At 46.1% G+C, this 115,343-nt stretch carries 106 protein-coding genes (2 of these 106 running past the window's edge); 51 read left to right on the forward strand and 55 right to left on the reverse strand.

The window, feature by feature from the left end; all coding sequences use genetic code 11:
- Positions 1-1,069, reverse strand: the start of a protein-coding gene (gene plsB / locus OCU87_RS00530; RefSeq protein WP_094956684.1) for a glycerol-3-phosphate 1-O-acyltransferase PlsB. Its footprint begins 1,373 nt before the window's first position; the window shows 1,069 of its 2,442 coding nt (coding positions 1-1,069); its start codon is at positions 1,067-1,069; the stop codon falls past the left edge of the window.
- Between the two features lie 298 nt (positions 1,070-1,367).
- Here plsB and lexA point away from each other — a divergent pair, with 298 nt between their 5' ends.
- The 6 genes from lexA (at position 1,368) to OCU87_RS00560 (ending at position 7,577) form a co-directional block, all read left to right on the forward strand.
- Complete coding sequence (gene lexA, locus OCU87_RS00535; RefSeq protein WP_062688252.1) at positions 1,368-1,988, forward strand: transcriptional repressor LexA; 621 nt, start codon at positions 1,368-1,370, stop codon at positions 1,986-1,988.
- Positions 1,989-2,210: 222 nt separating this feature from the next.
- Complete coding sequence (locus OCU87_RS00540) at positions 2,211-3,008, forward strand: class I SAM-dependent methyltransferase (protein ID WP_094956686.1); 798 nt, start codon at positions 2,211-2,213, stop codon at positions 3,006-3,008.
- 222 nt (positions 3,009-3,230) lie between these two features.
- Positions 3,231-4,382, forward strand: a complete 1,152-nt coding sequence (gene coxB, locus OCU87_RS00545) for a cytochrome c oxidase subunit II (RefSeq protein ID WP_390960255.1) — start codon at positions 3,231-3,233, stop codon at positions 4,380-4,382.
- A 15-nt stretch (positions 4,383-4,397) separates the two neighbouring features.
- Complete coding sequence (ctaD, locus tag OCU87_RS00550; RefSeq protein WP_094956687.1) at positions 4,398-6,056, forward strand: cytochrome c oxidase subunit I; 1,659 nt, start codon at positions 4,398-4,400, stop codon at positions 6,054-6,056.
- Between the two features lie 8 nt (positions 6,057-6,064).
- Positions 6,065-6,628, forward strand: a complete 564-nt coding sequence (locus OCU87_RS00555; RefSeq protein WP_094956688.1) for a cytochrome c oxidase assembly protein — start codon at positions 6,065-6,067, stop codon at positions 6,626-6,628.
- 43 nt (positions 6,629-6,671) lie between these two features.
- Positions 6,672-7,577 (forward strand): cytochrome c oxidase subunit 3, encoded by a 906-nt coding sequence (locus tag OCU87_RS00560; RefSeq protein ID WP_261858333.1) that lies wholly within the window; start codon positions 6,672-6,674, stop codon positions 7,575-7,577.
- Between the two features lie 52 nt (positions 7,578-7,629).
- On the opposite strand, the gene OCU87_RS00565 is transcribed toward OCU87_RS00560, so the two are convergent.
- A complete protein-coding gene (locus tag OCU87_RS00565) occupies positions 7,630-7,836 on the reverse strand; it encodes a DUF2909 domain-containing protein (protein WP_062688258.1) in 207 nt (68 codons plus the stop codon).
- A 42-nt stretch (positions 7,837-7,878) separates the two neighbouring features.
- Between OCU87_RS00565 and OCU87_RS00570 the strand changes: the two genes are divergently transcribed.
- The 6 genes from OCU87_RS00570 (at position 7,879) to OCU87_RS00595 (ending at position 13,339) form a co-directional block, all read left to right on the forward strand.
- On the forward strand, positions 7,879-8,556 hold the full coding sequence (locus OCU87_RS00570; RefSeq protein WP_062688260.1) for an SURF1 family protein: 678 nt from the start codon (positions 7,879-7,881) through the stop codon (positions 8,554-8,556).
- Positions 8,553-9,128, forward strand: coding sequence for a hypothetical protein (locus OCU87_RS00575; protein ID WP_062688262.1), 576 nt, complete (start codon positions 8,553-8,555; stop codon positions 9,126-9,128). The genes OCU87_RS00570 and OCU87_RS00575 overlap by 4 nt, the downstream gene beginning before the upstream one ends.
- A gap of 9 nt (positions 9,129-9,137) precedes the next feature.
- Positions 9,138-10,412 carry a COX15/CtaA family protein gene (locus tag OCU87_RS00580; RefSeq protein ID WP_261857650.1) on the forward strand — a complete coding sequence of 425 codons (1,275 nt, stop codon included), beginning with the start codon at positions 9,138-9,140 and terminating at the stop codon, positions 10,410-10,412.
- On the forward strand, positions 10,405-11,331 hold the full coding sequence (gene cyoE, locus OCU87_RS00585; RefSeq protein ID WP_261857651.1) for a heme o synthase: 927 nt from the start codon (positions 10,405-10,407) through the stop codon (positions 11,329-11,331). Before OCU87_RS00580 ends, cyoE begins: the two co-directional genes overlap by 8 nt.
- A gap of 165 nt (positions 11,332-11,496) precedes the next feature.
- Positions 11,497-12,846: an MATE family efflux transporter DinF gene (dinF, locus tag OCU87_RS00590; RefSeq protein WP_261858334.1), complete on the forward strand. Its 1,350-nt coding sequence runs from the start codon at positions 11,497-11,499 to the stop codon at positions 12,844-12,846.
- 103 nt (positions 12,847-12,949) lie between these two features.
- The gene (locus OCU87_RS00595; protein ID WP_205049189.1) at positions 12,950-13,339 is read left to right on the forward strand and encodes a 3D domain-containing protein; all 390 of its coding nucleotides are present in this window, start codon (positions 12,950-12,952) and stop codon (positions 13,337-13,339) included.
- 96 nt (positions 13,340-13,435) lie between these two features.
- Here the strand turns inward: OCU87_RS00595 and nfuA are convergent, their stop codons facing one another.
- Positions 13,436-14,014 carry a Fe-S biogenesis protein NfuA gene (gene nfuA / locus OCU87_RS00600; protein ID WP_062688446.1) on the reverse strand — a complete coding sequence of 193 codons (579 nt, stop codon included), beginning with the start codon at positions 14,012-14,014 and terminating at the stop codon, positions 13,436-13,438.
- A 124-nt stretch (positions 14,015-14,138) separates the two neighbouring features.
- Positions 14,139-14,834 carry a ComF family protein gene (locus OCU87_RS00605; protein ID WP_261857652.1) on the reverse strand — a complete coding sequence of 232 codons (696 nt, stop codon included), beginning with the start codon at positions 14,832-14,834 and terminating at the stop codon, positions 14,139-14,141.
- Between the two features lie 44 nt (positions 14,835-14,878).
- On the opposite strand from OCU87_RS00605, the gene bioH reads away from it, so the two are divergent.
- The 3 genes from bioH to OCU87_RS00620 all read left to right on the forward strand — a co-directional run bounded on the left by bioH (position 14,879) and on the right by OCU87_RS00620 (position 16,639).
- Entirely contained in the window at positions 14,879-15,661 is a 783-nt protein-coding gene (gene bioH, locus OCU87_RS00610) for a pimeloyl-ACP methyl ester esterase BioH (protein ID WP_261857653.1), read from the forward strand.
- 109 nt (positions 15,662-15,770) lie between these two features.
- The gene (locus OCU87_RS00615) at positions 15,771-16,133 is read left to right on the forward strand and encodes a hypothetical protein (RefSeq protein ID WP_241148793.1); all 363 of its coding nucleotides are present in this window, start codon (positions 15,771-15,773) and stop codon (positions 16,131-16,133) included.
- Positions 16,134-16,174: 41 nt separating this feature from the next.
- Positions 16,175-16,639 (forward strand): hypothetical protein, encoded by a 465-nt coding sequence (locus OCU87_RS00620; RefSeq protein WP_062688270.1) that lies wholly within the window; start codon positions 16,175-16,177, stop codon positions 16,637-16,639.
- A gap of 153 nt (positions 16,640-16,792) precedes the next feature.
- On the opposite strand, the gene OCU87_RS00625 is transcribed toward OCU87_RS00620, so the two are convergent.
- Both OCU87_RS00625 and greB read right to left on the reverse strand, forming a co-directional pair.
- Positions 16,793-19,135, reverse strand: coding sequence for a Tex family protein (locus tag OCU87_RS00625; protein ID WP_261857654.1), 2,343 nt, complete (start codon positions 19,133-19,135; stop codon positions 16,793-16,795).
- Between the two features lie 160 nt (positions 19,136-19,295).
- Positions 19,296-19,766, reverse strand: coding sequence for a transcription elongation factor GreB (gene greB / locus OCU87_RS00630; protein ID WP_094957583.1), 471 nt, complete (start codon positions 19,764-19,766; stop codon positions 19,296-19,298).
- A gap of 325 nt (positions 19,767-20,091) precedes the next feature.
- On the opposite strand from greB, the gene ompR reads away from it, so the two are divergent.
- Positions 20,092-20,811 carry an osmolarity response regulator transcription factor OmpR gene (gene ompR, locus OCU87_RS00635; protein WP_062688272.1) on the forward strand — a complete coding sequence of 240 codons (720 nt, stop codon included), beginning with the start codon at positions 20,092-20,094 and terminating at the stop codon, positions 20,809-20,811.
- Between the two features lie 3 nt (positions 20,812-20,814).
- Positions 20,815-22,155, forward strand: a complete 1,341-nt coding sequence (gene envZ, locus OCU87_RS00640) for a two-component system sensor histidine kinase EnvZ (protein ID WP_062688274.1) — start codon at positions 20,815-20,817, stop codon at positions 22,153-22,155.
- Between the two features lie 81 nt (positions 22,156-22,236).
- Here the strand turns inward: envZ and OCU87_RS00645 are convergent, their stop codons facing one another.
- From OCU87_RS00645 to OCU87_RS00675, 7 genes are all read right to left on the reverse strand, one after another.
- On the reverse strand, positions 22,237-23,613 hold the full coding sequence (locus tag OCU87_RS00645; RefSeq protein ID WP_261857655.1) for a uracil-xanthine permease family protein: 1,377 nt from the start codon (positions 23,611-23,613) through the stop codon (positions 22,237-22,239).
- A 438-nt stretch (positions 23,614-24,051) separates the two neighbouring features.
- The gene (recG, locus tag OCU87_RS00650) at positions 24,052-26,133 is read right to left on the reverse strand and encodes an ATP-dependent DNA helicase RecG (RefSeq protein ID WP_261857656.1); all 2,082 of its coding nucleotides are present in this window, start codon (positions 26,131-26,133) and stop codon (positions 24,052-24,054) included.
- A 16-nt stretch (positions 26,134-26,149) separates the two neighbouring features.
- Complete coding sequence (gene trmH, locus OCU87_RS00655; protein ID WP_094957587.1) at positions 26,150-26,860, reverse strand: tRNA (guanosine(18)-2'-O)-methyltransferase TrmH; 711 nt, start codon at positions 26,858-26,860, stop codon at positions 26,150-26,152.
- A 76-nt stretch (positions 26,861-26,936) separates the two neighbouring features.
- Positions 26,937-29,042 carry a bifunctional GTP diphosphokinase/guanosine-3',5'-bis pyrophosphate 3'-pyrophosphohydrolase gene (gene spoT / locus OCU87_RS00660; protein WP_261857657.1) on the reverse strand — a complete coding sequence of 702 codons (2,106 nt, stop codon included), beginning with the start codon at positions 29,040-29,042 and terminating at the stop codon, positions 26,937-26,939.
- Between the two features lie 17 nt (positions 29,043-29,059).
- Positions 29,060-29,335, reverse strand: coding sequence for a DNA-directed RNA polymerase subunit omega (rpoZ, locus tag OCU87_RS00665; protein WP_062688277.1), 276 nt, complete (start codon positions 29,333-29,335; stop codon positions 29,060-29,062).
- Positions 29,336-29,386: 51 nt separating this feature from the next.
- Positions 29,387-30,013 (reverse strand): guanylate kinase, encoded by a 627-nt coding sequence (gmk, locus tag OCU87_RS00670; RefSeq protein ID WP_094957589.1) that lies wholly within the window; start codon positions 30,011-30,013, stop codon positions 29,387-29,389.
- Between the two features lie 235 nt (positions 30,014-30,248).
- Positions 30,249-31,418, reverse strand: a complete 1,170-nt coding sequence (locus OCU87_RS00675; protein ID WP_261857658.1) for a glycosyltransferase family 4 protein — start codon at positions 31,416-31,418, stop codon at positions 30,249-30,251.
- 188 nt (positions 31,419-31,606) lie between these two features.
- Here OCU87_RS00675 and OCU87_RS00680 point away from each other — a divergent pair, with 188 nt between their 5' ends.
- Entirely contained in the window at positions 31,607-32,743 is a 1,137-nt protein-coding gene (locus tag OCU87_RS00680) for a glycosyltransferase family 4 protein (protein ID WP_261857659.1), read from the forward strand.
- A 70-nt stretch (positions 32,744-32,813) separates the two neighbouring features.
- Here the strand turns inward: OCU87_RS00680 and OCU87_RS00685 are convergent, their stop codons facing one another.
- Positions 32,814-33,677, reverse strand: a complete 864-nt coding sequence (locus OCU87_RS00685) for a YicC/YloC family endoribonuclease (RefSeq protein WP_261857660.1) — start codon at positions 33,675-33,677, stop codon at positions 32,814-32,816.
- A 224-nt stretch (positions 33,678-33,901) separates the two neighbouring features.
- Between OCU87_RS00685 and rph the strand changes: the two genes are divergently transcribed.
- Positions 33,902-34,618 carry a ribonuclease PH gene (gene rph / locus OCU87_RS00690; RefSeq protein WP_094958064.1) on the forward strand — a complete coding sequence of 239 codons (717 nt, stop codon included), beginning with the start codon at positions 33,902-33,904 and terminating at the stop codon, positions 34,616-34,618.
- Positions 34,619-34,745: 127 nt separating this feature from the next.
- Positions 34,746-35,387: an orotate phosphoribosyltransferase gene (gene pyrE, locus OCU87_RS00695; protein ID WP_062688289.1), complete on the forward strand. Its 642-nt coding sequence runs from the start codon at positions 34,746-34,748 to the stop codon at positions 35,385-35,387.
- 99 nt (positions 35,388-35,486) lie between these two features.
- Here pyrE and slmA read toward each other — a convergent pair whose 3' ends face one another.
- The 3 genes from slmA to coaBC all read right to left on the reverse strand — a co-directional run bounded on the left by slmA (position 35,487) and on the right by coaBC (position 38,089).
- Positions 35,487-36,077 (reverse strand): nucleoid occlusion factor SlmA, encoded by a 591-nt coding sequence (slmA, locus tag OCU87_RS00700; RefSeq protein WP_062688291.1) that lies wholly within the window; start codon positions 36,075-36,077, stop codon positions 35,487-35,489.
- Positions 36,078-36,321: 244 nt separating this feature from the next.
- Positions 36,322-36,777 carry a dUTP diphosphatase gene (dut, locus tag OCU87_RS00705; RefSeq protein ID WP_048898823.1) on the reverse strand — a complete coding sequence of 152 codons (456 nt, stop codon included), beginning with the start codon at positions 36,775-36,777 and terminating at the stop codon, positions 36,322-36,324.
- Positions 36,778-36,880: 103 nt separating this feature from the next.
- On the reverse strand, positions 36,881-38,089 hold the full coding sequence (gene coaBC / locus OCU87_RS00710; RefSeq protein WP_261857661.1) for a bifunctional phosphopantothenoylcysteine decarboxylase/phosphopantothenate--cysteine ligase CoaBC: 1,209 nt from the start codon (positions 38,087-38,089) through the stop codon (positions 36,881-36,883).
- Between the two features lie 268 nt (positions 38,090-38,357).
- Between coaBC and radC the strand changes: the two genes are divergently transcribed.
- From radC to OCU87_RS00740, 6 genes are all read left to right on the forward strand, one after another.
- Positions 38,358-39,032: a RadC family protein gene (radC, locus tag OCU87_RS00715; RefSeq protein ID WP_062688294.1), complete on the forward strand. Its 675-nt coding sequence runs from the start codon at positions 38,358-38,360 to the stop codon at positions 39,030-39,032.
- Between the two features lie 173 nt (positions 39,033-39,205).
- Positions 39,206-39,442, forward strand: a complete 237-nt coding sequence (rpmB, locus tag OCU87_RS00720) for a 50S ribosomal protein L28 (protein ID WP_048898826.1) — start codon at positions 39,206-39,208, stop codon at positions 39,440-39,442.
- A 13-nt stretch (positions 39,443-39,455) separates the two neighbouring features.
- Positions 39,456-39,623, forward strand: coding sequence for a 50S ribosomal protein L33 (gene rpmG, locus OCU87_RS00725; protein ID WP_002535344.1), 168 nt, complete (start codon positions 39,456-39,458; stop codon positions 39,621-39,623).
- A 255-nt stretch (positions 39,624-39,878) separates the two neighbouring features.
- A complete protein-coding gene (locus OCU87_RS00730) occupies positions 39,879-40,355 on the forward strand; it encodes a hypothetical protein (protein ID WP_261857662.1) in 477 nt (158 codons plus the stop codon).
- A 34-nt stretch (positions 40,356-40,389) separates the two neighbouring features.
- Positions 40,390-41,199, forward strand: a complete 810-nt coding sequence (mutM, locus tag OCU87_RS00735; RefSeq protein WP_261857663.1) for a bifunctional DNA-formamidopyrimidine glycosylase/DNA-(apurinic or apyrimidinic site) lyase — start codon at positions 40,390-40,392, stop codon at positions 41,197-41,199.
- 43 nt (positions 41,200-41,242) lie between these two features.
- On the forward strand, positions 41,243-42,247 hold the full coding sequence (locus OCU87_RS00740) for an NAD-dependent epimerase (RefSeq protein ID WP_261857664.1): 1,005 nt from the start codon (positions 41,243-41,245) through the stop codon (positions 42,245-42,247).
- A gap of 74 nt (positions 42,248-42,321) precedes the next feature.
- Here the strand turns inward: OCU87_RS00740 and coaD are convergent, their stop codons facing one another.
- The 3 genes from coaD to waaA are packed head-to-tail and all read right to left on the reverse strand — an operon-like array spanning position 42,322 to position 44,862.
- Complete coding sequence (gene coaD, locus OCU87_RS00745) at positions 42,322-42,807, reverse strand: pantetheine-phosphate adenylyltransferase (RefSeq protein WP_062688298.1); 486 nt, start codon at positions 42,805-42,807, stop codon at positions 42,322-42,324.
- A 2-nt stretch (positions 42,808-42,809) separates the two neighbouring features.
- Positions 42,810-43,592, reverse strand: a complete 783-nt coding sequence (locus OCU87_RS00750; protein ID WP_261857665.1) for a glycosyltransferase family 2 protein — start codon at positions 43,590-43,592, stop codon at positions 42,810-42,812.
- Positions 43,582-44,862, reverse strand: coding sequence for a lipid IV(A) 3-deoxy-D-manno-octulosonic acid transferase (waaA, locus tag OCU87_RS00755; RefSeq protein ID WP_261857666.1), 1,281 nt, complete (start codon positions 44,860-44,862; stop codon positions 43,582-43,584). The genes OCU87_RS00750 and waaA overlap by 11 nt, the downstream gene beginning before the upstream one ends.
- A gap of 260 nt (positions 44,863-45,122) precedes the next feature.
- On the opposite strand from waaA, the gene OCU87_RS00760 reads away from it, so the two are divergent.
- Both OCU87_RS00760 and OCU87_RS00765 read left to right on the forward strand, forming a co-directional pair.
- A complete protein-coding gene (locus OCU87_RS00760) occupies positions 45,123-46,154 on the forward strand; it encodes a glycosyltransferase family 9 protein (protein WP_261857667.1) in 1,032 nt (343 codons plus the stop codon).
- Complete coding sequence (locus OCU87_RS00765) at positions 46,138-47,334, forward strand: O-antigen ligase family protein (RefSeq protein WP_261857668.1); 1,197 nt, start codon at positions 46,138-46,140, stop codon at positions 47,332-47,334. The genes OCU87_RS00760 and OCU87_RS00765 overlap by 17 nt, the downstream gene beginning before the upstream one ends.
- A 12-nt stretch (positions 47,335-47,346) precedes the next feature.
- On the opposite strand, the gene OCU87_RS00770 is transcribed toward OCU87_RS00765, so the two are convergent.
- The 8 genes from OCU87_RS00770 to rfaD are packed head-to-tail and all read right to left on the reverse strand — an operon-like array spanning position 47,347 to position 55,810.
- The gene (locus tag OCU87_RS00770; RefSeq protein WP_261857669.1) at positions 47,347-48,480 is read right to left on the reverse strand and encodes a glycosyltransferase family 9 protein; all 1,134 of its coding nucleotides are present in this window, start codon (positions 48,478-48,480) and stop codon (positions 47,347-47,349) included.
- A 1-nt stretch (position 48,481) separates the two neighbouring features.
- Positions 48,482-49,579, reverse strand: coding sequence for a glycosyltransferase family 4 protein (locus tag OCU87_RS00775; protein WP_094958107.1), 1,098 nt, complete (start codon positions 49,577-49,579; stop codon positions 48,482-48,484).
- A gap of 6 nt (positions 49,580-49,585) precedes the next feature.
- The gene (locus tag OCU87_RS00780; protein ID WP_062688309.1) at positions 49,586-50,719 is read right to left on the reverse strand and encodes a glycosyltransferase family 4 protein; all 1,134 of its coding nucleotides are present in this window, start codon (positions 50,717-50,719) and stop codon (positions 49,586-49,588) included.
- Positions 50,712-51,821, reverse strand: a complete 1,110-nt coding sequence (gene rfaQ / locus OCU87_RS00785; protein ID WP_261857670.1) for a putative lipopolysaccharide heptosyltransferase III — start codon at positions 51,819-51,821, stop codon at positions 50,712-50,714. Before rfaQ ends, OCU87_RS00780 begins: the two co-directional genes overlap by 8 nt.
- Positions 51,821-52,825, reverse strand: a complete 1,005-nt coding sequence (gene rfaC, locus OCU87_RS00790; protein ID WP_062688310.1) for a lipopolysaccharide heptosyltransferase RfaC — start codon at positions 52,823-52,825, stop codon at positions 51,821-51,823. Before rfaC ends, rfaQ begins: the two co-directional genes overlap by 1 nt.
- Entirely contained in the window at positions 52,813-53,865 is a 1,053-nt protein-coding gene (gene rfaF, locus OCU87_RS00795) for an ADP-heptose--LPS heptosyltransferase RfaF (protein WP_261857671.1), read from the reverse strand. The genes rfaC and rfaF overlap by 13 nt, the downstream gene beginning before the upstream one ends.
- A gap of 21 nt (positions 53,866-53,886) precedes the next feature.
- Entirely contained in the window at positions 53,887-54,852 is a 966-nt protein-coding gene (lpxM, locus tag OCU87_RS00800) for a lauroyl-Kdo(2)-lipid IV(A) myristoyltransferase (RefSeq protein WP_261857672.1), read from the reverse strand.
- 13 nt (positions 54,853-54,865) lie between these two features.
- Entirely contained in the window at positions 54,866-55,810 is a 945-nt protein-coding gene (rfaD, locus tag OCU87_RS00805) for an ADP-glyceromanno-heptose 6-epimerase (RefSeq protein WP_261857673.1), read from the reverse strand.
- 118 nt (positions 55,811-55,928) lie between these two features.
- Between rfaD and OCU87_RS00810 the strand changes: the two genes are divergently transcribed.
- The gene (locus OCU87_RS00810; RefSeq protein ID WP_261857674.1) at positions 55,929-56,576 is read left to right on the forward strand and encodes a TetR/AcrR family transcriptional regulator; all 648 of its coding nucleotides are present in this window, start codon (positions 55,929-55,931) and stop codon (positions 56,574-56,576) included.
- Positions 56,577-56,589: 13 nt separating this feature from the next.
- Here OCU87_RS00810 and OCU87_RS00815 read toward each other — a convergent pair whose 3' ends face one another.
- From OCU87_RS00815 to gpmM, 3 genes are read right to left on the reverse strand one after another with little or no spacing between them, the layout of a single operon-like run.
- Positions 56,590-57,300, reverse strand: a complete 711-nt coding sequence (locus OCU87_RS00815; protein ID WP_261857675.1) for a divergent polysaccharide deacetylase family protein — start codon at positions 57,298-57,300, stop codon at positions 56,590-56,592.
- 26 nt (positions 57,301-57,326) lie between these two features.
- Positions 57,327-58,478: a peptidoglycan DD-metalloendopeptidase family protein gene (locus OCU87_RS00820; protein ID WP_094958117.1), complete on the reverse strand. Its 1,152-nt coding sequence runs from the start codon at positions 58,476-58,478 to the stop codon at positions 57,327-57,329.
- Positions 58,479-58,495: 17 nt separating this feature from the next.
- Positions 58,496-60,034, reverse strand: coding sequence for a 2,3-bisphosphoglycerate-independent phosphoglycerate mutase (gpmM, locus tag OCU87_RS00825; protein ID WP_261857676.1), 1,539 nt, complete (start codon positions 60,032-60,034; stop codon positions 58,496-58,498).
- Positions 60,035-60,517: 483 nt separating this feature from the next.
- Here gpmM and OCU87_RS00830 point away from each other — a divergent pair, with 483 nt between their 5' ends.
- From OCU87_RS00830 to cysE, 4 genes are all read left to right on the forward strand, one after another.
- On the forward strand, positions 60,518-60,958 hold the full coding sequence (locus tag OCU87_RS00830; RefSeq protein WP_062688316.1) for a rhodanese-like domain-containing protein: 441 nt from the start codon (positions 60,518-60,520) through the stop codon (positions 60,956-60,958).
- Positions 60,959-61,058: 100 nt separating this feature from the next.
- Positions 61,059-61,529, forward strand: coding sequence for a protein-export chaperone SecB (gene secB, locus OCU87_RS00835; protein ID WP_062688318.1), 471 nt, complete (start codon positions 61,059-61,061; stop codon positions 61,527-61,529).
- Between the two features lie 18 nt (positions 61,530-61,547).
- Positions 61,548-62,564, forward strand: coding sequence for an NAD(P)H-dependent glycerol-3-phosphate dehydrogenase (gene gpsA, locus OCU87_RS00840; protein ID WP_062688319.1), 1,017 nt, complete (start codon positions 61,548-61,550; stop codon positions 62,562-62,564).
- Between the two features lie 222 nt (positions 62,565-62,786).
- On the forward strand, positions 62,787-63,608 hold the full coding sequence (gene cysE, locus OCU87_RS00845) for a serine O-acetyltransferase (RefSeq protein ID WP_062688448.1): 822 nt from the start codon (positions 62,787-62,789) through the stop codon (positions 63,606-63,608).
- A gap of 78 nt (positions 63,609-63,686) precedes the next feature.
- Here cysE and trmL read toward each other — a convergent pair whose 3' ends face one another.
- The 3 genes from trmL to OCU87_RS00860 form a co-directional block, all read right to left on the reverse strand.
- Positions 63,687-64,151 carry a tRNA (uridine(34)/cytosine(34)/5-carboxymethylaminomethyluridine(34)-2'-O)-methyltransferase TrmL gene (gene trmL / locus OCU87_RS00850; protein ID WP_062688450.1) on the reverse strand — a complete coding sequence of 155 codons (465 nt, stop codon included), beginning with the start codon at positions 64,149-64,151 and terminating at the stop codon, positions 63,687-63,689.
- Positions 64,152-64,280: 129 nt separating this feature from the next.
- Positions 64,281-65,642: an envelope stress sensor histidine kinase CpxA gene (gene cpxA, locus OCU87_RS00855; RefSeq protein WP_261857677.1), complete on the reverse strand. Its 1,362-nt coding sequence runs from the start codon at positions 65,640-65,642 to the stop codon at positions 64,281-64,283.
- 83 nt (positions 65,643-65,725) lie between these two features.
- Positions 65,726-66,418, reverse strand: coding sequence for a response regulator (locus OCU87_RS00860; RefSeq protein WP_062688323.1), 693 nt, complete (start codon positions 66,416-66,418; stop codon positions 65,726-65,728).
- A gap of 254 nt (positions 66,419-66,672) precedes the next feature.
- Between OCU87_RS00860 and OCU87_RS00865 the strand changes: the two genes are divergently transcribed.
- Positions 66,673-67,155, forward strand: coding sequence for a CpxP family protein (locus tag OCU87_RS00865; protein WP_062688325.1), 483 nt, complete (start codon positions 66,673-66,675; stop codon positions 67,153-67,155).
- Positions 67,156-67,726: 571 nt separating this feature from the next.
- The gene (gene pfkA / locus OCU87_RS00870; RefSeq protein WP_094958455.1) at positions 67,727-68,689 is read left to right on the forward strand and encodes a 6-phosphofructokinase; all 963 of its coding nucleotides are present in this window, start codon (positions 67,727-67,729) and stop codon (positions 68,687-68,689) included.
- A 182-nt stretch (positions 68,690-68,871) separates the two neighbouring features.
- Here the strand turns inward: pfkA and tpiA are convergent, their stop codons facing one another.
- On the reverse strand, positions 68,872-69,642 hold the full coding sequence (gene tpiA / locus OCU87_RS00875) for a triose-phosphate isomerase (RefSeq protein ID WP_094958456.1): 771 nt from the start codon (positions 69,640-69,642) through the stop codon (positions 68,872-68,874).
- Positions 69,643-70,023: 381 nt separating this feature from the next.
- On the opposite strand from tpiA, the gene OCU87_RS00880 reads away from it, so the two are divergent.
- Positions 70,024-70,371, forward strand: a complete 348-nt coding sequence (locus OCU87_RS00880) for a 5-carboxymethyl-2-hydroxymuconate Delta-isomerase (protein WP_094957566.1) — start codon at positions 70,024-70,026, stop codon at positions 70,369-70,371.
- 1 nt (position 70,372) lies between these two features.
- Here the strand turns inward: OCU87_RS00880 and OCU87_RS00885 are convergent, their stop codons facing one another.
- The 4 genes from OCU87_RS00885 to glpX form a co-directional block, all read right to left on the reverse strand.
- Entirely contained in the window at positions 70,373-70,693 is a 321-nt protein-coding gene (locus tag OCU87_RS00885) for a DUF3135 domain-containing protein (protein ID WP_062688452.1), read from the reverse strand.
- 159 nt (positions 70,694-70,852) lie between these two features.
- On the reverse strand, positions 70,853-71,596 hold the full coding sequence (locus OCU87_RS00890) for a ferredoxin--NADP reductase (protein WP_094957565.1): 744 nt from the start codon (positions 71,594-71,596) through the stop codon (positions 70,853-70,855).
- 15 nt (positions 71,597-71,611) lie between these two features.
- Positions 71,612-72,229: a helix-turn-helix transcriptional regulator gene (locus tag OCU87_RS00895; protein WP_261857678.1), complete on the reverse strand. Its 618-nt coding sequence runs from the start codon at positions 72,227-72,229 to the stop codon at positions 71,612-71,614.
- 237 nt (positions 72,230-72,466) lie between these two features.
- Positions 72,467-73,474 carry a class II fructose-bisphosphatase gene (gene glpX / locus OCU87_RS00900; protein ID WP_062688329.1) on the reverse strand — a complete coding sequence of 336 codons (1,008 nt, stop codon included), beginning with the start codon at positions 73,472-73,474 and terminating at the stop codon, positions 72,467-72,469.
- Positions 73,475-73,662: 188 nt separating this feature from the next.
- On the opposite strand from glpX, the gene OCU87_RS00905 reads away from it, so the two are divergent.
- Positions 73,663-73,836 (forward strand): hypothetical protein, encoded by a 174-nt coding sequence (locus tag OCU87_RS00905; RefSeq protein WP_157072541.1) that lies wholly within the window; start codon positions 73,663-73,665, stop codon positions 73,834-73,836.
- Between the two features lie 175 nt (positions 73,837-74,011).
- Here the strand turns inward: OCU87_RS00905 and glpK are convergent, their stop codons facing one another.
- Together glpK and OCU87_RS00915 are read right to left on the reverse strand one after the other, a co-directional pair.
- On the reverse strand, positions 74,012-75,535 hold the full coding sequence (gene glpK / locus OCU87_RS00910; protein ID WP_062688331.1) for a glycerol kinase GlpK: 1,524 nt from the start codon (positions 75,533-75,535) through the stop codon (positions 74,012-74,014).
- Positions 75,536-75,652: 117 nt separating this feature from the next.
- A complete protein-coding gene (locus OCU87_RS00915) occupies positions 75,653-76,504 on the reverse strand; it encodes an MIP/aquaporin family protein (RefSeq protein WP_062688333.1) in 852 nt (283 codons plus the stop codon).
- Positions 76,505-77,245: 741 nt separating this feature from the next.
- Between OCU87_RS00915 and zapB the strand changes: the two genes are divergently transcribed.
- Positions 77,246-77,488, forward strand: a complete 243-nt coding sequence (gene zapB / locus OCU87_RS00920; protein WP_062688334.1) for a cell division protein ZapB — start codon at positions 77,246-77,248, stop codon at positions 77,486-77,488.
- A 181-nt stretch (positions 77,489-77,669) separates the two neighbouring features.
- Here the strand turns inward: zapB and rraA are convergent, their stop codons facing one another.
- The 7 genes from rraA to priA all read right to left on the reverse strand — a co-directional run bounded on the left by rraA (position 77,670) and on the right by priA (position 85,635).
- Positions 77,670-78,155 carry a ribonuclease E activity regulator RraA gene (gene rraA / locus OCU87_RS00925; RefSeq protein WP_062688336.1) on the reverse strand — a complete coding sequence of 162 codons (486 nt, stop codon included), beginning with the start codon at positions 78,153-78,155 and terminating at the stop codon, positions 77,670-77,672.
- 188 nt (positions 78,156-78,343) lie between these two features.
- Positions 78,344-79,252: a 1,4-dihydroxy-2-naphthoate polyprenyltransferase gene (locus tag OCU87_RS00930; protein ID WP_094957563.1), complete on the reverse strand. Its 909-nt coding sequence runs from the start codon at positions 79,250-79,252 to the stop codon at positions 78,344-78,346.
- 195 nt (positions 79,253-79,447) lie between these two features.
- On the reverse strand, positions 79,448-80,779 hold the full coding sequence (gene hslU, locus OCU87_RS00935; RefSeq protein ID WP_062688338.1) for an HslU--HslV peptidase ATPase subunit: 1,332 nt from the start codon (positions 80,777-80,779) through the stop codon (positions 79,448-79,450).
- 10 nt (positions 80,780-80,789) lie between these two features.
- Positions 80,790-81,317 (reverse strand): ATP-dependent protease subunit HslV, encoded by a 528-nt coding sequence (gene hslV / locus OCU87_RS00940; RefSeq protein ID WP_062688340.1) that lies wholly within the window; start codon positions 81,315-81,317, stop codon positions 80,790-80,792.
- Between the two features lie 164 nt (positions 81,318-81,481).
- Positions 81,482-82,081, reverse strand: coding sequence for an SPOR domain-containing protein (locus tag OCU87_RS00945; protein WP_261857679.1), 600 nt, complete (start codon positions 82,079-82,081; stop codon positions 81,482-81,484).
- A gap of 172 nt (positions 82,082-82,253) precedes the next feature.
- Complete coding sequence (gene cytR, locus OCU87_RS00950; protein ID WP_094957561.1) at positions 82,254-83,261, reverse strand: DNA-binding transcriptional regulator CytR; 1,008 nt, start codon at positions 83,259-83,261, stop codon at positions 82,254-82,256.
- A gap of 172 nt (positions 83,262-83,433) precedes the next feature.
- Complete coding sequence (gene priA, locus OCU87_RS00955) at positions 83,434-85,635, reverse strand: primosomal protein N' (protein ID WP_261857680.1); 2,202 nt, start codon at positions 85,633-85,635, stop codon at positions 83,434-83,436.
- Positions 85,636-85,907: 272 nt separating this feature from the next.
- Here priA and rpmE point away from each other — a divergent pair, with 272 nt between their 5' ends.
- The 4 genes from rpmE (at position 85,908) to OCU87_RS00975 (ending at position 92,824) form a co-directional block, all read left to right on the forward strand.
- Positions 85,908-86,120 carry a 50S ribosomal protein L31 gene (gene rpmE, locus OCU87_RS00960; RefSeq protein ID WP_062688346.1) on the forward strand — a complete coding sequence of 71 codons (213 nt, stop codon included), beginning with the start codon at positions 85,908-85,910 and terminating at the stop codon, positions 86,118-86,120.
- A gap of 400 nt (positions 86,121-86,520) precedes the next feature.
- A complete protein-coding gene (locus tag OCU87_RS00965; protein ID WP_062688347.1) occupies positions 86,521-87,768 on the forward strand; it encodes a malic enzyme-like NAD(P)-binding protein in 1,248 nt (415 codons plus the stop codon).
- Positions 87,769-88,838: 1,070 nt separating this feature from the next.
- On the forward strand, positions 88,839-91,589 hold the full coding sequence (locus OCU87_RS00970) for a cation-translocating P-type ATPase (RefSeq protein ID WP_062688349.1): 2,751 nt from the start codon (positions 88,839-88,841) through the stop codon (positions 91,587-91,589).
- 71 nt (positions 91,590-91,660) lie between these two features.
- Positions 91,661-92,824 (forward strand): cation:proton antiporter, encoded by a 1,164-nt coding sequence (locus tag OCU87_RS00975; protein ID WP_062688351.1) that lies wholly within the window; start codon positions 91,661-91,663, stop codon positions 92,822-92,824.
- Between the two features lie 183 nt (positions 92,825-93,007).
- Here the strand turns inward: OCU87_RS00975 and metJ are convergent, their stop codons facing one another.
- Positions 93,008-93,325: a met regulon transcriptional regulator MetJ gene (gene metJ, locus OCU87_RS00980; protein WP_062688353.1), complete on the reverse strand. Its 318-nt coding sequence runs from the start codon at positions 93,323-93,325 to the stop codon at positions 93,008-93,010.
- Positions 93,326-93,593: 268 nt separating this feature from the next.
- On the opposite strand from metJ, the gene OCU87_RS00985 reads away from it, so the two are divergent.
- The 3 genes from OCU87_RS00985 (at position 93,594) to metF (ending at position 98,402) form a co-directional block, all read left to right on the forward strand.
- Positions 93,594-94,760 carry an O-succinylhomoserine (thiol)-lyase gene (locus OCU87_RS00985; protein WP_062688355.1) on the forward strand — a complete coding sequence of 389 codons (1,167 nt, stop codon included), beginning with the start codon at positions 93,594-93,596 and terminating at the stop codon, positions 94,758-94,760.
- The gene (locus OCU87_RS00990) at positions 94,760-97,177 is read left to right on the forward strand and encodes a bifunctional aspartate kinase/homoserine dehydrogenase II (protein ID WP_261857681.1); all 2,418 of its coding nucleotides are present in this window, start codon (positions 94,760-94,762) and stop codon (positions 97,175-97,177) included. Before OCU87_RS00985 ends, OCU87_RS00990 begins: the two co-directional genes overlap by 1 nt.
- Positions 97,178-97,496: 319 nt before the next feature.
- Positions 97,497-98,402 (forward strand): methylenetetrahydrofolate reductase, encoded by a 906-nt coding sequence (gene metF, locus OCU87_RS00995; protein ID WP_062688359.1) that lies wholly within the window; start codon positions 97,497-97,499, stop codon positions 98,400-98,402.
- An 85-nt stretch (positions 98,403-98,487) separates the two neighbouring features.
- Here the strand turns inward: metF and OCU87_RS01000 are convergent, their stop codons facing one another.
- The gene (locus OCU87_RS01000) at positions 98,488-99,051 is read right to left on the reverse strand and encodes a PadR family transcriptional regulator (RefSeq protein ID WP_062688361.1); all 564 of its coding nucleotides are present in this window, start codon (positions 99,049-99,051) and stop codon (positions 98,488-98,490) included.
- Positions 99,052-99,448: 397 nt separating this feature from the next.
- Positions 99,449-102,079 (reverse strand): phosphoenolpyruvate carboxylase, encoded by a 2,631-nt coding sequence (gene ppc, locus OCU87_RS01005; RefSeq protein ID WP_062688454.1) that lies wholly within the window; start codon positions 102,077-102,079, stop codon positions 99,449-99,451.
- A gap of 630 nt (positions 102,080-102,709) precedes the next feature.
- On the opposite strand from ppc, the gene argC reads away from it, so the two are divergent.
- From argC to argH, 4 genes are all read left to right on the forward strand, one after another.
- Complete coding sequence (argC, locus tag OCU87_RS01010) at positions 102,710-103,714, forward strand: N-acetyl-gamma-glutamyl-phosphate reductase (RefSeq protein ID WP_261857682.1); 1,005 nt, start codon at positions 102,710-102,712, stop codon at positions 103,712-103,714.
- A 12-nt stretch (positions 103,715-103,726) separates the two neighbouring features.
- Complete coding sequence (gene argB, locus OCU87_RS01015) at positions 103,727-104,506, forward strand: acetylglutamate kinase (protein ID WP_261857683.1); 780 nt, start codon at positions 103,727-103,729, stop codon at positions 104,504-104,506.
- 95 nt (positions 104,507-104,601) lie between these two features.
- Positions 104,602-105,810, forward strand: a complete 1,209-nt coding sequence (locus OCU87_RS01020; RefSeq protein WP_261857684.1) for an argininosuccinate synthase — start codon at positions 104,602-104,604, stop codon at positions 105,808-105,810.
- A 107-nt stretch (positions 105,811-105,917) separates the two neighbouring features.
- Positions 105,918-107,795 (forward strand): argininosuccinate lyase, encoded by a 1,878-nt coding sequence (gene argH, locus OCU87_RS01025; RefSeq protein ID WP_261857685.1) that lies wholly within the window; start codon positions 105,918-105,920, stop codon positions 107,793-107,795.
- Between the two features lie 55 nt (positions 107,796-107,850).
- Here argH and OCU87_RS01030 read toward each other — a convergent pair whose 3' ends face one another.
- The 3 genes from OCU87_RS01030 to OCU87_RS01040 form a co-directional block, all read right to left on the reverse strand.
- Entirely contained in the window at positions 107,851-108,096 is a 246-nt protein-coding gene (locus OCU87_RS01030; RefSeq protein ID WP_261857686.1) for a DUF3624 domain-containing protein, read from the reverse strand.
- A 254-nt stretch (positions 108,097-108,350) separates the two neighbouring features.
- Positions 108,351-109,814 carry a dihydrolipoyl dehydrogenase gene (locus tag OCU87_RS01035; RefSeq protein WP_261857687.1) on the reverse strand — a complete coding sequence of 488 codons (1,464 nt, stop codon included), beginning with the start codon at positions 109,812-109,814 and terminating at the stop codon, positions 108,351-108,353.
- 68 nt (positions 109,815-109,882) lie between these two features.
- Positions 109,883-110,614, reverse strand: a complete 732-nt coding sequence (locus OCU87_RS01040; RefSeq protein ID WP_062688371.1) for a glutathione peroxidase — start codon at positions 110,612-110,614, stop codon at positions 109,883-109,885.
- A gap of 179 nt (positions 110,615-110,793) precedes the next feature.
- On the opposite strand from OCU87_RS01040, the gene oxyR reads away from it, so the two are divergent.
- Positions 110,794-111,687: a DNA-binding transcriptional regulator OxyR gene (oxyR, locus tag OCU87_RS01045; protein ID WP_261857688.1), complete on the forward strand. Its 894-nt coding sequence runs from the start codon at positions 110,794-110,796 to the stop codon at positions 111,685-111,687.
- A gap of 108 nt (positions 111,688-111,795) precedes the next feature.
- On the opposite strand, the gene OCU87_RS01050 is transcribed toward oxyR, so the two are convergent.
- On the reverse strand, positions 111,796-114,333 hold the full coding sequence (locus tag OCU87_RS01050) for a penicillin-binding protein 1A (protein WP_261857689.1): 2,538 nt from the start codon (positions 114,331-114,333) through the stop codon (positions 111,796-111,798).
- Between the two features lie 140 nt (positions 114,334-114,473).
- Between OCU87_RS01050 and pilM the strand changes: the two genes are divergently transcribed.
- A protein-coding gene (pilM, locus tag OCU87_RS01055; protein WP_261857690.1) for a type IV pilus biogenesis protein PilM crosses the window boundary here: on the forward strand, positions 114,474-115,343 show its 5' portion. It continues 147 nt past the right edge of the window; 870 of the gene's 1,017 nt are visible here — the first part of the coding sequence; it begins with the start codon at positions 114,474-114,476; its stop codon lies off the right edge, out of view.

Consider the following 115,343-nt stretch of genomic DNA (forward strand, 5'->3'; position numbering starts at 1 on the left):
TAAAGCTACGACGAATAAAGAAACCACCACCGCGGCGGAAGATCGGGCCTGCAGGGAAGAAATTCAGGTTGATGCCCGCAGCAATGTGCGGCGGCACTAAGCCTTCTTTATACAATACGTACGACAGCAACAAGTAATCCATGTGGCTACGGTGACAAGGCACGTACACAATCTCATGACCGTCTTGGGCTAACTGACGAACACGCTGCGCGTTGTGAATATTCAAGCCTTGGTACAAGCGATTCCAGAACCAGCCAAGAATACGCTCACCGTGACGGATCAATGAGTATGAGAAGTTAGCGGCAATTTCTTCCATCATATCGACGGCTTCTTTGCGCACTTTCTCGATCGGCACATCGCGGCTTAATGCTTCTTCTTCCACGACTTTTTCAATGGCTTTAGACGCTAATAGGCGTTTAAACAGCAATTGGCGATCTGGCAATTTAGGACCAGAAGCTGCCAGTTGTTGGCGAGAAAAGTGAATTTTAGCGACACGCGCCAGTTTATGCGCTATTGCGTTATCAATGCCGTGGTGATCAGCCATGTAGCGTAACGATACTGGTGAGCTTAAACGCACCATACAGTCACGACCGTGTGCCAATATTGTAAACATCTTTTCTGGGCCCGTTAAGGCACGCAGAACCGGTTTATGATTGGTTTCTTTACCTGGCTTACGACCCCATAGAATCGATGCAGGGATCAGCTGAATATCAAGTTCAGCATCTTGTTTGTGCAGTTCGAGTAGTTCAGTGAACTGAATGAGCGACGAGGGTGGTAATTCACCATCGCTGCCAAAAATACTGGGAGCATCTGCGACAAAGACAAAGCGATTGAATGTGCGATCACCTATTTCGAGCGGTGAGAGTGGGTCTGGAAGGCCAAGCTCTTTTGTGCTGCGACGTAGTGTTACCAAATCCGTTGTTGAACGAAAAGGTAGGATATAGATGATAGGACGCGCTAAGTCTAACGCCAAATCTTCTACTGGGTTAGACGGAATTGAATGCGTTTTAACCAGCAGAGAAAGCGGCAAATTGAGTGTTTTTTGATAAAATTTCTGCCAACTTGACATATCTTTTACTAGCCTCGGTTTTTTAACGAGGCAAGGATATCATTAAACACGCGCAATCTTGCAGCGAAAATCATTTAGAAGATGGTAAAGGTGACATTTTTATTGTTCATATTTGCTAACTAATTGTTTAGTGATGGCGCTCACTAAATTATCAGGCGTAATAATGTATTTCGGCAGAGGTTTACGTGGAGATATACCGCAGGTAAAAGTTAATTGTTGTTTTGATCGACAAGTCGCTTTTCAAGCAGGCTAACACTGGATATACTCACAGTGACTGTATAAAAAGACAGGGTATGCTATGAAGCCGTTAACGCCGCGCCAACAAGAAGTCTTTGAGCTAATCAAAGCAAAAATCGAAGATGCTGGAATGCCGCCTACACGTGCTGAAATAGCGCGTGAACTTGGATTCCGCTCTGCGAATGCTGCAGAAGAACATTTAAAAGCACTTGCGCGTAAGCAGGTGATTGAAATTATTCCTGGTGCTTCACGAGGCATCCGCCTTATTGCCAGTAATGATGAGCCAGAAGAAAAAGGGTTACCACTTATCGGCCGAGTTGCTGCTGGTGAGCCTATTTTGGCGCAAGAACACGTTGAAACACATTATGAAGTGGATGCGTCACTCTTTAAGCCTCGCGCAGATTTCTTATTGCGTGTTAGCGGTATGAGTATGAAAGATATCGGCATCATGGATGGTGATTTACTGGCGGTGCATAAAACGCAAGACGTGCATAACGGCCAAGTGGTTGTTGCTCGTGTTGATGATGATGTCACCGTGAAACGCTTAGAGAAGAAAGGCTCGCAGGTATTACTGCATGCTGAAAATGAAGAGTTTGCGCCGATTGTGGTCGATTTAAGCCATCAGCACCTTTCAATTGAAGGGATTGCGGTTGGTGTTATTCGCAACAGTGACTGGATGTAATTTTCAGCCTCACATCTTCACCGCTTCACTTTCATCAAGCGCTCGTCATACCGACGGGCGTTTTTTATTTCCTGCCTTTTATTGTTTTCTCTGATTTGGAAGATCCAGAGAATATCTTTGCAAAAGTAAATGAGAGTTATTATCATCCCTGTATTCACCATTGAGTGTGCTCACCAGTGAGCATGTTCGCCGATCTGCGTGATCATAGGGAGATGAAAAATCATGGGCAGTCCAGTACGCTACAAAATACCACCGAAATTGCTCCAGCCGCTGTGGCTTCGCAGCCGAGAAAGCATGGATGATAATGGACTGATCTATGATCCTGTGGCGGCAGCGGCATGCAGCCAATGCCACCTTGTTCCTGATTGTTTATCGGGTAATGTTACCGAGCGTCAATTGCTGCACGCCACCTTAACTTTGCAATGCGATAAGGTGGTTTTACAGTTTCTACGCCGTAATCCCAATGGCTACGTCATCAATGTGGGGGCAGGGCTAGATACCAGATTTTACCGACTAGATAACGGAAGATGCCGTTGGTTCGAGCTAGATACCGACGAGAATTTACTTTGGCGTGAACGTCTTTTTCATAAAAGCGAACGTTATACCATGCGCACTGGTTCTGTCACTGAACTGAGCTGGTTAAAAGCGCTCCCTGCCATGAATAATGTCCCTGTACTCTTGATGTGTGATCAAGCATTACTGCAATGCAATAACAGCCAACTGGCTCAGTTTATCCAACGTATTGGTTGTCATTTCAGTAAGCTTGAAGCGTGTGTTGTACTGGCAGGAGATGCATGTGATTCGTTATTAGCGCAAAAAATGGGGACAGAAAAGTACCAGCATGGCTTTGCTGAATCCGCCCAGCAGATACTCAATTGGCTGCCTTGGGCTGAATTGGTGAGTTACCAAAGTCCTTTCGATCATCACTGCGGTCGCTGGCGTTCATGGCAGCGCTGGGTTGCCAAGATGACTAGCTTAAAATATCGCCTGACTCCTGTTGTTGTTCACTTCCGCCTATAACGCCCTTTTTATCTAGCTACTTCACCTAAAGTCGAATGGTTTTGGGTGTCGCTTCGTTTGTTATCTCTCTATTTTTAAACTGGTAATTTATTGCACTATCGTCAGATCATGTCCTAAGTTAAATGTAAATGAAGTGTTAATTTGACGGCGGAAAAGGTATTTTTTTCCTGTCTCGACGCTTAGGGATATCGTCTTGTTGGTGTTACCAGGGGAGGGATCGGGGTGACAATTCGCCAATTGTTCTATGGGCTGTTTGCTGCCTTTTGGGCACTACCAGTTGCAGCCGAAACGAAAACCATGCCACTGAATATGACCCAAGGGGTCACCGACATTAGCCAGCAGGTTTTTGATCTCCACATGACCATTTTTTACATCTGTGTCGTGATAGGGATCATCGTGTTTGGGGTCATGTTTTGGGCCATTATTCATCATCGTCAATCGCGTGGTGCCGTTGCCGCGTCTTTCCATGAAAGCACCAAAGTTGAAATCCTATGGACGCTAATTCCATTTGTGATTTTGATTGTGATGGCGATCCCTGCAACCAAAACCTTGCTGGCGATGGAAGATACGACGAAACCTGATCTGACTGTGCTGATCACCGGTTCGCAGTGGAAGTGGCACTACAGCTACTTTGACCAAGATGTTGAGTATTTCTCGCTGTTAGCGACATCACCCGCCCAAATAGCCAACGAACGTGAAAAACGCGATAACTACTTACTTGAAGTCGATCGCCCTTTAATTCTGCCTATTGGTCAAAAAGTTCGCTTTCTTATTACTTCCCAAGATGTCATTCACTCGTGGTGGGTACCTGCTTTCGCGGTGAAAAAAGATGCTAATCCAGGCTTTATTAATGAAGCGTGGACCCGTATTGAAGAGCCGGGTATTTATCGCGGCCAATGTGCAGAGCTGTGTGGTAAAGACCATGGCTTCATGCCGATTGTGGTGATTGCGAAAACTCAAGTGGATTACGAAGAGTGGTTACAAACCACTAAGGTTGCTCAGCAACAAGCCCGTGAAGAAGAGCAACGTTTGTTAGATATGCAGTTACCTATGGATGAATTGATGGCGCTGGGTGAAAAAACCTATCAGACACGTTGCGCTGTGTGTCATCAGCAGGCAGGGCAAGGGATCCCTGGTGCATTCCCTGCGCTGGCTGGCCAGGGATTGTCGGTCGATAAAAGTAAGAAGCTTGAGCATATTTCGATTGTTGTACACGGTAAGGCAGGTACGGCGATGCAAGCTTTTGGCCCGCAGTTAAGTCTAAAAGAGATCGCGGCAGTGATCACTTACGAGCGTAACGCATGGGGAAATGATACTGGCGATACGGTGCAAGCCGCCGAAGTACAAGCCGTGTTGAATGGCGAGAATCTTTAAGGGAGCAAGAGACCAATGACGGATATGTTACGAGAGCAAACCGACGTTGAGCAGCCTGATTCGCCGCCATCCGAGAGTGAGCATTCAAACCATAACGAGGCGGGTCATGGCCATCATGAGCACCAGCATGGTCATCAACCTAAAGGGTTAATGCGCTGGGTGCTGACCACTAATCATAAAGAAATCGGTTCGCTGTACTTAATGTTTAGCTTTGCGATGTTCTTGACGGGTGGTGCAATGGCGATGGTGATCCGTGCTGAGCTTTTTCAGCCAGGATTACAGTTAGTTGAGCCTAACTTTTTTAATCAGATGACCACAGTTCACGGCTTAATCATGGTATTTGGTGCTGTAATGCCCGCTTTTACAGGGTTGGCGAACTGGATGGTGCCTTTGATGATCGGTGCGCCAGATATGGCGTTACCGCGGATGAATAACTGGAGCTTTTGGATCCTGCCTTTTGCATTTGCCATGCTGCTGGCTTCGTTATTTATGGAAGGTGGCGGTCCCAACTTTGGTTGGACCTTCTATGCGCCGCTTTCCACCACGTACAGTCCAGCCAGTACGGGGTTGTTTGTCTTTGCGATTCATATCATGGGGATCAGTTCCATCATGGGGGCAATCAATGTGATTGTGACCATCATGAATCTACGCGCGCCAGGTATGACTTACATGAAGATGCCGCTGTTTGTGTGGACATGGCTGATCACGGCATTCTTATTGATCGCGGTTATGCCAGTGTTAGCGGGTGCGGTCACCATGGTGCTGACCGATAAATACTTTGGTACCAGCTTTTTTGATGCGGCAGGCGGGGGCGATCCTGTGATGTTCCAGCATATCTTCTGGTTCTTTGGGCATCCTGAAGTCTATATTATGATTTTGCCGAGTTTCGGTATCATTTCTGCCATTATCCCTGCATTTTCTCGTAAGAGACTCTTTGGTTATAGTTCGATGGTCTATGCGACCGCGTCGATTGCCGGGTTGAGCTTTTTAGTCTGGGCTCACCACATGTTCACCACGGGGATGCCCGTCGCGGCTGAACTCTTCTTTATGTATTGCACCATGCTGATCTCCGTGCCAACTGGGGTGAAGGTGTTTAATTGGGTGGCCACCATGTGGCGAGGATCGCTGACCTTTGAGGTGCCAATGCTCTTTGCGATCGCCTTTATCATCTTGTTTACCATCGGGGGTTTCTCTGGCTTGATGTTGGCGATAACGCCTGCTGATTTCCAGTATCACGATACCTATTTTGTGGTGGCACATTTCCATTATGTGCTGGTGTCTGGAGCGATATTCTCGATCATGGCGGCAGCGTATTACTGGCTCCCTAAATGGACGGGGTACATGTTTGATGAGCGCTTAGCAAAATGGCATTTTTGGTGCTCGGTGGTGTCAGTTAATATTCTCTTTTTCCCTATGCATTTCCTTGGTTTAGCGGGGATGCCACGCCGTATTCCTGATTATGCGCTTCAGTTTGCTGATGTGAACATGGTGGTCAGTATTGGTGGCTTCTTGTTTGGCTTATCACAATTTATTTTCTTAGCTGTCATCATCAAATGTGTTCGAGGTGGAGAGCCTGCGGCCGCAAAACCATGGGATGGTGCCGAGGGGCTTGAGTGGACAGTGCCGTCACCTGCACCTCTTCATACCTTCTCGACGCCACCAAAAGTAGATTAGGGGCGGTTATGGCGAATCAAGATCTTCAAGACTCGGCCAAGAAAAAGCAGCGTTCAGTGTGGTCCTTAGTGATGATGGCTGTTGCGATGTTTGGTTTTGCTTTTGCACTTGTGCCGCTCTACGACGTGTTTTGCGATATCACTGGGATTAATGGCAAAACCTCGTCAACGCCTGCCGCAATCGCTGAGAATCGGATTGATACCAGTCGAACGGTGACGGTTGAATTCGTGGCTTACATCAATCAGGGCATGAAGTGGACATTTACACCGCAAGTGACGCGGATGGAAGTGCACCCCGGTGAAACCCATAAAATTGCTTATGCGGCGCAAAACCTGACTGCTAAAGCCAGTGTTGGTCAGGCCGTACCATCCGTTTCACCGGGACTGGCCGCCAAGTACTTCAATAAAATTCAGTGTTTTTGTTTTAATCACCAGCCATTAGAGGCGGGTGCGTCAGCAGAGCTACCTTTGGTGTTTTATATCGATCCTGATCTGCCTGATGACATTAATACGCTCACTTTAGCTTACACCTTGTATGACGCGCAGCCGACAGATACTGCGCAAACACAGTGAGGTTATAACAATGGCAAACCCGTACGACGAACACGATCAAGCGATGACACCGCTTCAGTCATCACAGGCTGAAACGAACCCTAACCATAAGCATGAAGCCTATTATGTACCCGCCACTAGTGCATGGCCCATTGTGGGGGCTGTAGCACTTTTTTTGATTGCGCTCGGTGCCGGTTCAACCGTTGGTGGACTCATGGCTGGGCAGGGACCTTGGGTGTTGCTGGCCGGTGTTGGTCTCTTACTCATCATGCTGACGGGGTGGTTTAGGGATGTGATTCGAGAGTCGATGGGCGGCTTATACAGTGCGCAATTGGACCGCTCGTTTCGCCAAGGCATGAGCTGGTTTATTTTTTCCGAGATCATGTTCTTTGCCGCTTTCTTTGGCGCACTATTTTATGCGCGCATGATTGCGGTGCCATGGCTGGGTGGTGCAGGAAACAATGCAATGACCAATGCCGTGTTATGGCCCGAGTTTATTGCCCAGTGGCCATTGATTGTCACGCCAAGCGGTGGCGAGACACAGGCGATGGGGCCATTGGGTTTACCGCTTTATAACACGCTTATTCTGCTGACCTCATCGGTCACTATTCATATCGCCCACACCTCGTTAGAAAAAGATAACCGCCCTCGTTTAACCCTATTTTTATTGTTGACTGTATTGCTGGGGGGGCTGTTTGTTTACCTACAAGGGGTGGAATATATTCACGCTTATCAGGATATGGGTCTAACGTTAGATTCAGGTGTCTACGGTAATACCTTCTTTATGCTGACGGGCTTCCATGGGCTGCATGTCACCTTAGGTACCATCATCTTATTTATTGTGTGGTGTCGGGTACTCAAAGGGCATTTTAGTGCAGAAAAGCACTTTGCGTTTCAAGCGGGCGCTTGGTATTGGCACTTTGTCGATGTGGTGTGGTTGGGGCTATTCACTTTCGTCTACATTCTTTAATTGGCCATTTGAATGAGCATTGCAACTGCTGTGTTTAGACCTAGGTTGATGGCTAAAACGGGCGAGGATTAGGCTCAACGAGTCCTGTTGCAATGCCAATCAGCAATAATGCAAATACCACAACAGATAACCATAATCGGTGACCTAAGTAGCGAGAAAGCGGCACACCTTGGCGCTTGCCGAGCATCACAGGCAGTGCACGGAAAAGATTAAAAATGATGAATACCAACAAACAAACAACAAGGGCTTTGATCAGCATGTAAACACTCCGGCAGGCAGTAATCGGTTGATATGAGGTGGTATGCGACGGATCGGATTCATACTTTTTACTGTGGCGGTAATGCTGACATTGGTCAAGTTAGGCTTGTGGCAATTAGCGCGGGCGCAAGAAAAAGAGGCATTAAGCCATGCCTTGAAGCACCGCAGTGAACAGATGTATTACAGCTTAGCTAGTTTGCCGAGCGATCCGCGATGGTATGGGTTAACGCTTCATGGGGCGTTTGAACACCGTTATGCCGTGCTGCTCGATAACCAAATTTATCGTGGTCGAGTGGGTTATCACCTGCTGTACCCCCTCAAAGTGAATAAGGATTGGGTACTGGTTAATCTGGGCTGGATTGCCGCGCCAACGTACCGTGAACAATTACCTGTTTTGCCTGAACATCATGGGGAATTACGCGTTGAGGGGATTATCGCACCGCCCTCACTAATGCCCACATTAGCAGCCCCCAGTGCAACGATAGAGTGGCCGCAACGGGTGCAAGTGATCGATTTAACTTTGCTATCTCAGCAGATGGATTTACCGCTTAAACCCTGGGTTTTACAAATCGATCCCGATAATGCCTTGGCGTTACAACAAACTTGGACCCCAGTCGTGATGGGGCCGCATAAACACTACGCTTATGCCGTGCAATGGTTTTTGATGGCGATGGCGATTTCTGGGTTAGCCTTCTGGTGGTTAAAAAGGACGAGAGCATGAGCAAACAAGGAAGCAAACGGAGTGCGTTGTTACTGTTGTTAGGCATATTTGTGTTGCCACTGTTGTTAGCTAAATTGGTGCTGGATTTGAATTGGTATCAAGGCGGGATCACCAATCGCGGTAAGTTACTGGATTCGCCGCTCACGCCGCAATGGTTGACCGAATTAGGCGGCAGTAAGGAAGGGCAATGGCGTCTGATTTATTTACTGCCGGAACAGTGTGACAGTGCCTGCCAAGGTGCGTTATTCAATTTACGCCAAGTACCCGTTGCCGTAGGGGCGGGGAAAGATCGGGTTGATAGTACGGTGCTGGTGGCGGAGTCGGCACAAGCGACATTGTCGACAGAAATACAGTCTCATCTTACGGGGATCAAATTGCTTTCTATCCCGCCTCATGTTGTTGCTCAAATTAATACGTTTGAATTTGGCACCAAAGCCATTTATATCGCCGACCCATTAGGGAATGTGATGATGGCTTACCCACTGGTCAGCGATAAAACGGCTATTTTGGCACAAGGGAAAGATGTGCTTCGTGATTTAAAGCGCTTATTGAAGGTGTCTAAAATCGGCTAAGGAGAGCCTATGGCGAATACGACGTATCGATATTTAGTGTACGCCACACTGGGATTGTCATTGATCGTGATTATTTTAGGGGCGTATACACGATTGACCGAAGCGGGGCTTGGCTGCCCTGATTGGCCTGGGTGTTATGGCACGTTGACGGTTCCTCAGACTGCGGAACAATTAGCTCAGGCGCAATTGTCCTATCCTGATGCGCCAGTTGAAGTTGAAAAAGCATGGAATGAAATGATCCATCGCTATGTTGCTGGTTCTTTGGGGGTGTTGATCTTGCTGATTAACATTGCCTCTTGGCAACAAATATCCCGCCCTAAAAAACTGCCTATTTGTTTACTCATTGTCGTGTGCTTTCAAGCAGCATTGGGCATGTGGACCGTGACATTAAACCTAATGCCTATCGTTGTGATGGGGCATTTGCTTGGTGGCTTTACGATTGCGTCACTTTTATTGCTGTTGGCTTTGCGAGTGCGACAACAAGCACGGCAGTTACACGCCTTGTTAGCATTGCCTTCTGATTCACTCGATGCGCCCTCACCACCGTTAGCTAGCGGTGATGATCAAAAGTTGCAGCACGCCTTTAATGAATTAGATTTTGAAGTCAGTCGCCAGCCGATTTTGCCTGTTGATACGTTTGAACAATTTAACGAGAAGATTGTACGTGAACAAAACTGTCAGCAGCATGCGCCTTCTGACGCCGGATTGTCACAGTACCGCTCTCCGACAAGGCTACTCGTTATGATGGGCGTTAGTGTGTTGATTGTGGTGATTGGTCAGATCATGTTGGGAGGGTGGACCGCAGCGAACTATGCCGCGGTGGTCTGTACCCAATTGCCGTTGTGCGAAGTCAATTGGTTAGCACAATATGATGTCAGCGCGTTTACGCCTATCCAACCTGAGCACGAAAGCTATCAATTTGGGGTGCTGGATTACTCTCAACGCGTCACTATTCATGTTACGCATCGTTTAGGTGCTGTCGTAGTCTGTGGATTTGTTGGGGTGTTGATTTGGCAACTGCTTCGTTATCCTCAATATCGTAGCTTAGCTGCGATATTGAGCGGAGTATTGGCACTGCAAATACTATTGGGGATCACCAATGTAGTTGCTCATTTACCACTCGCAATAGCTGTTGCCCATAACGTGGTGGGTCTGGGGCTATTACTGACCTTAGTGGCGATTAACTACCGACTGGCGCTGGATTATCGTCAGGCAAAGGACAACCCAGCCGCGCATGCGTTGGGCACGAAAGCATGGACAGCAGAGGAGCAGCATCATGGCTAAGTCACAAGTATTTACCTCGCCCCGATCGCACGCGGCATCATCGGCAAAGCCAGCGTTATGGCAAGACTATCTCACTATGACCAAGCCCAAAGTGGTGGCTATGCTGCTATTAACCGCTTTGGTTGGGATGTGTTTAGCAGTTACCGGTATTCCTCCACTGAAGGCGGTTATTTTGGGTTTGGCGGGGATTGGCTTTCAGTCTGCTGCGGCCGCGGCGTTTAACCATGTCTTGGATCGTCGGTTTGATGCCAAAATGGCACGAACTTATCATCGCCCGTTGGCGAAAGGACGCATTGAAACACATAAAGCCATCGCCTTTGCGGTGGTGTTGATGGCGGTCGGTTTTGCGTTGCTATGGCAGCTCAATGCGTTGACAGCATGGCTGACCATGGCCAGTTTAGTGGGCTATGCCTTGGTGTATACCGTGTGGTTGAAACACGCTACGCCTCAAAACATTGTCATCGGTGGTTTAGCGGGCGCTGCACCACCACTGTTAGGGTGGACCGCAGTAACAGGTCAGCTAGACCCGCATGCACTTTTGTTAGTGATGTTGGTCTTTACCTGGACGCCGCCTCACTTTTGGGCGTTAGCTATCCATCGACGAGATGATTACGCCAAAGCTGGGATCCCCATGTTGCCGGTGACCCATGGTATCGCCTTTACTAAAACCATGGTGCTGCTCTATACCTTCATGCTGTTTGCCGTGGGAGTTCTACCTTGGCTCACTGGGATGAGTGGCATGCTATACCTTGTTGGCAGTAGCCTATTGAACCTAGGGTTTATCGGGTATGCGTGGAAACTGAAATTTGCTGACAGTGAAGGGCATGCGTGGGCGACGTTTAAATATTCTATCTGGCATTTATTGGCCTTGTTTGTGGTGCTGCTGGCTGATCACTGGTTAGTGGCGTGGCTTGGTTAACGTTGTCTTAGTTAGTACTACCTAGTTTGGCTCAATACTTTGGTACAGACTCTTTTATGCTGGATGCCATAGCGAGGGTTTAGTCTCAAAATGGAAGCCGCTACACTGTGTTTCTACTTATTTGAGCATCTACTCATTATGATGCCTAGCAGTGAAGAGGTTTCTGTGCTCGCAGCCCTTAGGGATAAATCCCTCCACCTTCAAGTTTTTGCCTTGGCCTTGCCTATGGTGCTGTCAAACATCACGGTGCCGTTGTTGGGGCTGGTGGATGCGGCAGTGATTGGCCATCTCGATCATGCTTGGTATCTCGGTGGTGTCGCGGTTGGTGGCACCATGATTAATGTCACCTTTTGGCTATTAGGCTTTTTGCGGATGGCCACCACAGGCCTGAGCGCCCAAGCGTATGGCGCGAGCGACAAAGATGCCCAAGCCAGTACCTTCTTACAAGGTTTGACCCTCGCGTGGTTATTGGCTGCGGTACTGCTGTTATTCCATCAGCCTGTTGCTGACCTTATTTTTTCCTTCAGTAGCGCCAGTGACCAAGTCAAACTCTACGCTGAGCAATATTTCTCTATTCGTATTTGGGGCGCGCCCGCCTCGCTTGCTAATTTTGTCATCATGGGGTGGTTGCTCGGTAGCCAGAATGCCCGCGCTCCGATGTGGCTCTTGATTGTCACCAATATCGTTAATATTGGGCTAGATGTTTTGTTTGTACTTGGCTTTGGTTGGAAAGTGCAGGGGGCCGCGGCCGCCTCCGTCATTGCTGATTACAGTGGCATGGCGTTGGGATTATGGTTTGTCTCTCGTCAATGGATTGCTCAAGCATTGCCCGCCGTTCGTGAAAAGATCGGTGCAGTACGTGAAGGATTGGGGCGCTTACTTAAGCTGAATCGCGATATTTTTCTGCGTAGCTTGTGCTTGCAGCTTACCTTCACCTTTATGACGTTCTACGGGGCAACATTAGGGGATAATACGGTGGCGGCTAATGCGGTACTGATGAGTTTTCTGATGTTGGTGTCGTATGCGATGGATGGGTTTGCCTATGCGATGGAAGCTCTTGTCGGTAAAGCGATAGGTGCGCGTAACCGTGACGAGTTAGGCCGTTATTTGGTCGGGACAACGTTTTGGAGTTTGATGGTCTCGCTTATCTTAACCTTGATGTTTACGGTATTTGGTTCAAATATCGTGGCACTTATTTCAAATATCCCTGCGGTGCAGCAAGAGGCCGCTATTTATTTACCATGGTTAGCGGCGGTGCCGCTGGTGTCGATGTGGTGTTTTTTGCTTGATGGTATCTTCATTGGTGCGACCCGAGGCAAAGAGATGCGAAACAGCATGTTTGTGGCTACCTGTAGTTTCTTTGCGATTTGGTGGTTGCTGATGGATTATGACAATCATGCACTATGGGGGGCAATGCTTGGTTTTATGGCCATGCGCGGAATTGGCTTAGCTGTGCTTTTTACGTATCAATGGAAGAAAAATATTTTTCTGGAAACCGCTAATGCCAACAAGTAGTTAGAATTATTCAACTGGATTTGGCTCTTTTTTCGCCAATAAATGCTACTCATCTGGACTTTGTTGTGTTTAAAATGTGCGCAATTATTGCTCAGGTGAATATATGAATAGTCGGTTTTTGGTTGTATTACTGGCACTGGCCAGCTTTATTTTTGCGCCCCAAGTATTAGCTGGCACACAAAGTAAAACCTTGAATGTTACTGCTACCGCATATAATTCGGTACGTGCACAAACCAATGCAAACCCCAGTATTGCGGCTTGGGGAGATCGTTTGAAGCCGGGGATGAAAGCCATTGCCGTTTCGCGAGATTTGCTCAACATGGGAATTAAGCACGGCACTAAAGTGAAGATATCCGGTTTACCTGGTGAGTATGTGGTGCTGGATAAAATGAATAAGCGTTGGTCGCGTAAGATTGATATCTACATGGGAAAAGATATTCAAGCGGCCAGGAATTGGGGGCGTCGAAAAGTGACGATCACCTGGGCGGGTTAACGCCAATATGATGTTTAAATTACACGCAATAAAAAGCCGCTATAGTCTAGCGGCTTTTTTTATACATCTAATCTCGTCCTAAATAGGATTGAGATGTTAGTAGTAAGAGTGCTCGCCACGTGCGTGTTCGGTAATATCTCGAACACCATTTAGCTCACCTTCAAACTGAGCCAGTAGCTCTTTTTCGATGCCTTCTTTTAGCGTGACATCAACCATAGAACAACCGTTACAACCGCCACCAAACTGTAGGATAGCGATGCCATCTTCAGTAATTTCAGCCAGTGATACGTTACCACCGTGACCTGCAAGTTGTGGGTTTACTTGCGTTTGGATAACGTAATCAACACGTTCCATTAGCGTTGCATCATCAGACACTTTACGCACTTTTGCGTTAGGTGCTTTTAGTGTTAGCTGAGAGCCCATTTTGTCAGTAACAAAATCAATTTCCGCGTCATCAAGAAACGGTAGGCTTAGCTCATCAACGTAAGCTGAGAACAGGTCTAGCTTAATTTCAGTATCGGTTGCTTCAATAGCTTCAGGTGGGCAGTACGATACGCCGCACTCTGCGCTTTGGGTGCCTGGGTTCACCACGAAGACACGAATATTTGTTCCCTCAGGCTGCTGGGCAAGAAGCTTGCCGAAGTGCTGCTGAGCGTTTTCAGTAATAGTGATCATAGACACGACGTAATACCTGACTTATTTAGTAAGATTTAATTCTATTCTACTCTTAGTCGCCCTTTCTATCATCCCCAAATCACGCCTACCATGATTTGAATACTATTTTGCTGTTTTTTTGTGATCACATAGGCATCGGCGTATAGCAAATACAATAGATGTCGATTGTTTGTACACCATTTGTTTTCAGTATCTTAGTTAGCTCTGCAACCGTACTGCCCGTGGTCACTACATCATCAACAATCGCGATATGGCAGGGTAAATTTTTTAATGTCAGTTCAAATGCACCCCGCAAATTTTGCTGACGCTGATGGCGAGAAAGCTGTTTTTGTACTGGAGTGTGGCGTATACGGCGAAAACCATGCGGTACTACTTGGCTGTCGGTACATGCGGCAATCGACCATGCCAATGCGGTGCTTTGATTAAAGCCGCGTTGCCAGCGACGCAGTGGGTGTAAAGGGACGGGCAGTAACACAGGAGCTGGATTATTAATTTTGGCTGCAAGGTGTTTGCCTAATGGATGAGCCAACCAAAACTTGCCGCTGAATTTATAGCGTTGCACACACTGACGTAATGGTGGTTGGTACTCTCCCAATCGGATAAGGCGTTGCCACGGTGGTGGTGATGATAAACAGGCTCCGCATTGTTCAACATCGGTTAAAGTAGTGGCACCACAGCGCCGACAATAGGGCGGTTGTGGGAAGTGTTCTATACAGTGTTGGCACCAGACTTGTTCTTGAGTTGATAATGGTTGGTGGCATAACTGGCAGCGCTGGTTGGTCCAATCGAGTATTGATCTAAATCGCGAAGCCGATAACATCCATGCCATCCTGGTGGGTTATTGGTGAATAAAAGGAAGTGTAAATGACAACCAAGCTACATTGGCAAATTGAAGGCCAAGGTTCGGATCTAGTTCTCATTCATGGTTGGGGCATGAATGGGGCGGTATGGCAGCAGATATTACCGCTGCTAACACCTTATTTTCGAGTGCATTGTGTTGATTTACCCGGCTATGGCCATAGTGGTGGTATTGACGGGGCTTCTATTGAAGAGATGGCACATCTGTTGCTTGAATATTCACCATCGGCTGCAACATGGGTCGGATGGTCGTTAGGAGGATTAGTCGCAACACAGGCTGCATTACTTGCACCTGAGCGCGTTAGCCGATTAGTGACCGTTGCGAGCTCTCCTAAATTTGCGGCTGATAAGGCAACATCGTGGCGAGGCATTCAGCCTCAAGTACTGACTGATTTTCAGCAACAACTGAGTGATGATTTCCGTTTGACCGTTGAGCGTTTTATGGCCTTACAAGCGATGGGCAGCCCGACGGCACGGCAAGATATTAAGTTGCTCAAACAAGCCGTATTATCACGCCCTCAGCCAAACCAAGCTGCACTTAGTGCAGGTTTAACGCAGTTAGCCGAGGTAGATTTACGTGATCAACTCGTACGTATTCAACAGCCTTGGCTAAGAATGTATGGGCGATTAGATGGTTTGGTGCCAGTGAAAGTTGCGCAGGAATTAGATGAATTAGCCCCGCGTTCTCAACGGCAAGTCTTTGCCAGTGCGTCGCATGCGCCGTTTATTTCTCACCCTGCGGAGTTTACGCAAGCATTGCGTCTTTTTTTGGAACAGCACGATGATTGATATGCCACGTCGGCAATTAACAAAAAATTAAACTTCTGTTAATTGTCGCCGATATTTATAACGTGGAGTTGCTCTACATTACTGAGAGGCCATAATGACAGTAGGAACTGTGGGGAATAGCCTGACCTATTCTCCGGCAACGTTACAATCTCAGGCTGCGGTCTCAACGAAAGTTGAAGGAAGGAATCAAGCAGTCAATGGCGATCCAAAAGGAGCGGTTGCCGAGACAACGGTGTCTATTTCAGAAGAAGCAAAACAAAAATTAGCGGCAGATGCGAAACAATCAGCCCCAGAGCTCGAGACCTCTAAAGAGGGCGGTGAACCGTCAAGTAAAGGAGAGTCGTTTGCGTATGGTGTGCTGGGAATGGATCATCCTGCAGAAGTGAATCAACAGACCGATGATTTTTATACGGCTGGCCAAATTCTCTCTGCAGTGGGGACCGTAGCGACAGTATTATTGGCAATAGCGTAAGGCATCAAAATCTGAACTGATGCCCGAGGAGTGACATCAGCGTGATAATTTCACCGGCTAATGTAGGTGCGCCTACTATTGCGCCTTCAGTGAACCCGCCAACCGAACAGGCTGCGCGGGATAATCGCGTTCGTGAAAAAATCATTCCTGCGACAGAGAGTATGCCGTCACCACACGGCAAGCCGCTGACCAGCGAAGAAAAACAACTGAAAAAACCGTCATGGGATCCAAGTGAACACCCGGATTACAGCGAGTTAACGGAAGATTCCGTCAAACAATACGGTTATCAGGAGGATTTTGAAAAGCTGGTGAAAGTATTATCAGCGGATACCTATCTTAAAGATTCAAAAGATCTTGGGTATTCGATGCACATCAAGCTACCGCGTGATTTGCTCGATGAACTGGAAAAAATCAGTACAACCGAAAGAACGAAAGGGGTCGTGGCGCACCATTATGCGCAAGCGACGATCCCAAATCCTCCGACGGATTACCTGGTGGTGTTGTAATAACAATCTTGCTGTAGCCGTGGTTGTGCAGACATTGCATTACCGTGAACCAATGCTGTCACCAATAAAAAAGCCTTCCTCATTGAGAAAGGCTTTCTTTTTTATGCCGCTATAGCTGTGATCTCAGAAGGTGTGATAACAGATCGGGCGAGGTTATTTTTTCGCTTTAGCAAAGGCTGCTGCAAAAGCGCCACCCATCGCACCACCACTATTATCTTGGTTGCGAGCGTTATTATTGGCGTGTTTGTTATGGTTCGTCGCTGAGCGCGGTTGACCTTGAGGCGCTTGGCCTTGTGGTTTACGTGCTGGCTTCTCTTGGCCGGGTTCGTCGCTCATTCGCATGGTCATAGCGATACGCTTACGCTGCAAATCCACTTCCATCACTTTCACTTTGACTACGTCACCGGCTTTCACCACTTCACGTGGATCAGCGACAAACTTGTCAGATAGAGCAGAGATATGGACAAGACCATCTTGGTGAACACCCACATCCACAAAGGCGCCAAAGTTGGTCACGTTGGTGATCACGCCTTCCAGTACCATACCTGGAATCAAGTCTTTGACTTCGTGAACGCCTTCCGCAAAGGTGGCAGTTTTAAACTCAGGGCGTGGATCGCGGCCTGGTTTATCAAGCTCACTGATAATGTCCGTTACTGTGGGTAGACCAAATTTTTCATCAGTGTAATCCGCCGCTTTAAGGGTGCGTAGGAACTCGGTATTACCGATGATCGCATCGATAGGCTTGCTGTTATTCGCAGCAATGGTTTTGATCACAGCGTAAGACTCAGGGTGAACCGCCGAGCTATCGAGTGGGTTTTTACCATTCATAATACGCAAGAAGCCCGCACATTGTTCAAAGGCTTTTGGCCCTAAACGTGCCACTTTTTTCAATGCGGTACGGCTTTCAAATCGACCATTTTCATCGCGGTAGTCCACCACGTTTTGTGCCATGGTTTTACTTAAACCAGCCACTCGCGTTAAGAGTGCTGCTGAAGCCATGTTTACATCGACGCCAACGGCATTTACACAGTCTTCCACTACCGCATCCAGACGTTTTGCCAGCATGCTCTGGCTAACATCATGCTGGTATTGGCCAACACCGATGGCTTTTGGATCGATCTTCACTAGCTCTGCTAGTGGGTCTTGGAGACGACGACCGATAGAAACGGCACCACGAATGGAGACATCTAAATCGGGGAATTCGTTGGCGGCAAATTCAGAAGCTGAATACACCGATGCACCTGCCTCACTGACCATCACACTTTGTACTTTAAGATTGTTATCTTTTAGTAGTTTCGCGACAAAGGCATCTGTTTCACGTGAAGCAGTACCGTTACCAATGGCGATCAAATCAACCTTATGTTTGGTGATCAAGCTTAATACGGTCGCTTCCGATTGGGCGACTTGGCGTTGTGGTTGGTGTGGATAAATGGTTGCGAAGTCCAGTAATTTACCCGTTGCATCAATCACTGCCACTTTACAACCCGTACGTAAACCAGGGTCAAGTGCCAAGGTGGCACGAGGACCAGCAGGTGCCGCCATCAACAAATCGTTAAGGTTATCGGCGAAGACTTGCATCGCGCCGTCTTCGGCTTTTTCACGTAGCGCACTCATGAGTTCCGTTTCCATGTGCATCAAAATTTTGATACGCCATGCCCAACTGATCACTTGCTTACGCCAAGTATCGGCAGGTTGATTGCCAAGGGTCACGCCATAGTGGTTGGCAATAATTACTTCACAGTATGAACCGCGTACGCCTTCATCTTGGGCTGGGTCGGCATTAAGTGATAGCTGTAAAAAGCCTTCGTTACGACCACGGAACATAGCAAGGGCACGGTGGGATGGGACGTTTTTCAGTAATTCGTTGTGCTCAAAGTAGTCTTTGAACTTGGCACCTTCGTGCTCTTTTCCGTCAATTACGCGCGCGGTCAGCTCTGCTTGGGTTTGCAAGTGGCGACGTACTTTATCCAGCAGTGCCGCATCTTCGGCAAAGCGTTCCATTAAAATAGCACGAGCCCCATCAAGCGCGGCTTTCGTATCGGCTATGCCTTTATCTGCGCTGATGTACTGCGCTGCGGTGGCTTCTGGTTCATGGTTAGGTTGCTGCCATAGAGTGTCTGCCAGTGGCTCTAAGCCAGCTTCAATCGCAATCTGACCTTTAGTTCGACGTTTTTGTTTGTAAGGTAGATACAGATCTTCAAGGCGGGTTTTGCTGTCAGCCGATAAAATTTCCGCTTCAAGTTGACTGGTGAGTTTTCCTTGCTCGGTGATTGATTTCAAAATCACTTTGCGGCGATCATCTAATTCACGTAAGTAGCCGAGGCGTGATTCGAGGTTACGAAGCTGGGTATCATCCAGCCCGTTGGTGACTTCCTTGCGGTAGCGGGCAATAAAGGGAACCGTATTACCGTCATCTAACAGAGTGACTGCGGCTGTGACTTGCTCTACGCGAACGCTGAGTTCGTTGGCAATCATCTGGTTGATAGCGTTGTTCATCCGTTGGTATCTCTTGGTTATGATCGTTAACTGGTGCCATTCTACGGAGGAATCCGACGCTGACAAGCAGTGTAGTGTTAAGACTGTGTCAGTGTGATAATCACGATGAATCGGGCATATCACACTATATCTTATGATGAAATCGTGGCGTATTCAGCGACTAACAGTAGCGGATGCTATTTACAAACCACAGCTTTCGTCCTTGCGGGGTCACCACTTCAAATTCTTCATCGACTTCTTTTTTCAACATGGCACGTGCCATGGGAGAGTCGATCGAAATATAGTCGTTACGGCCATAAATTTCATCTGGGCCGACAATGCGGAAGGCTTTACTGTCTCCCGCTTCATTTTCTATTTCAACAAACGCACCAAAGAAAACTTTGCCATCCTGCTGAGGGGAATAGTCGATCACTTTAACGACTTCCAATCGTTTACGCAGAAAGCGTACCCGACGGTCAATTTCGCGCAGGCGTTTTTTATTGTATTGATAATCTGCATTTTCACTGCGATCGCCAAGGCTAGCGGCCCATGTTACTTTTTTTGTGACTTCAGGGCGTTCTTCGTACCATAAAAACTCAAGTTCACTTTTGAGTTTGTCATAGCCCTCACGGGTGATGAGATTGGTTTTCATGCGAGTTCCTAATCATGGCGCATACTTTGATATATTCAGGAGACCCTCGACGGTGTCATGTTTTTGAGTCTTGAGTCTTGAGTCTAAATAGTGTTACGCATTGTGGCTTAGGTCAATATTTACAAAAACAGAGTGTGACGGGTTAAAGCATTAGAATATAGGAAACAATTGCGTGTTGTTGGCATTGGCAATGCGTTACTGTGCTAGACATACCCAGTAACAATTTAGCTCACATTTTAGCTGCGAATTTAAGCTTAGGTCAGGATGACTCGAGTACTATAGCGGCTGAGAACGATAACAGGCTTGATGCCGTAGGGTAGAAGATATGCAGGAAAATTATAAAATTCTAGTTGTTGATGATGATATGCGTTTGCGTGCGTTGTTGGAACGCTACCTATCAGAGCAAGGTTTTCAGGTTCGCAGTGTCGCTAATGGCGAGCAGATGGATCGTCTGTTATCGCGCGAAACATTCCACTTGATGGTATTAGATTTAATGCTGCCAGGTGAAGATGGCTTGTCTATTTGTCGTCGTTTACGTAACGCCAATAACATGTTGCCTATTTTGATGCTGACGGCAAAAGGCGATGAAGTCGATCGTATTGTTGGCTTGGAAGTGGGCGCCGATGATTACTTGCCTAAGCCGTTTAACCCACGCGAGTTACTGGCTCGTATTCGTGCGGTTTTGCGTCGTCAAACGATTGAAGCACCGGGCGCACCGAGTGTGGACAGTAAAGTGATCGAATTTGGTGAGTTCCGCTTGAACTTAGGCACACGCGAAATGTTCCGTGGCGAAGAGTCTATGCCACTGACCTCGGGTGAGTTCGCTGTCTTGAAAGCATTGGTGACCAATGCTCGCGAGCCAATGTCGCGTGATAAGTTAATGAATATGGCACGTGGCCGTGAATACTCTGCGATGGAGCGTTCAATCGATGTTCAAATTTCACGCTTGCGACGTATGGTTGAAGAAGATCCAAGTCGCCCTCGTTACATACAAACGGTATGGGGCTTGGGCTATGTATTCGTACCGGATGGTAACGAGGCATAACCTATGCGCTTTTCTCCGCGCAGTACGTTCACTCGTACTTTGATCTTATTGGCTGGCTTGTTAACGGCCAGCCAAATCTTCTCGTATCTGGCTGTTTTTAACTATGCATTATTGCCGAGTTTGAAGCAGTTCAACCGCATTTTGGCCTATGAAGTGCGTTTGATGCTGAAAGAAGATGTACAACTCGCCGATGGGCATACTTTTCATTTAGATACACCATTGCGTCGCCAGCTGTTGGAGCAGTTGGGGGTGACTCTTCACCTTGCAGACAGTGTTGAAGCCGATGAATATCGTCAGGCTTCAGAAGTGGAATACTTAAGCGAAGAAATGACTCGTGAACTTGATACCAATACCGAAGTACGGTTGGTGTTAGGGGCTGACAGTTATGTCTTGTGGCTCAAGTGCGATGCGATGCCGGGCTTTTTGATGCGGGTGCCGTTATCTGAATTGCATGAAGATGATTTCTCTCCCTTATTTCGCTATAGCCTGATTATTGCCTTTATGGTGATTGCAGGTGGTTGGCTGTTTATTCGGATTCAAAATCGGCCTTTGGTCGCACTGGAACAAGCGGCTCTGTCGGTTGCTCGTGGTGAAACACCACCACCGTTGCAGGAAAATGGCGCCTCTGAAATTCGTGCGGTTACCAAGGCATTTAATCAAATGTCGGAAGGTATTCAGCAGCTTGAAGAAGATAGGGCGTTGTTGTTGGCTGGTGTGAGTCATGATTTACGTACCCCACTGACTCGGATCCGTTTGGCAACAGAGATGATGTCGCCAGAAGATAACTACCTCGCTGATAGCATGATCAAAGACACTGAAGAGTGTAACGAGATCATCAGTCAGTTTATGGATTACCTTAAATCAACCAAGAAGCAGGAAGAAGAGAAGCTCGACCTGAATGCTTTATTGGAAGAGGTCGCAGATAGCGAAGGGCAACATCAGATTGACCTTGAGCTTGGTGATGTACCTGGGGTGATTTTGGCTAACAACGTGGCGATGAAGCGAGCCGTTGCTAACTTAGTGGGCAATGCCTTGCGCTATGGTAATGGCTGGGTCAAAATCTCCAGCGGCACTACGGCCGATCGTAAATCCGCGTGGTATTGCGTTGAAGATAATGGCCCTGGGATTGAACCGGATCAGGTCTCACGGATGTTCCAGCCATTAACTCGAGGCGATACAGCGCGTGGTCGTGAAACCGAAGGAACTGGGCTCGGTTTGGCGATTGTGAAGCGAATTATCGATCAGCATGATGGTGAAATCAATGTGACCAATCGCAGTGAAGGCGGCTTGCGAGTCCAAATCAACTTGGCGCTGCATACCTCTCGTAGTGGTAAGAAAGTGTAGCGAGACTGGGTGCAGACGGTAAGATCAAAAAAGGGTTAGCCAATGGCTAACCCTTTTTATTGGTTTTCGTATTACAGGCTATTAATCTTCTTTGGGTTCTTCAGGTAACACCAAGTTAAGAATGATAGCGGTTAAGCCGCCCGCAGCCATACCAGAAGACAGGATACTTTTGACAATGTCAGGCATGAACTGAAGGATCTCTGGTTTTTGTGCAATACCTAAGCCCATCGAAAATGACAGCGCCATGATAAGAATGGCACGGCGGTCAAGATTACAGCGTGAGATAATACGCACTCCTGATGCAGCAATGGTACCGAACATCACGATCGTAGCGCCGCCTAATACCGGTTCTGGAATTAACTGAACTAAGTTAGCCACGCCCGGAAATAAACCAAGTAGCACGAGCATACCTGCCACAAAGAAGCCGATATAGCGACTTGCCACGCCCGTTAGCATGATGATGCCGTTGTTCTGGCTAAAGGTAGAATTTGGAAAGCTGTTAAGTATTGCCGCGACACCTGAGTTGAGGCCATCAGCTAATACACCGCCTTTGATGCGCTTCATGTACACAGGGCCAGCGACAGGCTGCTCTGAGGTTTCTGATGTCGCGGTAATATCACCAATGGCTTCAAGTGAAGTAATTGCAAATACAATCACCAGTGGAATTAATAAGCCCCAATCGAAGCCTAAACCGTACTGCATTGGTAATGGGATCGCGATGAAGTCGGTGTCTGCACTGCGAGAGGTATCAATCATCCCCATGAAGGCGGCAAGTATTGTGCCTGCAGCCATCGCAATGACGATAGATGATACGCGCAGGTAAGGGTTCTTAACGCGATTCAGTAGCACGATAAAGGCTAATACCGTACCCGCCAGCATCAGGTTATCTAGGCTGCCGAAGGTGCCACTTTCTAGTGCGGCATAACCACCGCCCATTGACGTTAAGCCGATTTGAATCAGCGTCAGGCCGATGAGGGTGACCACGATGCCTGAAACTAGCGGCGTGATAACACGTTGAGCATGCTGCAAGATGCGAGAAATAAAGACTTCAGTGAATGAAGCAACCAAGATAGTCCCGAAGATGGCGGCCATCATGGTAGGGACATTTGCACCGCCAGCTTTAAGCGCTAAACCTGCCCCTATGATAGGGCCAAGGAAATTGAAGCTGGTGCCTTGAATCGACAGTAAGCCTGAACCTACTGGACCAAAGGTTTTGATTTGGATAAACGAGGCGATACCGGAAGCAAATAACGACATACTGACAATGGTGTTGGTATCACTGGCAGGTAAACCCAGCGCCTGACAAATAATCAGCGAGGGCGTTACGACAGCCACAAACATAGCAAGAAGGTGCTGTAGTGCTGCAAACAGAGTTTGTGGTAGTGGCGGGCGGTCTTCTAATCGATAGATGAGATCAGACTTACGCGGCGCTTCAATATCGCTGTGTTGACGGGTCATGCCGTATGTTTTCCTTGGTTTATCTCTGGTTCCCTGACTGCATGCGCTGAATGGGCCGCAGTATGTATTGACTGAATATATCTGTGATTGCTGTTAATCAGCTTCAACCAACACGGGAGAGATGGAGGTGGACGAATTTTGTGCGCTATTGTAATTACCTTGTAGAAAATAGCAATCGTTTGCGTTGTTTTGCGATAAGAAAAGTCGCTACCTTGATAAATGACAAACTAAAGGGTGAAAAACAAGGTTAGTGGCTAAGGCCTTTATGTTTACAGGGCTGGAGGGATCACGGTTGAAATGTAACGGTGAAAGATATGCTTATTAACAGCGATCGCTGTGTAGTTTTGTGGGCGGATTTTCTCACTTGGGTGTTGAGTAATGAAAAGTCAGCCCTTTATGCCTATCAGAAAGAGATAAAGGGCTGCATTACCTTGTAGGCTAAGCGTTGGAATAGTTTTCGCGTTGGCCCAGCCAGCGTTCAATAATGGCTTCGGCATTCGATGGATATTTATCGTGAATGTATCGAGCTAGCTTTTGCACTTGGGGGATCAGGTGTTGGTCACGCACCAGATCAGCGACTTTAAAATCGGCGATACCGGTTTGTTTGGTGCCGAGTAGCTCCCCGGGCCCGCGGATTTCTAAGTCGCGCTGGGCAATAACAAAACCATCGCTACTTTCGCGTAGCACCCCCAAGCGCTTCTGCGCGGTTTGTGACAGAGGGGCGTGGTACAACAGTACACAGTGGCTGGCAACTTGGCCACGACCGACACGACCGCGTAGCTGGTGGAGCTGGGCTAAACCAAGGCGCTCTGGGTTTTCAATCACCATTAAACTGGCATTGGGCACATCGACACCCACTTCAATCACAGTGGTTGCGACTAATAAATCGAGGTCACCGTCTTTGAACTGCGCCATGACAGCTTGTTTTTCTGCGGCTTTCATTCGGCCATGCACTAAGCCTATTTTGAGTTCGGGCAATAGGGCGGTCAGCTCATCGGCGGTGTCAGAGGCGGCTTGGGCTTCTAATACTTCCGATTCATCAATAAGGGTACAAACCCAATAAGCTTGGCGGCCTTCGGTTTGGCACGCAGATCGAATACGCTCAATGATCTCTGGGCGGCGAGAGTCGGACAGTGCCACGGTTTTGATCGGGGTTCGCCCTGGCGGCAATTCATCAATCACCGAGGTTTCCAAATCAGCGTATGCTGTCATTGCTAACGTCCGTGGGATCGGCGTAGCCGTCATGATCAGTTGGTGTGGATAGCGACCTTCATTGGCGCCTTTTTCTCGGAGTTCTAACCGTTGATGGACACCAAAGCGGTGCTGTTCATCAATGATCACTAAAGTGAGGTTGTTAAATATTACGTGGTCTTGAAATAGGGCGTGCGTGCCGACCACCATCTTGGCTTCGCCGCTTTCAATGCGCGCTAATTCGGTTTCACGGGCTTTACCTTTGAGTTTACCTGCCATCCATCCGACTTGAATATCGAGAGGATTGAACCAGTTGGCAAAGTTTTGGGCGTGTTGCTCGGCAAGCAATTCGGTTGGTGCCATTAATGCGACTTGATAGCCGTGTTCGATTGCGCGTAACGCAGCCAGAGCGGCGACTAAGGTTTTACCAGAGCCAACATCTCCTTGAACTAAGCGCATCATAGGGTGCGCGAGCGTCAGGTCTTGTTCGATGTCGGCAACGACCCGCTGTTGCGCCCCTGTTGGGCTGAATGGTAAACCAGCAAGAAACTGCTGCTTGAGATTCTGTTTGGCACTGAGCGGCCATGCATCATGACGCTGACTGTTGCTGCGTACAGCGAGCATCGATAAATTTTGAGCGAGCAGTTCTTCTAATATCAAACGATGCTGTGCGGGATGCTTGCCTTCTTCAAGTTGGTCCAGCGAGATATCAGGCGTAGGGCGATGCATGATGCGTAAGGCTTGCGCCAGCGTCATTTGTCGATCGTATAAACCTTCCGGTAATAACTCACTCACGGCGGCTTTATCCAGTAGCTTCAGCGCTTGGTCTGTTAGGCTGCGTAGGGTGAGTTGGCGTAAACCATCGGTGGTCGGGTATACCGGCGTTAATGTTTCTTCAACACTGAGCTCGGTGGTTTCAGAAAACACCTTGTAGTCGGGGTGAATTATCTCAACCCCAAACTTACCGCGTTTAATTTCGCCGTAGGCTTTAACTTGCTTCCCTTCTGCTAAGCTGTTTTTCATTGCAGCATTGAAGTTAAAAAAGCGAAGGGTTGCCGCGCCATTACCATCGCTGATTTTGACGCTAAGCATTTTTCGTTTGCCAAAGGTAATGCTGTTGTTGAGCACTTCACCTTGAATCGTGAGGTGCTGACCGAGCATCACACCGGCAATCGGCCAAATTCGGGTACGATCTTCATAGCGGAGCGGCAGATGAAACAACAGGTCTTGGACGGTATTGAGCCCAATCTTGGTTAGTTTTTCTGCCATTTTAGCGCCAACACCAGCAAGTTCGGTGAGGGCGATGGTATCTAGTAGCTGTCCGCTCATCGCATGTCCTTATTGGCTATTTTTGCTTGTTTTTCTTTGGTTCAATCGCCTGCATGGTTGCCCACCACGCATCGTCAGCGACGATCTGACCTTCGTTATCCAGTGGCGGGTAAGGCAAGCCTTTACGACGCGCTACTTTGGCGAGTACTGGGTGGCCGCGTTCAAACAAAATACGGTGTACCACTTCGTCAGGTAGCTGGGTGGTTGCTTGGTCGTACATGCCTGCGTTTTGGCGCTGGCGTTGTGCTTCATACAAAATGAGGGCACTGGCCACCGACACATTTAACGACTGTACCATACCAACCATTGGAATGATGATGTCTTGATCGGCAAGGTTTAAGGCTTCTTGGGTGATGCCGTTTTTCTCGCCGCCTAAGATAATCGCTGTTGGTTTGGTGTAATCCACTTCCCGGAAATCAATCGCTGTATCTGAGAGGTTGGTGGCGAGGACTTGCATGCCTTGGCTTTTTAGGTGTTGAACCGCATCAACCATGGTGTCGTGTGTTTCTAGTTCAACCCAATTACGTGCCCCCGCAGAGGTATGGCTAAGCATCCGCATCTTGTCATCTGGCCAGACGGCATGCACTTTATGGATGCCGACCGCATCGGCAGTACGCACAATCGCAGACACATTGTTAGGTTTGTGCACTTCTTCCATACAAACGGTAAGGTCGATTTGGCGTGTCGCCAGCACAGATTGAATACGTTGGTAACGATCAGGAGTCATAGTCGTTGATTAATATCCATAAATAAAAACGCCCAAAAGAGGGCGTTTAGAATAAGTGGTTGTTGATGCGGCTGTATCAGTTTTTCTGACGGGCCACACGGACAACATTCGGCATTACACGAATTCGGCGCATAATATTGGCAAGGTGGATACGACCTTTGGTCGTTAAGCGAACCGTGATGGTGTATAAACGGCCATCTTTTTCTTCGGTTGCTAGCCCTTGAATATTGGAGCCTGTTGCCGCAATCGTGTTGGTTAAATCCGCCAGTGCACCTTGGTGGTTTTGCATGTCCACTTTTAGGTTAGTCACGAATTCTTGTTCAAAGTCTTCGCTCCACTCTACCGCCATGTACTTATCGGGTTCTTTTTGGTAACCACGAATATTGGCACATTCTTCACGGTGAATAACCAAGCCTTTACCCGGACTGACGTGCGCCATAATGGGGTCGCCATTGATTGGGTTACAGCAATTGGCAAACGTGAGCAAGATGCCATCAGCACCCTGGATCGGTAAGCGTCGAGCACCTTCATTATGGTTATTCAGCTCTTCAGGGTTACCTAATAAGCGGCGAGCAATCACCACACTCATTAGTTCACCTAAGCCGATATCCGTCAGTAAATCGTCCATCGATTCCAATCGCAGATCAGACAGCACTTGCTGGAGATTATCTGGATTGATTTGGTCGATGCTTAACTCACCGAGCGCATGATTCAGCAGGCGACGACCAAGGGTGATAGATTCATCACGGCGCATGGTTTTCAGTACCTGACGGATACGCGCACGGGCACGAGATGTCACCACATAGTTGAGCCATGCAGCATTGGGACGGGCACCTGGCGCACTGATAATGTCAATTGTCTGCCCGTTTTTCAGCGGTTTGCTGAGCGGGTAAGGTTGACGATCAACCCGTGCACCAACACAAGCATTACCTACATCGGTATGGACAGCATAAGCGAAATCGACCGCGGTCGCGCCGACTGGCAATTCAACAATACGGCCTTTCGGTGTAAAGACGTAAATCTCATCTGGGAACAGATCTGATTTGACGTTTTCGATAAATTCAAAAGAATTACCGGCACTCTGTTGTAGCTCAAGTAAGCTCTGCATCCAACGTTGTGCTTTCACTTGGGCGGTTGTACCCGAGCTTTCACCGTCTTTATAAGTCCAATGTGCTGCGACACCTTTGTCTGCCATTTGGTCCATGTCGTCAGTACGAATTTGTACTTCAACAGGCACACCATGTGGGCCGACAAGTGAGGTATGCAGTGATTGATAGCCATTGGCTTTTGGGATCGCAATGTAGTCTTTCATGCGGCTTGGGCGCGGCTTGTACAGGTTATGTACTTGGCCCAATACGCGGTAGCAGGTGTCGAGATCGGTGACCAGAACACGGAACGCGTAGATATCCATTATTGAATGGAAACGCTGTTCCTTACTCTTCATCTTGTTATAGATGGAGTACAGGTTCTTTTCACGGCCGACAACCGTACCTTTAATTCCCGCATCTTCAAGGCGACCCTCGATTTCTGCGTGAATTTTATTAATCATTTCTTTACGATTACCACGCGCCGCAGCCACCACTTCTTTGAGCACTTTATAACGGTTTGGATATAACGCTTCAAAGCCTAACTCTTCGAGTTCAGTTTTGATGTTATGAATACCAAGACGGTGTGCCAGTGGAGAGAATATTTCGAGCGTTTCGCGGGCAATACGACGGCGTTTATCCGGACGCAGAGCACCTAGGGTGCGCATGTTGTGCGTGCGGTCAGCCAATTTGATTAGAATAACGCGAATGTCATGGGCCATTGCCATGATCATTTTGCGGAAGTTCTCTGCTTGCGCTTCTTTGCGGTCGCGGAACTTCAGTTTATCCAGCTTCGATACGCCATCAACCAATTCTGCAACGGTGGCACTAAAGCGGGTTTCCAAGTCTTCCTTGGTAACTTCGGTGTCTTCGATTACATCATGGAGAAGTGCAGCCATTAACGTCTCGTAATCGAGGCGCATTTCCGCAAGAATGCGGGCCACAGCAATCGGGTGGATGATATAAGGTTCGCCACTAGAGCGAGTCTGCCCTTCGTGGGCATCACGCGCAACGAGATAAGCCTGCCTAAGAGCCTCGATGTGAGGCTCTGGCAGGTATTCGGTTGCGACTTCTTTCAGGCTATCAAAAAGATACAATCGCCCGGTTCCCTGAATTAACGGTGGTCGCCTGCAATAGCGCTAACTGCTGCTAGCTCTGCTGCTTCTTGCTCTTGAAGTTCCTGACGCTCACGAGCATCAAGAATATCCTTAGTGATAAGGCCTTCTTCGATTTCACGAAGCGCGATCACTGTGTACTTGTCGTTTTCTTCTGGAACCAGTGGATCCTTACCGCCAGTTTGCATTTGACGAGCGCGGCGTGAAGCAACTTGGATCAGATCGAAACGGTTGCCAATTTTATCAACAGCGTCTTGAACGGTTACGCGTGCCATGGAGGACTCCAGTGGTTATATAAAAAAAGAGGGAAAATTGTACAAAAATACTTACTGTTCTGCCAGTAGGGCGTTCAGCATGCTGTTATATTTAGCAGTTTGTTTGTCTTGCTTCAATCGTTCTGCGCGGATAATCGCTTTGAAATCGATAAGAGCAACATCAAAATCATCATTCACGATCACGTAATCGTATTCGCTGTAATGTGAAATCTCAGAACGTGCCTCTTCCATACGACGAGCAATAACAGCATCGCTGTCTTGGCCGCGCGCATTAAGTCGACGCTCTAATTCTTCTTTTGATGGCGGAAGAATAAACAGGCTTTTCGCTTGTGGCATCTGCTTGCGAATTTGACGCGCACCTTGCCAGTCGATATCAAGGAATACGTCGATTCCTTTGTTTAGCTGATCTTCAATCCACGGACGTGACGTACCGTAGTAATTGCCAAATACTTCTGCATGCTCAAGAAAAGCACTTTTGCTTGCAAGTTCAGTAAATTCTTCAACACTTACGAAGTTGTAATGAACGCCGTGTTCTTCACCTGGGCGCATACCGCGCGTGGTGTGAGAAACCGATACTTTCATGTCATAAGTTGGGTTGGTTTCCAATAGGGCGTTAATCAAGCTTGATTTACCCGCACCGCTTGGTGCCGACACAATGTATAACGTACCTTTGCTCATTGCTGTTTCACTCAGTGTTAGAAGGGCGCGCAGATTATCATGAACTGCGGTTAATTTAAATCAGATAGTCAAGGAATAACCAATAATCTTTTTCATGGTGGCTGTGATGTGAACTCAGTGCGGTAAATGATAACGCCCTTCTTATTTATATACTGTTAGCGCTTAATGCATTGATTGGCCGTGTATTCGATTTGATCATTCAAGAACGCCATGTAATAAAAATAGCAGATCGTACTTAAAGCAGAGCGGCAAAGTTTTTTATCATGGTCTCGAAGCTGAATTGTTGCGATACACGCAGCTTATTGGCTCGGCCTATGGTTGGCCAGTAATCTTGATGTGCTAATAGCTTCTTCATTGCTTCAGGGTAATCACTTGGCGCCGCGATATAGGCCATGTTTTCGGGTGATAGCATGGTTTTAATGTCACCGACATCGGTTGAGACAACGGGCAGTCCCATTGCCATCGCTTCTAATATCGAGATCGGCATTTGCTCGGTATCCGACGATAAACAAAACACATCCCCACGGGCGAGAAATCCCCAGATGTCGGTGACGTTACCCGTTAGCTCAATACGGTCGGTTTGATCGAGCTGGATGACATATTCACGCAGTTCCTCGAGTAAGGGCCCCCCGCCACCAATAATTAATTTCCCACTGGGCACGGCCGCTAAGAAGCTATCGATTAAGCGAGGGATGTTTTTCTCAGCTCGTAGGGTTGCCAGCGTAATAAAGGTCGGCTGGGCCTGTTCGGTTGTTTTTGAACTGGGTGTATCTTTATCTGCTGCGGTATCTGAAGCGGTATGAGAACGCGATTCTGGCAGTGCGATGCCGTTGGGGAAATAAACTAATTGCGATGCAGCAACATGCCAATCCTGTTGTGCGATATGTTGAAGCTGGTGCGAGGGCACTACTACCTTAGTGTTATCGGACAGTGCGAGGCGACGAAAAATATTTCGGCGCGGTAAGCGATCTTGTTGCTCTTCGGGACCAAAGCCGTCTTCCCAATGGACGTGTTTGGTGGCTGTTGCTGAGGTCGTTGCATGATGGAAAATACGGTGTGCTAATGCCCATTCAATCGCGCCCCAATTGTAGGTCATCAATACATCATGCTGATGGTCTGCTAAATAATGCTGAATTGTCTGCATCCGCTGCAGAACATGTTGTTGTTTCAGTTGGCGTAGGTCGATGAATGTTGCATCTACTGTTTCTTGTAATTTGCTTTTAGCATCAAAGTTACCGTCTAAAGCAATGACAGTGTGACGGTAATCCTGCGGGCAGGCATTGGCGATGTGGGCAAAACGCACTTGTTGGCCACCGATCGCAAACGTGGGGAAGACATGCAGAATATTTTTTTTATGATGGGCCGTTGCTCCTGCTGAAGCTAGATTTTTTACGTTGTCATCCATCGTTCCATCCTTGGTGTGTTACATGGGAGTGTTCAGAGGGCTGTTTTTATTTTTATTGTTTTTTATGTACCCAAACTAACTATAGTAAAGAGCTATCGTGCTAGTAGTGGAATTCTTGTCATGGGAATTACACTCATTTTCAGTTTATGATGTAGTGTATTTTTTTAGCACTTTTTAGAGGTGGTAGCGTGACGAAGCAGTTATTTCAATTAAATTTACAGCAGCATTTTGGTGGTGGTGAAGTTTATACCCATTTTCTTTGCCAAGGATTAGACGCGCTGAATATTGGGTATACTCTTTTAACGCACCCTAAAGCCGATTATTGGCATAAGTTGTCATTTGGCAATACAAAAATTCAGCCTATTACTCCAGACTTAGACGGTGTAATAACAGCGCTCGGTGATGTCCCTGCGGTACTACTGACTCATGGTGGTATTGATAAAAAATGGCGTAAGCAATTGAAAGATAGGGGTCACCGTTTGATTGCGATTGCTCATATGCCTTTATATAGTCGCGATCCTTCATCTTATGATGGTTATGACGGTGTCATTGGGGTGTCACGGTATGTAATTGAAAGCTTGAAAGATGCCAAAGTGGAGAATATTTACCCAGAACCTTGGTATGGAGTAGCCTCACTGTCTCGTCATATCGAAGAAGATGCCCCCATTTTACAAGCATCGTGTTATGACTGGGATTTGCGTAAAGGCCGAGATCGCATTTTGTCATGGCTTGAACCTGTTTATGAACAATTCCGTCCTAAAGTGCAGTGGCAAAAGCAAGATGGTTTGAGTATCGGTATTGTGTCGCGTATTACGCCTATTAAACAATTTCCATTGATGTTTGAACATATAGCGCAAGCATTATCAGAAGTGCCAAATCTAAATATTGAAATCTTTGGTAGTGGTGGTTACGCCTCGGTACGTGATTTACGTAAGGCTTTGGGACCGTTAGGTGATCGTGTACGTTTCTGGGGGTTCCAGAAAAATGTTGAAGGTATTTATAGCCAGCTCGATTTTTTAATTGCAGGGCTTCCTGAAAAAGAAGCCTTGGGCTTAAATGTGATTGAAGCGCAACATTGTAATCTGCCAGTCTTGGCTGTGAAGGCTTCTCCGTTTGTCGAAACTGTCGTTGATGGTAAAACAGGGTTCTTATTTGAAGATCCACGTAACGATAATGGTGCAGACCTGAAAGCGATTCTGACTGACATTCAGAATGGGCTGCGCCCGATGCCTCAGCCGCAACAGCATAAAGCGCACCTAGATGAGTTCTCATTACCCGTATTTACTCAGCGAGTGGAGAAAGCGGTGTCGTGGTTACTTTCGTAATAGATTATATTTAAATGTAAAAAAAGCGCCGAAGGCGCTTTTTTATTATGGGCGAAATGAAAAATAGTGATTACTCAATATTTTGAATTTGCTCACGCATTTGTTCGATCAGCACTTTCAATTCAACGGCAGAAGCTGTGATCTCAGTGTTGATAGATTTTGAGGCTAGGGTGTTCGACTCGCGGTTGAACTCTTGCATCATGAAATCTAAGCGACGACCACATGCGCCACCTTTTTTCATGATCTTTTGTGTTTCTTTCACGTGTGAATCAAGACGATCTAGCTCTTCTGCTACATCGCTCTTCTGTGCTAGCAGGATCAGTTCTTGCTCTACACGGCTTGCATCTAGCTCAATTTTTGCGTCTTCAAAACGGCTGAGTAGGCGCTCACGTTGCCACGCCATCACTTCTGGCATTTGTGCGCGGACTTTACCGGCTTCCACAGTGATTGCATCAAGACGATGAACAATCAGCTCTTTCATGTTTTCGCCTTCGCTTGCACGTGCCGCAATGAAGTCGGTTAGTGCTTCTTCAAAGCCCGCCAGCAGATCTTTGTTGATGGCATCAAGGTCTTGCTCTGGAGTTTCCATCACGCCCGGCCAGTTCAATACTTGGAATGGACCGATATTGCCTTCACCAGAGGTATCTTTCACCCACTGGGCAGCTTTGATCACTTGTTTCGCGAGATCTTCATTAATCGATAGTTCACGATTAGAAGATGCGTTCGCTTCAAAACGAAGGTTACATTCGACTTTGCCGCGAGCAAGACGTTTACGGAAGCGTTCGCGCAGAACCGGCTCTAGGCCACGGAACTGTTCAGGCATACGTAAGTAGGTTTCTAAGTAACGCTGGTTTACCGAACGGATTTCCCAAACGGCGCTGCCCCAGTCGCCCTTTACTTCACGGCGCGCGTAGGCGGTCATGCTATGAATCATTGGCTGATGGCCCTTTTGTTAAGCGGTTTGCTTGAAGCTGATGCTCGAAGCGTTGATGAGCTGATTATACTCAGCATTGATTATAAAAGGAATTGAACCACGTTGTTGTGGCTTTACGCGGTAATTGTGCGCGTCTAGAGGCAATCGTTTAGCAAAGGGTTAGCACTGGCGAGTGTAACTGGCTATAATCGCCGGTTAAAATTACTCAGTCAAAGGTTATCCCGATGCGTCCAAGCGGCAGACAGACCCACCAAGTTCGTCCTATTACTATTACTCGCAACTTTACAGCACATGCTGAAGGCTCTGTATTAGTTGAGTTCGGTGATACCAAAGTGATTTGTACCGCGAGTGTGGAAGAAAATGTTCCTCGCTGGCTAAAAGGTAAAGGTCAAGGTTGGGTAACAGCCGAATACGGCATGCTACCTCGTGCGACACACACCCGTAATCGTCGTGAAGCGGCAAGTGGTAAGCAAGGTGGTCGTACGATGGAAATCCAGCGTCTGATCGCTCGTAGCTTACGCGCTGCGGTAGATCTTGAAGCGCTAGGCGAGCAAATGATCACTGTTGATTGTGATGTTATCCAAGCCGATGGCGGTACGCGTACTGCTTCTATTACTGGTGCTATGGTTGCACTAGTGGATGCGATTAATTACATGATTGAAAAAGGCCTGCTGAAAAAGAGCCCGCTTAAAGGCATGGTTGCTGCTGTGTCTGTCGGTATCTATAACGGTGAGCCAGTTTGTGATTTGGAGTACGTTGAAGATTCAGCGGCAGAAACCGACATGAACGTAGTGATGACCGAAGAAGGTAAGATGATCGAGATTCAGGGCACTGCGGAAGGCGAAGCCTTTAGCCATGAAGAATTGCTGGCGATGTTAGCGCTGGCGAAAGACGGGATTACCGATATCATTTCGATGCAGAAAGCCGCGTTAGAAAATTAATAATTAAGCGACTCTATTGAGTCGCTTTTTTTTGCCTGAAATTTGTCGAGAGTGTTACCGAATAGGACCTGTCGATAGGTTTAGCGAATAAATCAAAAGACATAAATAGCCATATTAAGGAGTTACAATGAAAGCATATCAGCGTCAGTTCATCGAATTTGCCCTAGAGAAAGGTGTGTTGAAGTTTGGTGAGTTCACACTGAAATCAGGCCGTCAAAGCCCGTACTTTTTCAATGCGGGTTTATTTAACTCAGGGCGTGATCTTGCACGTTTAGGCCGTTTTTACGCTGAAGCTTTAGTTGAAGCTGGTATTGATTACGATGTGCTATTTGGCCCAGCGTACAAAGGTATTCCAATTGCAACCACAACCGCGGTCGCTTTGGCTGATCACCATGATGTGGATACGCCATACTGTTTTAACCGTAAAGAAGCGAAGAACCACGGTGAAGGTGGTAACTTAGTGGGCAGTGCGTTAGAAGGTCGAATCATGTTAGTGGATGACGTGATCACTGCGGGTACGGCAATTCGTGAGTCGATGGAAATCATCAAAGCGAACGGTGCTGACTTAGCGGGCGTATTAGTGGCTATTGATCGTCAAGAAAAAGGCAAAGGCGAGTTGTCTGCGATCCAAGAAGTAGAGCGCGACTTTGGCTGTGAGGTGATCTCGATTGTGTCACTGGGTGATGTCGTGACCTACCTTGCCGAGCAAGATGGCATGGAACAGCACCTTGAAGCAGTAAAAGCGTACCGTGCACAATACGGCGTTTAAGCGTTGTTGTAATAAACTATGATGACGAAAAAGGCTTGCCACTGGGCAAGCCTTTGTTGTTTTTAGCGCCTAGCGCTGTCAGGTAATGGCGAAAGACGCTTAACCTAGCTGAGCACTCAGCAGTGCCCAATAATCATCAAAGCTCTCTGTTGGCTTGTACTTGAAGTTTGAACGCACGTAGCGGTTTAAGCTGCCTTCAACTTGGCCGAGTAACTGCGCGGCCAAGATCCCTTCATCAACAGGGAAACCTTTACCTTCACGCAGTTTACGCTCGCGCAGTACCTGACGGAGTTGGGTTTCGATACGTTCAAATAACTGGTTGATACGTGACTGTAGGCGGTCTTGTTCAAACATCAGTGCATGGCCCGTCATGATACGGGTTAAGCCTGGATTACGTTCTGCGAATACTAAGATCAGCTGTAGCACCATGCGTAGGCGATTCAGGGTGTCTTTTTCTTCATCTAGGATACGGTTGATGCGAGTGGTGATTGAATCTTCAATGAACTCAATCAGGCCTTCAAACATACGCGCTTTGCTTGGGAAGTGACGGTACAGCGCAGCTTCTGACACGCCTACTTGAGCCGCAAGTTTGGCCGTAGTAATACGTTGGCTACCTTGTGCAGACTCTAGCATTTGTGCCAAAGCTTGTAGAATTTCTTCGCGGCGATTGTTTTTTTTGTTGCCTGCCATGAATAACCGTTCCTTTTCGAAATGAGTACCACAGTTTGGCACTCGGCAAATACACCGAGATGCATTATTCGCTGGGTATAAAAAACCCGCCTATCTTAACGGTGCGCTGACACAGAGAAAAGTGTTAGCTGCTGATAGTGCTGAGTTATCGGTAAAAAAACTGTATCGGCAAAAAAAACGCAACCTGAAGGTTGCGTTAGATCGCTTTTATTCACGATGGATTTTTCTGACGATATGCCGTGATTTATTGACGACCAGAGTGACCGAAGCCGCCTTCGCCACGATCGCTACTGTCAAAGTCGTTCACGATATTAAAGTCAGCTTGTACTACAGGTACAAACACTAACTGTGCGATACGATCGCCAGGTTCAATGGTGAAGGTCGATTGACCGCGATTCCATACCGATACCATCAACTGACCTTGATAGTCAGAATCAATCAGCCCAACCAAGTTACCCAATACGATACCGTGTTTATGGCCCAGACCTGAACGCGGTAAAATAGTCGCGGCAAGGCTTGGATCGCCAATATGAATTGCAAGACCGGTTGGAACAAGGTGGGTTTGGCCTGGTTCTACGGTTAATGCTTCGTCTAGGCAAGCGCGTAAATCGAGCCCCGCAGACCCTTCAGTCGCATAAGCGGGAAGGGGAAATTCATTACCAACACGTGGGTCTAGGATTTTTAGGTCGATCTTTTTCATGTTGCTCTCTTAATGTATGCATCTTTCCTTGTTACAGCCCAAACACGGTTAAAGATGTGTATTTGGTGAAATTTACTTCGTGCTATAACAATTTGAATAAGGATTATTGCTTGCGGTAAAGCGCTGTAATCTCATCGATGAGCTGTTTACCAAGTTCACTCTTATTGGTAAGAGGTAGCGCTTTGTCACCTTGTGGCCAGTATAAGTGCAGCGCATTTGTATCGCTGTTGAAACCTTGCCCTTGTTGCGCAACATCGTTAGCACAAATTAGGTCGAGATGTTTGCGGGTCAGTTTACCTCGTGCGTATTGCTCAACATCTTGGGTTTCAGCAGCAAAGCCAACCGTAAAAGGACGGTTGTCAGCTAAAGCTGCCACACTCGCCACGATATCTGGGTTTTTGACCAGCGTGATTGTCATGGTGTCTTCATCACTCTGTTTTTTCATTTTCTGCTCTGCAACTGTGGCAGGACGAAAATCGGCAACAGCCGCACAAGCGATGAAAATCTTATGTTGAGGCGCGTGCGTCATTGCGGCTTGATGCATTTGCTCGGCGCTCTCAACGTCAATACGTGTTACACCTTGTGGTGTCGGTAAGTTGACGGGGCCACTAATTAAAGTGACTTTAGCGCCGCGCTCTGCAGCGGCTTGCGCAATCGCAAAGCCCATCTTACCCGAGCTGTGGTTAGAGATATAACGAACCGGGTCTAATGCTTCACGCGTTGGTCCAGCGGTAATGGTCAGTGACACATCAGTTAAATCCGCGGGTTGAAAAAAATCTTCAGCACGGTGCACTAACGCCATTGGCTCTAGCATTCGACCTGGGCCTACATCGCCACAAGCTTGCTCTCCGCTTGCTGGACCCCAAATGTGGAAACCACGACGTTTTAGCGTTGCGATGTTCTCTTGGGTCGCAACATTGCGGTACATCTGTTGATTCATCGCAGGTGCAACCACGATAGGTGAATCCGTGGCAAGGCATAAGGTAGAGAGCAAATCATTGCCCATCCCCGCACTCACACGAGCTATCAGGTCGGCTGTTGCTGGCGCCAGCAAAACCATATCAGCCCATTTTGCCAATTCGATGTGGCTCATGGATGCTTCAGCCGCAGGATCAAGCAAGCTGCTTGCGACAGGGTTTCCAGAAACGGCTTGCATCGTTAAAGGGGTAATAAATTCTTGTGCTGCTTTGGTCATCACGACTTGTACTTGAGCGCCACGCTCAATAAGGCGACGGGTGAGTTCGGCGCATTTATACGCGGCGATGCCACCACTGATTCCGAGAAGTATTTTTTTTCCTGCTAGCGTCTGCATGAGATTGCCTGATTAACCAAAAACAAGGGCAACACGATAGCATCAAATATCGTGCGGTTCATCGTCCAAGATCAATCGACAATCGGCTAGAGGGTAATGGTATTTATTGCTCTAACAGTAACAAAAGGCAGGGTTAGCAAGTTCACAAGGTTATGAGGGTAGGAAATATCATTACGGTAAAAAGTTACTTTTCACTCGTAAGTTAGTTGTCTCAAGTTTGTATTTTGGCTGTGAGGGTTCAAGCGTATACATGACTAAAGAGGCCATTATGACATTAAAAAATTTACCGAATGCAGTTTTACCTCGTGAAAAACTCTTACAGCTCGGGGCAAAGGCGCTCACAGATGCTGAATTATTAGCCATTTTTTTGCGTACAGGCTTACCGGGTATCAATGTGATCGAGCTATCGATCTTACTTTTGGAAGAATTTGGATCGTTACGCGCACTTTTAGCCGCCGACGAAAAACGGTTCTGTGAAGTAAAAGGGCTTGGACCAGCAAAGTATGTTCAGCTGCAAGCTGTGTTGGAAATGAGTCATCGTCACCTTGAAGAAACCCTCAAAAAAGGCGATGTGCTGACCAGTCCGCAACAAACTAGGCAATATTTAAGCCAAATATTACGCGATCGACAGCGTGAAGTTTTTTATATTTTATTTCTTGATAACCAGCACCGCGTCATAACTGGCGAGGTTTTGTTTGAAGGAACGATCGATTCTGCGGCGGTTTATCCACGTGAAGTAGTAAAAAGATCACTGGAACTTAATGCAGCCGCGCTCATTTTAGCGCATAATCACCCATCAGGCGTAGCTGAACCTAGTCAGGCTGACCGTCGAATAACTCGAAGAATCACTGATGCACTTGCATTGGTGGATATTCGTGTTCTAGACCACTTTGTTGTGGGTGATGGGGAAATCATTTCTTTTTCTGAACGAGATTGGCTATAAAATAGCCGTTTTTTGAACAAAAAGTGAAGAAAGGATCTGCTCGGGACTTGAGCAACTGGTTTTGACTTAGTATAATGCGCGACCTTTGATAGCTGTGGTTATATGTAAAAAGCTTTTTTACATTGAATTAATCACAGTAGATATCGAGCCGAAACGATTTGGAGAAGACAGTAATGTCCCGAGTATGCCAAGTAACTGGTAAGCGTCCTGTAACGGGTAACAACCGTTCACACGCACGTAATGCCACCAAGCGTCGTTTTCTGCCGAACCTGCAAACTCATCGTTTCTGGGTAGAAAGCGAAAAACGCTTCGTTAAACTACGCCTTTCTGCGAAAGGTATGCGTATCATTGATAAGAAAGGCATTGATGTCGTTCTTGCAGATATGCGTACTCGCGGCGAGAACGTTTAAGAGGATTTGAACAATGGCTAAAGGCATTCGTGAGAAGATCCGTCTAGTATCATCAGCTGGTACAGGCCACTTCTACACTACCGACAAAAACAAGCGTAACATGCCAGGTAAATTCGAGATCAAGAAATTTGATCCTGTAGTTCGCCAGCACGTTATGTACAAAGAAGCTAAAATCAAGTAATTGATTTTAAAATCTTTGATAAAAACCCAGCATTGTCTGGGTTTTTTTATACCTGCAATTTAGCGATTTACCTCGCATTTCTAACATTCCCCATTTTATTTCTTTTGGTGATGTATTCTGCTTCGCCTTATCGCATACCGTTACTGAACGCGAAGACATGTTTTCAACGTTAGCTGCTATTACTTGATGGCAGGGTGAATTGCATTGCCTAGTTGTAACAATGGTATGATGATGAAGGGAAAAAGGAGCCAATCCATGAAGCTATCTCGTCGTAGTTGGAACAATGTCATTATTTTTGCGGTTATTATTTTTATCGCAGTAATCCAACTTCCCACACTAATAAAAGAAAAATACGGCACAGCGCCATCCCAATCAACGCTGAGCGCGTTATTACCTGAACAAGCTGTGATTGAACAACTGGTACTCCCTGATCAACATTATGTCCGTTTGGGCGCTGATTGGCGTATAACAGGTGATGAGGCAGTTATTCATGACGATTCGGTGATCATGCATTGGGCAACCTTAGCTGGCACACCTGTGGATGATGCGACAATGGCCAAGCTAAAGCCGCAGTTGACTCACCCGGTGTCTGTTGAAATTTGGCTACAGGCCTATGATGAACCTGTGCGAGTAACTGTGTATCAACTACCGCAGTTTTGGCTGTTAAAAAACTGGCAGTCGCAATGGCTTGCGGTGTCGGTTGAGCCGACGTATTTATTTCCTTCACAATAAGTGACCAATCATTAATTAAAGATAGGGAAGTGAGATGCCTGAGTTACCGGAAGTCGAAGTGAGCCGTATGGGGATCTCGCCGCATGTTGTCGGGAAAACAGTCTCCGCCATTATCATCCGCAATCCGACATTGCGCTGGCCGATCCCCGAAGCAATCAAAGCCATTGAAGGACAGGTGATCAGCCAGGTAACACGGCGAGCTAAGTATTTACTCCTGCACACGGATGTTGGTACTGCGATTGTGCATTTAGGTATGTCTGGCAGTTTGCGAGTGTTGCCTGCTGGGACTCCAGCTGAAAAGCATGATCATGTTGATTTAGTCTTAGCGAGCGGTGAGATGTTGCGTTATAACGATCCTCGTCGCTTTGGTGCGTGGTTATGGGCTGAACTTAATGAATTACATCAAGTGTTAACGAAGCTTGGTCCTGAGCCGTTAGAGGCCGTATTTGATGCCGACTACTTATTTGACAAGGCACAAGGGCGACGCACTGTGGTAAAGCAATTTATTATGGACAATAAAGTGGTGGTGGGCGTTGGGAATATCTACGCCAATGAAGCGCTCTTCAGTGCTAAGATTTCACCGCAACGTCCTGCGAATAAAATGACTAAAGCGGAAGTTATTCGTTTAGTGGCTGAGATAAAATCGGTGTTGGCTTTTGCGATTGAACAAGGCGGTACGACGCTGAAAGACTTTAAAAATGCCGATGGTAAACCGGGGTATTTCGCGCAAGAACTACAGGTCTACGGCAAAGGTGGGCAAGTGTGTCCTCGGTGTGATCACTCTTTGAGTGAAGTTAAAATTGGGCAGCGTACTACAGTTTATTGTTGTGAATGCCAAAAATAAGAATTGATTAGGTAGGGTTTAGCTCTGCTTGTGAAGGTGAAATATGAAATATCTAGTTACTGGCGCAGCCGGTTTTATCGGTAGTGCTGTTGTTGAGCGTTTGTGCGAACAAGGCCACCAGGTTATCGGTATCGATAATTTGAATGATTACTACGATGTGGCGTTAAAAGAAGCGCGCTTAGCTCGTATCGCGCATTCGTTATTTACTTTTATTACGCTTGATCTTGCTGATCGCGAAGGTATCGCTTCTTTGTTTTCTAAACAGCAATTTGATCGTGTTATTCACTTAGCGGCCCAGGCGGGTGTGCGTTACTCGCTGGATAACCCGATGGCCTATGCGGACAGTAATTTGGTTGGTCACCTAACGATTTTAGAGGGTTGCCGTCATAATAAAGTTAAGCATTTAGTGTATGCATCATCTAGCTCAGTGTATGGCTTGAATCAGAAGATGCCATTTGACACCGCAGATAGTGTTGATCATCCTATTTCCCTGTATGCGGCGACTAAAAAATCGAACGAGTTGATGGCGCATACTTACTCGCATTTGTATGGTGTCCCGACAACAGGGTTACGTTTCTTTACGGTTTATGGTCCGTGGGGACGTCCTGATATGGCGTTGTTCAAATTCACCAAGAAGATTATCGCAGGCGAACAAATTGATGTGTATAACAATGGTGAGCTAAGTCGTGACTTTACGTATATCGACGATATTGTTGAAGGTGTTTTGCGCATTCAAGATGTTATCCCTGAGGCTAACAGTGATTGGACTGTAGAAGGTGGTTCACCTGCGACGAGTTCAGCACCATATCGAGTTTACAATATTGGACATGGTAGCCCTGTGAAGTTAATGGACTTCATTACAGCATTAGAAAGTGCGCTGGGTGTTGAAGCAAAGAAAAACTTCATGCCAATGCAGCCGGGCGATGTGTATGCAACCTATGCTGATACGCAGGATTTATTTACCGCGACCGATTATCAGCCGCAAGTGAAGGTCTCTGAAGGCGTGCAGGCATTTGTTGATTGGTATCGTGATTTTTACCAAGTGTAATTACGATTAAATAAAAAGGGAAGCATCTGCTTCCCTTTTTTGATCTGTTTATCAGTCTGATAATCAAACGCCCTTTAGTGCAGCTTTTTGATTAGCTCTGCTGTGACATACGGATCAACAAATTGGGTAACATCACCTTTGTGAAGCGCGACTTCTTTCACTATGGTCGATGAAATAAATGAATTCTCTTCGGCTGGCGTTAAGAAGACGGTTTCAAGTTCTGGCATCAAACGGCGATTCATGTTGGCTAGTTGGAACTCGTATTCAAAATCAGATACTGCGCGCAGACCTCGAACCAACACGTTAGCTTGGTACTCTTTTGCAAAATCAACCAGCAGCCCAGAGAAGCCAACAATACTGACATTATTTAAATGCTGCGTTATATGGGTAGCAAGATCAACACGTTCTTGCAGGTTAAAAAGGGGCTTTTTGCTTGGGCTAGCAGCAATGCCTACGATGACATGATCAAACATCGCGGCTGCACGCTCAATAAGGTCTAGATGACCATTAGTGATAGGATCAAAGGTACCAGGGTAGATAACGGTAGTTTTTTCGCTCATGCTCAGCTCTTATTTGTAGATGATTGATGTAGTGACCACAAAGTAATGTACTTATTGAAAGTATATTGGGCAATGATAATGGACAGTAGCAGGCCATGTGCTCCGTCTAAAAAACCTTTTCGCAGTAAATATGTTTTCAAAAAGGCCCCGATGCTATGGCTAAACGCGCTGCTAAAACCGACTTTTTTGCCTGATTGAAAACGTTCTTGCGCCCAATTTTTCGCATAGGTGAGTTGCTTTTGTTGGAAGCTGGAAAAGTCCGTACAGGTTTGATGCAGTAAATCACCATCGAGAGGGGCAATCGTGGCACCTATGGTATTGATAGATTCATGCACCAAATTGTCGTTGTAAGTTCGTTCTTGAGTTCTGTAGAGGCGCATAACGCGATCTGGATACCAACCACAATGATACATATAGCGGCCTAAGAACCAGTTGCGACGTGCACAGCTATAAATGATGTTAGGTTGCTGTGGTGATGCTAGCACAGCTTCAATATTAACTCTTAGTTCGTCAGTAACCTCTTCATCAGTATCGATCATAAATGTATATTCGCAACTGGCGTATTGCTGAGCAAATTGACGTTGTTTACCATAGCCTTGCCAGTCAAGGTGAGTATGAACTTTAGCGCCATATTCGCGAGCAATTTCAGTCGTATTATCATCACTGCCTGAATCAAGTAATACAATTTCATCAGCCCATTGGACGGATTGCAGACATTTAGCCAGAGTCATCGCTGAGTTTTTAGCGATTAGAACCACGGAAATTGTGGCGCGCTTAGTTGTCATGACGGCTTCCTAATAACTGGTCAATAAGGGCAAGATGTTTAGCGAGTGATCCTTGATTAAGTTGTAATACAGCTAATGCCTTCTTACCTTTTATGCTCGCTTTTTCTTTGTCTTTAAAGAATATTCTTAGCTGCTCTTCAAGTGTGTGCTCATCTGAAACTGTTGTGAGCGCGCTGGCATCTTCCAGCATGGTGCAGATACTGCTGAAATTGAAGGTATGAGGTCCCATAACAAGAGGCAGGCCGTAAGCGGCAGGCTCTAGTGGATTATGACCGCCACGCTCAACTAAGCTACCACCAATGAATGCAACATCAGCTATGCCAAACAGGGTCATGAGCTCGCCCATGGTATCCCCGATGATAACTTGGCAATCTGCCGTCACGGCTTCATTATGACTCTTACGCAAAAAGCGAAACTGATTATTCGCAACTAACTTCGTGACTTCATCAAATCGTTCTGGGTGGCGGGGCACTAAAATTAATAATGCATTGTGTACTGTTTGTAGCAGCTGTTTGTGGGCTGCTAATAGGATTTCATCTTCGCCTGCATGTGTACTTGCCGCGATCCAAACTGGTTTATCTGCTGCCCATTGATGTTTAAGTTCATTAGCATGCTGTCGTTGAGTATCGGAAACGTTGATGTCAAATTTCACACTGCCACAGACTTGAAGTTTCTCTCTAGTTAGACCGAGCTTAATGTAGCGATCGCCATCCGCTTGATATTGGGCGGCAATCAAGCTCATCTCGTTTAGCATAGGAGAAACCAGTGATTTAACCTTGCCGTAGCCTTTGGCTGAGCGCGCTGATAAGCGGCCATTGGCTAACATAACAGGGATGTTACGTCTGTTGAGCTGATGGATCATGTTAGGCCATAGCTCGGTTTCCATTACGATCGCGATGTTAGGGTTGATGTTGTTAATCAAGCGACGCATTGCACAAGGTAAGTCATAAGGAAGGTAGCAGTGTTGAACACTGTCGCCAAAACTCTTAAGCACTTGCTCTGAACCTGTCGGTGTCATGGTTGTAATCGTGATTGGAAGCTGAGGATAAGCAGCTTGCAATGCTTTGACCAAGGGAATGGATGCGATGGTTTCTCCGACAGACACCGAATGTAACCAGATCCCTCCTTGCTTTAGTGTGGGCCCAAAGCCGTAACGTTCGCTTACACGTTGGCGATAGCTCTTTGCCTTAAGAGAGCGGTACCCTAGCTTTAACCAAATAAATGGTTGGACAATATATAGCAGGGAGGAATATAAGTATCGAGTTGGCATATTTGCAACCATTAAGAGAGAAATCAATATTCTATCAAGAATGCGGATGCAGCTGTACATTAGGTGTGAATATAGTGGGGAAGTTTAGTAGAATGTGCGCAATGGTCGTGAGACTATTCATGTTAATGACAGGATGTTTTGGCTATAGCCGCTACTTTTTTGCTTACCAAATAAGTTACCACCAATGCCCCTCTATCCCGAAAGAAAACAAAAATTAAGATAGATGCTTTAGCTTATTGAATTGAAATATAAGGTTTTTAATGAAACGTTTTTTGGTTGTTCGTAGGGATAATATCGGAGATTTGCTCTGTACTACACCATTTATATCTAATCTTAGAGCTAGTTCTCCAGACGCAGAAATTGATGTACTCGTAAATAGTTATAACTACGATGCAATTAAAAACAACCCAGATGTAAATCATATTTATGTCTATGAAAAAGCAAAGCATGTTTCTGGTGTTAGAGCCAAACTGCTGACTTATGTCAATCGTATTAAGATGATGATTGCTCTGAAGGCAAAGCATTATGATTATGCATTTCTTTGCAGCCCAGGAGAAAGAACAATTCGACTGGCTAAACAAGCTGGCGTCAAAAATATGGCAGGTTTTTACCGCTCAGAACAAGAGAAACAAGAGTTAACTTACTCTGTTTCTTTGAGTGATTGTAAAGGTAAGCACGAAGCGGAAAGGGTGAACTTGCTATTACCTTCCGTCGCTACGCAAGCTTCAATACCACCAATGACACTGAAGGTTGAGGCGAGTGTTGAAAATATTGTGCTTACTGAGCTACAGCAATTAGGACTCTCTAAGAGCGATGAGGTGATAGGTGTGCATGTGAGTGCAAGAAAGCCTTCTAATCGTTGGACTACTGAAAAATATATTAGTCTGATTCAAGCTCTTTTGTCTGAAGCCCCTCAAAGAAAAGTTTTATTATTTTGGTCTCCAGGCAGTGCTAGTAATAAAACTCACCCCGGTGATGATGAAAAAGCAAAAGAGATTGTTGAACGTGTTAACTCTAATGCATTAATCGCTCATAAAACCAGTAACTTGCAGCAATTGATCGCGATGACACAACGAGTAGACCTATATATTTGTAGTGATGGTGGTGCGATGCACGTTGCGGCAGGGCTGCATAAAAAAGTGTTATGTTTCTTTGGTGACTCTGATATATCACAGTGGTATCCATGGGGTGTCTCTCATAGATTGATGACCAATGAAAGTAAAGATGTGTCTATTATTGAAGTAGAAAGCGTTATAAGCGTGTTTAAAGAGTTATATGATGAAGAACTATAATTATTTCTTGCTCTTTATTAATGTTGTTTTAGTTTTTGTTTTACCTCTTTCTGATACTAACGGTGTTGTTTTAGCATGTCTTGGCGCTTCTGCACTATTTGGATTTAAATGTAAGGGGGGAGGTAAGGATCTTAATTATATATTACTTGCTTGGTTAGCTTATTCAATTTGGTATTTATTATCTTCTCTTTGGAGTGTTGATTATCACGTTGTTTTGAGAGGCATCAGAAAAGAGAATCTATATAGTGTGGTTGCATTAATTGCTGGTTTTGTTTCGTTTAAATTATTAAATTATAGGCTAAGAGACTATCTTTTATTCTCACTAATTTTATCAGGGTTAATGTTGTCTATCATTGCTTGTATGCAAAAGCATGGCTTAGGTGGTGACTTTGTTAATGGCATTGTAAATAAGCAATATTCAGGGGTTGGAGATGCTTCTACTTTTCTAGTTGTCTTTTTTGCTGTTAGTTTTTATCTTTTTGATTTCAAAAATAAAATTAGGTTTTTTGTAGGGTTGTGTTCCCAGGTTACAATGATTTTTGTTATGTTTGAAATTGAAAATAGAATGGCATTTATTTCCATTATAATAATGTATTCTATTTACTTTTCAGTGATGGCTCTTAATTTTAGTAGAGTTAAAGTAATATTAGCAGGGTCACTCTGTTTTCCTCTGCTACTTGGTATTGTGTTCTATGGATTGACAATTAAATCACAAAATAAAGAAGTTAGTTTATCTAGCATTGAAGCGGTTTCTGTTAATGACCCTCGAGCAGAAATGTGGACATCATATTTTGATAAGGCACTTGATAGACCAATATTAGGCTATGGGGCTGGATATACAAGTTTAAAAAATGCGATACAGTTTGATATCGATAAAACACAGAACTGGTCGATAGAGATGAAAACACATGCTCATAATGTATTCTTCAATAAGCAGCTTCAAATGGGTGTTGTTGGATTAGCATTGTTTTTATTGCTTTATGGTTACGCATTTAAATCTGCTGTATTTCCTTATCGGCGAGATGATTTATCATTAATCGCAGTGCTGGTGTTTGTTGGCTACTTTTCTAAAAGCTTAACAGATGATTTTTTCATTAGAAATTCACTCATTATGTTTTGGTTTTTAGTCGGATTCTTCATTGCCTCTAAAAGAGATAAAATTGAGAGCGAAAGTCATTAATAAAAAGAGAGCTTAATGCTCTCTTTTTTGTTTGTTCTCTGTTTTCAAGGCATTTAAACAGGCGTTAAAAACGGTGTTGTAGGAGATGTTTGTCATGCATGCGGCTTTATTTGGGCATGTTTGAATAGAGCGCTTACAGTGCTGTACCCAGTCTACTTGACGTTTAAAGAATATATGTTGATTGCGGCATTCAATATTTTGGTCAATGGCAGTAAAGGGTGCGGTGCTAAAAAAGTTGCTGTACCCTGCCATTTCTTTATTGCCGGGACCAAATAAACATACGGTTGGGGTGAATGTATGTTTGGCGATATGCGTAATGCCAGTGTCAGGGCAGACCAATAACTTGGCATGTTGGATTAAGTGCCATAGTTGAGCAAGGTTGAGTTGACCTGCTGTTGAGCTAAACTCGCCATCAGGGTCTGCAGCTTTAACTAACTCTAATTCATTGGGGCCCGCACTCCAAATAGGTATAAAACCTTTTGCATTTAACTCCCTTGCTAAGCGGATCCAATAGTCATTATTCCAATACTTTAAAGGCGTGCTTGCACCTAAATGAATAACGACATAAGGTAACTCAGGGAGTGAAAAGTTGGAAAAATCAGGTTGAGACCATTGCTCTGGATCGTAGAGTAACTCTGCTTTTGTTTCCGTTAACTGACCAATAATATCGGTGATTGATGTTGGGTCTTTAGGTAGCGGAATTAATTCGTTGAAGGGAATATCTTTATAGTTCTTTTTATCGTTTTCATATCCTTTAATCCAACGGCTACCAATGGCAAACGCAGTCCAAGAATAACGATTGTCTAAAATAGGCAACGCAAGATCGTAAGTTGGACGCTTGAAAAGGGCAAACAATGATTGCCATGATTTTGGCGTAAAGGGAATAAAGTGAACGCCATATGGTCGAGACTGGTACAGCGATGCCAGCATGGGAGGCCCTGCAACCTCTATTTCAGCAGTGGGGTATTGTGCTCGCAAACGGGCCAGTAATGACGTTACCATCAATGCATCACCAAGTAAGAGTTGGTGAATTATTAGGATACGCCTTGGTTTTTCTGGTTGCTGCTTACGCTTGAACAGTAAGCGTGGAGAACGGAGCAAAATTGCCCCGAACTGGATCAAACGAAAAGTAGAGCGCGATGACATGCTACTTGCTCACCTTCTGGAAGATCGCTTCCATCTCATCAACCATTTTAGTCATGGTGCAGTTAGCTGATGCATGCTTGTAGCTGTAAGCCCCAAACTCTTCACGTAGACTTGGATTATCAAGCAACTTTTCAATCGCAATTGCTAATGACTTGCTGTCTTTAGTTTCAACACAGTAGCCATTCTTTTCATGATGAAGAACTTCAAGAATACTGCCGACATCCGTTGAAATAATCGGTAGGCCGCATAGCATAGCTTGCATGATCCCTTGGGGAACTCCTTCGTTACCGTAAGACGGTAGGCAGAATAGATCCATTGCTTGGAGCCATGGTACGACGTTGTCTTGGTTACCGACTAGCGTTACTTGGCCATCTAAACCGAGCTCTTTAATTTTAGCTTCTAGTGTTGGCCGAAAAGGACCATCACCGACCACTAAAATGTGGCAATCTTGACGATGAAGTGCGGCTACTGCTTCAACAAGGTACTCATGGCCTTTCCAAGAGCGAATGGTTGCTAAGATCCCAATGATAGTTTTACCGTCTGGTAATGCTAATTCAGCTTGGATCTGCTTTTTATCCTGTGGCAGGACAAATCGGTTTTCATCAATTCCGGTAGGTACGGACTGCATTTTATTAAGAGCAACACCATTCTCAGAGTGAAGGGTTTGGCGAAGCTTCTCACCCGTAGTCGCGATGAAATCATTACCTTTTTGATACAACCATTGAGTGGTTTTTTTATTATGAACGGCGGTTGATAGGTGGCGAGTACGCACTATGCCTGGACGTGAAGATCGCCATGCTAATGCAACTGATACTAACCAGCTATCCGTTGAACTATGAGTGTTAACCACATCAAATTGATTAGCAGATAAAAAACGAAGCATCGCCAGCAAGGCGGCTGGACGCTTTTTATTGATAGGTAAAGCCACGGTATTGATACCGCGCTCTTTTGCTGCGCTATAGATGTTTGAGTTTGAAGGGCAGGCTATCGTCACTTGGTGACCGCGGGCAATCATGCCTTCAGATTCTGTCAGGGTACGAATTTCTTGGCCGCCCCAGCCACAAGATGATTCAGTATGGAGAATATTTAATTTTTTCATGATTATTTATCTTTCTTTCATCAGTGTGGAATATAAGGCTGTCATGTCGTTCACCATTCTTTCGATTGTAAATTGTTGTGCGGTGTGACGAGCGTTATGCCCTAATTGTTGGAGTTGAGATTGTGTTTCACATTTAGCAAGGCTGTCTACGATTGAATCAGCAGAAAAAGCCTCGCAAATGAAGCCATTTTGGTTGGGTTCAACTAAATCTTTTGCACCAACAAAATCAGAGACAATGACGCCCAGGCCTGCAGCCATAGCTTCGAGTACCACATTACCAAATGGTTCATAATGTGCTGGGTGCAATAATAGGTCCGACGCCGCCATTAGCTTACCCACATCGGTGCGAACACCCATAAAATATACACGCTCATTGACACCTAATTGTTCCGCGAGGGCTTGATAAGATTTGATTTTTTTCTCTTTTCCCACCACGAGTAATAAGGTGTCTTCGTTGGTTTTAGCGACAGCTTGGATTGCTTCTTTGACCCCTTTTCGCTCAAAACCGGACCCAACAAAAATTAAAATACGCTTATCTTGAGGTAAGTCTAATTCTTGGCGAAGTTGGCGTTGTTCTTCACCCCATGCTGGTGTGAATTGGTTACTGTTGATACCGTTATAGATGGTGACCAGCTTATCTTCTGTAATAGTAAAATGAGTCAGAATATCTTGCTTCACCATGTTCGAAATACAAATGACTTTTTGCAGTTCATTGGATTCAAACATTTGACGCTCAGTGGCAAGGATATAGCGATGAAAACTGTCCATTTTTTGCCAACACTTGTGTAGCGAAGTGGCATGACGGTTTTTAATATTTAACCACTGGGCATGAACGCCATCACCTGCGCGATAAAGGTTACAACCTGGCAGTCGCTCGTGAGATTGTACAATATCAAAGTCTTGCGTTGTTAAAAGCTGCTGTGCATTTTTGGTAAAATTACGGACCTTAGCCGTGCGAGTCAGCCCTGCTTTGTCTATTTGGTGAATTTGATAGTGAGAATCAGCATTTTTAGGCCAAGCTTGAGTGATTACAGATACGTCAAGATCTGCGCTTTTTAACCCATCTAGAGAGCGAGCAATGATCTTTTCTGCACCACCATCAGGGCGGTATTGTTGGCGCACAATCGCTAACTTAGTCATCAGTAAGTTGCTCCTGAATAGCTTGATAAACCGTATCAACACTGATTGATGCCAGGCACTCACTGATTTTACCGCCACCACAGCCATCGTAGCCGCATGGACGACAAGTATGGTTTGAGGTCAGTACGCGAGCTTTATCACTCCAAGGAGCCCACTCAATATCACCACTAGGGCCAAAGAGGGCAACGCAAGGTGTGTCAACGGCGGCGGCAATGTGCATCGGCACTGAGTCAACGCCGACCATAAGCTTGGCCTGAGCAATAGTAGCAGCCAGTGAGCGCAGTGATAGTTGGCCAGCAAGGTTGTGCAAGCTCGGGTGACTGATGCCGTCTAAAATCCCTTTAATCAAGCCCATTTCGACTTTATCGGGAGCTGCGGTGATCACCACCTGATGACCATCAGCTAATAACTGCTGGATCAAGCTGCGGTAATGCTCGATACGCCAAGTTTTAAATAGCCAACGTGAGGTTGGATGCAGCACGATAAAATTCTTGTCGTCGACATTTGAACGCAGTTGTCGAGCGGCTTGATACTCTTGCTCACTAAGCTCGAGGATCAAAGATTTATCTTGTGGCTTAATGATAAGACCCGCTTTGCGAAGTGCATCTAAATGAACTTCTACTGTGTGGCGAGTATTGCCGAACCGAGGTAAGTGGTAACGGATTGGAAAGGCTTTCTTCCACGATTTATCTTGGCGGTTTTTATAATTACCCGCCACGCCGTATTGAGCTTTAGTCGCCCACTTGATCCATGCACCACGGCGACTTTCAGTTAAGTTAATCACTAAATCATATTGTTGGTGGCGAAGTGTTTTTAGCAGAGCAGCTTCATGCGCAATATGTTTGAAAGTACCGAGATTCTTCCATTTTTTGTCAATGGAATACAAGGTATTGATTGCGGGGTGGCCTTGTAGCATCGGTGCAGTATCGGTATACACCAGGGCATCAATCGTTAAGTGTGGATGATGATTTTTTAGTGTCTGATACACGGGTGAAGAGAGAAGCACATCGCCATGGTGACGAAGCTTGATCACTAAAACGCGCTGTACCTTAGCCCAATCAATGGGGTGGGGTAGGTAATCGTATAGAGGAGATGTTGTCATTAACCATTGCCTTCAGATACTAATAAATCAGATAACTGTACAAACACATAATCGGCAGTCAGTGCTGCCATAGTGTCTTGCTGTAATGATGATGCCGTTAAATACACTTGCCCTTGACCATAGCCACCAATCAAGCCGGGATCGGTTGGACCATACAGGGTGATATTGGGTTTATCGAGTGCGGCTGCTAAATGGCTAAGGCCTGTATCGACGGATACGACAGCACGGGCGTTAGCGAGTACACCAGCGACATCAAACAAGTTTAGTTTGGGCAATACTTCAACGTGGTCAAATCCTTCAGCCAAACGCATTGCGCGATCGTATTCGTGTGGTGCGCCCCACGGCAGTTTGATCTGTAAATCAAGGTTTGCCACTTGTGTAATTAGGTCACGCCAGTGTTCTTCAGGCCAATGCTTGTTATCACGTGTTGTGGCGTGCAAAAACACCAAGTAGGGCTGCTTTGGTGGTACTGATTGTGCCAAGAAATGTTGAGCAATCGTGTAATCACCTGTTTGGGCTTGTGCACTCTCTAGTTTGGGAAGTGCATAGCCTAAAGCGTTAGCAAATAACTGCCGAATACGCTCAACTGCGTGTAGATCTTTGCTGATGGTATGGCATTTATCGTAGCAATAACTGGCCAGAGGCTCTTTGATTGAGTGCTTATCGTAACCGTGTTTTATACCGAGTGCTTTACGCGTGAGTAAGGCACTTTTAATCAGGCCTTGCGCATCAATCACTGCGTCATAATGTTGGTGCTGTATCTGCTGTTTACAGCGTTGCCATTCACCAGATTTAATGGTGTTGATAATATTTTTACGCCAACGACGGATTGCGACGGGTATAACGGTGTCGACAGCTGAGTGCCATGATGGGATCTGAGCAAAGCCTTCTTCTACTACCCAATCAAACTGGATATTAGGGATGGCACGCACGGCATCAGTGATCGCCGGTAGGGTGTGGATCACATCTCCCATCGAGGTGGTTTTGACAATCAAGACGCGCATGATTGACCTGCCAATAGTTCATTGAGTGCATCGAGCGTCATTTGCGGTGTAATATCGATCAAGCTCTGGTGGTAGCCTTGTTCGCCATCGCCTTTACGCACCTTTAAGTAACCGTCAATCAGGCGAATCACTTTCGCTTGATGAGTCAAAGGCGGGGTAAAGTCAGGGCTTGATGGCCCGTATAAGGCAACCAGCGGTAAGCCGACAGCTGCTGCGACATGCATTAAACCTGAGTCATTGGTGATTGCTGCTTTACAACTTGCCATCAAATCAACAGCTTGTTCCAATTTAGTTTGACCCGCCAGATTAATACAATGGGTGCGCTGAGTATCGGATAAGTCAGACAGAATTTCTTCGCCAACAGGATGATCTTTGCCTGAGCCAAAAATCCATACTTGCCAGCCTGTATCGATCAGCTGAGCAACCGCCTGTGCATAGTGATAATGAGGCCAGCGTTTGGCTGGACCAAATTCAGCGCCAGGACAAATGGCTAAAGTGGGGCGATCTTGATTAAGGCCTAACGCTCGGCATGCTGCAATTGTACTCTCGTTGTCCACTTGCAGTGCTGGGTACAGTAATGGCTGAGGTAGTGCTTTGGCTGATGTCATCTCTGCTTTATCAAATGCCAATGCGATGTAGCGCTCAACCATTAAAGGGAAAGCAACCTTATCAAGTTTGCGATAGTCATTCAGAAGACCATAACGCATTTCACCAAGCCAACCACTGCGCTTTGCAATGTCGGCAAACCAAGGTACCAAGGCTGATTTTAAAGAGCCAGGTAATACAATTGCTTGATCATAACCGTTCTGTTTTAGTGTTTTCCCGAGTTGACGACGCACACTTAATTGTAATGAACCGTGACCAACAGGCATTGCAACCACGTTATTAACTTCAGGCATCCGACTTAAAATAGGACGACACCAATCGGGTGCCATCACATCAATGGTTGCATCTGGGTTATTGGCTTTTAATGTGCGATATAGACTTTGCGACATCACCATGTCGCCAACCCAGGATGGGCCAATAATTAAAATTTTCATTAGGCTAACCCGTTGTTATGGTTAGGGTTTGTATTTATCAGAGCGATATGGTTCAACAATGCCTGGACGTTGTGTTTTTAAGAACTTCAAAATCCACATGTATTGTTCTGGCTGCTCATTAACAAACAGTTCGATATGTTCGTTCATCATACGTGCATCTTGCTCTTCACTACCACTAGGAAAAGGATCCAAAGCTGGCAGTATACGCATGTTAAATTGTCCTGTTTCGTTATCGTAAGTAGGAAAACAGGGCACAATGCGAGAGCGGCTTAATTTAGATAGTTTACCTAAGCCCGCAATCGTTGCTTTTGTAGTAGCAAAAAAATCAACGAAGACACTGTGATTCGGGCCAAGGTCTTCATCAGGTAAGTAATAGCCTAAGTAACCTTCTCGTACCGATCTAATGAAAGGCTTGATCCCTGCACTGCGCTCAAAAATCTTGCCGCCATATTGTAAGCGTTGACGGCTCATTAGCCAGTCGGTAACAGGGTTAGATTGCTTCTTCGATATATTGGAAATGGGTAAACCACGAGAAGCGAGTAATACAGCTGGAATATCAACGGCCCATGTATGCGGCACCAGCAAAATAACACCCTCGCCAACATCAGTATGTTTGGTGAGGTTTTCCATCCCGTAGATCACCGAGTTACTTTCGAGCCACTGACGAGAACGAGTGGTCAGTGCGGCTAATCCCATCAAATAAGTGCCTGCGGTGATAAAAGTATCAAGCAAGATTTGTTCGCGTTCAGTATCTGTTTTTTCTGGGAAGCATAATAGCAGGTTGATGCGTGCGCGATGCGTTGCACCACCTTTGATCTTTACTGCTATTCTGGCAAAAGGAATCGCCACCGCACGGCGAAAACCGTGCGGTAGTAGAGAAAGTAAAGCACCGACTATGATAGCTAACCACGTGCCCCAGTATTTCGGGTGAAGATACGGCCACTCAAATTGTGGTCGATGTGCTTTATTGTCGTTATGATCGATCATAGCCGTTGTTCTATTACTTATTAATTAATGCCATGTACTCAGCAACGCCTTCTGCTACTGATTTGAATGGTTCGTTGTAACCTGCCGCGCGAACTTTCGTTAAATCCGCTTGAGTGTAGGTTTGGTAACGACCTTTAAGGTGCTCAGGGAAAGGTACGGTTTCTACGCCGCCTTTACCGTGGAACTTGATCACAGCATCGGCGACTGCTTGGAATGATTCCGCGTTGCCTGTACCACAGTTAAAGATGCCTGATACGCCATTTTCTAAGAACCATAGGTTCATTTTAGCGACATCGCCCACGTAGACGAAATCACGCTGGAAGGTTTCAGAACCTGCAAACAACTTGGCGTTTTCACCCTTGTTGATTTGGCTGTTTAGGTGGAAGGCAACGGATGCCATGCTACCTTTGTGCTGCTCACGCGGCCCGTATACATTGAAGTAACGGAACCCTGTTACTTGTGATAGTTTTTCACCATGTTCTTCAGCATCTTGCCATACACGGCGTACGTAGTTGTCGAACTGTTGTTTTGAGTAACCGTAGACGTTCAGTGCACCTTCGTACGCTTTTTCTTCGATGAAATCGTGATCACGACCACCGTAAGTGGCTGCAGATGAAGCGTATAAGAATGGAATTTGACGCTCTAAACAGTAGTGAAGTAGCTCTTTTGAGTACTCGTAATTGTTTAGCATCATGTATTTGCCATCCCACTCTGTGGTCGCAGAACATGCACCTTCGTGGTAAATAGCCTCAATTGGACCAAACTCATCACCCGCCATGATTTGCGTGATGAAGTCTTCTTTGTCCATGTAATCAGCGATATCAAGATCAACCAAGTTGGCGAATTTGGTGCCATCTTTTAGGTTGTCTACAACTAAAATGTCGTTGCGACCTTGTTCGTTTAGTAGTTTTACGATGTTGCTGCCGATCATGCCGGCGCCGCCAGTTACAATAATCATGAGTAGTCCTATTGCTAAAACGTTGATCTTACGGCCGCGATATCGCCACCGTACAAGAATTCTGTCTATCTTATGATAACATCAACAGAGAGCCTAAGTGCGAAGGAAGTGAAGACAAATGAAGACCCGAGATCGAATCATCATGGCTGCGCTAGAGCTTTTTAACGAGCGCGGTGAGTCCAATGTAACTACCAACCATATTGCTGCGCATTTGGGCATTAGCCCTGGCAATCTCTATTATCATTTTCGTAATAAAGAAGAGATTATACACAGTATTTTTGATGAATACGCCAGTGATTTACGTACCCGCTTTCAACCACAATCTGAGTTTGATGCCACAGCTGAGAGTTTATTGCAGTATCTTGATGCTGTCTTCATGCTGATGTGGCGCTACCGTTTCTTCTATGCCAACTTACCCAATATCTTACGTCGAGATGAGGGGCTGCAAAGTAAATACTTAGCGGCACAGGAAAACCTACATCAAAATATGATGGCGTTGATGGAAAGCTTTAAACAGGGCGGTCTGCTAGATTTAGATGACAGAGAACTGTTGAGTTTAACCAACACTTTAAAGCTAGTTGCTTCAAGCTGGATTTGCTACCAAACCACTCAAGCACCAGGGGCTCAAATCACAAAAGCGGTGATCTACCAAGGCGTACTTCAAGTGTTGAGTATTGTTCGTCCGTTAACAACAGAAAAAGGTCGTGAGCGCGTACAACAACTTGAAACGCACTATGTTGACCAAGAGCGACAAGACATAGCGTAATTTACAACATGCGCTAGAACAGGGCTGATAGCGGTACCAGTTCAACGTCGGTGTCGAGTAATGGAAGCTGTTGCTGCAAGGTACTCAATGTCACTGGGTAAGGATGACCAATTGCTACCGCATAGCCATGACGTTGGGCGCGTTTGACCGCCATTTTTAGTTGCTGAGTGACAAACTTTTGCGTGCGAAAATGGTCAAGGAAAATGTGGCGGCGTAGGGTGGGAAGTTGAAATGCGTGTGCTCGTTGTTCTGCTACGCTGTGAACGCTGGTTCGACTATCAAGAAAACCGAGCCCTTGCTCGGTGAGTACTGTCATCACCCAATCCATTCGGATGACATCTTGAGTTAACGCACTACCCATATGGTTATTGACGGCAACGGCATGTGGAACCCGCAATAAAGCGTGGCGCAAGGTTTGTTTGAAGGAATCTTCTGACATCCGTTTAGTCAGGGTGCTGGGTTCGAGTGGTGCTGCGCCTTGTGGCTGCATTGGCATATGTAGTAATACATCACGTTGTTGCTGATGTGCTAATTCCGCCGTTGCGATATCAAATGGCGTATCGGGTAAAATCGAGAGGCTGATTTGAGAGGGTAAAGCTGATAACGCCACAGGCATCGAATTATAGCCTAGGTCATCAATCACAATTGCCAGCTTAGCGGCAATTGTAAAAGGGGAAAGGAGCAAGCATAAGGCTCCTAATGTGAAAACTGCTATCCTTTGCATGCCTCACCTAATTGTCCGCTATGGCGTTATTTTTTGAGCCAAGTTCGAGGATTGGTCGGCGTACCTTTACGCCGGATTTCAAAATACAATCCTGATTGGCTTTGGCCGCCGCTGTCACCCACTAATGCAATAGCTTCATTGGCTTGAACGCTGTCGCCCACTTTTTTAAGTAAGGTTTGGTTATAACCATAGAAGGTCATATCCCCCTTGCCGTGATCGATGGCAAGCATCAAACCATAGCCTCGTAGCCAATCAGCAAAAATGACTTTACCTGGGTAAACGGCATTTACTTTGCTTCCACTGGCTTTACCTATGACCATGCCTTTCCAGCGTAATTCACCTTGCTGTTTGGTACCGTAGTTGTGTCGCACCGTGCCTTTTACAGGCCATGGCAGTTTGCCGCGGTGTTTTGCTAAACCATCCATCGGCGCTTGGCGTGCGGCGCGTTCAGCTTCTAGCTTCGCTTTGGCAATTTCTTTGATCAGGCGGCGTTCATTCACTTTAAGTTCGTTAATGTAGCTGCGATCATTGCTCATTTGGCCTTTAATGCCAGCAAGGGTGCGTTTACGTTTTGTTTGTTCACCCGTCCGTTTTTTATTTTCGGCTTGTAGTTCATTAACAAGCGCTTGCTGTTGTTGGCGTTGCAGGGCGAGTTCATGTTTCTTTAATTGCAGCTCAGTATCAATCGCGCTTAATGCGGTAAGGGCGTCAATACGGGCTTTGCTGATCCGCTCGGCATACACGGTATAGCGATCTAGGGTGTGGCTATCTTGACCGCTCAGTAGATTTGCCAGCTGGCTATCTTCACCTTGACGGTATTGGGTATTGAGCAATTCGCGTAGCATCTCTTGTTGACCAAGACGTTGCTGTTGAAGTGTCTGCTGCTCTTGGCTGAGTTTTGCGATTGATGCGGTTAGTGCTTTTCGCTTATTTTCGGCCTGATGGATTTTTTTTGTGGCATTGGCAATGGTGAGCTCGCGTTTTTTAAGCTCATTTTGTAATGCGGCATAACGCTTTTGCTTATCTTGTAGTTGGCCTTGTTGGCGTGATAACTCGTCTTTAACGCCATCGAGTTGATTATCACCCGAGGCATAGAGTGGTTGGCTAAAGCACAGGCATAACAAAGCGCCAGTGCATAAAGCACTGGCGCGGAAGGTCTTTGTGAGGTGTTTGATCATATCCCGCATGGGATAGATTATTTCAGATCAAACAGCACCTGACCAGTCATCTCTGCAGGGATTTCGATATCAGACATTGCGAGCATTGTTGGTGCAAGGTCAGATAGCTTACCGCCATCTTTCAAAGTAAGTGATTTATTACCTACGTAGATCAACGGAACCGGTAGGTTGGTGTGTGCAGTGTGAATGCCACCCGTTTCAGGGTTAATCATCATTTCTGCGTTACCGTGGTCGGCAGTGATAAGTAGCTGACCATCCATTTCACGGATAGCTTCAACCACTTGGCCAATACAACCATCAAGTGCTTCACACGCTTGAACCGCAGCATCGTAAACACCTGTATGGCCAACCATGTCGCCATTCGGGTAGTTACAAATAATGGTATCGAACTCACCCGATTTGATTGCTGCAACCAGTTTTTCAGTTAGCTCTGGCGAACTCATCTCTGGTTGTAGGTCGTAAGTGGCGACTTTTGGTGAAGCAACCAGTGAGCGAGACTCACCGTCAAACTCGTCTTCTACACCACCGTTGAAGAAGAAAGTGACGTGTGCGTATTTCTCTGTTTCAGAGATACGAAGTTGTTTCTTACCTTTCTTCGATAGCCACTCACCTAGGGTGTTCTCTAGGCTTGCTGGTGGGAATGCCGCAGCTAAATCAATGTTAGCCGCGTATTGCGTTAGCATCACGAATTCAACCGCAGGGAACGTAGTACGTTCAAAACCGGCGAAATCAGCAAGGAAAGCACGAGTGATTTCACGCGCACGGTCAGCACGGTAGTTCATAAAGATAACCGCATCGCCATCTTCCATCGCAGCTGACGCTTGGCCTTCCGCGCGGATTTCAGTGGCTTTAACGAATTCATCGTTTTCATCACGTGCGTAAGCAGCTTCTAGGCCATCAACAGCGGTTGCTGTTGTAAACTCACCGTTTGCTTGGGTTAGCACATTGTAAGCAACTTCAACGCGATCCCAGTTGTTATCGCGGTCCATTGCATAGTAACGACCAACCAGTGATGCGGTACGTCCTTTACCCAGTTCAGCAAATAGCGCATCGAAACGCTCAAGTGAGTGTTGTGCACTACGTGGCGGCGTATCACGGCCGTCTAAGAAACAGTGTAAGTAAATCTTTTCTGCGCCACGTTTAGCTGCCATTTCGATAGCGGCTGCAATGTGGTCTTCATGGCTGTGAACACCGCCTGGTGACATTAGGCCCATGATGTGAACAGCTTTGCCTGCCTGGATTGCTTTATCCATAGCATTCACTAGCGCTTCTGTTTCAAAGAAGTCGCCATCAGCAATAGACTTAGTGATACGAGTCAGGTCTTGGTAAACCACGCGGCCCGCACCAATGTTGGTGTGACCCACTTCAGAGTTACCCATTTGACCATCTGGCAAACCTACATCTAGACCCGATGCAGAAATCAGCGTGTTCGCTTCATTTGCAATTAGACCATCCATTACCGGTGTTTTTGCGTTTGCGATCGCGTTGTTTTGCGCGTCTTCGCGGTAACCCCAACCATCTAGAATCACTAGAGCCAATGGCTTCTTAGCAGACATAAGCTGTCCTCTTGTATGTCATAAGTGAAAAATCAAAACTAATCACCTTAACGCTTTGATTCTTTCAAAGTATTTAAGGTCATGAGTTTTGAATGTTGGTAATTTTACTACAACTTCACCCGAAAACTGTAGGGTAAGATCAAACAATGCTGTAAATAAATTGTTAGTGTTTCCGTAAAATATATTCATTTTTTGATGAGAAGGTAAGTCTTTTTCCATTGTTTTTTACTATTTCATCGATAGTTTAGCTCTTATAATAGCAAGTGAGTTATCACACGGATTATCCGTCTGTCGCTGTACTTGGCAGGTAACGTGGGTATACTCAGTTTCTTTGTTACGGACATGCACGTTGTCGCAGAACATTGCTTGTGAACTGGGAACAGTGAGCAAAGTGATTCTCCGCCTCCTAACATCCATGTGCGTTTTTATATGAACTTAGCGCTAATTTGGGGCTAAGGATTAAGCGAGAGTAGAGCGAAGGCCATGCAACAGTACATTGATTTTTTTTCGGGTAACCCTATTTTATCTTTAGCTTGGGTTGGTCTAGTTGTCGCGATCATCGCATCGTTTGTGAAGCAAAAGACCGCAGGTTACCGTGTTGTCACTCCAACAGAAGCGACTGTTCTTATGAACCGCGAAGAAGGTGTGGTGGTAGATATTCGTTCTCGTGACGAATACCGTCAGGGTCATATTGCGGGTGCACATCACATTTTGCCGAGCCAAATTAAAGAACATAACTTTGCGGAGCTTGAAAAGCACAAAGCTGCCCCAATCATTGTGGTATGTAAGACAGGTCAAACCGCGCAAGATAGTGCGAATGAACTTAATAAAGCTGGCTTTGAAAATGTGAGCGTATTAAAGGATGGTTTGATTTCTTGGAACGAAGGCAACCTGCCACTTATCCGCAGTAAGGGTAAGAAGTAAGTTTCAATTGTCGGTATTTCTGCCGAGTAGATATGACATCGGCTCGGTAACATATTTTATTTCATCACATGATGAACACGGTAAATAAAAGGATCTCAACATGGCTGAAGCAGCAACTAACGAAGCGCAACAAAACTTCCAAATTCAACGTATCTTTCTAAAAGACGTTTCTTTTGAAGCGCCTAACTCGCCAGACATGTTTCAAAAAGAATGGAATCCAGATGTTAAACTGGATCTTGATACGCAAAGCCGTGAGCTAGGTGAAGGTGTATTTGAAGTTATTCTTCGCCTAACTGTTACTGTTAAAAATGCAGATGACACCGCATTCCTATGTGAAGTTCAACAAGGCGGTATCTTCTCTGTTGACGGTATGGAAGCACCACAACTTGCACATTGCCTAGGTGCATTCTGCCCGAACATCCTATTCCCATACGCGCGTGAAACAATTTCAAGCCTAGTGGTTAAAGGTACGTTCCCTCAACTAAACCTAGCGCCAGTTAACTTTGACGCTTTGTTCATGAACTACCTACAAAACCAAGCAGAAGCGAACCAAGAGAACGCTGAAGCTTAATCAACGCGCGAAGTCGATATGAATCAGAATGCGAAACAAACCGTTAGCATGACAGTGTTAGGTGCCGGTTCATACGGTACCTCACTCGCGATTGCCTTGGCCCGCTCTGGTGCCAATGTGGTGTTATGGGGCCATGAGCCTGAACACGTCGCTCAGTTAGAAATTGATCGTGCTAACGAGGCTTTCCTTCCGGGTGTTGCTTTTCCTGAGTCTTTAATTTTGACATCAGATCTGGCGCAAGCGGTAGCGGCTAGCCGTGACTTATTGGTCGTCGTACCGAGTCATGTCTTTGGTGATGTACTCACGCAAGTGAAGCCTCATTTACGTGAAGACTCACGTATTTGCTGGGCAACCAAAGGCCTTGAGCCAGAAACGGGACGTTTGTTGAAAGACGTCGCGCAAGATGCTTTGGGTGACCAAGTGCCACTGGCAGTGTTGTCTGGCCCTACGTTTGCGAAAGAACTTGCCGCTGGTATGCCAACTGCGATTGCTGTTTCGTCGCCAAACCCTGAGTTTGTGCGCGATCTGCAAGAAAAGATCCACTGCAGTAAGTCATTCCGTGTTTATAGCAATACTGATTTTATCGGCATGCAGCTTGGCGGTGCCGTTAAGAATGTCATTGCGATTGGTGCGGGCATGTCAGACGGGATTGGCTTTGGTGCCAATGCTCGTACAGCCCTGATTACCCGAGGCTTAGCAGAAATGTGCCGTTTAGGTGCTGCGCTGGGTGCTCAGCCTGAAACCTTTATGGGAATGGCTGGGCTTGGGGATTTAGTACTGACATGTACTGATAACCAATCACGCAACCGTCGTTTTGGCTTAGCCTTAGGTGAAGGCCAAACGGTCGATGGTGCACAAGAAGTGATTGGTCAAGTGGTTGAAGGCTATCGTAATACCAAAGAAGTTTGGATATTAGCGGAGCGTCATCAGGTTGAAATGCCAATCACTGAGCAAATTTATCAGGTGCTATACCAAGGTAAAGATGCCCGTGAAGCCGCCAAAGATTTACTCGCTCGTGAGAAAAAAGACGAATAGTCAGAGTGAAAACACGGCGGACTATTTGCCTTGTCGGGTATATCGATCAATATTAACAACGCGAGCTTATGGCTCGCGTTGTTTTTTTTTGAGAGCGCGTTACAGTTATAGCTATATTGTGTAACTAAATTCATTCGTTATCTTACTGCTGACAGTGGGAGATAATGAATGAAATGAGTTGAGTCTATGGTTCATTTCCGAAAAGAGAAAGCAGAGGGTGATGTGAAGGAGTGTAAACAATATAGTCTTTGGCAATCGGTGAAGCAGGAAGCGAGAGACCAGTCAGAGCAAGAACCAATGTTAGCCAGTTTTTACCATGCCACTATTATCAAACACGATAATTTAGGGGCGGCGCTGAGCTACATTCTCGCAAATAAATTGGCAACACCCTCAATGCCTGCGATGGCAGTACGTGAAGTGATTGAAGAAGCCTATGCCGCAGATTGTATGATCACAGAATCGGCAGCGTGTGACATTCGCGCTGTAGTAGAGCGCGATCCCGCGGTGGGCATGTATTCTGTGCCCTTACTGTACTTGAAAGGCTTTCATGCGCTACAAGGTTATCGTGTTGCCAATTGGCTATGGAAACAAAATCGTATTGCGCTAGCGGTATATTTACAAAACCAAATTTCAGTGAGCTGTCAGGTTGATGTTCACCCTGCCGCCAAGATTGGTCAGGGCATCATGTTTGACCATGCGACCGGAATTGTCATTGGTGAAACGGCGGTGGTTGAAAATGACGTTTCGATCCTGCAAGACGTAACACTTGGTGGTACTGGTAAAGCAGGCGGTGATCGTCATCCTAAGATCCGTGAAGGGGTCATGATAGGTGCAGGGGCGAAAGTTCTGGGTAATATTGAAGTGGGTGAAGGCGCTAAGATAGGTTCTTGCTCTGTGGTATTGAACCCAGTGCCGCCGCATACGACCGTTGCGGGTGTACCTGCGAAAGTGGTGGGTCGACCAAGTACTGAAAAACCCGCGATGGATATGGATCAGCAATTCAACGGTAGCTCGCAAACCTTTATTGAAGGTGATGGGATTTAAGGTTTTTTCTATCGTGATGCAAATAGCAAAAAAGCAGCCATTGGCTGCTTTTTTCATTTTAAGCTTAATGATAGTCGCTTACATCGCGCCTTCAAAACCGAGCTGGCGCCACGCTTCATAACCAATAATAGCGGCAGCGTTTGATAAATTCAGACTACGGCTGTCTGGGTGCATTGGAATGCGTAAGCGTTGCTCTAACGGCAGGCTTTCAATCAAATCTGCAGGCAGGCCACGCGTTTCAGGGCCAAACAACAGGATATCACCTTGTGCAAATTGTGCGTTGGTGTGGAAGTTAGTGGTTTTAGTGGTGCAGGCGAAAATGCGACGATCACCAATTGCTTCCATAAAAGCGGCAAAATCTTTGTGGCGATGGACGTGGGCAAGATCGTGATAGTCCAAGCCAGCGCGACGCAGTTTCTTTTCTTCTAAATCAAACCCAAGTGGTTCAATTAGGTGTAAGTTGGCACCACAGTTAGCGCACAGGCGAATAATGTTGCCAGTGTTTGGGGCAATCTCAGGCTCGTATAACGCAATATCAAACATAATCACTTCGGTCTGCAAAGATAAACTGGCTGTATTGTAACGAATATCGCCCTTGCTGTTCGAATTTCTTATTCTTCCCATGCCATTAATTAATCAGCAAGTATGATTGGGTCATTGGTGGCGCTGGTATTAAGTATCGAGTGGTAAGGTGATGTTCATCCGTAAGCCGCCCAGTGGGCTGCGGCTTGCGACAATAGTACCACTGTGTTGGCGAATAGCACTTTCGGTGATAGCCAGCCCTAGACCTGTACCACCGCTGCTGCGATCGCGGGCGGTCGAGACGCGATAGAATGGCCTGAAAATATCATTCAGCTCATCATCAGGCACGCCGTCGCCGTTATCATCAACAGTGATCTGTAATTGGCGACCTACGGGCTCAATCTGGATCTGAATTACATCGTCACCATACTTGATGGCATTACGCACTACATTCTCAACCGCGCTGATCAACAAATTGGGATTACCGCTGATAGGCCAAGCTTGTAACGGATTGTAGCTGAGGGTCTTTTGACATTGCTCTGCTTCAAACTGGGCATCTTCTAACATCTCAAACCATAGTGAATGCGCATCCGAAGCTTCACGCTGTTGGTGGCTATTAACCTGCATGCGAGATAGCTCAAGTAATTCACTGATCATCTGCTCTAAGCGTTCTGCTTCGGTATCGATGCGTGACAGTTCTTTACTTTCACCTTGCTTACGCTTCGCAAGTGCGGTCGCCATTCGCAAGCGGGTGAGTGGTGAGCGTAACTCATGTGAAATGTCGGACAACAAGCGTTGTTGACCACCAATCATCTGATTAATTGCTTGAACCATTTGATTAAAACTGGCGCCTGCTTGCTGAAATTCGACTGAGCCTTGCTCCAGTTTAGGATCTGGCGAGAATTGTCCGGTCGCGACACGCTCAGCGGCTTGTTGTAAGCGACGGGCAGGGCGGCTGATGGCCCATGCTAGCCATAATAATAATGGGGTACTCACCAGCATGGTTAGCAATAGCAGCTGAAATGGTTTATCCAATATTTGAATAAAGAAGGGCGGTTTTTCACGCCAAAAACGGCCAACGTACATTAAGACTTGCTGGTCATTATCGTTAATGGCAAAAGGGCCGGCCATCATCCAACGACCGTATAATTTTTGTCGTGGAGCGTCGGGACTATCCGCGATAGTCACGAAGTTTCGTAGCGCTTTATTGCGACCGTGGGGGGCAATGACCTCTCCCTCTAGGGTCGTGAAATAGACGCGTGAACCATCGTGGCGTTCATGGCGAGTAATTGGTTTCAACTTGCGGCTGAGCTCTCCAGGCATAGTGCTTATGCGGTCAGATATGCGTGCAGCGACTTGATTTAGCTTGAATAACTGCGGCTCTGGAATAGTGTGTTGTGCCCGAGGGTCTAAGTTCGGTAATAGCACTAAGGTGATAACGACTAAAAATAGCGTTAACCAAAATACGGCAAAGATCCGGCCGTATAAGCTGGAAAATAATGGTCGACGCATAAGCTTACCTTTTATCATGATTGACCCTGAGTGGATTTAAGGGCTTAGACCGCAGAGGCGTTGTTCAAAGTCGCGAGTTCGCGCTAGTGATCATCCACCAATAAATACCCTTTGCCACGTAGTGTTTTGATACGGGCTTTGCCATCTTCGCGTTCAGGTAGTTTCTTACGTAAGTTTGATACGTGCATATCAATAGCACGATCAAAAGGAGCCAAGCGCTTTCCAAGCACTTCAAGGCTGAGTTCTTCCTTGGCGATGATTTTCCCTGGGTGCTGAATTAGGTAGCTTAGTAATGCCAGTTCTGTCCCCGTCATTTCAATTAATTGACCTTGGCAGATAACTTCTTGGCGACCTGGGTAGACTTCAATACCTTGGCTACGTAAACAGTCCGATTGAACTTGAGCTGGGTTGGTGCTGGTTTGAGTACGGCGCAAAATAGCACGCATACGAGCGAGTAGCTCGCGGTCGCTAAACGGTTTAGGCAGATAATCATCGGCACCCAGTTCAAAGCCTATCACCCGATCTATTTCTTCCCCTTTCGCCGTCAGCATTAATACGGGAGTGGTGTGATTTTCACGCAACCGGCGTAGCATTTCAGTGCCATTGAGTTTAGGCATCATTACATCAAGTAGAATGAGGTCGATGCTGTCGTCAACTTTCGCCAGCCCTTCTTCGCCATTATTAGCTTCACAAACCTCAAAGCCTTCCATTTCTAAAATGTCGGTTAACAGTGACGTTAACTCGGTATCATCATCAACTAATAGAATCTTTGCCATTGTTTAACCTTTTGCTTCGAAGCTTGCTTATCTCTGCGTTAATGCGTGATGCGATGATTAGGTCGAGATAGCTGAGCGGTGAGTCTCTTCTATTGAAATGAATAGAAGGTATATGAGCTAAGTATCCCTAAACTTTGAGGAACAGCCAAGTAGTGCGATCTTGATTTACGCAGCTTTACGTTAGCAAGACAGCGCTTTACCTTGTGCGAGTTATTATTAATTCATACCGAGAACGGCATATCTGGAGAGATACAATGAAAAGCTTTAAAAAAACCTTAGTAATGGCAATCGTACTTCCTTTGGCGCTAGGTTCTGCATCAGCAATGGCTTACGGTGGTGGTAAAGGCCATCACGGTGGTAAAGGTGGTTGCGGTATGGATGGTGGTAAAAAAATGTTCCGCGAATTGGATTTAACCAGCGAGCAAAAAACGCAAATGAAAACATTGCGTGAAAGCCACCGTGAACAACGCCACGCCAATACTGATACCCGCGATGCACGTAAAGCCTCGCACCAGCAAATGCAGCAACTACTACTCGCAGATAGCTTTAATGAAGCTGAAGTGCGTCAGCTAGCGCAACAAATGTCAGAGCAGCAACTTGATCACCGTGTTGCAATGCTAAAAAATCGTCATGACATGCTGAATATTTTAACCGCAGAGCAAAAGACCAAGCTGCAAGAATTACAAAGTGAGCGTATGGCGAAATGTGATGCTCGCCGAGATGCAAAAGTGAATTGATTGAAGTCACTATAAATTCGTTATAAAAGCCGTAGTTATCGCTACGGCTTTTTCATTTATTCAACATATCAAAACATTTTTGTTATTAATTTTCGTCGCAAAACAGCTATACTCCCGACTAAGCAAATCATTGATTGCTAAACTACAAGAGTTAACTACCGTGTAGGATAGCCTTACACCATTTTGCAGTTCATAACTTGCAGTGATTATCATGGACGACAATTCACCTTAGCCCACGGTTATCACCCAAAATTTGTACTGATAGGGTAGCAATGACTGCTACAAACAGATTCTACGTGTTCATGGTGTACTAAGTATCGCTGTTGTGCGGCTTAGCTTACGCGATGAACCTGCATATTACGGCTTGTGTACGGTATGTTGAATAATGTGAAGTCACAAGCGATCGTGATGTGAATCAACGAATTTTTTTATCAAGATTGTAATACTCCTACATTAGTAGGAAAGTTACAGTTTTCGCGAGCATAGGGTTTTCCTTATGGTGCCGAGAGGGGGAACCTCGGTAACTCGTGTCTGGATTTGATTTTTCAATTCCCAAAGTCAGAGGGTAACCATGATTAAGAAGATTGGTGTTTTGACCAGTGGTGGTGACGCACCTGGTATGAATGCAGCGGTTCGCGGTGTTGTTCGTGCAGCGCTATCGGAAGGCCTAGAAGTATACGGTATTTACGACGGCTACCAAGGCCTTCACCAGAACCGTATCGAGCAACTAACACGTACTAGCGTGTCAGATGTGATCAACAAAGGCGGTACATTCTTAGGCTCAGCGCGATTCCCTGAGTTCAAAGATGTGAAAGTACGTGAACAAGCGATTGAGAACTTGAAGCTACACGGTATCGATGCATTGGTTGTTATCGGTGGTGATGGTTCGTACATGGGTGCGAAGAAGCTAACTGAAATGGGCTACCCATGTATCGGTATTCCGGGCACGATCGATAACGACGTGGCAGGCACTGATTACACCATCGGCTACTTAACAGCACTTAACACTGTTATTGATGCGATTGACCGTTTACGTGATACATCGTCTTCTCACCAGCGTATTTCTATCGTTGAAGTAATGGGTCGTCACTGTGGTGATTTAACCCTAATGTCTGCAATTGCGGGTGGTTGTGAGTACATCATTACACCTGAAACAGGCCTAGATAAAGAAGCTTTGATTGCTAAAATCAATGAAGGCATCGCAAAAGGTAAAAAGCACGCTATCGTTGCACTGACAGAACTGATGACAGATGCCAACGAACTGGCCAAATACATTGAAGATCAGACTGGCCGTGAAACACGCGCAACCGTTCTTGGTCATATTCAACGTGGTGGTCAGCCTACAGCATTCGACCGTATCCTAGCGTCACGCATGGGTGCTTTCTCGGTTGATTTGCTGCTTCAAGGCGAAGGTGGTCGTTGTGTGGGTATCCAAAATGAAAAAATGGTTCACCACGACATCATCGATGCAATTGAAAACATGAAGCGTCCAGTACGTACTGATCTTTACGCAGTGGCAGACAAATTGTTCTAAATTGCGAAGAGAGATCACGTAGGCTTCTATTTATTGAGCTGCGTGTTGAAATGAAAGCCGGCCTTAGCGTCGGCTTTTTTGTGGCTGCAAGTTAGTGAACATGCTGACATAAAGAGAAATAGCAGGCACAAAAAAGGCCACCGAAGTGACCTTTCATTAAGCTAATCTGTGGTTATACGAGATTATGCTTTTGCTTCAGCTGCTGCTTTAGCGATAGCTGCAAAGCCTTTCGCGTCAAGTGCTGCACCGCCAACTAGCGCACCATCGATGTCTGGTTGTGCGAAGTATGCTGCTGCGTTTTCTGGTTTAACAGAACCGCCGTATTGGATAACAACTTTTTTCGCAACATCTTCAGATTTCTCTGCGATGTGAGCACGAATTTGTGCGTGGATGCGTTGTGCATCTTCAGCTGTTGCTGCTTTACCAGTACCGATAGCCCAGATTGGTTCGTATGCGATGATAGCGCCGTTAAGAGCGTCAACACCTAGCGTATTGATTACTGCGTCGATTTGACGAGCACATACAGCCATAGTTTCGCCAGCTTCGTTTTGTGCATCAGACTCACCAATACAAAGAACAGGTGTTAGGCCATTTTCTTTTAGGAAAGCGAATTTCTTAGCAACGAACTCGTCTGATTCAGCGTGGTATTCACGACGCTCAGAGTGACCGATGATGATGTGGCTTGCACCGAAGTCTTTCAGCATCGCTGGAGACATATCACCAGTGAAAGCACCGCTGTTGTTTAGATCTGTATTCTGTGCACCAAGAATGATCTTGTTACCGCCTGCAGCGATTTCACGCTCTGCAAGGTCGATGTATAGCGCTGGTGGAGCAACGGCTACGTCAACACCTTCAACACCTTCTAATTCAGCGTTAAGGCCTTTAAGAAGGTCAGAGACCATTTCCTTGCTACCGTTTAGCTTCCAGTTACCCATAACTACAGGATGGCGCATAGCATTTCTCCAAATTTAAATAGTGTAAATTAAAACAAATCGGTTTAAGTCGTTGGCCATCTGGTTGAGAGCCACATAGATAGAAAGACTTAATTCGATTTGTCTCAATTACGTAAAAATATAACAGAATTCTGAATAATTTTACTGTTCAAAATCATTGTCGTGCTTGGTTGTACCTTTTTCGTGAAGAAAAGTGAACAGTGAAAGCGTAATTAATCATAAATTCAGCGTAAATTTTATGTTTCACCGTCAAATAAGACAGTGATCTTTGGTTGAATTTTCACCTATGTAACTCGCCATGAATGGTCAAATATCGTACTGTAATGGCTAAGTGTTAGCAGATTGTGCTGGCGCTAGGGCTGAGTTTTTTAAGGAGGAAAAATGCCAAATCTTGTGGTGGAGTATGCCGATCCTGTCGCTGAGCGCGTCAATGTGGCTGGCTTGCTGGATGATTTACACAGGGTAATGTTGGCCAGTGGTTTGTTTGAAGCCGATGCTGTCAAAACGCGCGCTTATCCTTGCCATAATTGGTTGATTGGTGAAGATGGTGTTAAACAAACGTTTATCCATATCGAGCTGAGCTTATTGGCTGGACGAACGATCGAGCAAAAGCGAATTTTAACCCGAGAGGTAATGGGCGAGCTTGAAAAGCATGCTGCTGACATTAATAGCTTAACGATTGATATTCGCGACATGGATCCAGAGACATTCTTAAAAGTCAGTGCGTAATCTAGGATGCCGAGGGTGGTCGACGAAAGGGCTTAATATCAGCCTGTTGGTGCTTGATAGTCTCGGGTGCCGTTAGGGCTTGTGAGAAGCGGATAAATTGCTTGTGAAGTTCTTTTCGTAGCATCACATTGACATGGTTAGGGTTTTTACCTGTCGCGATGACATGATTAATGTGGCTAAGCTGAGCTTGAAGGCGAGGCTGCATCGCTTCACTGGCATTATCGATGATCTGTTGGCTCATGGTGATACGCAGCGTTTCTAAGGCGGCAGGGTCGTGCTCTGCCATTGTTTTGAGTTCATCAAAACTGGGTAATGTTTGCAGGTGTGGAGGTGAGTGGCTTGCACTCTCGGACAAATGATCTGACATTATCGGCTTCCTTCTTCAGCTTACCTTCTTACCCTAGCCAGTCAGTTGAGATCTTGACTGGCTCAGAGTTGAGACAAGCCCAATAAAAGGGAGTTGTTTCTCGTTTTTATGTAATTACCAGTAATGTTCCATCGTTATCTGCCCTGGCGCTCGACGTAAATTTTTCGCCAGTCCTTTTTGCTCTAATGCTGCTTTAGTGTCACGGACCATTTCAGGGTTGCCACATAACATCACTTGGCTTTGTTCTGCATTAAGCGTTAAGCCGACATGACGCTCTAATAAACCATCAGCAATCGCAAGGGGAACACGTCCGGTGAGTGATAGCATCGCGGGTTCACGGCTGACAAACGGTTGTACTATAAGTTGGTCGGGGTATTGTTCTTTGAGGGCATTGATTTCAGCTTGATAGCTTAAGTCTGCAGCATAGCGCACTGCATGCACCAGTACGACTTTACGAAAACGCTTCCAGACTTCTTTCTCACGTAACATGGACAGGTAAGGGCCAATGGCAGTCCCCGTCGCTAATAGCCACAAGTGTTCACCTGGAGGTACTTCGCTTAGCATGAAGTAGCCTGTTGCTCGCGCAGAGACATAAACCTGATCGCCTGTCTCTAGCTGGTGCAAACGGGGGGATAGCAAGCCATCAGCAACCCGTGTTGCGTAAATTTCAATGGTGTTATCACTCGGTGGGTTAACAAATGAATAAGCCCGCTGGATCATCTTTCCGTCGATTTCTAAACCGAGTTTAGTGAACTGCCCTGCTTTAAAGGGCTCGATATTTGCTCGTAACGTCAGGCTAAACAAATCGTTATTCCAATGACGATTGTTTATTACTTCCGCGGGGATCCAGTCAGCCATAGTTGGCTCCTTATTCTAATTGTTCATGATTCGATAAGCGCAACGCCTCTCTCCGGCGATAATGTGGTCGTTCCTTTCGACAAGGTATTCATTTCCCAATAAACGTTGGAAGACATTTAATTCTGATTGGCACAGTGATGGGCAACGTTTGGCTGCGTGGCAAATAGGGCAGTGGTTTTCAACCAGCAGGTAGCCTTGCTCATCGTGAAGCAGCTCAGCCATGTAGCCTTCCTGCTCCCTGAGTGTAGTCAGTAATTCGAGTTTTTCTTTTAAATTTTCACACTTTGCTAGTGCTTGTTGGTATTGCTCGAACGTTTGTTGTTCACGTTGATTAATTACTTTTTCCAAACCGCTAGCGCCAAATAAATCTTCGACTGAATCGAGCATTTGAATGATCAAATCACCATGACGATCGGTGAATTGGTTGTGCCCTTGTGCCGTTAAACGCCAGTGGCGAGTTGGGCGGCCCACCTTCACTTTTACATCGTGAAAATCAACCAACCCTGATTCTTCTAGCCCTTGAAGGTGCTGGCGTACCCCCATGGTTGTTAGGCGTAATTCTTGTGCCAACGCCTTGGCGGTGACATCACCTTCCCGCTTCATTCGTTGAAGAATTTTATCGATTGTTTTCATAGCACCATCTTCCTCTGTCATCACTATTATGTAACCAGCTAGCTAAATAAAGCAACGACTTTACAAACTAAGCATAGAAGATGAAGCAAGCTTATGGGAGTGAAAATATGAGAGTGAGTGCGATTAAAGAATAGGCAGAATGTGAACGAGGGAAATGTGACAGCATAAAAAAGCGCGCCAAAGGAGGCACGCTTTATGACTACGAATAGTGTGTCGCGAAAAGCTAATAAGTGCTACTTAGATGATGTGGCCTTTAATCGCATCGTCTTTACGTGATAAGTAGTGCGTTGATTTAATACGACGGATCGTACGGCACTTACCACGGATCAGTAGGGTTTCAGTCGTTGCCATATCACCTTGGCGGCTAATGCCTTCCAGTAGATCGCCTTTCGTAATACCCGTACCGGCAAAAATCACGTTATCGCTTTTTGCCATGTCTTCCATGCGCAGTAGCTTGTTTGGTTCGATACCCATCTCGCCACAACGGTCAATTTCAATCTGACCAAGACGACGATTTTCTTCGTTGTCTTCTTTCACTTGATGGCGAGGGATCAAACGGCCATGCATGTCACCGCCAAGGGCGCGAATGGCTGCAGCCGAAACCACACCTTCAGGTGCGCCACCGATGCAGTACATTACGTCGACTTCGCTATCAGGCATACAGGTCAGGATCGACGCTGCTACATCACCATCAGGGAAGGCGAAGACACGTACACCCATCGCTTGCATGTCGACAATAATTTGATCATGACGCGGTTTCGCTAACGTCGTCACAACCAGTGAATCGAGTGTTTTACCCAATGCTGCTGCGATGTTTTCTAGGTTTTCAGCCAGTGGCTTGTCTAGGTCAATAGCCCCTTTAGCGCCAGGACCAACAACCAATTTTTCCATGTACATGTCTGGTGCTTTAAGGAATGAGCCTTTTTCACCAGCAGCAAGTACTGCTAACGCGTTGTTTTGGCCCATCGCTGTCATGCGAGTGCCTTCGATTGGGTCAACGGCGATGTCTACTGCATCACCACCCAAACCGACTTTTTCACCAATGTAGAGCATTGGTGCTTCATCGATTTCACCTTCACCAATAACGATCTCACCTTCAATTTCGGTTTGATTCAGAAGGGTACGCATAACTTCAACTGCTGCGCCATCGGCAGCATTTTTGTCACCACGGCCAAGCCATTTGTAGCCAGCCAGTGCGGCACCTTCAGTGACACGGGAAAATGCCATCGCTAAATCGCGTTTCATGGTTACTCCGGAAGTAGAAAACAGTGGGCTTTTTAACTGGCGGGGATCTTATCACAGCTTGAGTGAAACGTTTGCGTTAATTTATTTCTGTGCACTATCAAGTAGTAGGCGTGAAAAAGATCACGATAATAAATATGGCTTTCGGTCAAAATGTTAGCATAAAAATATAACAGAAATAGCGAGATACGATGCATAGGCTGATCAAGCGCTTTCGCCGCGAGGTGAAACAAGAAAACCAACAACTAAACAAGCGACAACAGAGCCAAGCCCACAACCAATTATTGCGCCTTGAATACGGGTTATTAATCTTACTGATAGCCATTATTGTCGTGCCGATCTTGTGGCATAGCTTAATCGCGTAGTCATGGCTGAAAACTGGTGAGGTGGGTGTTGTTGAATATTCTGTTTGATTGATGGCGGTGTGATTGCTTAAAAGACGATGAAAAGAAAACAATTGAATTGAAATGACAAAGAAAAGGTCTGCTAGTGCAGACCTTTTTTGAAGGGTGAACCTCTGAGAGAGTTAATGATCACTCGTTACTCGTCATCGTAGTCTTCATCGATTGCCCAGCCTTTTGCACATTCAACCGCACGTTGCCAGCCACGGTAGCGGCGTTCACGTTTCTTGTCGTTGGCACAAGGTAGGAAGTTACGATCTAGCACTGCTTTGTCTTTTAGCTCATCAATGCTGTCCCAGAAGCCAACGGCAAGGCCAGCTAAGTACGCAGCACCCAGTGCTGTTACTTCCGTTACAACCGGACGGTGTACCTCAGTGTCGAGGATATCTGATTGGAACTGCATTAAGAAGTTATTGGCTACCGCGCCGCCATCAACACGTAGGCTGGCTAGTTTGATACCCGAGTCCGCTTGCATAGCGTCCAATACATCACGTGTTTGGTAAGCCACACTTTCCAGCGTTGCACGAATAATGTGGTTAGAGTTAACACCACGCGTTAGGCCAACAATTGCCCCACGAGCATACGGGTCCCAGTAAGGTGCACCTAAGCCCGTAAATGCAGGTACGACGTATACGCCGTTAGCACTGCCGACTTTTTCTGCAAAGTATTCAGAGTCGCTCGCATCACTCAGCAGTTTCACTTCATCGCGTAGCCACTGTACGGATGCGCCACCCATAAAGACGGCGCCTTCGAGTGCGTAAGCCACGTCACCTTTAGGGCCACAGGCTAGCGTCGTCAATAGACCATTGTGCGAGGTCACTTTTTCTTTGCCTGTGTTCATTAGCAAGAAACAGCCCGTACCGTAGGTGTTTTTCGCTTGACCTTGTTCAACACACATTTGGCCAAATAGTGCGGCTTGTTGGTCACCTGCAATACCAGAGATTGGAATACGCGTACCGCCTTTACCACCAATGTTAGTTTGGCCGTACACTTGAGAAGAGGGTTTCACTTCAGGCATCATAGACAGTGGAATATCTAAAGCTTTCAGCAGTTTTTCATCCCATTGTAGGGTGTTGATGTTAAACACCATAGTACGTGAAGCATTGGTGTAATCAGTAACGTGAACACGTCCTTGAGTCATCTTCCAGATCAGCCAAGTATCAACGGTACCAAAGAGTAGATTACCGGCTTCTGCTTCTTCACGTGCGCCTTCTACATTATCCAGAATCCATTTAATTTTGGTGCCAGAGAAATACGGGTCGACCACCAGGCCAGTGTTTTCACGGATGTACTCTTCTAGTCCTTCACCTTTCAGGCCTTCACAAATATCAGCAGTACGGCGGCATTGCCATACAATCGCATTGTAAACAGGCTTACCGGTGTTTTTATCCCAAACAATGGTGGTTTCACGTTGGTTGGTGATACCAATACCCGCGACTTGGTCTGAGCGGATGCCTGCTTTGGCAAGTACTTCCACTAAGGTTGAACTTTGCGTTGCATAGATCTCAAGAGGATCGTGCTCAACCCAGCCTGCTTTTGGATAAATCTGGGTGAATTCACGTTGAGAAGAGCAGACGATGTTGGCGTTGTGGTCTAACACAACCGCGCGGGAACTAGTCGTACCCTGATCAAGTGCAACAATGTACTTTTGCTCAGTGGTCATAACATTTTCCTCGATGTATTTTTATAGGGTAGTAGAGATGGACGCTATCTTCAGCCCGACCACAGACGCTGGGTCGAGCTGGCATCCTATTTTTATGTTCGTTTCATGCTGATGCGATTAAGCATTGGCTGTTTCTTGTTCGCTATCGCCTTCGCATTTATTTGGTAGGGTGCAGTTGTTGCCTGGCAGGTAAGTACCAATCACTTTCGGGTACAACCAGCCACCAAAACATGCGCCGAAGATAGGCGCCAGTATTGGCACTATCATATATGGAATATCTTTACCGCCAGTCAGTGCCATGTCACCCCATCCCGCCATGAAGGCAAAGAACTTAGGGCCAAAGTCACGAGCTGGGTTCATCGCAAAACCAGTTAGTGGACCTAAAGAACCACCGATAATTGCGATTAAAATACCAATCAGTAGAGGGCCCATAGCGCCACGTGGTGCACCGTTCTTATCATCACCAATCGCTAGAATGGCAAACATCAGTACCGCTGTGATCACGAACTCAACCGCAAATGCACCGCTAAAAGACAGGGCTGCATGAGGGTAAGTTGAGAAAATACCTGCGGTTGCTAGGCTGGCTTCACTGCCTCGGACGATCTGATTTGCGGCTTCGAATTCGGTAAAGAGGTTGCTGTAAAGTGCGTAGATAAGTGCCGCCGAACAGAAAGCACCAAGTACTTGGGCCACAATGTACGGGCCGACTTTGCGTTTATCAAAGCCGTGGAAGAGTGCAAGTGCGATGGTGACTGCTGGGTTGATATGAGCACCGGATACGCCTGCTGTACAGTAGATAGCAAGCGCGACACCGAAGCCCCACATAATACTGACTTCCCACTGGCCGAATTCTGCACCTGTTAATACAAGGGCTGCGACACATCCGACGCCGAAGAAGATCAGCAAACCTGTTCCTATAAACTCAGCGATACACTCTCCGAGGAGGGTGTGTTGTTTTGAGTTGGTCATCTTTCAGTCCTTTTATCGATATGTTGTAGGGGTATCGTTTTTATAGTTATTCACAGCGAGGTGCTGTGTACCGATATTATGAAAATATTTTCGTTCGAATAATGTGCGTTCGAGCATAAAAGGAAAATGATAACGCGTAAACGCGCAAGCGTTTGCGTGTTTTATGATTGAAATCTCATTTTTACTAAATGGTTATTTAAATGCGCGAAAGGCAACATTTTGCTTATGCCACTTTAGGGGTATGTTGTTGAATTGGCATAAAAAATCCGACCTAAAATAGGTCGGATGTGCCAGAGAAGGCAAATCTTGGATAAATCCAAGAGAGATACGATCAAGATAAAAAGTAGCATGGTGAGGCTGCATGAAAATAGATTGAGATCGCAATTCTACGCATTGTTTGGCATGCGATGGCTGAATTATCACACTCCACTGTTTACCTATTCATGCAGGTTTGCGCTGGTTTCGCATAAATGTCGGATTGTAATATCATTCAATGCCACAGGGTGAGAGGATTGCACAAAGGTGCACAGCCGATGGCAAAATGAATAATGCGACGTCGGTATGCAAAAATATCATCAAAATAGGTCTTTTTTTAACCACTTGCGAAAAAGCACTAGAATAGGGGATGCTTGATAGCCTCTGCGTGGTTAGAATAGATTTCAACATCGCATATTAAACACGCTCGTGCCGCGTCTTATCAGGCTTAGTCGAAGGGGCGAGCCTTACAATCAGGTGAAATTTATGTCATTAGAAATGTTGGAAAAGCTAGAATCAAAAGTACAGTTGGCGGTTGATACAATTTCTCTGCTACAAATGGAAATTGAAGAACTAAAAGAACAAAAAGATAGCTTAGCAATGGAAGCGCAAGAATTGCGTTCTGGCCGTGAAGAACTGATGCAAGATAACGACAAACTTCGCAATGACCATAACGCATGGCAAGAACGTGTTCGTAACCTGCTAGGCAAAATGGAAGGCGTAGAGTAATTGAATACCAATCTTATCTAGATTGGTATCACTCTGGCTTTGACATGCAGCCCAGTGAGCTGAGCTGCATCTAGTGATCACGATGGGAGTGTTACTCACCATCGTGAGAGCTTTATTTAGGACTAGGTACGAAAGACCCGCCTGAAAGCGACAGGTAAGGTGTTAACAGGTGTTTACCCTGTTAATCAATATCGAGTGGATCTTGCGATAAGATCACTCCAGTATTATCTGCGTAGATATGATCTTCTGGTAAGAAGGTTACCCCACCAAAGTTAACGGCAACATCCACTTCACCCACACCTTGCTCGTCAGCACCGACAGGAATAGACGCTAACGCGTGGATGCCTAAATCGAGCTCATCAAGTTCATCGACATGGCGAACACTGCCATACACGATAATCCCTTCCCATTCGTTATCAGCGGCTAATTGCGCCAGTTCTGCATCGATCAGTGCTCGACGTAATGAACCCCCGCCATCAATCAGTAATACGCGTCCTGCACCGTCTTGCTCTAAGACCGTATGGATCAGCGCATTGTCTTCGAAACATTTAACTGTGGAGACTTGGCCGCCAAACGAGCTGCGACCGCCATAAGAGCTGAACATAGGCTCTACTACATCTACTTTATCGAGGTAGATATCGCATAGCTCTGAGGTGTTGTATTCCATAAGTTCACTTCTTGTTGTGGCGAAAGGCTGAAGGAGTCAGTTCGGTGGCTAGTACGGATTCAGTACAGGCACAGAAATTGTCCTAACTTGTTGAAAGTATAACCAGCTAAAAGGGCATTGCAATAAGTGACTAACGGACGATACGCACTTTGAGGGGACGGTCTCGTCGTTAGTCCATGTGGGTGCGTTTAAGAGAGCATCACACCAGCTGCAAACAAAATATTGGTCAGTAGAGCGCATTTCACCATGGTTGCCATCATAGGGCGAAGGGCGGCACCGTCGGCAGACTGCATCACTTTTTTACCGTGGCTAAATAGCAATGGAACGCTAAGCACAAATAGCCAACCAAATGGTGAGTGCATTTCAAGTAAGGCAAATAGCGCCAAGCAAATAACACTACCGGCTAGCAAAAATAGATGATATTTACGGCCCCATTCTGGTCCCATCCGAACGGCTAAGGTTAACTTGCCACAGGCACGATCGTTGTCGATATCACGTAGGTTATTAATGTTGAGTACACCAACAGCCAATAAACCACAGGCTGTTGCAGGTAACATGATCACTGAATCGATTTGCCCTGCTTGCAGGTAATAGGTACCAGCAACGCCTAGCCAACCAAAAAACATCAGTACTGATAAATCGCCTAAACCACGGTAACCATAAGGTTTATTACCTACGGTATAGGCAATTGAAGCGGCAATTGCCATCAGGCCTAGCAGCATAAAACCGAACATGTCTTGTAAGTTATTACAGGCTAAGAAGATCAATGTAAGCCCGCTAGCAACGGTTAACACGATATTTAAGCCCATGGCAGTGCGCATGGCTTGTGGCGTCACAAGACCTGACTGAATCGCGCGCTGCGGCCCAAGACGGTCGTCGTTATCTGTGCCTTTGATGGCGTCGCCATAATCATTAGCCAGATTAGATAAAATTTGAAGTAACAGGGCAGTCAGTAATGCTAACCCTGAGATTGATGCAGAAAAACTTCCTTGCCATCCTGCCACCGCGCTACCACAAACAATGGATGCTATAGCCAGCGGAAGTGTTTTCGGCCGAGCTGCATCTAACCAAATCGCGAGTGAAGAAGATGATTTCATAATATCGTACTTAGCAATGTATCAAGTGGCTATTATGGCGCAATTCGTCCGATGGGCAAATTTATCGCAACAATGTTTGTTTCAGAACAAAATTTGTGAAGCCGGTAATAGTTTTTCGGTCATATCTAGGTACAAAAAAAACGGCGCAATAAATGCGCCGTTGATCGGTGTTTTTCTCTGTCGTAGCGTAGATAACTACAAAATGAAGCGGCTTAGATCTTCATCTTCAACGAGTTCACCTAAGCGTTCGTTGACGTAATCAGCATTGATCACCAGTACGTGCCCAGACTTTTCTGATGCATCGTAAGACAGCTCTTCCATCAAGCGTTCCATCACAGTATGTAAGCGACGAGCACCGATATTTTCCGTGCGCTCATTCACTTGCCATGCGGCTTCTGCTAGCTTATCAATGCCATCTTCAGTAAATGAAATCTCGACAGACTCGGTTTCCATCAGCGCACGGTATTGCTCCGTAAGCGAGGCATTTGGCTCGGTTAGGATGCGTTTAAAGTCGTGACTCGTTAGGGGTTCTAACTCGACACGAATGGGTAAGCGGCCTTGAAGTTCAGGGATCAGGTCTGACGGTTTTGCAACTTGGAATGCACCTGATGCAACAAACAGGATGTGATCGGTTTTTACCATGCCGTGCTTGGTTGATACTGTGCTGCCTTCGACGAGTGGTAGTAGATCGCGCTGAACACCCTCACGAGACACATCTGGGCCTGATGACTCACCACGCTTACAGATTTTGTCGATCTCATCTAAGAAGACGATACCGTTGTTTTCAACCGCGAAGATAGCTTGTTCTTTTAGCTCTTCTTGGTTTACTAGCTTAGCGGCTTCTTCTTCAGAGGCGGCTTTCAGCGCGTCTTTGATTTTCATCTTGCGCTTTTTCGAAGTGTTGCCCGCAAGGTTTTGGAACATGCCTTGCAGCTGGTTGGTCATGTCTTCCATGCCCGGAGGTGCCATGATTTCCACACCCATTTGTGGCGCAGCGATATCAATTTCAACTTCTTTGTCGTCTAGTTTACCTTCGCGTAATTTCTTACGGAAAGATTGACGCGTTGATGAGTGGTTATCGCCTTCTTCATTTTGGCCCCACGCATCGCGTGCTGGTGGTAACAAAATGTCGAGAATACGGTCTTCAGCTTGTTCTTCTGCGCGGAATTTTACTTTTTCCATCGCTTGTTGGTGAACCATTTTCACTGCGACATCGGTTAAGTCGCGGATAATGGTTTCTACTTCTTTGCCCACATAGCCCACTTCCGTGAACTTAGTGGCTTCGACTTTAATGAAAGGTGCATTAGCCAGTTTTGCTAAACGGCGGGCGATTTCAGTTTTACCGACACCCGTTGGACCGATCATTAGAATATTTTTAGGGGTGACTTCAACACGCAGCTCTTCTGGAAGCTGCATGCGACGCCAGCGGTTACGCAATGCAATGGCAACTGCGCGTTTTGCTTTATCTTGGCCGATAATGTGGCGATCAAGTTCGTGAACAATCTCGCGTGGAGTCATCTCAGACATGGCAACTTCCTTACTTGGTCTCTAGTTCTTCAACGGTGTGGTTATGGTTGGTGAATACGCAGATGTCGCCAGCAATATTGAGTGATTTCTCTGCGATCTCACGTGCACCAAGGTCGGTATTTTCAAGCAATGCAATCGCAGCTGCTTGTGCAAAGTTACCACCAGAACCAATCGCAATCAGATCGTTTTCAGGCTGAACCACGTCACCGTTACCAGTGATAATTAACGAGCCCGTTTCATCGGCAACGGCCAATAAGGCTTCAAGTTTGCGTAGCGCACGGTCGGTACGCCAGTCTTTCGCAAGTTCCACTGCTGATTTTAGCAAGTGGCCTTGGTGCATCTCGAGTTTACGCTCAAAACGCTCAAATAGAGTGAATGCATCAGCAGTACCGCCAGCAAAACCTGCCAGTACTTTATTGTTATATAAACGGCGGACTTTGCGCGCGTTACCCTTCATCACAGTATTGCCCAGGGAGACCTGACCATCACCTGCGATAACGACTTTTCCGTTTCGACGTACAGATACAATAGTTGTCACGGGGAAACCTCTTTGGTTTGCGCCGGCGTTCAGTGCCGGTATCGATATCATTCTAATCTTGGGATGGTGACGGGAAATTTCAAGGTGGGAGCTACGTTGGTGATCAAAAAAGGATGCCGTAGCATCCTTTTTTATTGTAAATCATAGGGGCGATATATTGCTTATCACCATTCCCAATACCAAATGGCGCAAGGTTCGATACCGCCACGGCGTAATTGGTTGCGATCGCTTTCCGCTTTCCGTTTTTGCGGATAAGGGCCAAGTATTACGCGGTGCCATTTCCCTTTTTCGCCTTGTGCTACTTTAATTTGGCTAGTAAGGCCTTGGAATGCAATCATGGCTTTACGCTCTTCTGCTTGTTCTAAGCTGCGGTAAGCGCCGCATTGCATTAAATAAGGGCGTGTTGGTTTCTGCTCTTTTTTGCTTTCTACTTTCACTTCTTTATTTTCAAGCTCTTCGATATAGCGCCATTTCTCTTCAGGTTTTGGCGGTAAATCGGCTTTTGGCTTGATCGTCTGTTTTGGGGCTACCACCGCTGGTTTGGCGACTTGTGGTTTTACCGTCTTAGGTTTGGTGATTGGCGCTTGAGCTGGCGCAGGGTCACTGGTCGCTAAAAAATATAAGCCATAGCCTAAAGCGCCCACCAAAAGTACGGCAATGACTGCCCATTTGATAGGAAACGAACGAGTCGCAGTAGTTTTACGACGGTTATTAGCTGGCTTTTTCGGCGCGCGCCCGCGCTTTACATAATCTTTAGTGGCCACAATGCTGACAATACAAGGAATTCGGTATCGCTATGGTACAAACTTGGATGGATACTGACTAGTGTCAGAGTCAATTTAGGCTTGAAAGTGGGGGATAATTGACGTGAGAAGTGTGAGCTTATGCGCAAAACGATAAGCTCACGATCTAGTTGGCAGTAGTTATTGCGCTGGCTTATGCCAGTGGTGGTGGTGCTGCGCTTTCTCGGATAACCAATTTTGCATCAAGTAAACGTGAACCTGCTTGCACATCTTTGCCTTTTAGTAACTCCAATAGCATCAACATTGCTTGGCGACCAATCTCATAACGTGGTTGTGAAACCGTGGTTAATGGTGGATCGCAGTATTCTGCAAATTGGATATCATCAAAGCCGACGATTGAGATGTCTTGAGGAACGCGTAATCCTAATCGTTTAGCTTGTTGCATCGCACCAATGGCCATCACGTCACTGTGACTAAAGATAGCGGTTGGCGGCTCTGGTAGCGACAACAGTGCTGTCACTGCGCGCGCACCAGCGGCAAACGAGAAGTCACCTTTTACGGTATAGGCTGGATTGAGCTCTACACCAGCACGGCGTAGTGCTTGCTGGTAGCCTTGCGAACGAAAATGGCACAAGGGTGCTGTGTCTGGCCCGGAAATTTGCGCGATACGGTGATGGCCCATCTGAGTGAGGTAGTTAACCGCTTCAAATGCTGCTGTCAGGTTATCGATCTGGACTGTCGGTAGTTCGAGTTCAGGTGAATATTCGCAGGCCATTACCAAGGGTGGTAGGTTTTTCTGTTCAGGCTTGCTGACATCAAACGGCAGATCGGTGCCCAGTAATAGCATACCGTCTGCTTGCTTGGTAAAGACAAGGTTCACGAATGAATTCTCGCGGTTTTTTTGTTGACCGCTATCACCTAATAAAACCAAATAACCATGTTCCATTGCAGCTTCTTCGATACCTCGAATAAGCTCACTGAAATAAGGGTCACAAATGTCTGGAACAATAGTGACGATGGTTTTGGATTCGTTTCGACGAAGATTTCTTGCTAGTGAATTCGGTGAATAACCAGACTCCATGACAGCTTGCTCGACTTTTTTTCGAGTTGATGCCGACACTTTTTCCGGGTTCATTAACGCACGAGATACCGTGGCTGTTGATACGCCGGCGAGCTGGGCAACATCCTTCATTGTCGCCATAGTTGCACTTCCTCTCTATGATTTCTCTCATAAAATTGCCGGAGGACCATAGCCAAAAAGGGCAGATACCTTAACCGACAAGCTCGTTATTGTAGGCATTTCTACATAAATTAAACATGCCTTTGATGGCATAAATTACATTCGGTATGTGATCTATCTCGCATTGCCTATTTTAAGTCAAATCTTGAGGCTCAACATCTATCGACCACCTAACTTTTTTGGCAAGAGGCAGTAATTGCACCATTGGCTTGGCTATATTCAGTAGCTGTTGCAAGGTTTTTCGATCGGGTGTTTGCAACAATAACTGCCAGCGGTAGCGCCCAGCTCGACGGGCTAATGGCGCAGGATTTGGTCCCATAATGCACACATCTTGGTTGAACCTCGGGCTGGTTTCAAAGGTATTTCGCACTTGCTGCAAGAACTGTAGTACTTGGTCGTTGTCGTTCGATTCCGCCCGCATTAAGGCTAAATATGTATAAGGTGGTAGCCATGCCTGTTTACGTTCGTTAAGCGCGGTGGAGGCAAAGCTGTCGTAGCCTTTGTGTAATAAATCTTGCAACAATGCATGCTCAGGGTGGTGCGTTTGTAACATGACCTCACCCGGTTTACTGGCGCGTCCTGCTCGGCCTGCAACTTGGATAAACAGTTGAGCTAATCTTTCTGACGCCCGAAAGTCATTACTGAATAATGCACTGTCGACATCAATTAAGGCAACCAGCGTCACGTTAGGGAAATGATGTCCTTTCGCGAGCATTTGGGTGCCAATTAAAATTTGGTATTCGTTATTTTTGATCGCTTCTAGGTAGTTTTCTAACGACCCTTTACGACGGGTACTATCACGGTCAATCCGTACTGCTTTATATTCTGGGAATAAAGTCGCCAGTTGCTGCTCTAGCTGTTCAGTACCGACACCGACAGGGATCAGCTGCGTTGAACCACAGCCACCGCACTGCGGCATGATAGGACGTTGACCACCACAGTGGTGGCAGCGTAATTCCCCTGTTTGCTGGTGGAAGGTGTAGTGAATATCGCAACGTTGGCAATCGGCTAGCCAACCACATTCATGGCACATGATGGCAGGGGAAAAACCGCGACGGTTCAAAAATAAAATCACCTGATTGCCTGCTTGCAAGTGTTTACGCATTTGGGCGATCAGTGGTGCAGAGAGGCCTGATTCTAAGTACAGCCCTTTGATATCCAATACACCATGACGGGCTTTTTGTGCCACACCTGCACGTTGAGTCAAGGTGAGATGGTGGTACTTACCTGTTTTGGCATTATGTAGGCTTTCTAATGCAGGTGTTGCTGAGCCTAAAATAACAGGGATATTTTCTTTGTTGGCGCGTAATACCGCAATGTCACGGGCGTGATAGCGCAAGCTGTCTTGTTGCTTGTATGAGAGGTCGTGCTCTTCATCAACAATAATAATCCCCAGGTTGGCAAATGGGGTGAATAGCGCCGAGCGAGTACCTATGATGATACCTGCTTGATTATCGCGTCCGGCAAGCCATGCCGATAGGCGTTCGGTGTCATTTAAGCCTGAGTGAATAGTTTCTAACGGGACATTGAAACGGCGTTTAAAGCGATTAATGGTTTGTGGCGTTAGGCCAATCTCTGGCACCAAAATCAACGCTTGTTTCCCCGCCGCTAATACGGGTTCCAATAAGTTAAGATAGACTTCTGTTTTTCCAGAGCCGGTCACGCCTTCTAGCAAATAACAGCCGTAATCAGGGTTACAGTTGACGGTGGCAATCGCCAAGGCTTGCTCTTCATTTAAGCGCGGCTTTTCTTCGGTGACTTCAAAATGTTTTAGCCAATTATTCAGCTTTGGTTGTTCTGTTTTTTCTTCGATCCAGCCTTTTTCAACTAAAGCTTTGAGCGTCGCAGAGCTAACCTCTTGCGCCAACAGGGCTTCATGGCTGGTTACGCCTTGCTGCAAGACCGTAAGCACTTGTACTTGGCGCGGAGCACGCTTAAGGCTCGTGAGTGGCTGGTTTTTTCCGGACTCTGTTAATGCCCAGCTTTTTAACGCGGTAGGTGAGGCTTCTCGCCCTTTACGCAATAGGGCTGGCATCGCATTAGCTAAAGTATCCCCCAGTGGATATTGGTAATACTGGCTCGCCCATTTTAATAGACCAAACAGTGCTGGCGACCATAATGTTTCACGGTCGATAACCGTTCCGAGTGGTTTGATTTGTTCTCGCGGAAAATCGGAGTGGTCAGTCAGGGCCACGACAATGCCAATTAGATGCTGACGACCAAATGGCACGCGAACGCGACCACCAATAACAGGGTAGGTATTGGGCTTTATAAGGTAATCAAACGTTTTGTCCAGAGGTACTGGGAGTGCCACTTTGGCTATATCGAGCGTCATCGTAAACTGCAAATCCGCATTAGTTTAAGCGTAAATTAGAGAGGCAGTGTACCTTGCCTAACAAGGTATCCCAAATGCTTGATGAGATGGTCATTAAAAAGGCGTATTCTACTTTTACTCGGGAATCAGCCATCATTAGTTGATCTGTGTAGTGTGATTGATTACTATACGCGACCTGAATTATCGCCTTGCGCGATAACTATTTTTTTAACGCGTGTGGTGCCCGGCTTTGGATCGGGAGAGCGACACGGCCTTTATTTGAGGTTACCCCCATGAAAGTAGGTATTCACCCAGAATACAAAGCTGTAAGTGCTCGTTGCTCTTGCGGTAACACGTTTGATTTTAACTCTACAATGAACAAAGACATCAACCTTGATGTTTGTGACAAATGTCACCCGTTCTACACTGGTAAGCAACGTCAAGTTAGCACTGGTGGCCGTATTGATAAATTCAACAAGCGTTTCGGTGCGCTTACAAGTAAGTAATTTTTACTTGATAAATACCGCCAAAAGGGACGCTACTGCGTCCCTTTTTGTTTTCTGCTATCTCTATTCCTACCTGAACTATCACGTCGCACTGGTAATATTCTGATTACATATGTGCAAACTCACCAGATTAAAACCACACTAAAAGTAATGCTATCTATTGGTTTTTAGAACAAAAAACCGATATGAAAAAATTGTGACACGCTTTCTACCCCTTTTTTCAATATTGTTAGCGAAAATCGCAATTCGATTGGCTCGACCAGCTTAGCTGAGCTAGGATTTTGACTCGCTATAGAATATGATCTGGCTCGCACGAATTCTAAGCTGGCTTCTTTTTATTACGCCAGATAATTGTTCAGCATCGTATTTTTACCCCCATTATCATCAGGACCAGAACATCATGTCTGAAGATTTTCGCCAACAAGCGCTTCATTACCACGCATACCCAGTTCCAGGCAAAACTGCTATTTCTCTGACTAAGCCTGCCGATACGGTAGAAGACTTAGCACTAGCGTACAGCCCGGGTGTCGCTGAGCCAGTGCGTGAAATCGCGCAGAATGCTGAAAATGTCTACAAGTACACGGGTAAGGGCAACATGGTTGCTGTTATTACTAATGGTACTGCGATTCTTGGCCTTGGAAACCTAGGTCCATTGGCATCAAAGCCCGTAATGGAAGGTAAATCGCTGCTATTCAAACGTTTTGCTGGATTAGACTCGATCGATATCGAAGTGAAGCACCGTACTATCGATGAGTTTGTTGATACGGTTGCTAATATCGCTGACACCTTTGGTGGTATTAACCTTGAAGACATTAAAGCGCCAGATTGCTTTGAAATCGAAAAACGCCTGATTGAACGCTGTAATGTGCCAGTTTTCCACGATGATCAACACGGTACGGCGATTGTTACTGCTGCGGGTATGCTGAATGCATTAGACCTGCAAGGTAAAGTGATTGAAGAGTCAGTGATTGTCTGCCTAGGTGCAGGCGCAGCCGCGGTTGCTTGTATGGAAATGCTCATCAAGTGCGGTGCACAGCGTGAGAAGATTTACATGCTGGATCGTAAAGGTGTTATTCACACACGTCGTGATGATATTAACGAATACAAACAACTATTTGCTAACAATACAGATAAACGTACGCTTGAAGATGTGATTGAAGGGGCGGATATCTTTGTGGGTGTTTCTGGTCCTGATTTACTGGCACCTGAAGCATTAAAATTAATGGCAGATAAACCCGTGGTATTTGCTTGTTCAAACCCAGATCCTGAAATCAAACCTGCGCTTGCGCACGCCGTACGTGATGATTTAATCATGGGTACGGGTCGTTCTGATTATCCAAATCAAGTGAACAACGTACTGTGTTTCCCATTCATCTTCCGTGGCGCACTGGATGTACGTGCTAGCCAAATTAACGATGAGATGAAACTGGCCGCAGTGAAGGCTATTCGCGAATTAGCGAAAGAGCCAGTACCGGCGGAAGTGTTAAAAGCGGCAGGTGTTGAGAGCTTGAGCTTTGGCCCTGAATACATTATTCCAAAACCAATGGACCCACGCTTATTACCTCGCGTAGCGAAAGCGGTTGCGGTTGCTGCGGTTGAATCAGGTGTCGCGCAAATCGAGATGCCTAAAGGTTACATGGAAAGTTAATGTAACCTATCTAGTTGAGTTGTAGATTACTCTAAAGCCAGCGGCATTCAGTGTTGCTGGCTTTTTGCTATGTGCGCCTTGCTGTAACGATTTCTCGCAGTTGACTCACTCTGCTGGTTGTAAGCCTTGCACCATGAGTAGATCAAAGCTTGCAGCCCCAGAGAAGAAGGCCATACCTGCTAATATAATCATTAACATGTATTTTCCACCGATCAAACACATGCCTATTGTGTTAATGACAGAATCTAACATATACCACCTCACCTATTATTGGTTAATAAACAAACGACCGAGGAATATCCGTATTACATCGTATATATCTTACACAACCATTGTATTAATTGTTCAATAAGGCTAATTGATTACGATCATTTTTATATTCGGCTTCTTTATATATGGCCGAATTAATATCAATAACTGTACTTAAGTTTGGTTTTTACAATTCATAGCAATTTAAAACTAGGTTGAAATAACTATGTATTAATACATGTTAATTATTAACTTATAACGAATTGAAAATAAAATGAGAGGTTATTTGTATTATCAGATGTTTTTTACACCGTGAAATCAGGTGTAATAAATTAAGATCTTTTGAAATATGAAGTTACATTCACCTAGCTTATAAGTTAATTATTGTCACTAAAATATATACTAGCATTTATTTGTCATTAATGGCCAGTTTTTACTTGGATGAAAAGGCGTCGGCTTTGTCATCAAGTTCATGTGTGATGTGTATCGCTAAAAATGCCTCTCGATATGATAAAACCTGTGTAATTGCCGTTATATATCGGTTTTACCGAGGTGTTGTGGTGGTTATCATTAGGTCTTATTTATACCTATTTACATTGTTTTTAATAATTATCGCTGATATCGAGATGAATATTGATAATAATCAAAAATGCTCCCAAATAAGAAAAGCAAATGCCGAAATTAATTCCATCATTTGTATGAATATTATAATTTGTACTCGCTTTAACAATTCTGTTTGAGTGTCATATATAAACAAAGTTCAGGTTTTGCTAATTATTTTAGCCGGATTCGTTCGCCTTTATTTTGTGGGAGATTATTGTATGCGAAAAAAGTGGTTTATAAAGACAGCGGATAATACGCTTTCAGAACTCGAAACAACACGTTCTGGATTATCATCAAAGACAGTTAAAGATCGTCAACAAGAATATGGTCCTAATGAACTGCAAGAGCAAGAAGGTAAATCAGCTTTAGCCATGCTGTTGGATCAATTTAAAAACCCACTAATTTTTATTTTAGGTGTGGGTGCATTAGTTTCATTTTTCACCGGCCATAATGTTGATGGTATTGCGATTACCGTGATCATCTTTATTAATGCACTGATTGCATTTTGGCAAGAAATGAAAGCTAAAAAAGGCATGGATGCATTAAAAGAGATGGCAGCACCCACAGCTCAAGTTGTGCGGGATGGTGATGTACTGTCGATTCCGGCGCGCGAGTTGGTGCCAGGCGATATTCTTAAAATCAATACCGGTGATATTTTAGCCGCCGATGTACGGATTATTGAAGCCAACCGACTTTCCATTGATGAAGCCGCGTTAACAGGGGAGTCTGAACCTGTTGATAAGTGTGTTGCTGAGCTGGAAGGTGACAATATAGGCTTGGGTGATCAGCTCAATATGGGCTTTATGACCACCATTGTTACTTCAGGTAATGGTTATGGTGTTGTGGTTGGTACTGGGATGCAAACCGAAGTGGGCCACATTGCCGACTTGATGACCAACACAGAAGAAACGAAAACCCCCATGCAAGTTCGCATGGATACCATTGCGCATACGTTGATGATTGCGGCTCTGTCTGTGGTTGCTGTTGTTTGTGCTATTGGCCTTTACCATGGCATGCCATGGTTAGAAATTTTAAATACGGGTATCTCATTATCTGTTGCGGCTATTCCTGAAGGTCTACCGACAGTTGTATCGATTGTATTGACCATGGGCTCCACCAAAATGGTGAAGAGCAATGCGTTAGCAAAACAACTTTCTGCGATTGAAACACTCGGTTCAACCACGGTTATTTGTTCTGATAAGACAGGTACGCTAACTCAAAACCAAATGCAGGTGATGCAAGCATACGATGCCTCTGGTCGTTACTGGAAAGTAACGGGTAAAGGCTTTGATCCTAAAGGTGAATTTGAGCCACAAAAACACCAAGTCGCGGTGACTGATAGCCCTGAAATGATGCGTGGTCTTACCGTTGCGACCTTGTGTAACGATGCCCAATATCTGCAAGAGAAAGGGAAATACGCCGTACGTGGTAACCCAACGGAAGGTGCGTTGATTGTTGCTGCTGCAAAAGCCGGTTTACAACAAGGCACTATGTTGTCATCAGGCGAATTTACGATAGTTGAAAAATTCCCGTTCGATTCTGGTCGTAAAATGGCATCAGTGATTGTTCGTGATAATGAAGGTCAGCACTTCTTAGCAGTGAAAGGTGCGCCGGATGTCATCTTGCGTAATGCCTCAGGCTTTATGATTGATGGCAATGTTGTGACGCATTCAAGTCAGGAAATGCAAGGTAACTTAGCGATAGCAACCAGCCCTGCAGAGCAACATATTGCCAATTACCAACAAGCGATTGAAGAGTTTGCTGATCAAGCTCTACGCACACTTGCCGTTGGTATTCGTCCATTAACTGACGAAGACCTAGAGCGTGACCACCACGAGCTAGAGCATGACATTACCATCCTTGGCCTATACGGCATTATGGATCCGCCACGCCCAGAAGTGCGCGATGCGGTAAACAGTTGTTTCGATGCCGGCGTTCGTACCGTGATGATCACGGGTGACCATGCCCTAACAGCGGCAGCAGTTGCGCGTGATATCGGTATTATCCGCTCTGAAAACGACAAAGTGATCACAGGCGCTCAGCTTGATGAGATGGACGATGAAGAACTACGTCGTATCTGCCCTGAAGTTGCCGTGTTTGCACGGGTTAGCCCTGAACATAAGCTACGTATCGTTAGAGCCCAACAAGACAACAACGAAGTACCTGCCATGACGGGGGATGGTGTGAACGATGCCCCAGCACTTCGTCGCGCAGATATTGGTGTGGCGATGGGGATTGCAGGCACCTCGGTGGCGAAAGATTCAGGTGATTTAATTTTGCTTGATGACAACTTCAGCACCATTGTGAAAGCGGTACGCCAAGGTCGTCAGATCTTCGATAATTTACGTAAGTTTATCCGTCAGGCGCTGACTGCCAACGTGGGTGAAGTTGCAGTGATCTTGATTGCCTTTCTGATGATGGGGCCAGAAACTATCTTGCCGCTAACACCACTGATGATCTTGTGGATCAACTTGGTTTCAGATGGTTTACCAGCACTGGCACTGGGTGTTGAGCCGGAAGAAAAAGACGTGATGTCACGTAAGCCACGTAAGCGTAACGAAGGTTTCTTTGGCGATAGCCTTGGGGCCAAGATTGTTATCCGTGGTTTAGCCTTAGGTGGCATGAGTTACATGGCCTTCAGCTGGGCATTGAATGCGGGTCACAGTGCAGAATACGCACAGACTGTTGCTTTCGCCATGCTGATCTTCGCACAGCTATGGCACCTATTTGATTCACGTAGCTTCACTACGCTATACCGTAAAAATCCATTCACCAATAAGTATCTACTAGGCGCAGTAGCCTTGTCTGCAACGCTATCGCTAGGGGTGATGTACACAGGTTTAGGTCAGATGATCTTTAACACTGAATCCCTGTCATTTGGTCACCTGGTGGCTGTGATTATTGCCGCATCTGTACCGACATTCGTACTGTCGGGTATCAAAGAAATTACTAAAGTGAAATTCGTCTAACCTAACTGCCTGCACCTCTATGAGGGGGGCAGGCTCTTTTCGACGAGCAATGTAATACAAGAGGTTATGACGTGAAAAAAATCATTATATATTCCGCATTACTGTTGGTGGGGCTAGTGTGCTCACAATTGCTACCATCATTCATTGCTGGCTACGGCCAACTGCAACCCACCATTATGGTGCTGACGATGTCGGCGCTGGCCTACATCATGATCAATGTTGGTCGTGAGTTTGAAATCGATAAGAACAACTTAAAGCAGTATCGCTGGGATTATGTGGTCGCAATGACGACGGCCACCTTCCCATGGGTTGGGGTAGTACTGTATTTCGTGTTCGTGCTGATGCCGCCAGAGATGTGGAGCAATGTCGATGCGTGGACAGAGACTTTAGTGATTGGCCGCTTTGCTGCGCCAACCTCTGCTGGAGTATTGTTTGCCATGCTCACAGCCGCTGGACTTGGTGCGACGTGGATGTTTAACAAAGCCCGTATATTGGCCATTTTTGATGATCTCGATACCGTCCTCTTGATGATTCCATTATCTATTTTGGTGGTGGGTTGGCAGCCTGCATTAGGCGTGACGCTAGTCTTAATGTTTGGTTTGTTAGCGCTGGGTTATCGTTATTTACATCTATGGGCTATTCCGTCGTCTGCCGGTGCTGTGATGGGCTACTCCGTCATTATTGCGTTGCTGTGTGAGTTGTTTTATTTGCGCAGTGGCGTCCATTTTGAAGTTTTGCTACCCGCTTTTGTGCTGGGGTGCATGATGAAATCGCAACATGAATCCGCCGCTGATCAGCAAGTCTCAAGTTCTGTCGCTGGCGTGTTCATGGTGCTGGTTGGCTTGAGCTTACCGCAAATTTTTGGGGGCGTCGCAACGACCGCTTCAGACAGTATCACTCTTTCAATGCCTGCGATGTCGCTCGCTGAAATTACTTATCACGTATTGGTGATTTCGGTGATTGCCAATATCGGCAAGATGTTCCCACTGTTTTGTTATCGCAAGGAAGCCACGCTTAAAGAGCGTTTGGCATTGTCGATTAGCATGTGGCCACGAGGTGAGGTTGGCGCGGGTGTGTTGATGATCAGTATTGGTTACGGTTTCGGCGGTCCAATTGTGACGATCAGCATGTTGTCATTAGCGCTGAATTTAGTGCTAACCGGTGTGTTTATCATGGTTGTAAGAAAACTTATTTTGAGTGACGAGCAAAAAGGAGAGTTTTATGAAAAAGCGTGAACTTAAATTACTTGGTCTAGTTATTTCTATTTTTCTTTTAACGCTAGTGGTAGGACGCGCAGCGTAAGCAAGAATAAAGTAAAAGCTGCCATTAATGATAACAAGAAGTAGCGTGTTTCCATATTTACTGACTGTGGTTCCAAAGTTGTCACCACAGTCAGTTTTTTGTATCTCGAAGACGGCTTATTCGTTGATGTCTTCGTAAGTAATGCCCATCTCATCCATCAAAGCTTTTGCTTCTGCGGGTAGATCATCCGGACGGTCTTTACGAATATCGTCATCTGTTGGTAATGGTTGACCTGTATAAGCATGTAAAAAAGCTTCACAGAGCAATTCACTATTCGTTGCATGGCGCAGGTTATTTACCTGACGGCGCGTACGTTCATCAGTCAGAATCTTTAAGACTTTTAATGGAATCGACACCGTAATTTTTTTTACTTGTTCGTTTTTCTTACCGTGTTCCGCGTATGGACTGATGTACTCGCCATTCCACTCTGCCATGTTTTACCTTCTCAGCGTTGTTGTTTTACCGCCGCTCAGGTTATTTCACGCCACTATGTTCTGAATAAACCTCAGAGATATTGGGGTCTTACGAAATAACTGCGAGTAGGGCAGTGAGTCATAATTAAAGTTTGGTTGAATTTTAGCGATATTTACCGCCATAAGCAAAGACATATAGACGTCTGGAAGTGTTGACGTCCTAGTTTAATGTAGTTAATGTTGATGAAGGAATTTTATTCGGCATTAAACCGAAACAAGGAAGGTTAATATGAGTGACAAGAAACTTGCCACGATTGCAGTTCGTACCGGCATTGAATCCGACTCTCAGCATCATGCGGTCGTCCCGCCAATCTACCTCACATCCACCTACAGTTTTCCACAACTGGGTGAGGTTCCGCAATATGATTATACTCGTTCTGGCAACCCAAGCCGCAATATGTTGGCCGATGCGTTAACTGAGTTGGAAGGCGGTGCGGGTGGTGTGGTAACAAGTTGTGGTACGGCTGCGATTAACCTTCTCGTTTCTGCTTTATTAGGTCCTGATGATCTTATTGTTGCCCCGCACGATTGTTATGGCGGTACTTATCGCTTATTCAATACTCGCGCGAATAAAGGCGACTTTAAGGTTGAGTTTGTTGATCAGTCTGATCCGCAAGCTTTTGCTCGTGCTCTTGCTAAGCAACCTAAAATTATTTGGGTGGAGACCCCATCTAACCCGTTACTTCGTGTTATTGATATCGAAGTTTTATGCCAGCAAGCCAAAGCAGCGGGCGCACAAGTGGCGGTTGATAACACCTTCCTCTCTCCAGTCCTGCAACAGCCTATCGCATTAGGTGCAGACTTTGTCGTGCATTCGACCACTAAATATATCAACGGCCACTCCGATGTTGTGGGCGGTATCCTTATTTCTGCTGATGCAGAGCAAGCGGAAAACATCGCATGGTGGGCAAATTGTATTGGTGCGACAGGTGCGCCGTTTGATGCCTACCTGACCCTTAGAGGTTTACGTACTTTAGTACCACGTATGAAGATGCACGAAGAAAATGGCGCTCAAGTGCTGGCATTCTTAAAAGATCACCCTCAAGTTGCAGCTATCTATCATCCTAGCCTACCTGATCATCCCGGGCATGATATTGCTAAGCGCCAACAAAAAGGCTTTGGCTCTATGATTAGCTTTGAATTAGCTGGAAGTTTCCAGCAACTTGAAGTGTTTGTGAAAGTGCTTAAATGTTTCTCGCTCGCGGAATCCTTAGGCGGCACTGAAAGCCTGATTGCTCACCCCTCAAGCATGACGCACCGCGCGATGTCAGATGAAGCACAAGCAGAGGCTGGTATTAATACGGCACTACTTCGTTTATCGGTGGGTCTCGAAGATCCAAGTGATTTGGTCGCCGACTTAGCACAAGCATTTCAACAAGCAGCAGAGGTGGGATAATGACTCAGGCTCAACCGCGTCAATTACATAAGTTTGGTGGCAGCAGCTTAGCCGATGCTGAGTGCTATCGTCGGGTTGCAACAATCTTGCAGGAATACTCGAATGCCGATGATCTGATTGTGGTGTCGGCGGCCGGAAAAACCACCAACCGTTTGATTGAATGGCTTACTTTGCTAACCAAAGATGGGCGTCATGCCCATGAGGCACTGCAAGCGCTACGTCAGTATCAGCAAGCGTTGATCAAAGAGTTATTGCCTGAGCCCGTTGCCGATGAACTACAAACCCAGCTCCACCTTGAACTGAGTACATTGTCAGCGCTTAGTGACCAAACGTTAGATGAGGCCACGCGAGCTAAAGTATTAGGCCATGGTGAATTATGGTCTGCTCGCTTATTGGCAGCGTTATTAAATGTGGATCAATTACCCGCATGCGCTCTCGACTCTCGTGATTTTTTACGAGCAGAGCAAGCCGCTCAGCCTGAAGTGGATTGCGCAGCTTCGCGGCCATTACTCCAGCAGCAACTGATCCAACACAGCCAGCACCGTATTGTGATTACTGGTTTTATGGCCCAAAACCAAGCGGGTCAAACGGTGCTACTAGGCCGTAATGGATCTGATTATTCTGCCACTGTGATTGGTGCGTTAGCGGATGTCTCGCGCGTGACGATTTGGAGTGATGTCGCGGGTGTGTATAGCGCTGATCCTAATCAGGTTAAAGATGCCTGTCTGCTACCGTTGCTGCGCCTTGATGAAGCCAGTGAATTGGCCCGACTTGCCGCACCGGTATTACATAGCCGTACCCTTCAACCTGTCGCACAAAGCACCATTGACTTGATGCTACGTTGTAGTCATCAGCCTGAATCGGGCTCAACGCGTGTGGAGCGTGTTTTAGCTTCAGGTCGCGGTGCGAAAATTGTTACTTCATTAGATGATGTCTGCTTGATTGAACTTGATGTGCCACGTGCCAATGATTTTGAACCTGTTCGTAAAGAACTAGAGCGCACATTGCTACGGGCACAATTACCGCCATTGGCACAGAGCATTGATCCTGAGCAAGGTCGAATTTTATTGGCGTATACAGGTGAAGTGGTCAATGGGGTTCTGGGCTTACTGCAAGATCGTGGTATTGCCGCAGAATTAAGATTGCGCGATGGTTTCACTATGGTTGCCGTTGTTGGGGCGGGGGTGGTGAATAACCCAGTGCATTGCCATGGCTTTTATCAGCAGCTAAAAGGCCAGCCGGTTGAGTTTTTGGCTGAAGCCGAATCAGGGTTGAGCTTGGTGGCGATTTTACGCCATGTAAACCCAGAAACCTTGATTGGGCGAGTGCACCAGAGTTTATTTCAAGCTCAAAAGCGAATTGGTTTAGTGCTCTGTGGCAAAGGCAATATAGGTAGCCGTTGGCTTGAGTTATTTGAAACCGAACGTGAGCAACTGAGCAAGCGCCATGGGAAGACTTTCACTCTGATTGGTGTTGCCGATAGTAGCCGTCATTGGATTGATTATCAGGGCATTGAACCATCTCGTGCCTTAACGTATTTCAATGATGAAGCGATTGAATATGAAGACGGAGAGTTACTTACCACGCTAGCCGCACATCCGTATGATGATGTGGTGATTTTGGATGTCACAGCCAGTGCTCAATTGGCGGCGAAATATCCACAAGTGGCAGAAAGTGGCTTACACCTGATTTCGGCGAACAAAGTGGCAGGTTCTGCATCGAGTGTTGATTACCACGCAGTACAAGATGCGTTTGCCAAAACCAGTCGTCATTGGCTATATAACGCGACGGTTGGTGCAGGCTTACCCGTAAACCATACAGTGCGTGATTTACGGGAAAGTGGCGATGACATCATTGCGGTATCGGGGATTTTCTCTGGCACTTTATCATGGCTATTCCAGCAATATGATGGCTCAGTACCGTTTTCGGTATTAATTGAGCAAGCGTGGCAACAAGGCTTAACTGAACCCGATCCTCGCCATGATCTAGACGGCAGTGATGTGATGCGCAAGCTGGTTATTTTGGCGCGTGAGTCGGGACTCAGCATTGAACCTGAGCAGGTTAAAGTGGAAACGCTAGTGCCTGAGTCATTGGCTAAAGTCAGTTTAGATACCTTCTTTGAGCAAGCAGAAGAGCTCGATAGCCGTTTACAAAAACGCCTCATTAAAGCCAATGGGGAAGAAAAAGTACTGCGTTATGTGGCGAGGTTGGATAAGAAAGGCAAGGCTGCCGTTGGGGTCGAAGCATTGCCCAAAGAGCATGCGCTGGCGAACCTACTGCCGTGTGACAATATTTTTGCTATAGAAAGTCGTTGGTACCGTGATAACCCACTGGTGATCCGCGGGCCGGGTGCTGGGCGTGATGTTACAGCAGGCGCATTATTGTCAGATATTAATCGTTTAGCCGCTCTGCTTTAGCATGTGATGATTGCGTCGACGGCTTTATATTCTGCCAACACAGTTGAATGTAGGGTGAGAGCTTGGTCTAAATAGGATGATTACGAGGTAATTGTCACCTTACTGGGAATATACTCTATTCCCCTTGAAACCTGCCTTTGGCAGGTTTTTTTATATTGAAAATTATGCAATATGAACGTGAGAAAAATTCATGATTAGTAGGTTGACATTAAATTGTTATCACGACATTCTGTAGACATATAGACGTCTAAATGGTTATTTAAAGACGTTCGCTTTTAAGGATAGCAGGCCACGGCGCCAGGACAGGAAGGGATGAACTATGGGGTATTCTCACGCAAGCCATTTAGAGGCGCTTAACCAAAACATTGTAGACCTTAAAGGGGATATCAATGTGTCATTTGAGTTTTTTCCGCCAAGCAGCGAGCAAATGGAAAAGACCCTTTGGGCTTCTATCCATCGTCTAAAAACATTAAAGCCGAAGTTTGTGTCTGTGACTTACGGTGCTAATTCGGGTGAACGCGATCGCACTCACTCTATTATTAAAGATATTAAAGATCAGACAGGCCTTGTGGCTGCCCCGCATTTAACCTGTATCGATGCAACACGCGATGAACTACGTACTATCGCCCGTGACTACTGGAACAGCGGTATTCGCGATATCGTTGCACTGCGTGGTGATTTACCACCACAAGGTGGCAAGCCTGATATGTATGCTGCTGACTTGGTTGAACTGCTACGCAAAGAAGCGGAGTTTGATATTTCGGTAGCGGCTTACCCGGAAGTTCACCCAGAAGCAAAAAGCGCTCAAGCAGATTTGATCAATCTTAAGCGTAAAGTGGATGCCGGTGCGAGCCGTGCGATCACCCAATTTTTCTTTGACGTTGAAAGCTACTTACGCTTCCGTGACCGTTGTGTTGCTGCCGGCATTGATGTTGAAATTGTACCGGGTATTTTGCCTGTTTCGAACATGACCCAAGCTAAGCGTTTTGCCTTGGCAAATAACGTAAAAATCCCAGGTTGGTTAGAGAAGCAATACGAAGGATTAGATGATGACTTGTTAAGCCGTCAGATGGTGGGGGCAAGTAATGCGATTGATATGGTACGTGTCTTAAGTCGCGAAGGTGTGAAGGATTTCCATTTCTACACACTGAATCGTGCTGAATTAACTTATGCAATTTGCCACACTTTGGGTGTGCGAGCTGAAGTTGACATTGCATCGCAATAGGTTGTTACTGACATTGGGCTGCGACTGAGCAGCACACACAAAAAAGCCGCTATAAGATAGCGGCTTTTTTAGATAACAAGGTAGCTTATAGCGCGATGCTGCTGCCTTCGCTATCCATGTCTTTTAACTCAGCTAGCACTTCTTCAGCCCAAACAATCCAAGCCTGACGATTGTGCATACCACGACGAAGCGTAAGACGATCAAGACGTTCTTGACGAGCCATTGCTTTGTAATCGCTAAAGTGAACTTTCTCAAGCTCGTGGTAGTGGTTCATTAAGCTATGTGATTCTTCGATCAAAGCTTCAAGCTGCTGCTGCATTGGTACAGAGTTATGCACTCCACACACAAGTAGTTTCGCTGAGAACTCATCACGAATAGTTGGGTTGCGAGCTGGTTCTTGGAACCAGTTGAATAGTGCCTGACGGCCTAAATCGGTAATGGAGTACACTTTGCGATCGGGTTTGCCATCTTGTGGTTCAAGGCGACAAGTAACCTGATCGTGAGTGGCCATTTTATTGAGTTCGCGGTACACCTGCTGGTGGCTCGCTTTCCAAAAATAACCGATGCTGTGTGAAAATTCTTTGGTAATGTCGTAACCGGTTGCTTCGCGAGTGCTCAGCACGGTTAAAATAACGTGTGGTAATGACATCTCTTCTATCCGTTAAAATACATCAAAAAAAACCGATCAAACCAAGCTTACCCTTCCGCTCTTTGGCGTTATTATAATCAACTTGTTTCAGTGCCTGATCGAGATCACATAGAATATCATCAATACACTCAATACGGATACCTCAATGGGGTAGTATTCACATCAATGCGCTATAAATTGCTCATCTTGTGATATTAGTCCATCTAGTTATCTGTCTTTGCAGTGCAATTGGTTTTGATACATCCTCTTTCACAAGAGAATATAAACATCTTAATGCATATTATTTAAGGAGGGCTGTCTCAAAAGTGATAAAAATTACAATGGAAACTATCAATTATTCCCTATCCGCATAAAAAAGGCCGCTAGGCGGCCTTTTAAACGTCAAGTTGATGAGGGCTTAACCTGTATTGCGCATGCCAGTCGCAATACCTGCGATGGTCACCATTAGCGCTTCTTCTAGCATCGGCGAGATCTCACCTTGCTCGCGGGTACGGTATAGCAGCTCAGCTTGCAGCATGTTGAGTGGCTCAACATAGATATTACGCAAGCGGATCGCTTCAGCACCCCAAGGATCCTGTTCCATTAGGTGATCATTGTTGTCGACATTCAGTACGGCCTTAATATCAGACTGCAGTTGATCACGCAGTTTCTGACCCAGTGGCCATAGTGATTTATCCGTTAGGCGTTGATCATAGTATTCAGCGATCTTGGTATTGGTTTTGGTAAAGACCATCTCCAGCATACCAAGGCGTGTTGAGAAGAATGGCCATTCACGGCACATTTCTTCTAGCAAGGCTTCATGGCCCTTGTCGATTGAATACTGGATCGCTTCACCGGCTCCCAACCATGCTGGTAGTAGCAGGCGGTTTTGACTCCACGCAAAAATCCATGGGATCGCACGTAAACTTTCTACGCCACCGTTTGGATTACGTTTTGCAGGGCGAGAACCGAGTGGCAATTTACCCAGTTCGAGCTCAGGCGTTGCTGCGCGGAAATACGGTACAAACTCTTCATTGCCACGGACAACCGAACGGTATGCTTCGCAAGATACTTCTGAAAGTACTTCCATCAGATCGCGCCATTCTTGTTTTGGTGCTGGTGGTGGGAGCAAGTTCGCTTCAAGAATTGCACTGGTGTACAAGCTAAGGCTGTTCACTGCAACGTCGGGTAGGCCCAATTTGAAGCGGATCATCTCACCTTGTTCGGTTACACGTAGGCCACCTTTTAAACTGCGTGGTGGCTGTGACAGTAACGCTGCGTGTGCAGGCGCACCACCACGACCAATTGTACCGCCGCGACCATGGAAGAGGGTGATATCAACGTTGGCGTTTTCACACACATCAACCAAGGCTTCCATTGCGTGGTACTGTGCCCAGCCCGCAGACATCACACCAGCATCTTTCGCTGAATCCGAATAGCCAATCATGACCATTTGGTGGTTTTGAATAAAGCCGCGATACCAGTCGATATCAAGCAGTTGCTTGATAACATCCGCGCCATTATTTAAATCTTCAAGGGTTTCAAACAGCGGGCAAACGTCCATACGGAATGGGCAGCCAGCTTCTTGAAGCAATAAATGTACTGCCAACACATCTGAAGCGGTACGAGCCATGGAAATCACGTAAGCACCTAACGCTTCACGTGGCTGTTCTGCAACTGCACGACAAGTATCGATAACTTCTTGTACTTCAGGAGACGGTTGCCAGTCTCGTGGCAGTAGTGGGCGTTTTGAGGCGAGTTCACGTACCAGGAAAGCAACTTTATCTTGCTCGCTCCACTGGTCATAGTCGCCTAAGCCTAGGTAGCGTGTCAGTTCAGAAATCACATCAGAATGACGGGTACTTTCTTGGCGGATATCAAGGCGAACAAGGTGAACACCGAAACATTTCACACGACGCAAGACATCAAGCAGCAGGCCGTCAGCGATGATGCCCATACCGCATTCGTGCAGTGATTGATAACAGGCGTGCAGCGGCTGCCACAGCTCATCAGCATCGTTGATGATAGCGCCAGCAGGTACATTGGTTCCCTTAATGCGCGCATCTAATACATCACGGGTGTGCGTTAGCTTGGTACGTAATTGCTTAACGATAGCGCGGTAAGGTTCGTGCTCTTCACCTGCAAGCTCGCGAACTTGGTCATTACATCTCACCATCGACAGTTCGCTGACTAACTCTTGGATATCGCCCAAGTAAAGATCAGCCGCTTTCCAGCGTGACAGTAGTAATACCTCACGGGTGATTGTCGAAGTCACAAACGGGTTGCCATCGCGGTCACCGCCCATCCAAGATGAGAATTTAACTGGTGCAGCATCAAGCGGTAAGCCTTCACCTAGGTGATTGGTTAGCTTGTCATCAAATTGGCGTAAGAATTCTGGCACAGCATGCCATAGGGAATTCTCAACTACAGCAAAGCCCCATTTCGCTTCATCAAGTGGCGTTGGGCGTTGCTGGCGGATAACATCGGAGTGCCAGGCTTGAGCAATAAGTTGTTCTAGGCGCTGTTCAATACGCTGGCGTTCAGCGGTTGATAGCTCACTTAGCTCAAGGTTTGATAGGCATTTATTAATCTGTACCAGTTTGTGGATCATGGTACGGCGCGCTATTTCAGTTGGGTGCGCAGTAAGCACAAGCTCAATGTTCAGTTCGCGAACGGCCTGAATGGAATCAAGCTGGCTAATGTCTTTGTCTTTTAACTTACCAAATAGCGAGTCAATTGAATCTGGGCTACAGATATGCTCGTCACAATGACGGGACACTGTGTGGTATTGCTCTGCAATATTGGTCAGGTTGAGGAATTGGCTGAAAGCACGGGCGACAGGAAGTAATTGGTCATCCGGTAGGTTTTGTAACTCATCAATAAGTTTGGCACGATCGTCTTCATTTCCGGCGCGAGCGGATTTAGACAGTTTCCGTATGGTTTCCACTTTTTCAAGTAGTGGCTCACCGTGAGCGTCTTTAATGGTATTGCCTAGCAAGTGGCCAAGCATACTGACGTTACTTTTTAGCGCGCTGTACTTTTCATTCATATCGTATCCATCTCGTAATTTTTTTACATCCAGTGCATCAATGCTGACCAATAATCTATCCGTGATCCCGCTTAAAGGTCAACTTTGATCATAATCGAGGGCAAAAAAACGATTCTACTTTGATTTTTATCATGTCCTCTGCGCTATTTTGTAACAAATTTCCGTAATTCACCTGTCTTTAAGCACATTTACTGTGTGCTTTGTCGGCAAAAATGAACGAAATGCTTTATTTAAGGGCAAAGTAACGTTATCGAGTTGTGATACTTGTTGCACTTGTGGTGAGCTGTTATTTTGGAAGTGCGGTGTGGAATCGGGTGGTTTAATAAAAAGCAGGAAAAACATGACAAGTGTTGACAGCTATTCGATAAACCTGTAAACATACAAATGCAAGTTTATTGAATAATAATTTATTTTTAATCTTTTGGTTAGGAAGACCGAAAGAAACCGCATTAAGTAGGAAGTTGTTAACATGAACCAAGCGAACCTTCTAGCTACATACTCCCCCCGACGACGCTAAGTCTCATCGCTTGGTGCCTCTGCTGCACCCCCATATTTTGGCTATTCTCAGCCAGCACTCTCTCTGACTATTCAGATTGAAACTCCAAACAAAGCGTAAAATGGATTTACATTATGTTGAACACCCACATTATCGGTGCTAGCGGCTATACCGGAGCGGAACTCGCTAAAATTGTCCATAACCACCCATCTTTAAAGCTGGCTGGGCTGCACGTATCAGCGCAAAGTACTGATAGTCATACCGCTATCAGTGAATTGCATGGTCAGTTGAAAGGGATTGTTGATTTACCTCTATTACCACTTATTGATCCCCAAGCTGTCGCTCAACAAGCGGATGTGGTGTTACTGGCAACCGCGCATCAAGTGAGTCACGATTTAGCCCCTATTTTCCTAGCAAAAGGATGTCAGGTTTTTGATTTGTCAGGTGCCTTTCGTGTGGCAAGTGATAGCTTCTATACCGATTTCTATGGCTTTGAACATCAACATAAAAATTGGTTGGATCTCGCTGTTTATGGTTTGGCTGAGTGGAATGCAAAAGCGATTGCAGAAGCCCAACTTATTGCGGTGCCAGGCTGTTATCCAACAGCATCGCAATTGGCGCTAAAGCCGTTAATAGAAGCCAACTTATTAGATACCGAACAATGGCCTGTCATCAATGCCGTCAGTGGTGTCTCTGGTGCTGGCCGTAAAGCATCCATGACCAATAGTTTTTGCGAAGTGAGTCTGCAGGCCTACGGTATTTTCAATCATCGCCATCAACCTGAAATTGCAACGCATCTTGGCTGTGACGTTATTTTTACACCGCATTTAGGTAACTTTAAGCGTGGCATCCTCGCCACCATTACAGCCAAATTAACGGCAGGGGTGTCAGCCGATGATATCGCTGCTGTGTTGACCAAAGCCTATGCCAATCAACCTGCAGTTCGTCTACTTGAAAACAAAACGGCCAGCCTCGATAGCGTGGTGAATACCTGCTTTTGTGATATTGGCTGGCAGGTACAAGGTAGTCACATTGTTTTAACCTCAGCGATTGATAATTTGTTGAAGGGCGCATCGTCACAAGCTGTTCAGTGCATAAATATTCGCAATAACTTTCCGCCATTATCTGGCTTGATATAAGGAGGCGTCACCATGAATAACGTACCTTTGGTAATAAAACTTGGCGGAGCAGTACTTTCTTGCCATGAAACGTTGAACAAATTGTTTGCGGCTATTAATCAATATCAGGTGAAATCTCCACGTCCCTTGCTGTTAGTACATGGTGGCGGTTATTTAGTTGATGAACTTTTAGCCAAACTTCAATTGGAAACGGTGAAAAAAGAAGGTTTACGTGTGACACCGTCAACGCAAATTCCATTGATTGTCGGGGCGCTTGCGGGAACGGCAAACAAGATGTTGCAAGGTCATGCGATTAAATCCGGAGTTAAGACGGTGGGCTTGTGCCTTGCTGATGGTGGTTTATGCCATGTTACCGAGCTTGATCCTGAGTTAGGTGCTGTCGGGAAAGCAGCGCCTGGTAATGGTGCTTTAGTGAGCCAGATTATGGCGGCAGGCTGTTTGCCGATTATTAGCTCCATCGGACTTACCACCGAAGGGGAGATGATGAACGTCAACGCTGATCAAGCGGCGGTGGCTGTTGCGGCGGCACTCGATGCGGAATTGGTGTTGTTATCGGACGTGAGTGGCGTACTTGATGGCAAGGGCCACTTAATTCCAACACTGACAGAAACGCAGTCGGAAGCCTTGATTCAACAAGCGGTGATCACTGATGGCATGGTCGTTAAAGTCCGTGCGGCGTTTGAAGCCGCCAAAGCTTTAGGTCGCCCAATAGAAGTGGCGACATGGCGTTACCCTGAAAAATTGGCTGAGTTATTTGATGGCAGCAGCATAGGTACTAAATTTTCGGTGTAGAGCGGAACTCCGCTTTATATCCACTATTCGATAAAACATTGATTATATAAAAGCCAGTGCGGTGAGACCGCCGAAAGGGCAAGCAGGAGAGCATTATGAGCAAGGTAACGAAAGTAGTTTTAGCGTATTCGGGCGGTCTAGATACATCGGCAATCATTCCTTGGTTGAAAGAAAACTATGACTGTGAAGTCGTGGCATTCGTAGCCGATGTTGGCCAAGGTGAAGCAGAACTGGAAGGCATCGAAGAGAAAGCAATCGCATCGGGTGCGTCGTCTTGCTACATCGCCGATCTGAAAGAAGAAATGGTTGAAGCGTACATTTACCCAAGTTTAAAAACAGGTGCAATTTACGAAGGTAAGTACCTGCTGGGTACATCAATGGCGCGTCCAATTATTGCTAAAGCACAGGTTGAGTGTGCACTCGAAGTTGGCGCAGATGCGGTGTGTCACGGTTGTACTGGCAAAGGTAATGATCAAGTACGTTTCGAAGGTGCTTATGCGGCATTGGCGCCGCAACTAACTGTAATAGCCCCTTGGCGTGAGTGGGATCTGCGTAGCCGTGAAGCCCTGCTTGATTACCTTGATGAACGTAATATTCCGTGTTCGGCATCGCTTGAAAAAATCTACTCGCGTGATGCTAATGCATGGCACATTTCGACTGAAGGCGGAGTATTAGAAAATACATGGAATCAGCCTAACGACCTGTGTTGGGTATGGACCAAAGATCCAGAAGATGCTCCTGAAAAAGTTGAAACGGTATCGATTTTAGTTGATAAAGGCGAAATCGTTGCCGTTGATGGCGAAGCCATGACACCTTTTAATGCGCTGACGTATTTAAATGAAAAAGGGGCGGAGCACGGTGTTGGGCGTATTGATATCGTTGAAAACCGTTTGGTAGGCATTAAGTCTCGTGGCTGTTACGAAACACCGGGTGGCACCATCATGAACGAAGCGCTACGTGCGGTTGAACAACTGGTACTGGATAAAGAGTCTTACGAGTTCCGTGAGAGCATTGGCCTTAAAGCTTCACACCTTATTTACGACGGCCGTTGGTTCACGCCATTGTGTAAATCTATTTTGGCGGCGGCAGAGGAACTTGCTCAAGATGTGAGCGGTGAAGTAGTCGTGAAGCTTTATAAAGGTCAAGCTACCGTAGTGCAGAAGCGTTCACTCAACAGCTTGTACTCAGAAGAGTTTGCCACCTTTGGTGAAGATGAAGTTTACGATCACAGTCATGCGGGCGGCTTTATTCGTCTTTACTCGCTAGCGAGTCGTATCCGTGCACTAAACAGTCAGAAAAAATAATAATCATTATGGTATCGGCTTTTATTTTTGTGCGAGTACAGAAGTGAAAGCCGAGCAAGCCAGTTAAGCATTGAGTAAGTTGAGCAGTACAGGACAGGAGAAAGACCATGGCATTATGGGGTGGACGTTTTAGTCAGGCAGCTGACACACGGTTTAAAGAATTCAACGATTCCCTACGTTTTGACTACCGCTTAGCGGAGCAAGATATCGTTGGTTCTATTGCATGGTCGAAAGCATTGCGCCAAGTAGATGTGATCACGGATGCTGAACAGCAAAAGTTGGAGTTAGCGCTCAATGAACTAAAACTGGCGGTGATGGAAAACCCTGAACAAATTTTGCGTTCTGACGCTGAAGATATTCACAGCTGGGTTGAACAGCAACTGATCAGCAAAGTGGGCGACTTAGGTAAGAAGTTACATACCGGCCGTTCACGTAATGATCAGGTCGCGACCGATCTGAAGTTGTGGTGTCGTCAACAAGGACAACAACTGCTCTTAATGCTCGATAAGCTACAAAACCAAATGGTCATGGTGGCACGAGAACATCAGGCCACGGTATTGCCGGGTTATACCCACTTGCAACGTGCTCAACCTGTGACTTTTGCTCATTGGTGTTTAGCGTATGTCGAAATGTTTGAACGTGATTACTCGCGCTTAAACGATGCGCTTGCAAGATTAGATACTTGTCCGCTTGGTTCGGGGGCATTAGCGGGGACCGCATACCCGATTGATCGTGAAGTACTGGCGCATAGCTTAGGTTTTCATCGTGCGACGCGTAACAGCTTGGATTCAGTGTCTGATCGTGACCATGTTATGGAACTGCTTTCAACGGCTTCTATCTCAATGTTGCATCTGTCTAGAATGGCTGAAGATTTAATCTTTTATAACTCGGGTGAGTCGAACTTCATTGAACTCGCAGATACCGTGACTTCAGGCTCATCCTTGATGCCCCAGAAGAAAAACCCCGATGCACTAGAGCTTATTCGTGGTAAGTGCGGCCGCGTTTATGGGGCGATGGCTGGCATGATGATGACAGTAAAAGCCTTGCCATTGGCGTACAACAAAGACATGCAAGAAGATAAAGAAGGCTTGTTTGATGCACTTGATAGCTGGCATGACTGCATGGAAATGGCCGCGCTGTGCTTTGATGGGATTCAAGTCAATAAAGACCGTACCTTAGAAGCGGCAATGCAAGGCTATTCCAATGCGACTGAGCTGGCCGATTACTTGGTGGCAAAAGGTATCCCATTCCGTGAAGCACACCATATTGTTGGTGTCGCTGTAGTGGCGGCGATTGAAAAAGGCTGCGCATTGGAAGAGTTGTCATTGGTTGAAATGAAGCAATTTTCATCTGTGATTGAAGATGATGTTTATCCCATCTTAACCATAGATTCTTGCCTCGATAAACGTTGCGCCTTAGGCGGGGTGGCACCGAATCAGGTTGATTATGCGATTGGTCAAGCCGAGAAGCGGTTAGAGAAGCGTTATTCACCGAGTGTAAAAGTACGTGGCGCAAGATTGACTGATCTCGATGCTATCGAAGGCATGGTGTCGTATTGGTCGGGATTAGGCGAAAACTTACCACGTAAGCGCAATGAATTGGTCCGTGATATAGGTTCGTTTGCGGTGACTGAGCACCATGGTGTGGTCACAGGTTGCGCTTCTTTGTATGTCTATGACTCTGGCTTGGCAGAAATTCGGTCGCTCGGTATTGAAGCGGGCTGGCAGAATCAAGGGCAAGGGAAAGCGATTGTTGATTACTTGATAGAGAAAGCGTCACAAATGGCGATCAAACGGGTATTTGTGCTGACGCGGGTGCCTGAATTCTTTATGAAGCAAGCCTTTGTACCCACGTCTAAGTCTTTATTACCAGAAAAAGTGATGAAAGATTGCGATCGTTGCCCGCGGGTTCATGCCTGTGATGAAGTTGCATTAGAAGTACGATTAGACAATGAGCAACAGATCCCTGCGGTGAACGTGGCTTAATCTAACGCCTTATTCCACAATCGGTAGATGAAAAGCTAAAAACCTGATGCGTGCGTCAGGTTTTGTTGTTGAGCTTTAATTTTAGGGCCACCACGAGATGTGCTAGTAGCAATAGACTAAAACTGCTCGCGGCAAAAATAAGGGTGATAGATTCCACCGACGTGGGGTGAACCAGATAACGGTAGGCCCAAACAGTCCAACTCAATATGCTCAATAGCGTGAGTTGCCACATGCATTGGTGGCAGCGGCCGAGTTTTTGCTTGAAGCGATTACGGCTGTCTCGGCAAGTTGAGCAGGCCATTTTAATACCTCGGGAAAGCCCAGAAAAAGGGAGACGGTTAGTGTAGCGCGAGTCGCTATGGCCAGCAAAGGCTACAATAATGGCAGGCAGAAAAAAGCCCTCACAAGTGAGGGCAAAGTGTAGGGGCGGTTCGGTGGAGAGTGAACCTAGTAGTGCAAGTTATAGTTGTTAATTGCTATTGGCGAATAGCAACCGTATTTATATGCGTAGTCTGTTTTACGTTTTCTCTCGGGTTAATACCTAATAGCCCAGTATTAACAGCCAGGACCACAGTCTAGACAGTGTTTAATCATTTCAGGACCTAGGTGCAGCTTCGCATTGAGGTCACGCAGCGCAGTACGAATACCTTCTTCGATTACAGGGTGGTAGAAAGGCATATCCAGCATTTCTGAAACCGTCATCTTGTTTTGGTGTGCCCATGCTAATAGGTGCGCTAAGTGCTCTGCATTAGGCCCCATCATTTCAGCACCCAAGAAGCGACCTGTACCTTGTTCACCATATACATGCAAAATACCTTTGTTTCGCAGCATAACGCGTGAACGGCCTTGGTTTTCAAATGACACTTCACCCGTTGCGAAACAGCCACATGTGCCTAAACGAGTCGTGATTTCTTTGTATGACTCACCAACCATCGCAATTTGCGGGTCAGAGAAGACGGCTGAAATTTTCGAGCGGCGAAGGCCAGCACGGATCTCAGGGAAGCGGCCTGCGTTGTCACCAGCGATACGCGCTTGGTCAGCAGCTTCGTGAAGTAGTGGTAATTGGTTACTTGCATCGCCAGCAATAAAGATGCTTGGCAGTGATGTTTGTAGTGTGTAGTGGTCTGCAGTTGGTACGCCACGCTCATCTAATTCTAGTGAGGTATTTTCTAATCCAAGTTTGTCGGTATTAGGGCGTCGACCTGTTGCAGCTAGTACGTATTCAACCTCGATAGTTTCAAGCTCACCTTGTTTATTGATGAACTGGATTTCAACCATATCTTGGTCGTCAGAGGTAATGCGCTTCATGCTTTCGACTTTAACGTCAGCATCAAGGTAAAATTCTTCGTTGAACGCTTTGTCGGCGTAAGCCATAACTTCAGGATCAGTTACTGGACCCACTTGACCACCTAAACCAAACAGTTTGGTTTCCACGCCTAAGCGATGCAGTGATTGACCTAGCTCTAGGCCGATAACGCCTGGGCCAAATACGGCCACTGATTTTGGTAAATCATCCCAGTTGAACACATCATCGTTAATAATTAAGCGATCGCCTAGCTCGTTCCAAACGCCTGGGTAGGCAGGGCGAGAACCCGTCGCAATCACGATACGTGCTGCGTTGATAACGGTATGGTCATCAACTTGTAGGGTGTTGTCATTCAAGAAGGTTGCGTAGCCTGAGATTTTATCTTCGGCAGGGATTTCATCAACACCTTCTAAAACAAAGCCAACGAAGCGATCGCGTTCGCGTTTCACTCGGTCCATCACTTCGCGGCCGTTGATAACAATTTCACCTTGTGGGTGGACACCAAAAGCGGGGGCTTTTTCAATGTGGTGAACACTTTCCGCAGCTGCAATTAGCAGCTTAGATGGCATACAGCCAACACGAGCACAAGTTGTACCGTAAGGACCGCCTTCAATCATCACAACGCTATCAGTATGTGCTTTTGCTGCACGGTAAGCGCCTAAACCTGCTGTACCACCACCGATCACAGCTACATCTACATTTAACGTTTTCATTGTTTCTCTCCACATCCACACGGTTGGTGGGGCTAGGCCCCACCTTTTGTTATCAGTTTTTTACAGGCTTACTTGTTTAGGAAGATTTCTAGTTCTTCGCTACCACCGATGTGCTGACCACCGATGAAGACTTGTGGCACTGTTGTGCGACCAGTAATTGCACGTAGGCTTACTGTTGTTGCATCTTTACCTAGAACCACTTCTTCGTACTGTAGGCCACTGTCAATCAGGCTTTGTTTAGCTTTCATGCAGAATGGACAGCCCGGCTTTGTGAATACAGTGATAGATTCTTGTTCTTTGTGTTCTGGGGCGATGTGGTTAAGCATGGTATCAGCATCAGAAACTTTGAACGGGTCGCCTGGTTCGTCGTTTTCGATGAACATTTTCTCAACCACGCCATTTTTCACTAGCATGCTGTAACGCCATGAACGCTTACCAAAGCCTAGGTCATTTTTGTCAACTAGCATGCCCATGCCGTCAGTGAAGTCGCCGTTACCATCAGGAATGAAAGTAATGTTTTCTGCTTCTTGGTCTGCTTTCCATGCGTTCATAACAAATGTGTCGTTAACTGATACACAAAGAATGTCGTCAACGCCGTTTTCAGCGAATACTGATGCTAGCTCGTTGTAACGAGGAAGGTGGCTAGAAGAACATGTTGGTGTGAATGCGCCTGGTAGGCTGAATACAATTACAGTTTTGTTTGCGAATAGCTCTTCAGTCGTTACGTTTACCCATTGGTCGCCTTGGCGAGTTGGGAAAGTAACTTGTGGAATAGCTTGGCCTTCTTTAGATGCGAACATAATAAATTCCTTAATTTAAAAACATTATTCGTTGTTGGTTGTCTCTTTCAACCGGAAGCTTCTTAATCTTGTTCCCTGTTGATGTAGCTATTATGTATTTCTTGGCTTGATAGTTCTAACTGTTTGAAGCTATAGTTTCGATAGTTTTTATCTATCAAACTGTGAGCTAAGGTGGCTTTATGAATATTCGTGATTTGGAGTACTTGGTTGCGCTGTCGGAACATCTCCATTTTCGTAAAGCGGCAGAGGCGTGTTTTGTTAGTCAGCCAACCTTAAGTGCCCAAATTCGAAAACTTGAAGACGAGCTGGGGGTGTCGTTACTTGAGCGCACCAGCCGCAGAGTGCTCTTTACTGATGCGGGTTTAAAGTTAGTTGAGCAAGCGCAGAAGGTCTTGTTGGAAGTGAAGATTCTGAGTGAATTAGCCAGCCAGCAAGGGGATAGCATGGCGGGGCCACTGCACGTAGGGTTTATCCCAACGGTTGGGCCGTATTTATTGCCTAAAGTTATCCCACTACTGAAAGGCGCGTTCCCGCAACTTGAGCTGTTCTTACATGAAGCGCAAACCCATCAATTAGTCGAACAGCTAGAAACGGGGAAACTCGATTGCATTATTTTGGCCGCAGTCAAAGAGACTGAAGCTTTCATGGAATTACCGCTCTATAACGAGCCAATGGTACTGGCTGTACCTGAGCAACATGATTGGGCTAAAAAGCCAGAGCTCTCGATGCTGGCGTTAAACGGTGAAACCTTATTGATGCTAGGTGATGGTCATTGTTTACGTGATCAGGCGATGGGCTTTTGTTTTGCGGCAGGGGCAAATGAGGATGGCAGTTTTAAAGCGACCAGTTTAGAAACGTTGCGTAATATGGTTGCAGCGGGTAGTGGGATCACTTTACTGCCAAAACTGGCGACGCCGAAAGAAGCGATTCGCGATGGGGTGAGTTACATTAAACTCAATGAACCAGAGCCGACTCGCTTAATTACCTTGGCTTATCGTCCTGGCTCTCCATTACGAGGCCGTTATGAAAAGATTGCCCAATCAATCAATACGCACATGACTACTTTGTTGTAAGGGTAAAGATGGTGTTAGCTTAGAGGCTATGAGTCGTCTGCATTGGAAGTAACAGCAAAAAAAAGAGCGCCTCAGGCGCTCTTTTTATAGGGTTTTGAAGTGAACGAGTTAGAATAACTCTTCTTCACCGCTAGACTCAAATACACTGCCTGCACTGCTTTGCGAAACGTATTCTTTCGGTTCAGTGCCTCGTTTGAAATACTCAAACATGGAGGTGTAATCCGTTTTTTGAGTCAACAAGCCTGAATCTCGGTCAATACGAACTCGGACAATATCGGCGGGTACTTGCTTACGTTGTTGCGGTATATCTTGGAGTGCCACTTTCATGAAGTTGACCCAAGCTGGTTGCGCTGTTTTTGCGCCAGCTTCACCGCCAGAAATTTGCTCTTTACCTAGATTGTTATTCCATGATGATTTACCCAGTTCACGTCTGTGATCATCAAAACCAACCCAAGCTGTCGCAACAATATTTGGACCAAAACCTGAGTACCAAGCATCTTTAGATCCATTGGTCGTACCGGTTTTACCACCAATATCACGACGTTTTAGTACCTGACCACGCCAACCTGTACCATTCCAGCCACTACCGTGTTTCCAACTGCCGCCCCCCCAAATGTTACTTTCCATCATTTCACGAACGAGGAAAGCATTTTGCTCAGAGATCACTTGCGGAGCATAGTGAGTCGGCTGTTGATCATGAGGTAGGGTATCGCTACCTGTGCCTAAGGACTCTTCACTGATCGTAATATCATTTACGATTGAGCTATTGGTTTGTGCCTTTTGGCCATTTTGCTGCTGGCATTCACTGTTACAAACAACGCTAGGGTTTGCTTGGTATACCAAGTTGCCGTAAGGGTCTTGAACCCGCTCAATGAAATAAGGTTCAACATAGTAGCCGCCGTTAGCAAACACGGAGAAACCTTGTGCCATTTCAAGCGGCGTTAAACTACCAGCACCCAGTGCGATAGCTTCAGCACGCGGGATTTCTTCGCGTTTAAAGCCAAAGCGCGTTAAGTAGCTGATTGACTCATCTAGACCAACACTGCGTAATACACGCACAGCCATGACGTTTTTCGATTGTGCTAAACCTAGGCGCAAGCGGGTAGGGCCATTGTATGTTGGTGGTGAATTCTTCGGACGCCATGCTGTGCCTTGGCTTTCATCCCAGCGATTAATTGGCGCATCGTTCACTAAGGTTGCTAGCGTCATACCGTTATCCAGTGCTGCTGAATAAATGAAAGGTTTGATGCTTGAGCCTACTTGACGAACTGATTGAGTCGCACGGTTAAATTTACTGTGAATAAAGTTAAAGCCACCAACCATGGCCTGTACTGCACCATTTTGTGGTGATACGGCAATGAAAGCGGTATTGGCATCTGGGACTTGGCTTAGTACCCATTTGTCTTCTTTCTGCTGTACCCATATTTGTTGGCCCGCACTTAAAATATCGCCTGCTTTTTTCGGTGTCGCCCCTTGGCGAGTATCTGTTTTGAATGGGCGAGCCCATTTCATACCGTCCCACTCAAGCGTGATGGTTTCACCTTTACTGATCATCGCTTGGGCGGTTTTGTCACTCACCGAAGTAATCACCGCCGCGCGAAGTTCTCCGTAACTTGGTTGCTTAGCAAGGTGCGATTCGATTTTTTTGCTATCCCATGCTGGCGCATTGCTTTTCCACAGAGAGGCAACAGCACCACGGTAACCATGGCGTTGATCGTAGTTTAATAAATTCTCAATCGTCGCTTGTTGAGCCGCTCGCTGTAGGTTGGCGTTCACTGTGGTGTAAATACGCATGCCAGAGGTATACGCATCTTCACCGTAGCGTTCTACCATCCATGCGCGTGCACGTTCAGCAAAATACGGTGCACTTAACGCAATTTCAGCACCATGATAGCGCGCCACAATCGGCTCTGAGCGTGCTTGGTCGAATTCTGGTTGGCTGATATAGCGTTCATCAAGCATACGACGCAACACTACATTGCGACGGTGGGTTGAGCGGTCTAACGAATAAATAGGGTTCATGGTGGATGGTGCTTTTGGCAGACCCGCAATGACCGCAATTTCACTCAATGTTAGTTGGTTTACTTCTTTACCAAAATACACTTGTGCGGCAGCGCCGACACCGTATGCACGGTAACCGAGGTAAATCTTGTTTAAATAAAGCTCAAGAATTTCATCTTTCGTCAGTAATTGCTCAATGTGAATAGCAATGAAAATCTCTTTAATCTTCCGCATGATCTTCTTCTCATTAGTGAGGAAGAAGTTACGCGCAAGCTGTTGAGTTATGGTGCTGGCCCCTTGCTTTGCCGACCCTGAAGTGACAACAACAAATGCTGCTCGGGCAATACCGATGGGGTCAATCCCGGGGTGGTCGTAATAACGACTGTCTTCTGTTGCGATAAATGCATTGAGCATTTGTGGTGGAATATCTTTTAACTGCAGAGGGATTCGACGCTTTTCACCAAATTGCGAGATCAGCTGACCATCTGCACTAAACACCTGCATCGGGGTTTGTAGTTCGACATTCTTTAATGTAGCTACATCAGGTAATTCCGGTTTTACATAAAAATAAAAACCGAAAATTGTACCGACTCCAAGAATTATGCAAATTAATGCAAGTATTAGTAATCGCTTTATGAACTTCACTTGAGATTTCCCGTTACGCCATCATTCGACCGTTCAATATCTTACAACCAATAGTATAAAGATAACTTCATGAAAATTAATGCCATCAATGGTGTTATTTGAATTTATTTGCTTTTTCACTATCAGGAGCATAGCACGGTATGTTTCATAACCCTTTCAGCGTTGGTATTGATATTGGGCATCATAGTGTCAAAGCGGTGGCACTAGCTCAGAAAAAAGAAGGTGTCGAGCTGGCAGCCTTTACCGAGGTTGTGTTGCCACCTCTGGTGATTAACGAGCAGCATAGCGTGAACGCAGAGCACTTGTTGTCAGCGATTCGTCAAATCAAAAAGCAATTACCACGCACTGCGAGACAAGTCGCATTGGGGCTGCCAGATAGCGCAGTCATTAGCAAAATTATTCAGCTAGACACCAACTTAAATAACGATGAACTCGAGTTTGCGGTAATGCAAGCAATTGGTTCCTCCTCTCCTTTCCCGATTGACGATCTGCGGTTAGATTTCTTCCCTCTTGATAGCACCTCAATGGCACCGGCATTGGCCACTTTACCTTATCAAGTGTTTGCGTCACGCAAAGAGACTATCGACAGTCGCGTGGCGGTTTTGACTAAGGCGGGAATGAAAACCAAAATCATGGAATTACAAACCCACGCTTTGTTGTGGCTAGCGAAGCATTACAGTGAAGCTGAGCGATTAGAGGGGGTGTATGGGGTGATTGACATCGGAAAACATCACACCGAATTCTGTGTTGATCCACCTGATAACATGGCATTTCATCGTGAAATGCCATTAGGTTCATCGTTAGTAGACGCGGGATCTTCGACACGTTCCCCAGGCGATAACATGCTGGTGTTTTCTTCAACGGATACGAGTGAAGCCGAGCGCTTTACCCAGCAACTGGCGGATCAGCTTCGCCGTCAGATCCAGCTTTATCATTCAACCCATCCTCGTTTCCCGCTCACTGGATTGTGGGTGTGTGGCGGGTGTCAGGACTTGGTATTGGAAGAAGTA

This window comes from Photobacterium sanguinicancri, assembly GCF_024346675.1.
Lineage (GTDB): Bacteria > Pseudomonadota > Gammaproteobacteria > Enterobacterales > Vibrionaceae > Photobacterium > Photobacterium sanguinicancri.

Excerpts from the sequence above, each read along its gene's own strand:
- OCU87_RS00580 (WP_261857650.1), top strand. The coding sequence starts at position 9,138 with ATGGCGAATACGACGTATCGATATTTAGTGTACGCCACACTGGGATTG.
- OCU87_RS00880 (WP_094957566.1), top strand. The coding sequence starts at position 70,024 with ATGCCAAATCTTGTGGTGGAGTATGCCGATCCTGTCGCTGAGCGCGTC.
- lexA (WP_062688252.1), top strand. The coding sequence starts at position 1,368 with ATGAAGCCGTTAACGCCGCGCCAACAAGAAGTCTTTGAGCTAATCAAA.
- coaD (WP_062688298.1), bottom strand. The coding sequence starts at position 42,807 with ATGAGCGAAAAAACTACCGTTATCTACCCTGGTACCTTTGATCCTATC.
- OCU87_RS00605 (WP_261857652.1), bottom strand. The coding sequence starts at position 14,834 with ATGTTATCGGCTTCGCGATTTAGATCAATACTCGATTGGACCAACCAG.
- envZ (WP_062688274.1), top strand. The coding sequence starts at position 20,815 with ATGCGCTTTTCTCCGCGCAGTACGTTCACTCGTACTTTGATCTTATTG.
- gmk (WP_094957589.1), bottom strand. The coding sequence starts at position 30,013 with ATGAGCAAAGGTACGTTATACATTGTGTCGGCACCAAGCGGTGCGGGT.
- rph (WP_094958064.1), top strand. The coding sequence starts at position 33,902 with ATGCGTCCAAGCGGCAGACAGACCCACCAAGTTCGTCCTATTACTATT.
- rfaQ (WP_261857670.1), bottom strand. The coding sequence starts at position 51,821 with ATGACAACATCTCCTCTATACGATTACCTACCCCACCCCATTGATTGG.
- OCU87_RS00930 (WP_094957563.1), bottom strand. The coding sequence starts at position 79,252 with ATGAAATCATCTTCTTCACTCGCGATTTGGTTAGATGCAGCTCGGCCG.
- rfaF (WP_261857671.1), bottom strand. The coding sequence starts at position 53,865 with ATGAAAATTTTAATTATTGGCCCATCCTGGGTTGGCGACATGGTGATG.
- hslU (WP_062688338.1), bottom strand. The coding sequence starts at position 80,779 with ATGTCTGAGATGACTCCACGCGAGATTGTTCACGAACTTGATCGCCAC.
- OCU87_RS00570 (WP_062688260.1), top strand. The coding sequence starts at position 7,879 with ATGCGACGGATCGGATTCATACTTTTTACTGTGGCGGTAATGCTGACA.
- OCU87_RS00915 (WP_062688333.1), bottom strand. The coding sequence starts at position 76,504 with ATGACCAACTCAAAACAACACACCCTCCTCGGAGAGTGTATCGCTGAG.
- OCU87_RS00860 (WP_062688323.1), bottom strand. The coding sequence starts at position 66,418 with ATGGCAAAGATTCTATTAGTTGATGATGATACCGAGTTAACGTCACTG.
- argH (WP_261857685.1), top strand. The coding sequence starts at position 105,918 with ATGGCATTATGGGGTGGACGTTTTAGTCAGGCAGCTGACACACGGTTT.
- OCU87_RS00970 (WP_062688349.1), top strand. The coding sequence starts at position 88,839 with ATGCGAAAAAAGTGGTTTATAAAGACAGCGGATAATACGCTTTCAGAA.
- OCU87_RS00765 (WP_261857668.1), top strand. The coding sequence starts at position 46,138 with ATGATGAAGAACTATAATTATTTCTTGCTCTTTATTAATGTTGTTTTA.
- OCU87_RS01020 (WP_261857684.1), top strand. The coding sequence starts at position 104,602 with ATGAGCAAGGTAACGAAAGTAGTTTTAGCGTATTCGGGCGGTCTAGAT.
- secB (WP_062688318.1), top strand. The coding sequence starts at position 61,059 with ATGGCTGAAGCAGCAACTAACGAAGCGCAACAAAACTTCCAAATTCAA.
- cpxA (WP_261857677.1), bottom strand. The coding sequence starts at position 65,642 with ATGCGTCGACCATTATTTTCCAGCTTATACGGCCGGATCTTTGCCGTA.
- OCU87_RS00895 (WP_261857678.1), bottom strand. The coding sequence starts at position 72,229 with ATGAAAACAATCGATAAAATTCTTCAACGAATGAAGCGGGAAGGTGAT.
- OCU87_RS00810 (WP_261857674.1), top strand. The coding sequence starts at position 55,929 with ATGAAGACCCGAGATCGAATCATCATGGCTGCGCTAGAGCTTTTTAAC.
- OCU87_RS00750 (WP_261857665.1), bottom strand. The coding sequence starts at position 43,592 with ATGACAACTAAGCGCGCCACAATTTCCGTGGTTCTAATCGCTAAAAAC.
- OCU87_RS00730 (WP_261857662.1), top strand. The coding sequence starts at position 39,879 with ATGAAGCTATCTCGTCGTAGTTGGAACAATGTCATTATTTTTGCGGTT.
- OCU87_RS00740 (WP_261857664.1), top strand. The coding sequence starts at position 41,243 with ATGAAATATCTAGTTACTGGCGCAGCCGGTTTTATCGGTAGTGCTGTT.
- OCU87_RS00625 (WP_261857654.1), bottom strand. The coding sequence starts at position 19,135 with ATGAACAACGCTATCAACCAGATGATTGCCAACGAACTCAGCGTTCGC.
- OCU87_RS00685 (WP_261857660.1), bottom strand. The coding sequence starts at position 33,677 with ATGATTCATAGCATGACCGCCTACGCGCGCCGTGAAGTAAAGGGCGAC.
- OCU87_RS01030 (WP_261857686.1), bottom strand. The coding sequence starts at position 108,096 with ATGGCCTGCTCAACTTGCCGAGACAGCCGTAATCGCTTCAAGCAAAAA.
- pfkA (WP_094958455.1), top strand. The coding sequence starts at position 67,727 with ATGATTAAGAAGATTGGTGTTTTGACCAGTGGTGGTGACGCACCTGGT.
- OCU87_RS00565 (WP_062688258.1), bottom strand. The coding sequence starts at position 7,836 with ATGCTGATCAAAGCCCTTGTTGTTTGTTTGTTGGTATTCATCATTTTT.
- cyoE (WP_261857651.1), top strand. The coding sequence starts at position 10,405 with ATGGCTAAGTCACAAGTATTTACCTCGCCCCGATCGCACGCGGCATCA.
- OCU87_RS00595 (WP_205049189.1), top strand. The coding sequence starts at position 12,950 with ATGAATAGTCGGTTTTTGGTTGTATTACTGGCACTGGCCAGCTTTATT.
- rpmB (WP_048898826.1), top strand. The coding sequence starts at position 39,206 with ATGTCCCGAGTATGCCAAGTAACTGGTAAGCGTCCTGTAACGGGTAAC.
- nfuA (WP_062688446.1), bottom strand. The coding sequence starts at position 14,014 with ATGATCACTATTACTGAAAACGCTCAGCAGCACTTCGGCAAGCTTCTT.
- zapB (WP_062688334.1), top strand. The coding sequence starts at position 77,246 with ATGTCATTAGAAATGTTGGAAAAGCTAGAATCAAAAGTACAGTTGGCG.
- trmL (WP_062688450.1), bottom strand. The coding sequence starts at position 64,151 with ATGTTTGATATTGCGTTATACGAGCCTGAGATTGCCCCAAACACTGGC.
- OCU87_RS00645 (WP_261857655.1), bottom strand. The coding sequence starts at position 23,613 with ATGACCCGTCAACACAGCGATATTGAAGCGCCGCGTAAGTCTGATCTC.
- ppc (WP_062688454.1), bottom strand. The coding sequence starts at position 102,079 with ATGAATGAAAAGTACAGCGCGCTAAAAAGTAACGTCAGTATGCTTGGC.
- glpK (WP_062688331.1), bottom strand. The coding sequence starts at position 75,535 with ATGACCACTGAGCAAAAGTACATTGTTGCACTTGATCAGGGTACGACT.
- rfaC (WP_062688310.1), bottom strand. The coding sequence starts at position 52,825 with ATGCGCGTCTTGATTGTCAAAACCACCTCGATGGGAGATGTGATCCAC.
- lpxM (WP_261857672.1), bottom strand. The coding sequence starts at position 54,852 with ATGATCGATCATAACGACAATAAAGCACATCGACCACAATTTGAGTGG.
- OCU87_RS00820 (WP_094958117.1), bottom strand. The coding sequence starts at position 58,478 with ATGATCAAACACCTCACAAAGACCTTCCGCGCCAGTGCTTTATGCACT.
- OCU87_RS01035 (WP_261857687.1), bottom strand. The coding sequence starts at position 109,814 with ATGAAAACGTTAAATGTAGATGTAGCTGTGATCGGTGGTGGTACAGCA.
- glpX (WP_062688329.1), bottom strand. The coding sequence starts at position 73,474 with ATGAAACGCGATTTAGCGATGGCATTTTCCCGTGTCACTGAAGGTGCC.
- OCU87_RS00555 (WP_094956688.1), top strand. The coding sequence starts at position 6,065 with ATGGCGAATCAAGATCTTCAAGACTCGGCCAAGAAAAAGCAGCGTTCA.
- OCU87_RS00770 (WP_261857669.1), bottom strand. The coding sequence starts at position 48,480 with ATGTCATCGCGCTCTACTTTTCGTTTGATCCAGTTCGGGGCAATTTTG.
- priA (WP_261857680.1), bottom strand. The coding sequence starts at position 85,635 with ATGACGCTCGATATAGCCAAAGTGGCACTCCCAGTACCTCTGGACAAA.
- greB (WP_094957583.1), bottom strand. The coding sequence starts at position 19,766 with ATGAAAACCAATCTCATCACCCGTGAGGGCTATGACAAACTCAAAAGT.
- rpmG (WP_002535344.1), top strand. The coding sequence starts at position 39,456 with ATGGCTAAAGGCATTCGTGAGAAGATCCGTCTAGTATCATCAGCTGGT.
- rraA (WP_062688336.1), bottom strand. The coding sequence starts at position 78,155 with ATGGAATACAACACCTCAGAGCTATGCGATATCTACCTCGATAAAGTA.
- dut (WP_048898823.1), bottom strand. The coding sequence starts at position 36,777 with ATGAAAAAGATCGACCTAAAAATCCTAGACCCACGTGTTGGTAATGAA.
- OCU87_RS00985 (WP_062688355.1), top strand. The coding sequence starts at position 93,594 with ATGAGTGACAAGAAACTTGCCACGATTGCAGTTCGTACCGGCATTGAA.
- rfaD (WP_261857673.1), bottom strand. The coding sequence starts at position 55,810 with ATGATTATTGTAACTGGCGGCGCCGGCATGATCGGCAGCAACATCGTA.
- OCU87_RS00760 (WP_261857667.1), top strand. The coding sequence starts at position 45,123 with ATGAAACGTTTTTTGGTTGTTCGTAGGGATAATATCGGAGATTTGCTC.
- OCU87_RS00890 (WP_094957565.1), bottom strand. The coding sequence starts at position 71,596 with ATGGCTGACTGGATCCCCGCGGAAGTAATAAACAATCGTCATTGGAAT.
- tpiA (WP_094958456.1), bottom strand. The coding sequence starts at position 69,642 with ATGCGCCATCCTGTAGTTATGGGTAACTGGAAGCTAAACGGTAGCAAG.
- OCU87_RS00990 (WP_261857681.1), top strand. The coding sequence starts at position 94,760 with ATGACTCAGGCTCAACCGCGTCAATTACATAAGTTTGGTGGCAGCAGC.
- OCU87_RS00575 (WP_062688262.1), top strand. The coding sequence starts at position 8,553 with ATGAGCAAACAAGGAAGCAAACGGAGTGCGTTGTTACTGTTGTTAGGC.
- argB (WP_261857683.1), top strand. The coding sequence starts at position 103,727 with ATGAATAACGTACCTTTGGTAATAAAACTTGGCGGAGCAGTACTTTCT.
- mutM (WP_261857663.1), top strand. The coding sequence starts at position 40,390 with ATGCCTGAGTTACCGGAAGTCGAAGTGAGCCGTATGGGGATCTCGCCG.
- bioH (WP_261857653.1), top strand. The coding sequence starts at position 14,879 with ATGACAACCAAGCTACATTGGCAAATTGAAGGCCAAGGTTCGGATCTA.
- OCU87_RS00905 (WP_157072541.1), top strand. The coding sequence starts at position 73,663 with ATGCATAGGCTGATCAAGCGCTTTCGCCGCGAGGTGAAACAAGAAAAC.
- OCU87_RS00965 (WP_062688347.1), top strand. The coding sequence starts at position 86,521 with ATGTCTGAAGATTTTCGCCAACAAGCGCTTCATTACCACGCATACCCA.
- OCU87_RS01040 (WP_062688371.1), bottom strand. The coding sequence starts at position 110,614 with ATGTTCGCATCTAAAGAAGGCCAAGCTATTCCACAAGTTACTTTCCCA.
- OCU87_RS00865 (WP_062688325.1), top strand. The coding sequence starts at position 66,673 with ATGAAAAGCTTTAAAAAAACCTTAGTAATGGCAATCGTACTTCCTTTG.
- coaBC (WP_261857661.1), bottom strand. The coding sequence starts at position 38,089 with ATGCAGACGCTAGCAGGAAAAAAAATACTTCTCGGAATCAGTGGTGGC.
- gpmM (WP_261857676.1), bottom strand. The coding sequence starts at position 60,034 with ATGTCTGCTAAGAAGCCATTGGCTCTAGTGATTCTAGATGGTTGGGGT.
- OCU87_RS01000 (WP_062688361.1), bottom strand. The coding sequence starts at position 99,051 with ATGTCATTACCACACGTTATTTTAACCGTGCTGAGCACTCGCGAAGCA.
- OCU87_RS00540 (WP_094956686.1), top strand. The coding sequence starts at position 2,211 with ATGGGCAGTCCAGTACGCTACAAAATACCACCGAAATTGCTCCAGCCG.
- OCU87_RS00815 (WP_261857675.1), bottom strand. The coding sequence starts at position 57,300 with ATGCAAAGGATAGCAGTTTTCACATTAGGAGCCTTATGCTTGCTCCTT.
- rpoZ (WP_062688277.1), bottom strand. The coding sequence starts at position 29,335 with ATGGCACGCGTAACCGTTCAAGACGCTGTTGATAAAATTGGCAACCGT.
- argC (WP_261857682.1), top strand. The coding sequence starts at position 102,710 with ATGTTGAACACCCACATTATCGGTGCTAGCGGCTATACCGGAGCGGAA.
- trmH (WP_094957587.1), bottom strand. The coding sequence starts at position 26,860 with ATGACTCCTGATCGTTACCAACGTATTCAATCTGTGCTGGCGACACGC.
- OCU87_RS00775 (WP_094958107.1), bottom strand. The coding sequence starts at position 49,579 with ATGAAAAAATTAAATATTCTCCATACTGAATCATCTTGTGGCTGGGGC.
- pyrE (WP_062688289.1), top strand. The coding sequence starts at position 34,746 with ATGAAAGCATATCAGCGTCAGTTCATCGAATTTGCCCTAGAGAAAGGT.
- slmA (WP_062688291.1), bottom strand. The coding sequence starts at position 36,077 with ATGGCAGGCAACAAAAAAAACAATCGCCGCGAAGAAATTCTACAAGCT.
- gpsA (WP_062688319.1), top strand. The coding sequence starts at position 61,548 with ATGAATCAGAATGCGAAACAAACCGTTAGCATGACAGTGTTAGGTGCC.
- recG (WP_261857656.1), bottom strand. The coding sequence starts at position 26,133 with ATGAGCGGACAGCTACTAGATACCATCGCCCTCACCGAACTTGCTGGT.
- waaA (WP_261857666.1), bottom strand. The coding sequence starts at position 44,862 with ATGCCAACTCGATACTTATATTCCTCCCTGCTATATATTGTCCAACCA.
- metJ (WP_062688353.1), bottom strand. The coding sequence starts at position 93,325 with ATGGCAGAGTGGAATGGCGAGTACATCAGTCCATACGCGGAACACGGT.
- radC (WP_062688294.1), top strand. The coding sequence starts at position 38,358 with ATGACATTAAAAAATTTACCGAATGCAGTTTTACCTCGTGAAAAACTC.
- oxyR (WP_261857688.1), top strand. The coding sequence starts at position 110,794 with ATGAATATTCGTGATTTGGAGTACTTGGTTGCGCTGTCGGAACATCTC.
- OCU87_RS00780 (WP_062688309.1), bottom strand. The coding sequence starts at position 50,719 with ATGACTAAGTTAGCGATTGTGCGCCAACAATACCGCCCTGATGGTGGT.
- ctaD (WP_094956687.1), top strand. The coding sequence starts at position 4,398 with ATGACGGATATGTTACGAGAGCAAACCGACGTTGAGCAGCCTGATTCG.
- OCU87_RS00830 (WP_062688316.1), top strand. The coding sequence starts at position 60,518 with ATGCAACAGTACATTGATTTTTTTTCGGGTAACCCTATTTTATCTTTA.
- rpmE (WP_062688346.1), top strand. The coding sequence starts at position 85,908 with ATGAAAGTAGGTATTCACCCAGAATACAAAGCTGTAAGTGCTCGTTGC.
- metF (WP_062688359.1), top strand. The coding sequence starts at position 97,497 with ATGGGGTATTCTCACGCAAGCCATTTAGAGGCGCTTAACCAAAACATT.
- OCU87_RS00675 (WP_261857658.1), bottom strand. The coding sequence starts at position 31,418 with ATGGATGACAACGTAAAAAATCTAGCTTCAGCAGGAGCAACGGCCCAT.
- cytR (WP_094957561.1), bottom strand. The coding sequence starts at position 83,261 with ATGGCGACAATGAAGGATGTTGCCCAGCTCGCCGGCGTATCAACAGCC.
- ompR (WP_062688272.1), top strand. The coding sequence starts at position 20,092 with ATGCAGGAAAATTATAAAATTCTAGTTGTTGATGATGATATGCGTTTG.
- OCU87_RS00560 (WP_261858333.1), top strand. The coding sequence starts at position 6,672 with ATGACACCGCTTCAGTCATCACAGGCTGAAACGAACCCTAACCATAAG.